The sequence below is a fragment of the Polaribacter sp. 2305UL8-11 genome, from assembly GCF_058147165.1.
In genome coordinates this window covers 57672-173014 of sequence record NZ_JBYVJW010000004.1, presented here as the reverse complement: position 1 = coordinate 173014, position 115343 = coordinate 57672, and the positions used below count along the sequence as shown (strand labels likewise).

At 29.5% G+C, this 115343-nt stretch carries 102 protein-coding genes and 1 pseudogene (1 of these 103 only partly in view); 44 read left to right on the top strand and 59 right to left on the bottom strand.

Annotation, left to right across the window (positions count from 1 at the left end; translation table 11 throughout):
• Positions 1 to 49 precede the first annotated feature (49 nt).
• The 14 genes from ACY2RW_RS05265 to hemA form a co-directional block, all read right to left on the bottom strand.
• Positions 50 to 619 carry a hypothetical protein gene (locus ACY2RW_RS05265; protein WP_490121654.1) on the bottom strand — a complete coding sequence of 190 codons (570 nt, stop codon included), beginning with the start codon at positions 617 to 619 and terminating at the stop codon, positions 50 to 52.
• Between the two features lie 107 nt (positions 620 to 726).
• Positions 727 to 1425, bottom strand: coding sequence for a response regulator transcription factor (locus tag ACY2RW_RS05260; RefSeq protein WP_490121653.1), 699 nt, complete (start codon positions 1423 to 1425; stop codon positions 727 to 729).
• Positions 1418 to 2821 carry a sensor histidine kinase gene (locus ACY2RW_RS05255; RefSeq protein ID WP_490121652.1) on the bottom strand — a complete coding sequence of 468 codons (1404 nt, stop codon included), beginning with the start codon at positions 2819 to 2821 and terminating at the stop codon, positions 1418 to 1420. Before ACY2RW_RS05255 ends, ACY2RW_RS05260 begins: the two co-directional genes overlap by 8 nt.
• Positions 2822 to 2950: 129 nt before the next feature.
• Positions 2951 to 4237: a S41 family peptidase gene (locus ACY2RW_RS05250; RefSeq protein WP_490121651.1), complete on the bottom strand. Its 1287-nt coding sequence runs from the start codon at positions 4235 to 4237 to the stop codon at positions 2951 to 2953.
• A gap of 186 nt (positions 4238 to 4423) precedes the next feature.
• A complete protein-coding gene (gene hemF, locus ACY2RW_RS05245) occupies positions 4424 to 5326 on the bottom strand; it encodes an oxygen-dependent coproporphyrinogen oxidase (protein ID WP_490121727.1) in 903 nt (300 codons plus the stop codon).
• A gap of 660 nt (positions 5327 to 5986) precedes the next feature.
• Entirely contained in the window at positions 5987 to 6532 is a 546-nt protein-coding gene (locus ACY2RW_RS05240; RefSeq protein WP_490121650.1) for a GNAT family N-acetyltransferase, read from the bottom strand.
• Positions 6532 to 7278 carry an EI24 domain-containing protein gene (locus ACY2RW_RS05235; protein ID WP_490121649.1) on the bottom strand — a complete coding sequence of 249 codons (747 nt, stop codon included), beginning with the start codon at positions 7276 to 7278 and terminating at the stop codon, positions 6532 to 6534. The genes ACY2RW_RS05240 and ACY2RW_RS05235 overlap by 1 nt, the downstream gene beginning before the upstream one ends.
• A 148-nt stretch (positions 7279 to 7426) precedes the next feature.
• Positions 7427 to 8458, bottom strand: coding sequence for a uroporphyrinogen decarboxylase (gene hemE / locus ACY2RW_RS05230; RefSeq protein ID WP_490121648.1), 1032 nt, complete (start codon positions 8456 to 8458; stop codon positions 7427 to 7429).
• Positions 8459 to 8588: 130 nt separating this feature from the next.
• The gene (locus ACY2RW_RS05225) at positions 8589 to 8984 is read right to left on the bottom strand and encodes a GxxExxY protein (protein WP_490121647.1); all 396 of its coding nucleotides are present in this window, start codon (positions 8982 to 8984) and stop codon (positions 8589 to 8591) included.
• A gap of 52 nt (positions 8985 to 9036) precedes the next feature.
• Positions 9037 to 10326, bottom strand: coding sequence for a glutamate-1-semialdehyde 2,1-aminomutase (gene hemL / locus ACY2RW_RS05220; RefSeq protein ID WP_490121646.1), 1290 nt, complete (start codon positions 10324 to 10326; stop codon positions 9037 to 9039).
• 11 nt (positions 10327 to 10337) lie between these two features.
• Complete coding sequence (locus ACY2RW_RS05215; RefSeq protein WP_490121645.1) at positions 10338 to 10727, bottom strand: hypothetical protein; 390 nt, start codon at positions 10725 to 10727, stop codon at positions 10338 to 10340.
• Positions 10728 to 10761: 34 nt separating this feature from the next.
• Positions 10762 to 11724 (bottom strand): porphobilinogen synthase, encoded by a 963-nt coding sequence (hemB, locus tag ACY2RW_RS05210; RefSeq protein ID WP_490121644.1) that lies wholly within the window; start codon positions 11722 to 11724, stop codon positions 10762 to 10764.
• Between the two features lie 82 nt (positions 11725 to 11806).
• Entirely contained in the window at positions 11807 to 13399 is a 1593-nt protein-coding gene (gene hemC / locus ACY2RW_RS05205) for a hydroxymethylbilane synthase (RefSeq protein ID WP_490121643.1), read from the bottom strand.
• Positions 13400 to 13406: 7 nt separating this feature from the next.
• The gene (gene hemA / locus ACY2RW_RS05200) at positions 13407 to 14642 is read right to left on the bottom strand and encodes a glutamyl-tRNA reductase (RefSeq protein ID WP_490121642.1); all 1236 of its coding nucleotides are present in this window, start codon (positions 14640 to 14642) and stop codon (positions 13407 to 13409) included.
• 204 nt (positions 14643 to 14846) lie between these two features.
• On the opposite strand from hemA, the gene ACY2RW_RS05195 reads away from it, so the two are divergent.
• From ACY2RW_RS05195 to ACY2RW_RS05175, 5 genes are all read left to right on the top strand, one after another.
• Positions 14847 to 15731 (top strand): helix-turn-helix transcriptional regulator, encoded by an 885-nt coding sequence (locus tag ACY2RW_RS05195; RefSeq protein WP_490121641.1) that lies wholly within the window; start codon positions 14847 to 14849, stop codon positions 15729 to 15731.
• Between the two features lie 357 nt (positions 15732 to 16088).
• Positions 16089 to 16598 carry a TrmH family RNA methyltransferase gene (locus ACY2RW_RS05190; RefSeq protein ID WP_490121640.1) on the top strand — a complete coding sequence of 170 codons (510 nt, stop codon included), beginning with the start codon at positions 16089 to 16091 and terminating at the stop codon, positions 16596 to 16598.
• Between the two features lie 111 nt (positions 16599 to 16709).
• Positions 16710 to 17738 carry a ferrochelatase gene (gene hemH, locus ACY2RW_RS05185; RefSeq protein ID WP_490121639.1) on the top strand — a complete coding sequence of 343 codons (1029 nt, stop codon included), beginning with the start codon at positions 16710 to 16712 and terminating at the stop codon, positions 17736 to 17738.
• A 103-nt stretch (positions 17739 to 17841) separates the two neighbouring features.
• Entirely contained in the window at positions 17842 to 18441 is a 600-nt protein-coding gene (locus tag ACY2RW_RS05180; protein ID WP_490121638.1) for a CopD family protein, read from the top strand.
• Between the two features lie 40 nt (positions 18442 to 18481).
• A complete protein-coding gene (locus ACY2RW_RS05175; protein WP_490121637.1) occupies positions 18482 to 19732 on the top strand; it encodes a TCR/Tet family MFS transporter in 1251 nt (416 codons plus the stop codon).
• A 1-nt stretch (position 19733) separates the two neighbouring features.
• Here the strand turns inward: ACY2RW_RS05175 and recR are convergent, their stop codons facing one another.
• On the bottom strand, positions 19734 to 20351 hold the full coding sequence (gene recR / locus ACY2RW_RS05170; RefSeq protein WP_490121636.1) for a recombination mediator RecR: 618 nt from the start codon (positions 20349 to 20351) through the stop codon (positions 19734 to 19736).
• A gap of 148 nt (positions 20352 to 20499) precedes the next feature.
• On the opposite strand from recR, the gene ACY2RW_RS05165 reads away from it, so the two are divergent.
• The 6 genes from ACY2RW_RS05165 to ACY2RW_RS05140 all read left to right on the top strand — a co-directional run bounded on the left by ACY2RW_RS05165 (position 20500) and on the right by ACY2RW_RS05140 (position 26695).
• Entirely contained in the window at positions 20500 to 21936 is a 1437-nt protein-coding gene (locus ACY2RW_RS05165) for a sodium:solute symporter (RefSeq protein WP_490121635.1), read from the top strand.
• A gap of 2 nt (positions 21937 to 21938) precedes the next feature.
• On the top strand, positions 21939 to 23393 hold the full coding sequence (locus ACY2RW_RS05160; RefSeq protein WP_490121634.1) for a glycosyltransferase family protein: 1455 nt from the start codon (positions 21939 to 21941) through the stop codon (positions 23391 to 23393).
• An 18-nt stretch (positions 23394 to 23411) separates the two neighbouring features.
• Positions 23412 to 24059, top strand: a complete 648-nt coding sequence (pdxH, locus tag ACY2RW_RS05155) for a pyridoxamine 5'-phosphate oxidase (protein WP_490121633.1) — start codon at positions 23412 to 23414, stop codon at positions 24057 to 24059.
• 35 nt (positions 24060 to 24094) lie between these two features.
• Positions 24095 to 24583, top strand: coding sequence for a SixA phosphatase family protein (locus tag ACY2RW_RS05150; protein ID WP_490121632.1), 489 nt, complete (start codon positions 24095 to 24097; stop codon positions 24581 to 24583).
• 6 nt (positions 24584 to 24589) lie between these two features.
• Entirely contained in the window at positions 24590 to 25486 is an 897-nt protein-coding gene (locus ACY2RW_RS05145) for a Ppx/GppA phosphatase family protein (RefSeq protein WP_490121631.1), read from the top strand.
• Between the two features lie 108 nt (positions 25487 to 25594).
• Entirely contained in the window at positions 25595 to 26695 is a 1101-nt protein-coding gene (locus ACY2RW_RS05140; RefSeq protein WP_490121630.1) for an OmpA family protein, read from the top strand.
• Positions 26696 to 26749: 54 nt separating this feature from the next.
• Here the strand turns inward: ACY2RW_RS05140 and ACY2RW_RS05135 are convergent, their stop codons facing one another.
• Positions 26750 to 27229 (bottom strand): thioredoxin family protein, encoded by a 480-nt coding sequence (locus ACY2RW_RS05135; protein WP_490121629.1) that lies wholly within the window; start codon positions 27227 to 27229, stop codon positions 26750 to 26752.
• A 156-nt stretch (positions 27230 to 27385) separates the two neighbouring features.
• Entirely contained in the window at positions 27386 to 28399 is a 1014-nt protein-coding gene (gene lpxK, locus ACY2RW_RS05130; protein WP_490121628.1) for a tetraacyldisaccharide 4'-kinase, read from the bottom strand.
• A 75-nt stretch (positions 28400 to 28474) separates the two neighbouring features.
• Between lpxK and ACY2RW_RS05125 the strand changes: the two genes are divergently transcribed.
• Together ACY2RW_RS05125 and ACY2RW_RS05120 are read left to right on the top strand one after the other, a co-directional pair.
• On the top strand, positions 28475 to 29569 hold the full coding sequence (locus ACY2RW_RS05125) for a Nif3-like dinuclear metal center hexameric protein (protein ID WP_490121627.1): 1095 nt from the start codon (positions 28475 to 28477) through the stop codon (positions 29567 to 29569).
• A gap of 2 nt (positions 29570 to 29571) precedes the next feature.
• A complete protein-coding gene (locus tag ACY2RW_RS05120) occupies positions 29572 to 30345 on the top strand; it encodes a zinc ribbon domain-containing protein (protein ID WP_490121626.1) in 774 nt (257 codons plus the stop codon).
• 69 nt (positions 30346 to 30414) lie between these two features.
• On the opposite strand, the gene leuB is transcribed toward ACY2RW_RS05120, so the two are convergent.
• The 4 genes from leuB to leuC form a co-directional block, all read right to left on the bottom strand.
• A complete protein-coding gene (leuB, locus tag ACY2RW_RS05115) occupies positions 30415 to 31470 on the bottom strand; it encodes a 3-isopropylmalate dehydrogenase (RefSeq protein WP_490121625.1) in 1056 nt (351 codons plus the stop codon).
• 128 nt (positions 31471 to 31598) lie between these two features.
• Complete coding sequence (locus ACY2RW_RS05110; RefSeq protein ID WP_490121624.1) at positions 31599 to 33119, bottom strand: alpha-isopropylmalate synthase regulatory domain-containing protein; 1521 nt, start codon at positions 33117 to 33119, stop codon at positions 31599 to 31601.
• A 105-nt stretch (positions 33120 to 33224) separates the two neighbouring features.
• Entirely contained in the window at positions 33225 to 33824 is a 600-nt protein-coding gene (gene leuD / locus ACY2RW_RS05105; protein ID WP_490121623.1) for a 3-isopropylmalate dehydratase small subunit, read from the bottom strand.
• Between the two features lie 187 nt (positions 33825 to 34011).
• Positions 34012 to 35412: a 3-isopropylmalate dehydratase large subunit gene (gene leuC / locus ACY2RW_RS05100; RefSeq protein ID WP_490121622.1), complete on the bottom strand. Its 1401-nt coding sequence runs from the start codon at positions 35410 to 35412 to the stop codon at positions 34012 to 34014.
• Positions 35413 to 35894: 482 nt separating this feature from the next.
• On the opposite strand from leuC, the gene ACY2RW_RS05095 reads away from it, so the two are divergent.
• Positions 35895 to 37727 (top strand): PLP-dependent aminotransferase family protein, encoded by a 1833-nt coding sequence (locus ACY2RW_RS05095; RefSeq protein WP_490121621.1) that lies wholly within the window; start codon positions 35895 to 35897, stop codon positions 37725 to 37727.
• A 90-nt stretch (positions 37728 to 37817) separates the two neighbouring features.
• On the opposite strand, the gene ACY2RW_RS05090 is transcribed toward ACY2RW_RS05095, so the two are convergent.
• Positions 37818 to 39176, bottom strand: a complete 1359-nt coding sequence (locus ACY2RW_RS05090; RefSeq protein ID WP_490121620.1) for a pyridoxal-phosphate dependent enzyme — start codon at positions 39174 to 39176, stop codon at positions 37818 to 37820.
• A gap of 373 nt (positions 39177 to 39549) precedes the next feature.
• Positions 39550 to 40782, bottom strand: coding sequence for an ABC transporter permease (locus ACY2RW_RS05085; protein ID WP_490121619.1), 1233 nt, complete (start codon positions 40780 to 40782; stop codon positions 39550 to 39552).
• Between the two features lie 4 nt (positions 40783 to 40786).
• On the opposite strand from ACY2RW_RS05085, the gene ACY2RW_RS05080 reads away from it, so the two are divergent.
• Positions 40787 to 42049, top strand: coding sequence for an exo-beta-N-acetylmuramidase NamZ family protein (locus ACY2RW_RS05080; RefSeq protein WP_490121618.1), 1263 nt, complete (start codon positions 40787 to 40789; stop codon positions 42047 to 42049).
• Between the two features lie 5 nt (positions 42050 to 42054).
• Entirely contained in the window at positions 42055 to 42453 is a 399-nt protein-coding gene (locus ACY2RW_RS05075; RefSeq protein WP_490121617.1) for a hypothetical protein, read from the top strand.
• Positions 42454 to 42525: 72 nt separating this feature from the next.
• Here the strand turns inward: ACY2RW_RS05075 and ACY2RW_RS05070 are convergent, their stop codons facing one another.
• Positions 42526 to 43365 carry a sterol desaturase family protein gene (locus tag ACY2RW_RS05070; protein WP_490121616.1) on the bottom strand — a complete coding sequence of 280 codons (840 nt, stop codon included), beginning with the start codon at positions 43363 to 43365 and terminating at the stop codon, positions 42526 to 42528.
• A 194-nt stretch (positions 43366 to 43559) separates the two neighbouring features.
• Positions 43560 to 44081, bottom strand: coding sequence for a YkgJ family cysteine cluster protein (locus tag ACY2RW_RS05065; protein ID WP_490121726.1), 522 nt, complete (start codon positions 44079 to 44081; stop codon positions 43560 to 43562).
• 166 nt (positions 44082 to 44247) lie between these two features.
• Between ACY2RW_RS05065 and argS the strand changes: the two genes are divergently transcribed.
• The 5 genes from argS (at position 44248) to ACY2RW_RS05040 (ending at position 49790) form a co-directional block, all read left to right on the top strand.
• Complete coding sequence (gene argS, locus ACY2RW_RS05060; protein ID WP_490121615.1) at positions 44248 to 46023, top strand: arginine--tRNA ligase; 1776 nt, start codon at positions 44248 to 44250, stop codon at positions 46021 to 46023.
• Between the two features lie 212 nt (positions 46024 to 46235).
• Positions 46236 to 47624 carry a dihydrolipoyl dehydrogenase gene (gene lpdA / locus ACY2RW_RS05055; RefSeq protein ID WP_490121614.1) on the top strand — a complete coding sequence of 463 codons (1389 nt, stop codon included), beginning with the start codon at positions 46236 to 46238 and terminating at the stop codon, positions 47622 to 47624.
• 100 nt (positions 47625 to 47724) lie between these two features.
• Positions 47725 to 48099: a LysM peptidoglycan-binding domain-containing protein gene (locus ACY2RW_RS05050; RefSeq protein ID WP_490121613.1), complete on the top strand. Its 375-nt coding sequence runs from the start codon at positions 47725 to 47727 to the stop codon at positions 48097 to 48099.
• Between the two features lie 174 nt (positions 48100 to 48273).
• A complete protein-coding gene (locus ACY2RW_RS05045; protein ID WP_490121612.1) occupies positions 48274 to 49038 on the top strand; it encodes a hypothetical protein in 765 nt (254 codons plus the stop codon).
• A 92-nt stretch (positions 49039 to 49130) separates the two neighbouring features.
• Positions 49131 to 49790, top strand: coding sequence for a hypothetical protein (locus tag ACY2RW_RS05040; protein WP_490121611.1), 660 nt, complete (start codon positions 49131 to 49133; stop codon positions 49788 to 49790).
• A gap of 3 nt (positions 49791 to 49793) precedes the next feature.
• On the opposite strand, the gene rlmF is transcribed toward ACY2RW_RS05040, so the two are convergent.
• Together rlmF and bshC are read right to left on the bottom strand one after the other, a co-directional pair.
• The gene (gene rlmF / locus ACY2RW_RS05035; protein ID WP_490121610.1) at positions 49794 to 50648 is read right to left on the bottom strand and encodes a 23S rRNA (adenine(1618)-N(6))-methyltransferase RlmF; all 855 of its coding nucleotides are present in this window, start codon (positions 50646 to 50648) and stop codon (positions 49794 to 49796) included.
• An 86-nt stretch (positions 50649 to 50734) separates the two neighbouring features.
• The gene (gene bshC / locus ACY2RW_RS05030; RefSeq protein ID WP_490121609.1) at positions 50735 to 52327 is read right to left on the bottom strand and encodes a bacillithiol biosynthesis cysteine-adding enzyme BshC; all 1593 of its coding nucleotides are present in this window, start codon (positions 52325 to 52327) and stop codon (positions 50735 to 50737) included.
• Between the two features lie 207 nt (positions 52328 to 52534).
• On the opposite strand from bshC, the gene ACY2RW_RS05025 reads away from it, so the two are divergent.
• Complete coding sequence (locus ACY2RW_RS05025; RefSeq protein ID WP_490121608.1) at positions 52535 to 55021, top strand: M14 family metallopeptidase; 2487 nt, start codon at positions 52535 to 52537, stop codon at positions 55019 to 55021.
• 226 nt (positions 55022 to 55247) lie between these two features.
• Here the strand turns inward: ACY2RW_RS05025 and ACY2RW_RS05020 are convergent, their stop codons facing one another.
• From ACY2RW_RS05020 to ACY2RW_RS05010, 3 genes and pseudogenes are all read right to left on the bottom strand, one after another.
• The gene (locus ACY2RW_RS05020) at positions 55248 to 55988 is read right to left on the bottom strand and encodes a Dph6-related ATP pyrophosphatase (protein WP_490121607.1); all 741 of its coding nucleotides are present in this window, start codon (positions 55986 to 55988) and stop codon (positions 55248 to 55250) included.
• A gap of 152 nt (positions 55989 to 56140) precedes the next feature.
• On the bottom strand, positions 56141 to 57493 hold the full coding sequence (gene rimO, locus ACY2RW_RS05015) for a 30S ribosomal protein S12 methylthiotransferase RimO (RefSeq protein WP_490121606.1): 1353 nt from the start codon (positions 57491 to 57493) through the stop codon (positions 56141 to 56143).
• 58 nt (positions 57494 to 57551) lie between these two features.
• Positions 57552 to 59194, bottom strand: a pseudogene (locus tag ACY2RW_RS05010) (amidase family protein).
• 170 nt (positions 59195 to 59364) lie between these two features.
• Between ACY2RW_RS05010 and ACY2RW_RS05005 the strand changes: the two are divergent.
• From ACY2RW_RS05005 to ACY2RW_RS04990, 4 genes are read left to right on the top strand one after another with little or no spacing between them, the layout of a single operon-like run.
• Entirely contained in the window at positions 59365 to 59931 is a 567-nt protein-coding gene (locus ACY2RW_RS05005; protein ID WP_490121605.1) for an RNA polymerase sigma factor, read from the top strand.
• Positions 59921 to 60445, top strand: coding sequence for a hypothetical protein (locus tag ACY2RW_RS05000; RefSeq protein ID WP_490121604.1), 525 nt, complete (start codon positions 59921 to 59923; stop codon positions 60443 to 60445). Before ACY2RW_RS05005 ends, ACY2RW_RS05000 begins: the two co-directional genes overlap by 11 nt.
• Complete coding sequence (locus ACY2RW_RS04995) at positions 60429 to 61508, top strand: DUF4097 family beta strand repeat-containing protein (RefSeq protein WP_490121603.1); 1080 nt, start codon at positions 60429 to 60431, stop codon at positions 61506 to 61508. Before ACY2RW_RS05000 ends, ACY2RW_RS04995 begins: the two co-directional genes overlap by 17 nt.
• Before the next feature lie 28 nt (positions 61509 to 61536).
• On the top strand, positions 61537 to 62271 hold the full coding sequence (locus ACY2RW_RS04990) for a head GIN domain-containing protein (RefSeq protein WP_490121602.1): 735 nt from the start codon (positions 61537 to 61539) through the stop codon (positions 62269 to 62271).
• 105 nt (positions 62272 to 62376) lie between these two features.
• Here the strand turns inward: ACY2RW_RS04990 and ACY2RW_RS04985 are convergent, their stop codons facing one another.
• Entirely contained in the window at positions 62377 to 63552 is a 1176-nt protein-coding gene (locus ACY2RW_RS04985) for a GlmU family protein (RefSeq protein ID WP_490121601.1), read from the bottom strand.
• A gap of 104 nt (positions 63553 to 63656) precedes the next feature.
• Positions 63657 to 64433 (bottom strand): choice-of-anchor V domain-containing protein, encoded by a 777-nt coding sequence (locus tag ACY2RW_RS04980; protein ID WP_490121600.1) that lies wholly within the window; start codon positions 64431 to 64433, stop codon positions 63657 to 63659.
• 289 nt (positions 64434 to 64722) lie between these two features.
• Between ACY2RW_RS04980 and ACY2RW_RS04975 the strand changes: the two genes are divergently transcribed.
• Entirely contained in the window at positions 64723 to 65106 is a 384-nt protein-coding gene (locus ACY2RW_RS04975) for a 6-phosphogluconate dehydrogenase (RefSeq protein ID WP_490121599.1), read from the top strand.
• The gene (locus ACY2RW_RS04970; protein ID WP_490121598.1) at positions 65099 to 65647 is read left to right on the top strand and encodes an acyl-CoA thioesterase; all 549 of its coding nucleotides are present in this window, start codon (positions 65099 to 65101) and stop codon (positions 65645 to 65647) included. The genes ACY2RW_RS04975 and ACY2RW_RS04970 overlap by 8 nt, the downstream gene beginning before the upstream one ends.
• Before the next feature lie 92 nt (positions 65648 to 65739).
• On the opposite strand, the gene ACY2RW_RS04965 is transcribed toward ACY2RW_RS04970, so the two are convergent.
• The 6 genes from ACY2RW_RS04965 to ACY2RW_RS04940 form a co-directional block, all read right to left on the bottom strand.
• A complete protein-coding gene (locus ACY2RW_RS04965; RefSeq protein WP_490121597.1) occupies positions 65740 to 66162 on the bottom strand; it encodes a thioesterase family protein in 423 nt (140 codons plus the stop codon).
• A 127-nt stretch (positions 66163 to 66289) separates the two neighbouring features.
• Entirely contained in the window at positions 66290 to 67147 is an 858-nt protein-coding gene (locus tag ACY2RW_RS04960) for a DUF5777 family beta-barrel protein (protein WP_490121596.1), read from the bottom strand.
• 3 nt (positions 67148 to 67150) lie between these two features.
• Entirely contained in the window at positions 67151 to 67696 is a 546-nt protein-coding gene (locus tag ACY2RW_RS04955; protein ID WP_490121595.1) for a YceI family protein, read from the bottom strand.
• An 11-nt stretch (positions 67697 to 67707) separates the two neighbouring features.
• Entirely contained in the window at positions 67708 to 68124 is a 417-nt protein-coding gene (locus ACY2RW_RS04950; protein ID WP_490121594.1) for an OB-fold protein, read from the bottom strand.
• A gap of 4 nt (positions 68125 to 68128) precedes the next feature.
• Positions 68129 to 68476 (bottom strand): c-type cytochrome, encoded by a 348-nt coding sequence (locus tag ACY2RW_RS04945; protein ID WP_490121593.1) that lies wholly within the window; start codon positions 68474 to 68476, stop codon positions 68129 to 68131.
• 128 nt (positions 68477 to 68604) lie between these two features.
• Positions 68605 to 69702: a LytR/AlgR family response regulator transcription factor gene (locus ACY2RW_RS04940; protein ID WP_490121592.1), complete on the bottom strand. Its 1098-nt coding sequence runs from the start codon at positions 69700 to 69702 to the stop codon at positions 68605 to 68607.
• Between the two features lie 135 nt (positions 69703 to 69837).
• Here ACY2RW_RS04940 and ACY2RW_RS04935 point away from each other — a divergent pair, with 135 nt between their 5' ends.
• The 3 genes from ACY2RW_RS04935 to ACY2RW_RS04925 are packed head-to-tail and all read left to right on the top strand — an operon-like array spanning position 69838 to position 71711.
• Positions 69838 to 70275, top strand: a complete 438-nt coding sequence (locus tag ACY2RW_RS04935; RefSeq protein ID WP_490121591.1) for an OB-fold protein — start codon at positions 69838 to 69840, stop codon at positions 70273 to 70275.
• Entirely contained in the window at positions 70268 to 70813 is a 546-nt protein-coding gene (locus ACY2RW_RS04930) for a YceI family protein (protein ID WP_490121590.1), read from the top strand. The genes ACY2RW_RS04935 and ACY2RW_RS04930 overlap by 8 nt, the downstream gene beginning before the upstream one ends.
• Complete coding sequence (locus ACY2RW_RS04925; RefSeq protein WP_490121589.1) at positions 70803 to 71711, top strand: DUF5777 family beta-barrel protein; 909 nt, start codon at positions 70803 to 70805, stop codon at positions 71709 to 71711. Before ACY2RW_RS04930 ends, ACY2RW_RS04925 begins: the two co-directional genes overlap by 11 nt.
• A gap of 156 nt (positions 71712 to 71867) precedes the next feature.
• On the opposite strand, the gene carB is transcribed toward ACY2RW_RS04925, so the two are convergent.
• Together carB and rpmH are read right to left on the bottom strand one after the other, a co-directional pair.
• Positions 71868 to 74723 (bottom strand): carbamoyl-phosphate synthase large subunit, encoded by a 2856-nt coding sequence (gene carB, locus ACY2RW_RS04920; RefSeq protein WP_490121588.1) that lies wholly within the window; start codon positions 74721 to 74723, stop codon positions 71868 to 71870.
• A gap of 108 nt (positions 74724 to 74831) precedes the next feature.
• Complete coding sequence (gene rpmH / locus ACY2RW_RS04915; RefSeq protein WP_088352940.1) at positions 74832 to 74993, bottom strand: 50S ribosomal protein L34; 162 nt, start codon at positions 74991 to 74993, stop codon at positions 74832 to 74834.
• A 228-nt stretch (positions 74994 to 75221) separates the two neighbouring features.
• On the opposite strand from rpmH, the gene pyrG reads away from it, so the two are divergent.
• Positions 75222 to 76835 carry a CTP synthase gene (gene pyrG / locus ACY2RW_RS04910; RefSeq protein ID WP_490121587.1) on the top strand — a complete coding sequence of 538 codons (1614 nt, stop codon included), beginning with the start codon at positions 75222 to 75224 and terminating at the stop codon, positions 76833 to 76835.
• Between the two features lie 220 nt (positions 76836 to 77055).
• Positions 77056 to 78936, top strand: coding sequence for a membrane protein insertase YidC (gene yidC, locus ACY2RW_RS04905; protein WP_490121586.1), 1881 nt, complete (start codon positions 77056 to 77058; stop codon positions 78934 to 78936).
• A gap of 56 nt (positions 78937 to 78992) precedes the next feature.
• Here yidC and ACY2RW_RS04900 read toward each other — a convergent pair whose 3' ends face one another.
• The 5 genes from ACY2RW_RS04900 to ACY2RW_RS04880 are packed head-to-tail and all read right to left on the bottom strand — an operon-like array spanning position 78993 to position 87067.
• Complete coding sequence (locus ACY2RW_RS04900; RefSeq protein ID WP_490121585.1) at positions 78993 to 79346, bottom strand: hypothetical protein; 354 nt, start codon at positions 79344 to 79346, stop codon at positions 78993 to 78995.
• Positions 79347 to 80666, bottom strand: coding sequence for a sugar MFS transporter (locus ACY2RW_RS04895; protein WP_490121584.1), 1320 nt, complete (start codon positions 80664 to 80666; stop codon positions 79347 to 79349). It abuts the gene before it with no gap.
• A 2-nt stretch (positions 80667 to 80668) separates the two neighbouring features.
• Complete coding sequence (locus ACY2RW_RS04890; RefSeq protein ID WP_490121583.1) at positions 80669 to 81673, bottom strand: isoaspartyl peptidase/L-asparaginase family protein; 1005 nt, start codon at positions 81671 to 81673, stop codon at positions 80669 to 80671.
• Between the two features lie 51 nt (positions 81674 to 81724).
• Positions 81725 to 84049 (bottom strand): GH92 family glycosyl hydrolase, encoded by a 2325-nt coding sequence (locus ACY2RW_RS04885; protein ID WP_490121582.1) that lies wholly within the window; start codon positions 84047 to 84049, stop codon positions 81725 to 81727.
• Positions 84050 to 84097: 48 nt separating this feature from the next.
• On the bottom strand, positions 84098 to 87067 hold the full coding sequence (locus tag ACY2RW_RS04880) for a GH92 family glycosyl hydrolase (protein ID WP_490121581.1): 2970 nt from the start codon (positions 87065 to 87067) through the stop codon (positions 84098 to 84100).
• Between the two features lie 62 nt (positions 87068 to 87129).
• Here ACY2RW_RS04880 and ACY2RW_RS04875 point away from each other — a divergent pair, with 62 nt between their 5' ends.
• From ACY2RW_RS04875 to ACY2RW_RS04860, 4 genes are all read left to right on the top strand, one after another.
• Positions 87130 to 89466, top strand: a complete 2337-nt coding sequence (locus ACY2RW_RS04875) for a beta-N-acetylhexosaminidase (protein ID WP_490121580.1) — start codon at positions 87130 to 87132, stop codon at positions 89464 to 89466.
• A gap of 56 nt (positions 89467 to 89522) precedes the next feature.
• Positions 89523 to 90227, top strand: coding sequence for a copper homeostasis protein CutC (locus tag ACY2RW_RS04870; RefSeq protein ID WP_490121579.1), 705 nt, complete (start codon positions 89523 to 89525; stop codon positions 90225 to 90227).
• A gap of 184 nt (positions 90228 to 90411) precedes the next feature.
• Complete coding sequence (locus tag ACY2RW_RS04865; protein ID WP_490121578.1) at positions 90412 to 92805, top strand: beta-mannosidase; 2394 nt, start codon at positions 90412 to 90414, stop codon at positions 92803 to 92805.
• Between the two features lie 187 nt (positions 92806 to 92992).
• The gene (locus tag ACY2RW_RS04860; protein WP_490121577.1) at positions 92993 to 93355 is read left to right on the top strand and encodes a DUF3592 domain-containing protein; all 363 of its coding nucleotides are present in this window, start codon (positions 92993 to 92995) and stop codon (positions 93353 to 93355) included.
• A 200-nt stretch (positions 93356 to 93555) separates the two neighbouring features.
• Here ACY2RW_RS04860 and ACY2RW_RS04855 read toward each other — a convergent pair whose 3' ends face one another.
• The 10 genes from ACY2RW_RS04855 to ACY2RW_RS04810 all read right to left on the bottom strand — a co-directional run bounded on the left by ACY2RW_RS04855 (position 93556) and on the right by ACY2RW_RS04810 (position 103704).
• Complete coding sequence (locus ACY2RW_RS04855; protein ID WP_490121576.1) at positions 93556 to 94506, bottom strand: glycosyltransferase family 2 protein; 951 nt, start codon at positions 94504 to 94506, stop codon at positions 93556 to 93558.
• Between the two features lie 356 nt (positions 94507 to 94862).
• Complete coding sequence (locus tag ACY2RW_RS04850) at positions 94863 to 95669, bottom strand: enoyl-ACP reductase FabI (protein ID WP_490121725.1); 807 nt, start codon at positions 95667 to 95669, stop codon at positions 94863 to 94865.
• A gap of 148 nt (positions 95670 to 95817) precedes the next feature.
• Complete coding sequence (gene recN, locus ACY2RW_RS04845; protein WP_490121575.1) at positions 95818 to 97470, bottom strand: DNA repair protein RecN; 1653 nt, start codon at positions 97468 to 97470, stop codon at positions 95818 to 95820.
• 72 nt (positions 97471 to 97542) lie between these two features.
• On the bottom strand, positions 97543 to 98433 hold the full coding sequence (gene porD / locus ACY2RW_RS04840; RefSeq protein ID WP_490121574.1) for a type IX secretion system protein PorD: 891 nt from the start codon (positions 98431 to 98433) through the stop codon (positions 97543 to 97545).
• 47 nt (positions 98434 to 98480) lie between these two features.
• Complete coding sequence (gene coaBC, locus ACY2RW_RS04835; protein ID WP_490121573.1) at positions 98481 to 99689, bottom strand: bifunctional phosphopantothenoylcysteine decarboxylase/phosphopantothenate--cysteine ligase CoaBC; 1209 nt, start codon at positions 99687 to 99689, stop codon at positions 98481 to 98483.
• The gene (locus tag ACY2RW_RS04830; RefSeq protein WP_490121572.1) at positions 99689 to 100009 is read right to left on the bottom strand and encodes a DNA-directed RNA polymerase subunit omega; all 321 of its coding nucleotides are present in this window, start codon (positions 100007 to 100009) and stop codon (positions 99689 to 99691) included. Before ACY2RW_RS04830 ends, coaBC begins: the two co-directional genes overlap by 1 nt.
• 5 nt (positions 100010 to 100014) lie before the next feature.
• The gene (locus ACY2RW_RS04825) at positions 100015 to 100878 is read right to left on the bottom strand and encodes an outer membrane protein assembly factor BamD (protein ID WP_490121571.1); all 864 of its coding nucleotides are present in this window, start codon (positions 100876 to 100878) and stop codon (positions 100015 to 100017) included.
• Positions 100879 to 101102: 224 nt separating this feature from the next.
• A complete protein-coding gene (dapA, locus tag ACY2RW_RS04820; RefSeq protein ID WP_490121570.1) occupies positions 101103 to 101981 on the bottom strand; it encodes a 4-hydroxy-tetrahydrodipicolinate synthase in 879 nt (292 codons plus the stop codon).
• Positions 101982 to 102077: 96 nt separating this feature from the next.
• Positions 102078 to 102599: a DUF6913 domain-containing protein gene (locus tag ACY2RW_RS04815; RefSeq protein ID WP_490121569.1), complete on the bottom strand. Its 522-nt coding sequence runs from the start codon at positions 102597 to 102599 to the stop codon at positions 102078 to 102080.
• 28 nt (positions 102600 to 102627) lie between these two features.
• Positions 102628 to 103704 carry an esterase-like activity of phytase family protein gene (locus ACY2RW_RS04810; RefSeq protein WP_490121568.1) on the bottom strand — a complete coding sequence of 359 codons (1077 nt, stop codon included), beginning with the start codon at positions 103702 to 103704 and terminating at the stop codon, positions 102628 to 102630.
• A 114-nt stretch (positions 103705 to 103818) separates the two neighbouring features.
• On the opposite strand from ACY2RW_RS04810, the gene ACY2RW_RS04805 reads away from it, so the two are divergent.
• Together ACY2RW_RS04805 and ACY2RW_RS04800 are read left to right on the top strand one after the other, a co-directional pair.
• Complete coding sequence (locus tag ACY2RW_RS04805; RefSeq protein ID WP_490121567.1) at positions 103819 to 104208, top strand: DoxX family membrane protein; 390 nt, start codon at positions 103819 to 103821, stop codon at positions 104206 to 104208.
• A gap of 389 nt (positions 104209 to 104597) precedes the next feature.
• Positions 104598 to 104912, top strand: coding sequence for a VanZ family protein (locus tag ACY2RW_RS04800; protein ID WP_490121566.1), 315 nt, complete (start codon positions 104598 to 104600; stop codon positions 104910 to 104912).
• On the opposite strand, the gene ACY2RW_RS04795 is transcribed toward ACY2RW_RS04800, so the two are convergent.
• The 3 genes from ACY2RW_RS04795 to ACY2RW_RS04785 all read right to left on the bottom strand — a co-directional run bounded on the left by ACY2RW_RS04795 (position 104904) and on the right by ACY2RW_RS04785 (position 110210).
• A complete protein-coding gene (locus tag ACY2RW_RS04795) occupies positions 104904 to 105575 on the bottom strand; it encodes a lysoplasmalogenase (RefSeq protein WP_490121565.1) in 672 nt (223 codons plus the stop codon). The two genes, ACY2RW_RS04800 and ACY2RW_RS04795, sit on opposite strands and share 9 nt — an antisense overlap.
• 2 nt (positions 105576 to 105577) lie before the next feature.
• Positions 105578 to 109234: an ABC transporter permease/M1 family aminopeptidase gene (locus tag ACY2RW_RS04790; protein WP_490121564.1), complete on the bottom strand. Its 3657-nt coding sequence runs from the start codon at positions 109232 to 109234 to the stop codon at positions 105578 to 105580.
• 85 nt (positions 109235 to 109319) lie between these two features.
• Positions 109320 to 110210 (bottom strand): ABC transporter ATP-binding protein, encoded by an 891-nt coding sequence (locus ACY2RW_RS04785; RefSeq protein ID WP_490121563.1) that lies wholly within the window; start codon positions 110208 to 110210, stop codon positions 109320 to 109322.
• Between the two features lie 148 nt (positions 110211 to 110358).
• Here ACY2RW_RS04785 and ACY2RW_RS04780 point away from each other — a divergent pair, with 148 nt between their 5' ends.
• From ACY2RW_RS04780 to ACY2RW_RS04770, 3 genes are all read left to right on the top strand, one after another.
• Positions 110359 to 111447: a M42 family metallopeptidase gene (locus tag ACY2RW_RS04780; RefSeq protein ID WP_490121562.1), complete on the top strand. Its 1089-nt coding sequence runs from the start codon at positions 110359 to 110361 to the stop codon at positions 111445 to 111447.
• A 203-nt stretch (positions 111448 to 111650) separates the two neighbouring features.
• Positions 111651 to 112808 carry an aminotransferase class V-fold PLP-dependent enzyme gene (locus ACY2RW_RS04775; RefSeq protein WP_490121561.1) on the top strand — a complete coding sequence of 386 codons (1158 nt, stop codon included), beginning with the start codon at positions 111651 to 111653 and terminating at the stop codon, positions 112806 to 112808.
• Between the two features lie 111 nt (positions 112809 to 112919).
• Entirely contained in the window at positions 112920 to 113462 is a 543-nt protein-coding gene (locus ACY2RW_RS04770; protein ID WP_490121560.1) for an NUDIX hydrolase, read from the top strand.
• Positions 113463 to 113521: 59 nt separating this feature from the next.
• Here ACY2RW_RS04770 and ACY2RW_RS04765 read toward each other — a convergent pair whose 3' ends face one another.
• Complete coding sequence (locus ACY2RW_RS04765; RefSeq protein WP_490121559.1) at positions 113522 to 114283, bottom strand: DUF6503 family protein; 762 nt, start codon at positions 114281 to 114283, stop codon at positions 113522 to 113524.
• Between the two features lie 88 nt (positions 114284 to 114371).
• On the opposite strand from ACY2RW_RS04765, the gene ACY2RW_RS04760 reads away from it, so the two are divergent.
• Positions 114372 to 115151, top strand: coding sequence for a sulfite exporter TauE/SafE family protein (locus tag ACY2RW_RS04760; protein WP_490121558.1), 780 nt, complete (start codon positions 114372 to 114374; stop codon positions 115149 to 115151).
• A gap of 83 nt (positions 115152 to 115234) precedes the next feature.
• Positions 115235 to 115343 carry the 5' portion of a TerC family protein gene (locus ACY2RW_RS04755; protein WP_490121557.1) on the top strand. The gene runs 683 nt beyond the window's last position, so 109 of the gene's 792 nt are visible here — the first part of the coding sequence; the start codon lies at positions 115235 to 115237; the stop codon falls past the right edge of the window.

Below are 115343 nucleotides of genomic sequence, written 5' to 3'. Positions count from 1 at the left end.
TTAAAAACTCTATTTTTAGCTTATAAAATAAATATAATTCAATATTTGATTAGTTAGAATTCTTCATTTTTCTTTTGGCTCTTTCCAATTCTCTTTTGGCTCTTGCTAATTCTCTTTCTGCTCTTTTTAGCTCTCTTTCTGCATTTTGTTTGGCTTCTTTCTTTGAATCTGTTCCAGAAATTGCATCTTTTAAGATAGTTCCAAATTCATCCATCATATCTACAATTTTAGAATTTGCGTATTCTTTATCAACATAAATTTTTAAAGAGTTATCTGTTAATTTGCAATCGTATAACTTCTCTCCTCTTTCAGTTTTTGTCCATCTATATGTATCACCATCAATTTTTAAATTCGATTTTCCTAATTTGTCTAATAAAAGTTTTTTAATGCTACCTGTTTTACTTTCGTGAAATTTAGCATTAAACTTATAAATATCATCATTTCTTTTAATAGATACTGATGAGTTATCTTCTGAATCATCAGTATCAAAAGTAATTGAATAAGAAGTAGTTTTTGATGATGATGTGGTTGTTGTTTTTGGAGGTGTAGGTGTTTTTTGTGCGTAAAAACTGTTTCCTAAAAATAGTGCAAATACTGCTGTTAAAAATACTGTTCTCATAATGTGTGTTTTTTAGATTAATTATGATACAAATGTAAAATGATTAATTTCTTAAAACGAAGATTTACAACTCATTAACCCAGCATTAACGTTAACTAAACTGGTTGTTAACATATTTTAAATTCCAGCCCAATTCCACGAATACTTTCTATAGAAATGGAAGTATCTTCTTTAAAATACTTTCTTAATCTACTAATAAAAACATCCATACTTCTTCCAGAAAAAAAATCGTCATTTTTCCAAACAGCATTTAAAATTTCTTCTCTTTTTAGCAGTTGATTTTTATGCTGATATAAAAATTTTATTAATTCTCCCTCTTTTTCTGTAACCCTTTGTAAATTGTTATTTATTTGAAGCTCTAATCTTTTTGTATTGAATTTATAGTTTCCAATTGTAATAATTTCTTCAGCAGAAATAGTAGATTTTATACCTTTTTGACTTCTTTTTAAAATATTATTGAGTCTTAAAACCAATTCATCTGCCTCAAAAGGTTTTACAATATAATCATCTGCACCTAATCTTAAACCTTTTAGCTTATCTTCTTTCATTTTTCTAGCTGTTAAAAAAATAAAAGGAACTTCTGGATTGATTTCTATGATTTTTTCTGCTGTAGAGAAACCATCTAATTTTGGCATCATTACATCTAAAACACAAATATTAAAACTCCCTTTTCTAAACAATTCTAAAGCCTCTTCTCCATCTTTTGCCCACTCAATAGAAAACCCAGACATTTCTAAATATTGTTTTAAAATACTTCCAAAATCAGCATCATCTTCTGCTAATAAAATATGTTTGTTTTCAATCATTTTTTAATGGAATTATAATTGTAAAAGTTGTTCCTTTTTCTTGTTCACTTTCAACTAAAATTTTACCATGATGTGCTTTTATAATTTGATTTGTGTAATATAGCCCCAAGCCTAAACCTTTTACGTTGTGAATTTCTTTATTACCAACTCTGTAAAATTTATCGAATAAAAATGGAATTTCTTTCTTAGGAATTCCTATTCCATTATCGGAAATCGAAACTTGAAAATCATCTTTAATATTTGCTAAAATATTAATTTTTAAATCTTCTTTTCCATACTTTACAGCGTTCTCTAAAATATTAAGAATTGCTGTTGCAAAATAAAATTTATCAATAAAAATATTGGTATTTGTATTGATGTTTTTATTGATTTGTATAGTTTTTGAATCTAAAGAAAGTTCAAAATCATCAATAGTCATGTTTAAATAATCAGTTGCATTTACTACTTCTTTATTCAATTTAATTTCTTGGTAACCTAAAGAGTTATTTAAAACTTGGTCTATTAATTTTTGCAATCTTATATTTTGTCTTTCTATTGTATTGATAATATTCTTAGAGGTTTTTGAAACTAAAACTTTTTGATCATTTTGCAACATTTTTGTTGCTAATGTTAATGTAGAAAGTGGTGTTTTTAGTTCGTGTGTAATATTGTTTACAAAGTCTGTTTTTATATCTGCTATTTTTTTTTGAGTTATAAAACTTTTAATAGAGTAATAAAGTAAACCAAAAACTAATAAAAAGATAAATATTGAAATGATAAGTAAGCTTGCCATTCTTCCAAAAACAATTCTTTCCCAACCATCAATATTCATTCTATCTTCTGTTTCAAACTGAAGATTATATGTAATTGATTTCATTTTTCCATCTACTTTTCTATCAAAAGTATGTTCTGTCATCCACATAGAATTGCTTACTTTATGACCATCTTCTATGCTAAATTTTTGCCCTAATAAATGAAAAGAAGGTGTTTTTGCTGAAGAAAAAACGGTATCATTTTTTACACCAGCACTATCTAAGACAATAATATTTTTTACAATTTTTTGAAATTTTAAATCGTATCCAATTTCTTTTTCTTTTAATTCTTTTTCATAAGATGCAATATAGTTGCTATTTATAGAGTCTGTATAGGATTTTAGGTTTTCTAAAACATCTTTTTTAGTTATACTTTTTACATAATAATCTGCCAAAAGGTTTAGAAAATTATCTTGCCAACTATCATTAAGCTTGTCTAATCTTGGAGATAAATCATCTAACCTAGAAATAGATTTTCTAGTATCAGAAATAAAAACAGATTTTTTTAATTTGTAAGTATTATTAATTAAATAACCCTGGATTAAGGACAAAGAGAGTAAACCTAATATTGATATAATAATTAGAAGTCTAATTTTTTTATGCATTCTCAAAAGTAAGAAAATGTTTTTTTAATGACTTAAAAACACCTTTTGTTAACCTTGAATTAACTTACTTTTTAAATCCAAAATTACATGAATAAATGAATTTTATTTTTAGGTAATTGAAAAAATTAATTATTTATCAATCTTAGAAACAATAGTATTAGTCGTTTCTGATTCTACAACAAAATTACTATTGGTTTTAACCTCAAACAAACTATAGGCTTTTTCTAAGACATTGTCATTCAATGAATTTATTTGATTTACATAAAACTCTGGCACAAAATCTTCTCTTGGCACACCATTAATATGATACAATTTATCTTTAGATAATTTGTAAGTATAGTTGCGATTTATAAAAGAAAAATCTGATGTAGTTCCTGTTAACTTCTTCATTTCTGTTCCTACTATTTTAGCTCTATTCATACCATCTAAACCTATTGCAATAGTTTCGCCTGCGCTACCTGTCCATCTTCCTACTAAAACAACCAATGGTTTGTTGTATTGGACGCCTCTTGGACTTACATGTGCTAACCAACTTTTAGAAACTTCTGGGCTACTGCCATATTTTTCTTTAGTTACATGTTTTTGGTAAGATTGTTCTCTACTTATAAATCTACTCATTATAGCTCTTGCAGTGTAAGAATTACCAATACTAACAGTATTTCTTAAATCTAAAATTAAACCTTTGGTATCTAAAAGTGAATTTAACTGATTATCAAAATGTCTAACCAAGTTATTATTGTCAAGAGAATTGTTAATTTTTATAATTGCAATTCCATTTTTTATAGAAACAGATAATAGTTTTTTATCTTTTTTTATTTTAATTTTATCGATATTTAAACTTATTTTCTTACCATCTACAAGTTTTAGTGTTAAAATTCTAGACTCATTATATCTGCCTGCTATAACTTTGTTAGCAATCCACTCTCTAACTTTAGATATACTTTTATTAGAGCATTGAGTAGGAAAATTATCGATAACATTATCAAAGTTTTTACTATTAAAACTTACAACTTCTGCTCCAACAATATTTTTATCAAGTTTTTTTATTTGTGAAGACCAAACATTTTTAATATAAAATTTACCGTCTTTTAATGCTACGTATATAGGAGAGTACAATCTAAAAGAAGATTTTGTTGTAGTATTTAATATGAGTTGATTATCATAAAACTCATTAAGTAAGTATTCAAAGAAAAGTACTTTTTCTTGGTTTGTTCTAACTCTAGAAATAACTTTCGAGTATTTTTGCATTACACAATTAAAATCTGTCTTTTTATCTTTTAAATAAATATAATGATCAGATAAATCTTGAATAATTTGCCCAAAATCTTGACTAAACTTGTAGGTTTCTATTTTATTAATTTGAGCAAAACTTGTACAACATAAAAAAATAGTTACTAGGGATAATAAATTTTTCATCTTATTAGTTTTAAATTTTTCACTCATATTTTATTATGAGTAATTCATTCTACACTAAATTATAATTTTTTATAAATGAAAAATTAGACAAAAACTATAGTTATTAACAAATTGTTAATAAAACAAAACTTAACTTGTTAATAACTAAAAATAGAAAAAACATATAATTTTCTAATTACTATTTTTTTAAACCCACTCTTTTGGGTTTGCTAAAACGTATAATAATTTTGCCTCTTCAGAATCTTTTTCTGGATAATGATTGTACTTCCACTGCACTGTTGGTGGTAAACTCATTAAAATACTTTCTATTCTTCCATTTGTTTTTAAGCCAAATAATGTTCCTCTGTCGTGTACCAAATTAAACTCTACATATCTACCTCTTCTAATTTCTTGCCAATTTTTATGAGGTGTTTTAAAAGGAATATTTTTACGGTTATTAACAATTGGAATATAACTTTTTAAAAAACTATCTCCGATTTCCGTCACAAAATTAAATCTGTCCTCTATTGTATACTTTTCTGTTTCTTTCAAATAATCAAAAAACAAACCTCCTATTCCACGTGCTTCATTTCTATGAGCATTCCAAAAATAGTTATCGCAAGTTTCTTTGAATTTTGGATAAAATTCTAAATTGTGTTTATCACAAGCAGTTTTACAAACTGTATGAAAATGTGTTGCATCTTCGTCAAACAGATAATATGGAGTTAAGTCTTGACCACCTCCAAACCATTGGGTTACAATATTACCATCTTCATCATACATTTCAAAATAACGCCAATTTGCGTGTACTGTTGGCACAAAAGGATTTATTGGGTGTAAAACTAAACTCAAACCACAAGCAAAGAAATTACCTTCTTTTACACCAAATTGTTTTCTTAACGCTTCTGGTAATTCGCCAAAAACTTTGGAAATATTGACTCCTCCTTTTTCAAAAATAGCTCCATTTTCTATCACTCGTGTTTTACCTCCACCACCTTCTTTTCTTTTCCAATTGTCTTCTTGAAATTTTGCAACACCATCTACTTCTTCTAATTTAGAAGTTATGATATTTTGTAAGTTTTCTATGTATTTATAAAATTTATCTTTCATAGGTATTTTGTTTTCCTGCAAGGTTACTTTTTCCTGCAAGGTTTCCAAAACCTTGTAGGTATCTTTATTTTTATCAAAAAAATTAAATTCTGTATTTTTATGACAGAAAGTAAAATTTTCAATAGTATCAAATAAGTTTACAACTTCATTAATCGATATTATATTCGATTTTTTTGCAACAATATCTTTATAAGATGAAAATTTATATTGAGAAAAATCAGAAATTAAATTATGATGTTCGGGGTTTTTATGAATATATAAAATAGTATTTATTAAATATTCATCAGAAGAGATATGCTTCCTTTTAAAGTGTTTTTCAAATAAACTTCCTGTTCTATTTTGTTGCTTATTAAAAGCTTTGGCATAGGCATTAAATAAATTAGATAATATTTGAGTTGCATTTTCTCCATCACAATCTATTTTTACTAAGAAATGATAATGATTTTGTAACAAACAATAAGATAAAATTGTAATTTTTTTAGAAAAGTATTTTCCGACTAAAGCTAAAAAATAACGCATATTTTCATCACTCTCAAAAATTACTCCTCCATTAATACCTTTATTATAGATATGATAATAGCTATCTTTCTCTAATATTTCTAACTTCATATTCTTATATTTTAATAAACCTACAAGGTTTTTAAAACCTTGCAGGAAGTTCTAAAGCTTTGCAGGACAATTCAATTCATACAACTCCATATCTAAAGGTTCAGAACCTGGAGGTGTGAATGATTTTTTTAGTCTTTTAACCCAATTAAAATTACATTTTTCAGCAACTTTAACACTACCCACATTTGTTTTATGTGTAATGATTTGAAGTGTTTTTAATCCTAAAGTTTTAAAGGCATATTTAGTTAACTCTTTTATAACTCTGGTTGTAAATCCTTTACCTTCTATTTGATAACCAATTGCATAAGCTAATTCTCCTTGCAGCTTTTTCCAGTCGATTTCTTTGATATAAAAAATCCCTTCAATAGTTCTTTCTTCACCATTTTTTAAAACAAAAACAAATTCTTCTTTCTCTTGAATCTTTTTGAGCTTTTCTTTGACAAATCTGGAAGATAAATCTGGAGTTAGATTTTGTGCTAAAGTTGATGAAAAATAGGTTTTAAATCGATCTTCGTTAGCAACCATAAAATTACAGATTCTCCAAAAATCTTTTTCTTGAAGTAAATGTAATTCGTATGTTCCTAAATTTACAATCATTAAATTTCTTTTTGATGATTTAGTAATTCGACTGTTTTTACTGATGCAGCTGTAACTGATAATGGTAAAACAATGATAATTCCTAAAACTGGAATTAACAAACACAACATAAAAACGATTCCGTTTCCAATAGAATATCCTTTATTTCTCCCAACAAAATTAATACTTTCTTTGTAATTTAAATGGCGTTCTAAGGTATAATCCATATTTCCAAAACCAGCATAATAGGCTTGTACTAAAAATAATAAAATGCTAGAAAATATATTTACAACTGGAATAAATTTTAATAACAAAATTGGGATGGTAATTATTAACTCTTTCCCTAAGTTTCTTATATTAATTCGAATTCCTCTTATTAATTGTTCTTGAAAAGATGTTTTTCTGTGGTTATGATTTAAATTTCCATTGATATGAACTTCTATTTTTTCTGAAACAGGACTCATAAATGGAGCTGATAAAGCTAAAATAATATGTTTATAGAGAATTAAACCAATTATTAAAACAAAGATTCCACCAATAATTGAGGTGATTGTTGTGACAGTGTCTTTACCCCAATCCCAAATCCAAATTTTTGCTAAAAAGACACCAATATTGTCTGAAAACCCGTAAGCTGTAAAACCAATAATTATTGCTGTTAACACACTAATTACCATTGGAATTGCAAAGTATTTCCAAAGTTTTAGTTTTGAAATTAAACCAAAAGCACCTACATAAGCGTTTATTCCAGAAAGTATGTTTTTAATCATTTACGTTGGCTTGCGTTAGCGATTGAAATGGCATCCTTTTTGCTTTTTCGGCAAAAAGATATAATGGAAAGCGCGACCTTTAAGGAACGCCCAAATTCTTTTAAAATACCTACAAGGTTTTAGAAACCTTGCAGGAAAAATTTATAACTTAAGATGGACTCTTATACTCTTTTACAGCATCTATAAAAGCTTTAGCATTGTCTAAAGGAATGTTTGGTAAAATTCCATGACCCAAGTTTACAATGTATTTATCCTTACCAAATTCGTTAATCATTTGCGTAACCATTTTCTTGATTTCTGAAGGTGGAGAAAACAATCTTGTAGGGTCGAAATTCCCTTGTAAAGTGATGTTTCCACCAGATAAATAACGTGCATTTCTTGCTGAACACGTCCAATCTACACCCAAAGCAGATGCTCCTGATTTTGCCATTTTATCTAAGGCAAACCAACAACCTTTACCAAAAGCAATTACTGGTGTTTCATCTTTTAAAGCATCGATAATTTGTTGAATGTATTGCCAAGAAAATTCTTGATAATCTACTGGAGACAACATGCCTCCCCAAGAATCAAAAACCTGAACAGCATTTACTCCTGCAGCTACTTTTGCTTTTAAATAGGCAATTGTTGTATCTGTAATTTTTTGTAAAAGTGAATGTGCAACTACAGGGTTTGTGAAACACAGTTCTTTGGCTTTATCAAAGTTTTTAGAGCCTTGACCTTGTACACAATAACACAAAATTGTCCAAGGTGAACCTGCAAAACCTATTAACGGAATTTCGTCATTTAGTTTTTCTTTGGTTGCTTTTATGGCATCCATTACGTATCCTAGAGTGTCTTGTATATCAGGAATAATTACTGAATCTAAATCTTTTTGTGTACGAATTGGGTTTGGTAAATAAGGCCCAAAATTAGGTTTCATTTCCACATGAATATTCATTGCTTGTGGAATGACCAAAATATCTGAAAACAAAATGGCAGCATCCATACCATATCTTCTGATAGGTTGTACAGTAATTTCTGATGCTAATTCTGGAGTTTGACAACGTGTAAAGAAATCGTATTTCTTTTTAATTTCTTGAAATTCTGGTAAATATCTTCCTGCTTGACGCATCATCCAAACTGGTGGCCTGTCTACAGTTTCTCCTTTTAATGCTCTTAAAAATAAATCGTTTTTTATCATAATATTTTATTAACCGCGAAGACACAAAAGTTCGCTAAGTTTTTTTATTCTTTGCGAACTTAGCGTCTTTGCGGTTAATTTTTATCATAATATTTTATTAACCGCGAAGACGCAAAGGTTCGCAAAGGTTTTACAAGTTATTCACTATTCTTTTAATTCCGTATTTGATTAAACTTACATTAAAATTTATTAATAATCCAAGTTTACAATCTGATAATCTTAAATAGGTAATCATTTGTGCTGTATGAACATCATCTAATTTTTTAACAGATTTTAGTTCTATTATAACTTTGTTTTCAACCAATAAATCTATTCTATAACCAGCTTCTAATTTTAGATTGTTATATACTATAGGTAGCACTTTTTGTCTTTCAACCACTAAATTTCTTTCATCCAACTCGTAAAATAAACAAGTCTCATAGGTACTTTCTAATAAACCAGGCCCAAGGGTTTTATGAACTCTATAAGCACAGTCAACAATGATCTTAGAAATTTCATTTTCAGAAAGTGAACTTACATATTCCATTTTTACTTCTTAGCTACCTTTGCTTCTTTGCGGTTTATTTGAAAATATAATTTTAAATAGTTGAAACTTTATACATCGCTTTATCAACAGCATTTGCTATTTTTTTAATATCCTTGTCACTTAATGCCGATGATAAAAACCAAGCTTCAAACTGACTTGGAGGTAAAAACACACCGTTTTTAATCATTTCCCAAAAGAAAACTGCAAACTTTTGAGTGTCTGATGTTTGTGCTTGTTCAAAGTTAGTTACTTCTACATTTGTGAAGAAAGGATTTAACATAGATCCAAATCTATTTACCACCAAATCTACATTATATTTTTTAGCAGTTTCTAATAAAATTACCTCTAAAATAGCACCAATTTCCTCAAATTTTTCATAAGGATTTTGCTTTTTTAACTCTGTTAAAGTTGCAATTCCTCCAACCATTGCAATAGGGTTTCCACTTAAGGTTCCTGCTTGATACATGCCTCCTAAAGGAGCAACTTCTTGCATAATTTCTTCTCTTGCTCCATAAGCTCCTACTGGAAAACCACCACCAATTACTTTTCCTAGACAGGTAATATCTGCAGTTACTCCTAATAATTCTTGCGCTCCTCCAAATTTAGAACGGAAACCTGTCATTACTTCATCTGCAATTAATAATGCTCCTTTGGTTTCTAAAAAGTCCTTGAGCTCTTTTAGAAAGTTATTTTGCGGAATAACAACCCCCATATTACCTCCAATAGGCTCTATAATTACAGCAGCAATATTATCGTCATTTTCAAAGTGTTTTTTTACACTTTCTAAATTATTGTATTCTGCAATTAAAGTGTTTTTTACAGCTCCTTCAGGAACTCCTTTAGAACCTGGTAAACTTAAAGTTGCTAAACCAGAACCTGCAGCAACCAACAATGCATCTTGATGGCCATGATAACAACCTGAAAACTTAATAATTTTATCTTTTCCTGTATACGCTCTTGCTAAACGAATACCACTTAAAACAGCTTCTGTACCAGAATTTACAAAACGAACTTTATCCATATTTGGAAAAGCATCGCAAACTATTTTTGCTAAATTGATTTCTGCTTCTGTAGATGCCCCAAAAGAATAGCCTTTTTTTAAGGCTTTTTTGGCAGCTTTTTCTACTTTTTTATGTCTGTGACCTAATATCATAGGACCATAAGAAAGTACTAAATCTACATAGTCATTACCATCTACATCTGTGATTTTAGTTCCTTTTGCTTTTTTAATAAACAATGGATTTCCACCAACTGAAGAAAAGGCTCTTACTGGAGAGTTTACGGCTCCAACCAAGTTTTTCAATCCTTTTTTATATAATTTTTCTGATTTTTTGAATTTCATATTTTATTCTTTTATCCTTTTATCTTTTCTACTTTTAAAATTAATGAAAAACTATCTTTATCACTTATGTCAAAAAACACTTCGTCGTTTTTTATTAAAACATCAATTAACATTTTTGAATATTTATCTCTCTTTTCTCCAATTAAAACCTGATTTAGCTTTCCTATTTTCCATTTAGATTCTTTAAATATTCTGGTCATCATAGATGAAAAATGAGAATTATTTTCAGTTATAACATTAAAGGTTTCATCATTTTTAAAGTCGAAAGTCGATGTTTTAAATCCTTCAATTACATCTTCAAAAACTGAATTTTTCGGAGCTTTTTCGATTTTAACAACAACCCAATTACCTGTAATAAATTCCTTATCAATATTTTGACAAAAAATATTAAAACCAGTCATAAAAAAAAAGATCAAAATTATTCGCTTCATTTTTTTATTTATTCAATATTCTTGCAGCTTCCTTAGCAAAATAGGTAATAATAATATCTGCGCCTGCTCTTTTCATAGATAGTAAACTTTCCATCATCACTCTTTCTCCATCAATCCAACCTTTTTCTGCAGCCGCTTTTACCATTGCATATTCTCCACTTACATTATAACAAGCAATGGGCCTGTCAAAATTATTTTTTAAATCTCTGATGATGTCCAAATAAGACAATGCTGGTTTTACCATTAAAATATCTGCTCCTTCTTGGTCGTCAAAAGTGGCTTCACGCATTCCTTCATCTCTGTTTGATGGATCCATTTGATAGGTTCTTCTGTCTCCAAATGTGGGCGCTGAATCTGCTGCATCTCTAAAAGGCCCGTAAAAAGCGGATGCATATTTTACAGAATACGCCATAATTGGCAAGTTTGAAAATCCTGTATTATCTAAAGATTGACGAATCATATCTATGGTTCCATCCATCATTCCTGATGGAGCCACCATATCTACTCCTGCTTTTGCGTGAGAGATGACTTGTTTTGCAATATTTACTAATGTTGCATCATTATCTACATCATTATTGTGTATAATTCCACAATGTCCATGTGAAGTATATTCACAAAAACAAACATCTGTAATTACATATAAACTTGGATACTTCTTTTTGATAAAACGAATGGCTTGTTGCATAATTCCTTTATCATTCCAAGTTTCTGTGCCTTCATCATCTTTGTTTGAAGGAATTCCGAATAATAAAACAGCTGGAATATTCAACGCTACAACTTCATCTAATTCTTTTGAAATTGTATCTAAAGACCAACGTTTTATTCCTGGCATAGAAACAATTTCTGTTTCTATATTTTCTCCTTCTTCAATAAAAAGCGGGTATATAAAATCATCTACAGAGATTTTGGTTTCTCTTACCAATCTTCTAATTCCTTCTGTCTTTCTTAATCTTCTTGTTCTAAACATAAATTTTAGCTTATGTCAGGTCGAGCGCAGTCGAGACCTAATTTATAAAACCTCTCGACTGCGCTCGAGGAGACATTCCTACCTATTCTGAGTAATGAGATTTTACCAAATCTAAAACGCTATCTACACTTGGTAAATTAGCAACTTGCACATTTTTAAAATGCTTTTTAGCTTCTTTTGCTGTGGTTTCTCCTATACAAAAAGCAACTTTATCTGTGCTATTTTTTTCTAAATAACTTTCAATTCCTGATGGGCTATAAAACAAAACACCAGAAATAGCATCATCAATTTTATCAGGACTTAACATTGTTTTGTAAGCCTCAACTTCGTTAACAACTATATCGTTTGTTTTTAAATAAGCAGGTAAAATATCTAATCTTACATCACTACAGAAATAAGTTACTTCTTTATTCTCCAGTTCTTTTGTTAAATATTCTGATAACTTCTTTGCATTTTTTGCAACGTGAGCAACTTTACCAATTTTATTTTCTATCAGCTTTTTGGTTCTTCTTCCTACACAGAAAATATTTTTGAAATTCATTTCATCTTTTGTGAAAGAATTTAACAGTGCTTCTACTCCATTTTGACTGGTAATGATTACGTTTTCTAACTCGTTTTTTATCACCTTTGATGGAATTCTATTAAATCTGATTTTAATAAAATCGCTGTCTTGAACACCTATTGTATTTGGTAATAATTTTTTTTGGGCTTCAGATAATTTTTTAGTGGAATATATTTTATGTTTTATTAAAGATTCGCCTTCCATGTCAGACAACATCAGTTCTTTCCCTCCTCTATTAATAACATAATCTGCACAATCTTTGGCTAAAAAACGATGACGTCCCATTTTTGCAGTTTTATTTACTGTAATTTTTTTAGAACCGTCTTTTTTTAATAAAATTCCTTTAAAATTAATTTCCTCTGTTTTTTCATCAACATAAGCTAAAGCACCTATTGGAGCTGTACAACCACCTTCTAAAAGGTTTAAAAATTCTCTTTCTATACCTACACAAACTTTGGTTTCGTAATGATTTAATTGATCGCAAGCGTCTTTTACAAAATCGTCTTTTTCTAAACAGGCAACCATAATTGCACCTTGTGCTGGAGCAGGAATCATCCAAGTTAAAGGGATTGCACCTTTATCTCTTATTCCTAATCTTTCTAAACCTGCAGCTGCAAAAATGGCTCCATTCCAAGTTTCACTATCTGCTAATTTTTGCAAACGTGTATTTACATTTCCTCTTAAATCCTCAATTTTATGGGTTGGATAACGATTTAACCACATTGCTTTTCTTCGTAAACTTCCTGTTGCAACAATACCATTTGGCTGTCCAAAAAATTCTTCTGTATCTTTTAATACCAATAAATCTGTATAATTTGCACGCTTTAAAACTGCCCCTTGAATAATTCCTTCTGGTAAAACAGTTGGTACGTCTTTTAAAGAATGTACAGCAACATCAATATCACCATTTAACATGGCAATGTCTAAATTCTTTGTAAAAATGCCTGTAATTCCCATTTCATACAAAGGTTTATCTAAAACAATGTCTCCAGTAGATTTTATAGGAATAATCTCAGAGTCATAACCTAATTCAGTTAATTCTTTGCGTACTTTATTGGCTTGCCAAAGCGCTAATTGGCTATCGCGAGTTCCTATTCTAATCGTTTTTTGCATCTTTTTTTTAAGATTGAAATACCTTATTAATTACTTGAAGGCTTTGTGAAACAGAAGTATCTTCATCTTTAAGATGCTTCACAAATTGTGTGGTTATTTTTTGAATAAAACGAGCTGTTAAAATCTCTGCTTGATGTTCATCAAAATCTGCTATTTTTTTCTTTTGGAAATTAATCTCGTCATTTTTAATATTTTCTAAAGATTGTTTTAATGCTGCAATTGCAGGAGTAAATCTTCTATGATTTAACCAATCGTTAAATTCTACCTTATGCGTTTCTATAATTTTTTCTGCCAAAGGAACTTCTTGTTGACGAACTGCTAAAGTTTCGTGCGTAATTTTTGATAATTCATCTACATTTACCAAAGAAACACCTTTATACTCTGTAACTTCTTTTGCAACATTTTCTGGCATTGATAAATCTAAAATTAACAACTCTTTATTATCTAAAATATGCTTTTTAGTAATTGTTGGTTTGTCTGACCCAGTAGAAACAATTAAAACATCAGCTTTTGCGACTTCGTCTGACAAATTTTCTATCACAGATTTTCTGATTGACGCATGTTCTTTTACAAATTCGGTTGTTTTTTCTTCTGTTCTATTTATCAAACAAACTTTTTTGTTTTGTGTGTATTCTGCAAGATTTTTGCAAGTATGTTTTCCCATTTTACCCAACCCAAAAACTAATATGTTTTTTGAATTGTAATCTGGTAAGTTTTTGATGATATACTGCACAGCTGCATAAGACACAGAAGTGGTTCCAGAACTCAGTTTTGTTTGGTTTTTAACCTTTTTACTGGCTTGCAAAACACTATTTACCAACCTTTCTGTATAGGCATTTGTAGTATTTAATGCTTTTGACATCTTAAAAGATTGCCTTAATTGCCCCACAATTTCGTAGTCGCCTAAAATCTGACTTTCTAATCCTGTACCAATTCTAAACAAATGTTGTATTGCTTCTTGATCTTTATAAACAAATGAAATTTTAGCAAATTCTTGAATTGTTCCTTCAGAAAACTCGCACAATAATTCGATTAGTTGACAAGGTCTTTCTGCAAAACCTGAAATTTCTGTTCTGTTGCAAGTTGATAAAATAAAAATTCCTTGAAAACCTTTTTCTTTGGCAAGTATCAATAATGATTTCTGATTTTCTTTAGATAAAGAAAATTTTCCTCGTGCGTTAGCATCCGCTTTTTTGTAACTAACCCCAATATTGTAAAAGTATTCTTGCTTTTCCTCTTGCATCTTATTGTAAAAGTAGGTCAAAAGTAAAAACTTCATTTTAAAAAAAACATCGCTTAAAGTACTTTTTATAACGTTATATGTTTTTTAGATACTTTTTTTAAAAAAACTTATAAAAAACCTTATTTTTGCAGTAGTGATAAGGTTTAGAACGATTCTTATATAGAATCATTCTAAATAAAAACAAATTGAAATACCTAAAAAGCAATGTTTAAAAATGTCGGAGAAAGTACTTTTGAAGAAATTACATTAGAAGATGGTTTTTATGTACTTCATTTTCAGAACGAAAGCAAAGAAGTACAAGTTTTTGAAAGAACTATTAGTAGCTCTTTTATTCAAATTCATTTTTGTTTAAGAGGTAATTCTAAGTTTTTATTTAATAACGGAACATATTCTTTTGATGTGTTAGATGGAAGGTCTATTTTATTGTACAATCCACAAAGAACATTACCTATTCATTTAGAAAACCAACCAAAAACAACACTAATTTCTTTATTAATTTCTATTGAAAAGTTCCATTCTCTGTTTTCTAAAGAGTCTGGCTATATTCCTTTTTTAAGTGATGAAAACAGCAATAGAAAGTATTATGATGATACTGAAATAAAACCCACAGTTTCTATTGTTTTACAACAGATTATCAACTCTAACATAAATAGTTCTATTAGAGATTTATATGTAAAAGGTAAGGTTTACGAGTTGCTGAGTTTGCATTTTCAAAAAGACGAAAATGTAGAAGGCGAATATTGTCCGTTTTTAGTAGATGAGCAAAATGTTTTAAAAATTAGAAAAGCCAAAGAAATTATTATAGATAGAATGGCAGAACCTCCAAGTTTACAAGAATTGGCAAATGAAATTGGTTTGAACATTAAAAAATTAAAAGAAGGTTTTAAGCAAATTTACGGAGATACTGTGTATAGTTTTTTGTTTGATTATAAAATGGAACATGCAAGAAGATTGTTGGAAAGCAACCAATTTAATGTTAACGAAGTAGGTACACAAGTAGGTTATAGTACTTCTAGCCATTTTATTGCAGCTTTTAAAAAGAAGTTTGGTACAACACCTAAGAAATATGTAATGAGCCTAAATCAGTAAACAGCTTACAGTCGCAGTTAGCAGTAATTAGAAGATAAATATAAAATTATGTTAGATGGTCATTTTTCTGAAGTTCAAAAAAGGAACAAAGCCAATGAAGCTCATAAAAGAAGCTTAAGAGATAAGGTGAAGAAAAATAGAAAGTCATTTATAGGATATTAAGAATAAAACAGAACTTGAATTCCCTAAATTTTCTGACAAAGAATTAAGCACATTTAAAGAAAAACTAAAGTCAAAAAGAAAATGGAGATCTATAATCACAATTCTGGTTTTTATCGTAATTATTATTTTTACAATAATCATAACTAATTATATATTGAATGCTACTTCTCCATTTGCTGGAATTTAAGTTAAACTATGAAACAACTAACACATTACGATATTGAAAACTCACAAAAAAAGTTTCCTATAACTATTGTTTGTGATGCCATTAGAACCCCTGAAAATATAGGAATGTGTTTTCGTATTTCTGAGAGCTTTGGAGTTGAAAAAATTTATTTTCATAAAAATTCTCCATCTATAGAAAATAGAAAAGTAATTAATACTGCAAGAAATACCATTAATCAAATTGATTATGAATTTTACAGTAATTTTAATGAAATAACAAACCAATTAAAACAAGAAGGAAACACAATAATAGGCATAGAAATTACTGATAAAAGCATCAATATTCAAGATTTTAATTTTAAAAATCATGAAAAAATCGTCTTACTTTTGGGCAGTGAAAGAAATGGAATTGAAAATGTTAATTTAGTCGATGAAACTATTGCAATACCCATGTATGGTAGAAATTCATCAATGAATGTGATACATAGTTTGGCAATAACGCTTTATGAAGTTACGAATCAGTTAATGGTTAATGGTTAGTAAAATATACTATTTTAAAACAAGTTCAGAATAATAAAAAATAATTAAATAATAAAGTTCCAAATTTTCAACATTAAAACTTTGAAACTTTGAAACTTTGAAACTTTACAAATGAAAGGAATTTTATTAAACAACCTAGGGTCACCAGATTCTACAGAAATTAAAGATGTAAAAACGTATTTGGACGAGTTTTTAATGGACGAACGTGTCATTGATATCCCCTATTGGAAACGTTATGCTTTAATTAAAGGAATCATTTTAAACTTTCGACCAAAAAAATCTGCTGCAGCTTATAAAAAAATCTGGTGGGATGAAGGATCTCCTTTAGTTGTAATTTCAGAAAGGTTTGCAGAAAAAGTATCTAAAAAAATTGATATCCCTGTAGAATTGGCAATGCGTTATGGCTCTATGTCTATGGAAAAAGGAATCAAAAATTTGGTTGATAAAGGTGTTACAGAAATCTTTTTAGCGCCTTTATATCCTCATTACGCAATGTCTTCTTATGAAACTGTGGTAACCAAAGCCGAAGAAATTTTAGCAGAACATTATCCAAATGTAATTTTAGATACTTTACCTCCTTTTTACAACGAGCCAGATTATATCAAAGCAATGAGCGCAAATATTGCGAATCATTTAGAAGGATTTGATTACGACCATATATTGTTTTCTTATCATGGAATTCCTGAACGTCATATTAAGAAATCAGATCCAACAAAAAGTCATTGTAAAATTGATGGTTCTTGTTGTGAACGTAACTCAGTAGCACATTATACTTGTTACAGACATCAGTGTTTTGAAACAACAAAAGAAATCGCCAAAACACTAAAGCTAAAAGAAGGTACATATAGTAATTCTTTTCAATCTAGATTATTAAAAGATCCTTGGTTAAAACCTTATACAGATTTTGAGTTAGAAAAATTTCCATCCGAAGGTAAAAAGAAATTAGCAGTAATTACACCCGCTTTTGTTGCTGATTGTTTAGAAACTTTAGAGGAAATTGCCATGGAAGGAAAAGAGGATTTCTTAGAAGCTGGAGGAACAGATTACAAGCACATACCTTGTATGAATGATAATGATGATTGGGTAGATGTAATGGTTTCTTGGATTAATGATTGGAAAGAAAATGGAGTTAGCAGTTAGCAGTTAGCAGTTAGCAGTTAGCAGTTAGCAAAAATAAAAATTTAGGACGAATGTCATTTCGACTTTATGGAGAAATCTCAACTTTGAAACTTAATACAAAACTATGGATTTTTTATACGTAAAAGCATTACACATTATTTTTGTAACCACTTGGTTTGCAGGTTTGTTTTATATTATTCGCTTGTTTATTTATCATATAGAAGCAGAAAAAAAACCACAGCCAGATAAGAAAATATTACAAACTCAATTTAAATTGATGAGTAAACGTTTGTGGTATATCATTACTTGGCCATCAGCAATTTTGGCAAGTTTTTTTGCTTTTTGGATGTTATACAAAAACCCTTATTACCTAACAGAACCTTGGATGCATGTTAAATTAGCTTTTGTTTTGGCACTCTATTTTTATCATTATTCATGTCAAAGAATTTATAAACAACTACAAAATAACATTATAAAATATTCTGCATTACAACTTCGAATCTGGAATGAAGTTGCCACAATTATTCTATTCGCAGTTGTTTTTTTAGTCACTCTAAAAAGTGCTATCAATTGGATTTGGGGTGTTGTTGGAATTGTTCTTTTTGGTATTTTATTAATGCTAGGTATTAGACTTTACAAAAGAATTAGAGAAAAAAAATCTTGGGAAAAAGCAGAACAAGAAGTTTTAGAAACTACAGACAAAACCATTTCTAAAGAAGAATAACTGAAGAATATTTCTTTTATTTGACAACTCAAACCATCTAATGAAAAAAAATAAAAAGCAAGCTGCTTTAGGGTTCATTTTTATTACAATGCTAATTGATGTTATTGGATGGGGAATTATCATTCCTGTAATTCCTGGTTTGATTGAAGAACTTATTCAAGGTGATATTAGTGAAGCTGCAAAAATTGGTGGCTGGTTAACTTTTGCTTATGCCATTACTCAATTTATTTTTGCGCCAATTATTGGGAATTTAAGTGACAAATATGGACGAAGGCCTATTATCTTAATTTCACTCTTTGGCTTTACATTAGACTATATTTTACTTGCTTTAGCTCCAACAATTACATGGTTGTTTATTGGACGAATTATTGCTGGTATTACTGGAGCCAGTATTACAACTGCATCTGCATACATAGCAGATATTAGCACACCAGAAAACAGAGCCAAAAACTTTGGGATGATTGGAGCTGCATTCGGTTTAGGTTTTATCATTGGACCAGTTATTGGTGGTTTATTGGGACAATATGGAGCAAGAGTCCCTTTTTACGCGACCGCAATTTTATGTTTTATAAACTTTTTATATGGTTATTTTATACTTCCAGAATCTTTATCTAAAGAAAAAAGAAGAGCATTTGATATTAAAAGAGCAAATCCTGTTGGAAGTTTTTTAAGTTTAAAAAAGTATCCTAAGTTAATTGGCTTAGTATTATCTATGTTTATTTTATATGTAGCTTCTCATGCCATACAAAGCAATTGGAGTTTTTTTTCTATGTATAAATTTAATTGGGATGTAGATATGGTTGGCTATTCATTAGGGATGATTGGTTTAATGGTAGCATTAGTGCAAGGTGTTTTAATTAGATGGATAAACCCAAGATTAGGAAATGAAAAAAGTATTTATGTAGGTTTCTTTTTATACAGTTTAGGCATGTTGCTATTTGCATTTGCTACTGATGGATGGATGTTGTTTGTCTTTTTAATTCCTTATTGTTTAGGAGGTATTGCTGGCCCTGCTTTACAAGCTGTAATCTCTATTCAAGTTCCAGATACAGAACAAGGCGAAATTCAAGGTACTTTAACAGGTTTAATGAGTGCTTCTGCTATTGTTGGTCCTCCTTTAATGACTGGTATTTTTTATTATTTCACGAAAGAAGATGCTCCTTTTGAGTTTGCTGGAGCTCCATTTTTATTGGCAGCAATTTTAATGGTAATTAGTGCATTTATGGCTTATTATTCTTTTAAAAAGCATAAAGTTAAAATGAGTAAAAGTGTTGTTTTAGAGGAGGAATAGTTTAACTTTTTATACTCTGCTCAAAAGGAATTCGATTTACAATACTTCTTCCTAAAGTAACCTCATCTGCATATTCCAATTCATCACCAACAGAAATTCCTCTTGCAATAGTTGAAGTTGTAATCTCGTATTTTTCGATTTGTTTAAAGATGTAAAAATTGGTGGTATCTCCTTCCATAGTAGAACTTAAAGCAAAAATAAGTTCTTTTATTTCTCCTTTTTCAACTTTGGTTACCAAAGAATCTATTTGTAAATTTTGCGGACCAATTCCTTCAATTGGAGAAATTTTACCACCTAAAACATGGTACAAACCATTAAATTGAGAAGTACTCTCAATTGCCATAACATCTCTAATGTCTTCCACAACACAAACAATTTCAGGGTTTCTTTTAGAGTTATTACAAATATCACACAAAATAGTATCTGAAATATTATGGCATTTTTCACAAGTTTTTACATCATTTCTTAAATGCAGTAATGCTTCAGATAAATATTTGGTATTATCTGAAGGTTGTTTTAATAAATGTAATACCAAACGTAATGCAGTTCGTTTTCCTATTCCTGGTAAACGCGATACTTCGTTTACTGCGTTTTCTAAAAGTTTTGATGAAAAATCCACAATCCAAAAATACGACATCAAAAGAAATAAGAATAAAGAAATTTTAAAAAAAACTTTTTAGTTTTCTATTCTCTTTTCTCTGTTTTCTGTTCTACAAAAAACTTATATTCGTAACTCGTAATTCATAATTAAACATTTGTAATTTACAATGCAACCACTTCACATTTTACTATTAATTGTCGCTTATTTTTCTGTGTTAATTTTCATTTCTTACATTACAGGGAAATCTGCTGATAATAAAACCTTTTTCAAAGCCAACAACTCATCTCCTTGGTATTTAGTGGCTTTTGGTATGATTGGTGCATCTCTTTCTGGAGTAACATTTATCTCAGTTCCAGGTTGGGTAGAAGCCCAAAGTATGAGTTATTTTCAGATGGTTTTGGGTTACGTTATTGGTTATGCAGTAATTGGTTTGGTATTACTTCCTCTATATTATAGACTAAATTTAACATCAATTTACACCTATTTAGAAGATAGATTTGGGCGATATTCTTACAAAACTGGAGCAAGTTTTTTCTTACTTTCTAGAACAATTGGAGCCGCTTTCCGTTTATTTTTAGTTGCTAATGTATTACAAGTCATTCTATTTGATGCATATGGAATTCCATTTTGGGTAACAGTTTCCATAACTATTTTATTAATTTGGTTGTACACTTTTAAAGGCGGAATTAAAACCATTGTTTGGACAGATACTTTGCAAACTTTATTTATGCTAATTGCTGTTGGTGTTTGTATTTATACGATTTCTGATAAAATGGAAATTAACAATATTTTTTCTTATGTTGCTGATAGCGAATTATCTAAAACATTCTTTTTTGATGATGTAAATGCTGGAAATTATTTTTGGAAACAGTTTCTTGCAGGAGCATTTATAGCAGTTGTTATGACAGGTTTAGACCAAGATATGATGCAGAAAAATTTAACCTGTAGAAATTTAAAAGACGCTCAAAAAAACATGTTTTGGTTTACCATTGTTTTAGTAATTGTTAACTTTTTCTTTTTAGCATTGGGTGTTTTACTAACAGATTTTGCACAACAAAATGGTATTGATGCACATAAAGATCAGCTTTTTCCAATCATAGCAACTCAAGGTAAGTTAGGTATAGCAACAGCATTGTTTTTCTTATTAGGGTTAATTGCAGCAGCCTACTCAAGTGCAGACTCTGCACTAACTTCTTTAACAACTTCTTTTAGTATAGATATTTTAGAAATTGATAAAAAAGAAGATAAAAAATTACAAGAAAAAATTAGAAAGAAAATTCACGTTGTCTTTTCTATTGTTTTAATTCTCATCATTCTAATTTTTAAATATTTTATTGCAGATGAAAGTGTTATTGCTAATATTTTTAAAGCAGCAGGATACACTTATGGCCCTTTATTAGGTTTGTATGCTTTTGGTTTATTTACAAAACTGAAAGTTAAAGACAAAATGGTACCTGCTATTTGCTTATTAGCTCCAATCTTAACGTTTATTATTAGCTATCACAGTTTAAAGTACTTTAATTTTGATTTTGGGTTTTTCGTTTTAGTTTTAAATGGGTTTTTAACTTTTACTGGATTATTTTTATTTAAAAGTGAACGTTAGTAATGATAAAAAAAATAAAATATACTGCTTTAATTATCTTTTTAACGACTGCGTATTTTAGTGTTGGTCATTTTCATTCAGACGAATATTTTCAAATTATAGAGTTTGCGCAATACAAACTAGGCAATATAGACAGTTCTGATTTGCCTTGGGAGTTTAATGAAAAAATGAGATCTTCTTTTCAACCTTGGGTTGCTTATGTGAGTATTAAATTTTTACATTTTATAGGATTAGAAAACCCTTTTTACATTGCTACACTATTTAGAATAATTAGTGCACTTTTAATTTGGTTTACAATAGTTAAACTAAATGAATTTTATGGCGAAAAATATTTCAAAGAAAAAAAATGGTTAAATCTATTCTACGCATGCACTTTACTACTTTGGTTTATCCCTTTTGTTAGTGCGCGTTTCTCTTCGGAAAATTATGCAGCTTTGTTTCTTTTAATATCAATATTACTATTAACAAAGCAAAAAAACTATTTAAATTTTAGTCTTATTGGTTTGTTATTAGGTATTTCTTTTCTATTTAGATACCAAATATCTATAGCCATTTTTGCAATTTACGCTTATGTACTTATTATAGAAAAAGTAAAACTTTTAAAAATATTACTATCAAAAAGTATTTTAGGATTGGTCATTGCTTTAGGCATCTATTTAGACAGCCTCTTTTACAATCAATTTACTTTTGCGCCTTATAATTATATAAAATTAAATTTAATAGATGGCAAAGCTGCTAATTTTGGCACTTCTCCCTTTTATGCTTATTCTTATTTATTTCTTTTAACTGCAATACCACCTATAAGCATTGTTTTATTCCTTTCTTTTTTTAAAGGTCTTTTTTCATTAAAAAAGCATCTTTTTATATGGGTAAGTGTATTATTTATTATTGTTCACTCTTTTATTGGCCATAAAGAAATTCGATTTTTGTTTCCAATAATTTACCTAGTGGTTTTTATTTCTATATATGGTTTAAAAACATACTTTTTAGATAAAGAAATAAAAAATTGGCATAAGAAAATATTTAGATTTTCTTTAATTTTAAATGGTTTATTACTTATTTTTATGATGTTTAAACCTGCAAACGAAACTGTAAAATTGTATCGTTTTTTATATGCAAATACTTCTAACAAAAACAACACAGTTATTTCAACATCAAAAGAAACCTATCATTTTTTAGTAGATTTAAAATCATCTTTTTATAGACCAAAAAATATTACTTCGCTTGTTATAAAACCGACTGATAATATTAGTGAGTATCTAAAAAAGAACAACATACACAAAGCCTTTTTAATTCATGATAAGTTTATTTTTAGTCAACATATAGAAAATTACAAACTCACAAAAGTTTATAGTGCATATCCAAAATGGATAACTGCTATAAGTTTTGTAGATTGGCAAGACGTATTAAGGACTAAGAGCATATATTTACTTACATCAAAAAAAGAAATTAATTAACCCCTTAAATAAAAAAGTATGGCTAAAGATTTGAGTAGTTATAGAAAATCCTACGAAAAACAAGAACTTTTAGAAAGTAATTGTCCAGAAAACCCAATGGAACTATTTCAAACTTGGTTTAGAAACGCAGATGAATCTGATACTGTAGAAGAAACCAATGCAATGAATGTAGCTACCATAGGTAAAGATGGTTACCCAAAAAATAGAATTGTTTTGCTTAAAAAATTTACTTGGGAGGGTTTTATTTTTTACACCAACTATACTTCAGAAAAAGGAAAAGCAATAGAAAACAACAACCATATTTGTTTATCTTTCTTCTGGCCAGCTTTAGAACAACAAATTATTATCAAAGGAAAAGCAGAACAGCAAGCTGAAAATTTATCTGATGGCTATTTTGAATCTAGACCAGATGGAAGTAAATTGGGTGCTTGGGCTTCTAACCAAAGCACTGTGGTTTCCTCTAGAGCAGAATTGGATAAAAACCTAAAAATGTTTGAAAGAAATTTTGCAGGAAAAGAAATTAATAGACCAAAACATTGGGGAGGGTATTTGGTAAAACCAGTTTCTATAGAATTTTGGCAAGGTAGACCCAATAGAATGCACGATAGAATAAGATATTCTTTACAAAAAGATTTTTCTTGGAAATTAGAAAGATTAGCACCATAAATTTTTATATTTACAACTCAACAATCATTCATCTAATGAAAACCTTATACATTGTTAGACATGCAAAATCTTCTTGGAAATACTCTGGTATAGAAGATATTGACAGACCTCTAAAAAAACGTGGCATTAAAGATGCCCATTTAATGTCTAAAATTTTGTCAAAAAAAATTGACAAACCAGACGTTTTCATAACTAGTAGTGCAAACAGAGCATTGCATACTGCTGTTATTTTTTGCGAAAACTTTGGGTTTCCGCACACAAATCTTCAAATAAAAAAACAACTTTACAGTTTTAGTGATGGCTACTTGGTAAAAACTGTAAATGCTTTAGATGATGGCTATAATTCTGCAATTATTTTTAGTCATGACCATGGTATTAATACATTTGTAAATGAATTTGGAGACAAACCCCTAGCTCACGTAACCACTTGTGGTGTTATTGGTATTCAGTTTCAAGAGAAACATTGGAAAAACATTAGAAGAGGAAAAACAATTTTGGTAGAATTTCCTAAAAACCATAAATAATAAATTGTGTTAGAAATAAAAAAATATGGTGCTATAGATATTGGTTCTAACGCAATAAGACTATTAGTATCTAACGTAATTGTTTCTGAAGACAAAGAACCACAATTTAAAAAATCTTCTTTAGTACGTGTGCCTATTCGTTTAGGAGCAGATGCTTTTGTTGGCGGAATTATTAGCCAAGAAAATACTGCTAGGATGGTTAATGCTTTAGAAGCTTTTAAATTATTAATGGATGTACATGGAGTAGAAAAATACAAAGCTTGTGCAACTTCTGCCATGAGAGAAGCTAAAAATGGGAAAGACGTTGTTACAGAAATACTTGCTAAAACAGGAGTACAAATTGATATTATTGGAGGTAAAGAAGAAGCTGCTATTATATCATCTACAGACTTAAACGAATTAATTGTAGGCAACAGCTCCTATTTGTATGTAGATGTTGGTGGTGGAAGTACTGAGTTTACTATATTTTCTGAAGGTAAAATAGTAACTTCAAAATCTTTTAAAATGGGAACAGTACGTTTACTAAACAATAAAAAATCTGTAAATAAAGAGATTTTTTCGAACGTAGAAAAATGGATTAAAAAGAATACAAAAAACTTAAAAAAGGTTTCTTTAATTGGTTCTGGAGGTAACATTAACAAACTGTTTAAAATGTCTGGTAGAACAGAGGGAAAACCTATTTCTTATATCTATTTAAGTGCCCAATATCAGTTTTTAAAGCAAATGTCTTACGAAGAAAGAATTTCTGAACTCAGCTTAAATCCAGATAGAGCAGACGTAATTATACCTGCAACAAAAATTTACTTATCTGCAATGAAATGGAGTGGTGCCAGAAAAATTTATGTACCTAAAATAGGACTTTCTGATGGTATCATTAAAAGCTTATTTTACAACAAAATCTAAACTTCTTTAACTTTTCATTAACAAATATTAACATTTTTTTTATATTTACTGTGACCTTCAAAAAAATTGAGTGTCATACTAACATATAAATCAAAAACTATTTTAATTATGAAAAAAATTTTATTTAGTGGTTTTTTCTTAATGATTGGAGCTGTAGCTTTCGGTCAAGACTTACCAGAAAACCCAGAACCAGGAAAATGTTATGTACGTTGTAAAACTCCAGAAGTATGGAAAAACGAAGATGTAACAATAGAAATTGCGCCTGCTTACAAAAAAATCATAACCTACCCAGCCACATACAAAACAATTACTGAAAGAGTTTTAGTAAAAGAAGCAGACAAAAAATTAGTAGTTATACCAAGTGTTTGGGAAACTAGAACAGAAACTTATGTTGGTAAAGAAGATGCAAACAAATTAAGGGTTATAAAAGCTACCTTTAGACCAGACTCTAAAGTTATAGAAACAAAAGCAGCCTCTGCTGTTTGGGAAATGAGTGAGAAAGCCCCAGATTGTGAATCTAGTGATCCAAATGATTGTAGATATTGGTGTTACAAGCCAATTCCTGCTCAATTTGTAACAGTACCGCAAACTAAATTAGATGCAGATGCTTCTACAACTTCTTCTCCAGTTCCTGGGTATGAAAAAACATATACTAAAAGAGTAATGGTTAAAGGACCAACTACAAAAACTATAGATGTTCCTGCTGTTTACAGTACTATTAAAAAAATTGTTTTAGTAAAAGATGCTTATAAAGAAGAAGTTACTGTACCAGCCAAATACAAAACTGTTACTAAAGAAGTTTTAGTAAATAAAGGTGGTTTAACTACTTGGAAAGAAGTAGAATGTGAATTGGTAAACAACACTCCATTACCAATTAATTGGAATTTAGGAAGTGCTACTTTAACTAACGGAGCAAAAAGAATTATCGATGCTCGTTTATTACCAATCTTAAAAGATGGTGTAGCTGTTGCAATTGAGTCTCATACAGATTCTAGAGGAACTAAAGAGAGTAACCAAGATTTATCAGAAAGAAGAGCACAAGCAGTAACAAACTACTTAATTTCTAAAGGAGTAAATCCTAGTCAATTAACTGCAAATGGATTTGGTGAAAGAAGATTAACAAACAGATGTGCAGATGGTGTTTCTTGTACAGAAGCAGAACACAGAGCTAACAGAAGAACTACGTTTAGAGTAATCAATCAAAAATAAAAGTTCGATTTGTATCGAATAAAAAAAACCGAAGCAAATTGCTTCGGTTTTTTGTTAATAATTTTCTATAACAGATTGTAAAAAAGGATAGTAATATTCTGTTAGCATTTTACCTTTCTTGTAACCAATCATTCTTCCTTTTTTATTTACAAGTACTAATGTTGGATATGATTTAACTTTATACTTGCGGATTAGCTTATAATTTTCTTGAAGTTTTTCTGGAGAAACTAAGTTTTTATTTCTTGGGTTATTTACTTCTAGTAAAACCAAATCTTTATCTGCTAAAGCTTTAAACTTTTTTGTGTGAAACAATTCTTTATCTAATTCTTTGCAAGGGCCACACCAATCTGAACCTGTAAAATAAATTAATACAGGCTTTTTTTCTTTTTTAGATTTTTTTAAAGCTTTTTGATAAGTATCCTCCCAATTTAAAAAAGGTTTTTCTATAACACTTTCACTTATCTTTTCTTGAGCTAAAAAATGAGTTGTTGCACCTATAAGAAACGAAGTAAGAATCAATACTATTTTTTTCATTTGGTATATGTTTCTTCAAAAATATCAAAAATAATACCAAATAAAAAATATATGTGACTTTCTAAAAAATATAGTGTCTTATTATTTGTGGATTGCCTTTAAAAGCAATCATTCTAACACAAATCAAAAGAAACCGGCATCCTATAAGTGCCGGTTTTAAAGTATATGATTTTTAATTATAGTATTAAATTCTTCTTCTCTATTTAAAAAAGCAGTTCTAATTCCTAAGTAAGAAAGCTCCTTTAAGCTACCTTCTAATCTTACAAAATCTTTTTCTGTAGTTAAAATAATTTTTTTATCTGATTTTAAAATTGAATATTCTCTTCGTATCAATTCTATATCTTTATTTGTAAAATGATGATGATCAGAAAACTTTAAGTGCTTAAAATGCACTTTATTTTCCTTCAAAAACGATAATAATGGAAAAGGATTTGCAATTCCTGTAACTAATACAACTTCATAGTTTTTTAAGTTATTAATTAAAATTTTATGAGTTCCAGAAGTACTATCATCATAAGAAATAGAGGTAAAGAAAACTTTTTTATTGTATTTCTTTAGTTTGCTTTTAATTTTATTTTGAGAGGTTTCATCGAGATTTTCTGGACATTTGGTTATAATGATTACATCTGCTCTTTTTGCTCCTTTTTTACTTTCTCTTAAATTTCCAGTGGGTAATAAAAAATCATCCACAAATAAATCATTGTATTTGGTTAATAAAATATAAAAGCTTCCTTTTACTTTTCTATGTTGATAAGCGTCATCTAACAAAATTACTTCTGGAGATTCATCAGAAATTAATTTAGAAATTCCTGCAACTCTATTTGCATCTACAGCAACATTTATATTTTTAAATTTCCTAAAATATTGCAAAGGTTCATCTCCAACATCTTTTGCAGAATGTCTTTTATTTAACAAGACAAAACCTTTTGTTTTTCTTTTATATCCCCTACTTAAAACAGAAGTTTTATAAGAATCTTTTAAAAGATTAATTAAATATTCTATTTGTGGTGTTTTTCCAGTACCACCCACACTTAAATTACCAACAACAATTACTGGGATTTTAAATGAAGTTTGTTTAAAAACACCAATATCAAAAAAGTAATTACGAATTCTTGTAACGATATCGTAAATAATGGCAATTGGGAATAATAAAAAACGTACAATTTTCATTATTACGAAAATAAGTCATTTTTATGGATTGATGGACGGAAAATGCTAACTTTGGTTTTCCATATAATTTATTTTATGACAATCAAAAACATCACCAATTATTTAGAAGAACTAGCTCCTCTTAATTATGCAGAAGATTTTGATAATGTAGGGCTGTTAGTAGGCAGTTACAATACAGAAGTTTCTGGAGTTTTGGTAACTTTAGATACATTAGAAGAAACCATAGATGAAGCTATTGATAAAAATTGTAACCTAATTATAAGTTTCCATCCTATAATTTTTGGAGGATTAAAAAAACTCAATGGAAATTCTTATGTAGAAAGAGTGGTAGTAAAAGCGATTAAAAATGACATTGCCATTTATGCTACACATACTGCATTAGACAATTCTAAAAATGGAGTTTCTGCAAAAATATGTGAAACTTTACATCTAAAAAATACAAAAATATTAATTCCCAAAAAAGGGATTATTAAAAAACTAATCACTTTTGTACCTATTGATAATGCAGAAACATTAAGAAAGTCTCTTTTTAAAGCTGGTGCAGGAAATATTGGCAATTATGACAATTGTTCTTTTAATATACAAGGAGAAGGAACCTATAGAGGAAATGAAAATTCAAACCCTACAGTTGGAGAAAAAGGAAAAAATCATTCTGAAAAGGAAACTCAGATTTCTGTTATTTTTGAAAGTAAAAATGAAGCAAAAATCTTAAAATCATTACAAGAAAACCATCCTTATGAAGAAGTTGCTTATGAAATTTTAACTACAGAAAACGTACATCAAGATATTGGAATGGGAATGATAGGTGAACTTTCTACTGCAATGGATGAAAAAGAATTTTTACTTTATTTAAAGAAAACAATGCAAACAGATTGTGTACGTCATTCAGCATTTATACATAAAAAAATAAAAAAAGTAGCAGTTTTAGGTGGATCTGGAAGTTTTGCCATATCTGACGCAAAAAAAGCTGGAGCTGATGCTTACGTAAGTGCAGATTTTAAATATCATGAGTTTTTTAAAGCAGAAAACAGTATTCTTTTGGCAGATATTGGACATTATGAAAGCGAACAGTTTACAAAAAACCTTTTGGTTGATTATCTTATGAAAAAATTTAGTAATTTTGCAGTCATTTTATCAGAAAAAAGTACAAATCCCATATATTATATATAAACATGGCAAAGAAGAAAGAAATTTCGGTTGAACAAAAGTTAAGAGCTTTATACGATTTACAATTGATAGACTCAAGAATTGACGAAATTAGAAATGTTAGAGGTGAATTACCCTTAGAAGTAGAAGATTTAGAAGATGAAGTTGCAGGTTTAAATACACGTATTGGAAATTTAAACCAAGATGTTGCTGACTTAGAAACAGATATCAATAATAAAAAATTAGCGATAGAAGAATCTAACTCATTAATGAAAAAATATGATGAGCAACAAAAAAAAGTAAGAAATAACAGAGAGTTTGACTCTTTGTCTAAAGAAATTGAATATCAAGAGTTAGAAATTCAGTTAGCTGAAAAAAGAATTAATGAATTCAAAGCAAAAATTGCTCAAAAAATGGAAGTAATTGGTGCTACTAAAGAAAAATTAGAAAAGCAAAATCAGCATTTAGGTCATAAAAAAGCAGAATTAGATGCCATCTTAAAAGAGACAGAAAAAGAAGAAGAGTTGCTTTTACAAAAATCTGATGAGTTTTCTAAAACTTTAGACACTCACTTATTTTCTGCATATTCTAGAATTAGATCTAAAGTTAAAAATGGTTTAGCAGTTGTAGCTATAGAAAGAGGTGCTTCTGGAGGATCTTACTTTACAATACCACCACAAGTGCAATTAGAAATTGCAAATAGAAAGAAAATTACAATTGATGAGCACAGTGGACGTATTTTAGTTGATGCTGCTTTAGCTGAAGAAGAAAAATTAAAAATGGATAAGTTCTTTTCTTAGACAGAAATTTAAATAAAATCATAAAAAAACTCGAAGCTTAGCTTCGAGTTTTTTATCTTACACTAATTTTTAAACGTTTTCTGCTAACCAATCTCCAACTTCTGATGTTCCATAAGATTTTCCACCATCAGCTAAATCTTCGGTAACGATACCTTTATTTAAAGCCTCATTTACAGCATCTCTAATTGCTTTTCCTTCTGCTTGTAAACCAAAGTTTTCAAACATCATTGCTGCAGATAAAACTGTAGCCATAGGATTTGCAATATTTAATCCTGTTGCTTGTGGATAAGAACCGTGAATTGGCTCAAACAAACCAATTTCAGCTCCTAAAGAAGCACTTGGCATTAATCCCATAGAACCAGAAATTACAGATGCTTCATCTGTTAAAATATCTCCAAATAAGTTTTCTGTAATTAATACATCATAACTATTTGGCCATTGAACCAAACGCATTGCAACTGCATCTACAAACTCATAAGAAACCTCCACTTCTGGATAGTCTTTTTCCATGGCTTGCACAGTTTCTCTCCATAAACGTGAAGTTTCTAATACATTCGCTTTATCTACACAACATAATTTCTTACCACGTGTCATTGCCAATTCAAAACCTTTTTTGGCTAATCTTTGTACCTCTGCTCTCGTGTAAACACAATTATCGAAAGCAGTTTCTCCTTCTTCTCTTCTACCCTTTTCACCAAAATAAATTCCACCTGTTAATTCACGTAAAAAAACCAAATCAGTTCCTTCAATACGTTCTCTTTTTAAAGGAGATTTATCTAATAAAGAAGGAAACGTAAATGTTGGTCTTACATTGGCAAACAATCCTAATTTCTTACGCATTTTTAACAATCCTTGTTCTGGACGAACTTTTGCAGAAGGATCATTATCAAAACGTGGATGCCCAATTGCACCAAATAAAACAGCATCAGAAGAAGCACAAATTTCATGTGTTTCATCAGGATAAGGCTCTCCAACTGCATCAATAGCAGCTGCACCTGTTAAAGCTGGTTTCCAGTTAATTTCGTGATTGAACTTTTTTGCAATTGCATCAGATACTTTTACGGCTTGGTCTATTACTTCAGGACCAATTCCATCTCCTGCTAATAAGGCTATGTTTAATTTCATATTTTTAATTATTTGTCATCTCGACTTTATGGAGAGATCTTTTATTTATGTATTTAATAGATTTTTCGACTTCACTTCGTTTCGCTCTAAATGACAGGAACACCAAACTTCATTCTTCCCACTTCAAGCTAAATAATATTCAACATTTTCTCTGTGGCTTTAATTGCAGATACTGTTTGATCTGAATCTAAACCACGTGTAATAAATTCTTTTTCTTCTCTTTTCCAAGTAATGATGGTTTCACACAAGGCATCAGAATGACTTCCAGGAGGAATACGCACACCATAATCGATTAAATCTGGTAAATCTTTTTTACTGTGAGTTTTGTACAATTTACGCAATGCATTCATAAAAGCATCAAATTGTCCATCTCCTTGTGCGTGTGCTTCATATTGTACACCTTCTACTTTTAATTGCAAAGTAGTAGATGGTTTCATTCCTTTTGCGTGTCCTAAAACATAATTTTCTACAACTACACGTTTTTCTATAGTATCACTATCTAAAACATCAGAAATGATATAAGGTAAATCTTCTTGAGAAACGACTTCTTTTTTATCTCCTAATTCAATAATTCTTTGGGTAACTTTCTTTAATTCGTCATCATTTAAACTGATGCCTAAATCTTGTAAATTCTTTTGGATATTTGCTTTTCCTGATGTTTTTCCTAATGCATATTTACGTTTTCTACCAAAACGTTCTGGCATTAAATCGTTAAAATACAGATTATTTTTATTATCTCCATCTGCGTGAATCCCTGCAGTTTGTGTAAAAACATTTGCACCAACAACTGGTTTGTTTACAGGAATTCTAAATCCTGAAAATGTTTCTACTAACTTACTAATTTTGTTTAAAGCAGTTTCGTTCACATCAACTTTTACATCCGTTAAAAAATCATTGATAACTGCAATAACACTTGCCATTGGTGCATTTCCTGCACGTTCACCCATTCCATTTATGGTTAAATGTAACCCATTTACACCCGCTTTTACAGCTTCCATAACATTGGCTACACCCAAATCGTAATCATTATGACCGTGAAAATCGATGTGTGTATTCGGATATCTTTCTCTAACTTCTGTGATGAAATTAGCAGTTTCTGTATGTGTTAAAACCCCTAAAGTATCTGGCAATAAAATACGTTCTACTTTTTGAGCTGTTAAAAAGTCTAAATATTCAAAAACATAGTCTTTTGAGTTTCGCATTCCATTAGACCAATCTTCTAAATATACATTGGTTTTAATGTTGTTTTTTGCAGCTAACTCAATATTGGCTTTGATATCAGCAAAATGTTGTGCTGGTGTTTTTTTAAGTTGATGTGTTAGGTGATTTAAAGAACCTTTGGTTAATAAATTCTGTACTTTTGCTCCTGCTTCTAGCATCCAATCAATAGATTTTCCACCATCAACAAAGGTTAACACCTCAATTTTACTTAACTGATTATTTTCTGAAGCCCAAGAAGTAATTTTTTGTACTGCTTGTAATTCTCCTTCAGAAACTCTTGCAGAGGCTATTTCTAAACGATCTACCTTTAGTTCTTCTAATAGTAATTTTGCAATGGTTAACTTCTCTGAAACTGAAAACGACACTCCTGATGTTTGTTCTCCATCACGAAGTGTGGTATCCATTATTTCAATTTTTCTCTGGGTCATCTACTTAACTTAAATCACTTCGACAAGCTCAGTGTGACATTATTAATCCAAATTACAATTAGTAATCAGTATGTCAGTCTGAGCTTGTCGAAGACTTTTTAGTAATTAAAATGGTCTTGTTTCAGCAAAAGCAGCAATTTCGTTTTCGATGTTTTTTAAATAATCAATATCATCAAAACCGTTTAACATATTGTCTTTTTTGTATGAATTGATTTCAAAAGATTCAGATTCTCCTGTTGCTACTAAAGTTACGGTTTGATTTGGTAAATCAACTTTTATCTCCGTTTTTGGATCCGCCATAATTGCTGTAAATAAAGTATCTGCAAATTCAGCAGAAACTTGCACAGGCAAAACCCCAACATTTAAACAGTTATTCTTAAAAATATCTGCAAATGCCGATGAAATTACACAGCGTAAACCAAAATCGTACACAGACCAAGCTGCGTGCTCTCTTGAGGAACCAGAACCAAAGTTTCTACCTCCTACTAAAATTTTAGAACCTGCATAAATTTCTTTATTTAAAGGAAAATCTGCTTTTGGTGTTCCATCTTGATTGAATCTCCAATCACGGAAAAAATTGATATCAAAATCTTTACGCTCTGTCGCTTTTAAGAAACGTGCTGGAATGATTTGATCTGTATCTACATTCTCTGTTGGTAATGGATATGCTGTACTTGTTAATACATTAAATTTATCGTAAGCCATTGTTTTAAGTATTCAGTCTACCAGTATTCAGTTGGCAGTTAATTTAAATTTATTCTTGTCACTTCGAGTGAATTTTACGATTGAAATGAGTAAAATTTGTATCGAGAAGTTTAGTGGTTCTCGATACTATTTTTCTTCCTTTGTCAGAAAAATCACTCGAACTGACATACTTAGTTTTAATTCCTTATTATGATACTAATATCGTTCTTGGATCTGTTACTTTCCCTTCTACTGCAGATGCTGCAGCTACTAAAGGACTTGCTAATAAGGTTCTAGATCCTGGTCCTTGACGTCCTTCAAAGTTTCTGTTTGATGTAGAAACTGATAATTTTCCTGCTGGAATTTTATCATCATTCATAGCCAAACAAGCTGAACAACCTGGTTCTCTTAATACAAAACCTGCATCGTCTATAATCTTATCTAAACCTTCTGCCTTAATTTGATCTACTACTTTGTGTGAACCTGGAACTAACCAAGCAGTTACATTGTCAGCTTTTTTACGTCCTTTTACAATAGAACAAAATGCTCTAAAATCTTCTATACGTCCATTTGTACAAGAACCTAAGAAAACAAAGTCGATTTCTTTACCAATCATAGCATCACCTTCTCTAAAAGACATATAACCTAATGATTTCTTATAAGTTTCTACACCACCTTCTACAGCTTCTGCATTCGGAATCGATTTTGTAACTCCAATTCCCATTCCTGGATTCGTACCATAAGTAATCATTGGTTCAATATCTGCTGCATCGTAATTAAATTCTGCATCAAAACTTGCTCCTTCATCTGTATATAACGTTTCCCAATAGCTCATTGCCTTATCCCAATCTGCTCCTTTAGGCGTTTGAGAACGACCTTTTAAATATTCGAATGTTTTTGCATCTGGTGCAATCATACCTCCTCTTGCTCCCATTTCTATAGACAAATTACAAACTGTCATTCGTCCTTCCATAGTCATATCTTCAAAAACATCACCTGCATATTCTACAAAATATCCAGTTGCACCAGAAGTTGTTTGTTGAGAAATAATGTATAAAGCCACATCTTTTGGCGTAACTCCTAAACCTAATTTACCATTTACGTTAATACGCATAGATTTTGGTTTTGGCTGCATAATACATTGTGTAGACAATACCATTTCTACTTCACTTGTACCAATACCAAAGGCAATAGCTCCAAAAGCTCCATGTGTTGATGTATGCGAATCTCCACAAACAATGGTTGCACCTGGTAATGTAATTCCGTTTTCTGGACCTACTACGTGTACAATTCCGTTGTTTTCATCACCTAAACCCCAGTGAGAAATACCATATTTAGCAGCATTGTTTTCTAATGCACCTAGCTGGTTTGCAGACAATGGGTCTGCCACTGGTAAATGTTGATTTATAGTTGGTGTGTTATGATCTGCAGTTGCGAATGTACGCTCTGGATATACCACACTATTTCCTCTACTTTCTAATCCTAAAAAGGCTACAGGACTTGTAACTTCGTGGATAAAATGACGGTCTATAAAAAACACATCTGGTCCGTCTTTTACACTTCGTACCACATGCGAATCCCATACTTTGTCAAATAATGTTTTTGCCATTTTTCTTGTTATTTATTGATATGATTAGGTATCAGCTATCAAAAGTAAGCTTTATTTAAGTTTTTAACAGAAATCATACGTTTTACTTAATGATTTCTAACTGTTGAAATAATAATTATATAGCTGATAAACAATAATTTAACTTGTTTTAAAATACGATGTCTATTTATTTTGCAGGATATTGATTTTTATTTTAAAAAAAACTGTCATTTAAAGTGAAATGAAATTAAAGTCGGAAAATCTCTAAACACTTTTCTCTGAGATTTCTCCACAGAGTAGAAACGATAAACAAACTCAATTTAAATTAAAAATGTCATTTCGAGCGGAATGAAATGTAGCCGAGAAATCTATAAATTTATTAATTTGATATTTCTCAAAAGACTAGAAATGATATTATTGATACATTTAATCTCTTCTTTTTTTAACGATACATAATTATCAAATAAATGTATATTTACAACTTCCTAAAAGTAGGTACATACATGCAGAATTTTATAACAAAAATATTGGCAAATTTGCCAAAAGATTGGCTAAACTTAACCACACACAGACTTGATATTTATAATGAAAAATTGGCTAAAATTCAGTTTTTAGAAGAGTTTATGCAATTATATAAGAATAACATTACTGAAGCAACTGCTTTAGACAACTTACCTACAGCCTACGATTATATTCGTTTAGGGCATCCTTTGTCTTGTGTTTTAGAATGGGTGATTGCAAATTCTCATCATTTACAATCACAAAATATTATTAGTTTTGATTCGAAGACAATGCCTGTTTTCGCCATTTTAAGAAAAAATGGTTTAGTCAATAAAAAAACACGAATTTTATATACAAATAAACTACCAACCTCTTTTGATGCCACTATTTTAAAAGAAGTGTATGGGTATCAATTCGAATTGCAAAAAGTAGTACAAGGTGCAAAAGTTCCTCCATTTGATGGGAGCACCATTTTTATACAACAAAAAGATACCATTACTAATTTTAACATTGTTGCTAATATTGATTTTTTTGTAAATATTCATCCAAATTTAGGCAGTATTGTTTTAGTAAATGGCAAAGAAAATGATGCTTATATTTTCGAGATTCAGCATGTAAGAAGAAGAGAAACAGTAGCCATGACTCCAGAAAATTGTTTGGTGGCTTTGCAAGATTATGTTGAAACATTTTCTTTTGAAAAACTAAAAACAAGTGAAAAAGTTGCCAATAAACTTCTTGTTTTAGATTCAATTATGGAAATTACTAATACAACTACTCTACCTTTAGTGGCTTCTAGTGGACTTTCTATGCAATTTGCCATTATGATGGGTTTGGTAGATGCTGCTTACGAAAATCACAAAGGAAAAGACATTAAATTTATTGTTCCACCAAATTGTTATGGAGGTACCAATGACCAAGCAAGACGTGTTGCTGCTGTTATTAAAAATGTAGAAGTAGTAGATTTACCTGTTGATGGTGATAATGACATGGTACAAAGTTTAGAAAGTGTTTTAACCAAAGTTGCTGAACAAGATGCAGTGCCTTATATCATCGCAGAAATACCAACAAACCCAAGAGTTGAAGTCCCAAATTTAGAAGATTTAAAAGCGGTTTTAAGTAAAAAACGTACCACTTTAACTGGTACAACTGCTATTGATTCTGTGTTTATTTTAGACCAAACATTTTGTCCTAATTATCACTTTTTAGGAGAAAATGCCATTTTATCTTCAGTTAGAGCAATTTCTTATGCAAGTGGCTCTAAATTTCCAAGTGGAGGAAAATGTACTGCTGGGTATTGTGTTGTGAATGAAAAAGCTGAAGCCTTATTAGAGAAAATAGAAAATCATTTAATGCTTTGTGATAATGAAGCAACTCCACTGCAATATGAAGTTTTAGCTGCACAATTGCCTTCTATGAATCAACGAATTAAAGATGCTTATAAAAACACGTTGGAGTTTGTGAATTTTATCAAAGCAACTTTACCTGAGGCGAAAATCAATTTTGTTTCTGAAAAATTAGCAGCACAAGGTTTTACACCTTCTGTATTTTCTTTGGATTTACCAACAAAAGGAAATACAGCTGTAGAAAAGGAAGCTTATAAAAGAGCCTTGAATTTGAAATTAATCGATTTAATGATTACTGAAATTCCAGATGAAAGCAAGTTTTGTGTCAGTTATGGTCAATTAAAAGGATGTTATTGGACCATTCCTGCAACTTCTACCCAAGGTACAACCAAAGAAGGTGATAAAGATTATATTGTACGTACATCTCTATCACCAAATTTAGATTTAGCATTGCATAAAAAAGTGTTTTTGGAGTTTGTAAAAAATATTTAAAAGAACCTTAATATGCTTTCAATTTCTTAATAAGATTAAAATAATATCAGAAAGATAAGGTCCAGATAAATACATGAATAAGTAATGGAACTACATCGCACTTATAATATCATATTTCGTAATAATATGATGATTTCCGTTTTCTAAATCTACCAAAACTGCTTGATTCTCTTTCGTTATCAGTTTAGAAATCGCATCTAATTTTGCCGATTTTTTTACAACTGGATATGGTTGTCCCATAATCTCTTTAATAGGCTTATTTGCAATGTTTTTATCAGCAATAAAATTATGTAGTAAGACAGATTCGTCTATAGAACCCACAAAACCATTAATATCTTTTACAGGAATTTGGCTAATTTTAAAATCACGCATTCTTTCAATAGCGTGCGAAACCAATTCTTCTGTTTGCACAGTTACCAAGGTTCTTTTTTCATCATTTTTTACCAAATCTGCAGCTGTTTTAATGTCTTCTTCCAAGAAACCTCTGTCACGCATCCAATCATCGTTAAACATTTTACCCACATATCTACTTCCATGATCGTGAAACAACACCACAACAACATCGTCTTTTGTAAAATGCTTTTTTAATTGCAATAATCCTTTAATGGCAGAACCAGCAGAATTACCCACAAAAACCCCTTCTTCTTTAGCTATTTTTCTGGTGTAAACAGCAGCATCTTTATCTGTAACTTTTGTAAAACCATCAATTAAAGAAAAATCGACATTTTTAGGCAAAATATCTTCTCCAATTCCTTCTGTGATGTAGGGATAAATTTCATTCTCGTCGAAAATACCAGTTTCATGATATTTTTTAAACACAGAACCATAAGTATCTACTCCCCAGATTTTAATATTAGGATTTTTCTCTTTCAGGTATTTTGCAACTCCAGAAACAGTTCCTCCAGTTCCAACACCCACCACAAAATGTGTAATTTTCCCTTCAGTTTGCTCCCAAATTTCTGGGCCAGTTTGCTCATAATGCGCAATTGCATTACTTGGATTGTCATACTGATTAACATACCAAGAGTTAGGCGTTTCTGCTCCTAATCTTTTTGAAACCGAATAATAAGAACGTGGATCATCTGGCTCTACGTTTGTTGGACATACAATTACTTCTGCACCAACTGCACGTAAAATATCCATTTTTTCTTTAGATTGTTTGTCAGAAATTACAAAAATACATTTATACCCTTTTACAATGGCTGCCAAAGCTAATCCCATTCCTGTGTTTCCAGAAGTTCCTTCTATAATTGTTCCTCCAGGTTTTAAACGACCATCTGCTTCTGCATCTTCAATCATTTTTAATGCCATTCTATCTTTTACAGAGTTTCCTGGATTAAAGGTTTCTACTTTTGCCAAAACCAAAGCATCTACTTGTTTTGTAACAGAATTTAATTGCACTAAGGGTGTATTACCTATGGTTTCTAATATATTTTTTGCGTAAATCATATCGTATTTTTGGAGTTGCAAAGATAATCTGTTTTTGGGCGTTCCACAAGTGTCGCGCTTTCCATTATATCTTTTTATTTATGCTGAATTTATTTCAGCATCTTTTCATGAAATGTTAACAGTTTCATTTGAAAGAGATACTGAATCTAGTTCAGTATAAAAAGGATGCCATTTCAATCGCTAACGCAGATTATCTAAAAGCTAATGGTTTTACCAAAAATTACTAGACTGTCTGCGTTAGCGATTGTAGCAATTGTTTGAGCTCTTTTTTGTTTTTCTCAAAAAAAAGCGAGTGCCTTTCGACTTAGCTCAAGATAAACTCCAAGCGCGACCTTTAGGGAACGCCCAAATTTTGAAAAACTTAATATAAATTCTAAGCAAACTTAATGGACTTTGAAGGAAGAATTTTAGTAATAATTACAGATGGAATTATTAGCATTAAAAAACACAAAATTAATGTACCAACATTTAAAGCTATAATTGCTCCTACACTAATATTTACAGGCATTGTAGCTACATAATAGGTTTCTGGGTCTAATGTAATTATTTTAAAATAATGTTGTATAAAAATGATAGAAAGCCCAATAATATTCCCCCAAAACAAACCTTTTAAAATTAAATAAGATGCATTGTATAAAAATATTTTTCGAATGCTTGTGTTTGTGCTTCCTAATGCTTTTAAAATACCAATCATTTGTACACGTTCTAAAATTAAAACCAATAGTGCAGTAATCATATTTATACCTGCAATTAAAATCATAATACTGATTAAGACCCAAACATTGTTGTCAAATAATTTAATCCAATCGAAAACAGCTGCATATAGCTCTAAAATAGTTTTGCTATTTAATGTAGCTCCAATATTACTGTAAATTTCTTCTCCTTTTGCTTCTATATCATCAAAACTATTTAGAACAACTTCAAAACCGCCAATTTCATTTTCGGACCACTTGTTTAAGTTTTGAACTTCTCTAATATCTCCAATCATCATAGATTTATCAAACTCTGCAAAACCAGAGTTATAAATACCAACAATAGCATATTTTTTGTTGGATGGTATTTTACTTGTTTTTTTTAAAAATGTGGCTAAAATGGTGTCATTTAATTTTAACTGTAAACGATTTGCAATTGTTTTAGATACTAAAACTTCTTTGGTTCTTTCTAAATTAAAATTAGGCACTCGCCCTTCTAAAAGGTATTCTTTAAAAAATGTCCAATCGTAATCTGTAGAAACACCTTTAAAAATAATACCTTCAAAATCGGTTTTTGTTCTTAAAATTCCTGCTGTACTTGCAAATACCTGAATATTTTTAATACCCTCTATGTTGTCAAACTTTGGATAAAAAGATTTTTCTTTTTTTATAGGAACTATAGATACATCAGAGTTGTTGTTATCGTAATTTACAATTTGAATATGGCCTTTAAAACCTGCCATTTTATCTCTAATTTTAGTTTGCATTCCACTAGCAGTAGCCACAGCAATTAACATTATCATTATCCCTAATGCAATTGCAGTGATTGCAATTTTTATTATTGGTGATGAAATGCTATTTTTATACTTTTTGCCAGCGATAATACGTTTTGCAATAAATAACTCGTAATTCAAATTGATGATAAATTTTAAACCTTTCAAAAGTACATATTTATTCTTATTTCTATTGCTGAATTTTCAGCTGATTTCTTGCGCGCAAAATAGAAAAGAGAAAAAAGAAAAGAGAGAAGAGGATACAGAAACTGTTATAAAAACTGGTGCTGAACAAACTAATTTATATCTCGATTTATTAAAAGGGAAAAATGTTGGTATTGTTGCGAACCAAACTTCTGTTTTATCTGTTTTACAAAGAGCAGAAGTTGCCCCAAATGTGATGGGTTCAAAAAAAGTAACGTACCATTTAGTAGATTATTTACATAATTATAATGGAATTACAGTAACAAAAGTATTTTCTCCAGAACATGGTTTTAGAGGAAAAGCAGATGCTGCAGAATTGATTAACGATGGTTTTGATACAAAAACAGGTTTACCAATTATTTCTATATATGGGAAAAGTAAAAAACCTTCTGCTAAGCAATTAGAAGGAATTGATGTCATGGTTTTTGATATTCAAGATGTGGGAGCTCGTTTTTACACTTACATTTCTTCGCTTCATTATGTAATGGAAGCTTGTGCAGAACTCGGAATTCCAGTTATTATTTTAGATAGACCAAACCCGAATGCACATTATATAGATGGTCCAGTTTTGGAAATGGAGCATACCAGTTTTGTGGGTAAGCATCCTGTTCCTGTGGTTTATGGAATGACAATTGGCGAATATGGACAAATGATTAATGGAGAAAAATGGTTAGAAAATGGAATTCAATGTGATTTAAAAGTAATTCCGAATAAAAATTATACACATAATTCGAGATATTCTTTGCCAATAAAACCTTCGCCAAACTTACCTAATGATAAAAGCATTAACTTATATCCTAGTTTAGGTTTTTTCGAAGGAACTACTATCAATGCTGGACGTGGAACAGCATTTCAGTTTCAAAGATATGGAGCGCCATTTTTTAAGAAAACAGATTTTTGGTATACTCCACAAGCAAACGAAGGTGCAAAATATCCAAAGCATAAAGGAAAATTGTGTTATGGAGTAGATTTAAGTGAAACTCCATATTTATCAAAAATTGACTTGTCTTTTTTAATAAATGCCTATAAAAAAACTCCAAAAACAGAAAAGTTCTTTGGAAGCACATTTACCATTCATGCAGGAACTGAAAAATTACAACAACAATTAGAGCAAGGTTTGTCTGAAGAAAAAATTAGAGCAACTTGGGTTGATGGTTTGGAGGAGTTTAAAAAAGTAAGGGAAAAATATTTGATTTACAAATAACTAAAATGACAAAAGAAGAAAAAGTTCTTTTTAATAAAGTCTTAAATAAAGGACAATTGTTAATTAATTTTCCAGTAATGATAGTAATGTTTGGTTTAATGTGGTTAACATATTTTTTAAATCATATTGGTTATTTCTCTAGCGCTTTTACAGCAATTGGTTTTGTTATTTCATTTGTTTTAGGGTGGTTAGTTTGGTCTTTTTTTATTGCTAAATGGAGAATTTGGGCTTTTGAAAAAATTGATGAAAAATATCACTGGGATTCAAAACAAGAAGCCATTAAAACAAAGTTAATATGGCCAGATGGACATATTTTTGAAAAAACAGAAATACGTACAAAAGAACAAAAAATAAAAATCAAAGCTATAAATGATAGGATTGATGAATTTAATAATACCGTCTAAAAGTTAACCTTGTTTTGTGGCAAAAAATTAATAAAGTTAGAAAAAGAAATAAACTAAAAATTAGAACCGAAATTATTGACTTTCCTCAACTCCACTAGGTTTTCGATAACCTTGAAAAGGCTGTTTCAATAACTCTTTTAAAGAAGAATTTGTGGCTTCATCTGGGAAAGTATCAACTCCATAGACAATTTTTTCACGGTCAAGTTCCATATAAGTTCCAAAAATTCTATCCCAGATAGAAAAGATATTTCCATAATTAGAATCTGTATATGGCAACATATTATGATGATGTACTTTGTGCATATCTGGAGACACAATAAAGTAACTCAAGAATTTATCTATTTTTGGTGACATTTTAATATTGGCATGTGTAAATTGTGTGAAAATTAACGACATAGATTGATAAATAAACACAATTGCAATAGGGGTTCCTACTACAAAAACACCTAATAAAGTAAACGCAAAACGAATGACACTTTCTATAGGATGATGTCTGTTTGCAGTAGTTGTATCAACTTTATGGTCAGAATGATGCACTAAATGAACCATCCACAAAGGTTTTATTTTGTGCTCTATGTAATGTGCTAAATACGCACCAAAAAAATCTAAAAATAAAACACCTAAAACCACATACAACCACAAAGGCATTTCTGGTAACCAATTAATAATTCCAAAATTATTGGCTTGTACCCAATCTGCTGTTTTTAATAGTAAAAAAGCTAAAGCAAAATTTATTATGATCGTCGTTAACGTAAAAAACAAGTTAGGAATAGCATGTTTCCATTTTTTGTAATCAAATTTAAATAATGGAATTGCACCTTCTAATAACCAGAAAAAAGTAATTCCACCAACCAAAATAATACTTCTATGGGAAGAAGGTATGGTTTCGAAATAATTAAAAATAGTTTCCAAAATAGTTTTATTTGCTACTAAAATAGTGAAAACTTTTTAAAAGTTCTCGATACAATTTTTATTCATACTTCAGAAAAATCACTCAAACAGACAACACTACATTTAAGTGCTGTCACTTCGAGTTATTTTAGATTTTTTTTAGAAAATTATATCGAGAAGTTTTTTGAATTTAATATTGAAAATAAAAGAAACTATTATCTCATAACCTTCTTATTTCCTTCTAAAGGTAAAACTTGTTTTAACTTCTCTACAATATTATATGTTGCAGGACAAATAAAAGTATTTGCAATGGTTAAATCTGTGATTCCAATAAACTTTTTACGATTTGTATGCGGATATTCTGCACAGGCTTTGGGTCTAACTTTATAAATAAAACAAGTATTGTCAGATTCGTCAAAAAAAGTACAAGGAGCAGTTTTTAAGACCATAAAATCATCTTCATCTCTTACTAAATATTGCTCATGAAAAGCAGCCACCTTCATCTTTAAATGTTTAGAAATTCTTTCTATATCTGTGTCTGTAAAAATCGGACTCGTAGTTTTACAGCAGTTTCCACACGTTAAACAGTCTGTTTTTTCAAACTCTTCTTCATGCAATTCTTGCATTAAATAATCCAATCTTTTTGGAGTACGCTTTTTTAATCTCGCAAAATATTTTTCGCTTTCTTTCTTTGCTTCTTGTGCTAATTTTGGGAGCTGCTCTAAACGTTTTTCCATAGAATAATAGGTTTCGACTGCGCTCAACCAGACAACAATAATGTCACCTTGAGCGCAGTCGAAAGGTTTTTGAAGGTTAATAATCAAAAATACATTTTTTCTACTTTAATAATCAACTAAAAAAAATAAAAATTACGTAATTTTGCATTTCAATTTTTGATACTATATGAACATTCAAAATAGCATAGAAACCAAAGTAAAAGAGGCTTTTTTAACTCTATATAATGTAGAAATTCCATCTGTAGAATTTCAGGCAACTAGAAAAGAATTTGAAGGAGATATTACTGTTGTGGTTTTCCCTATGTTACGTTACAAAAAAGGAAATCCTGCTGTTATTGGAGAAGATTTAGGAAAATATATTGTTAAAAATGTTGCAGAAATTACTAATTATAATGTTGTAAAAGGCTTTTTAAATTTAGTGATTGATGATGCTTTTTTTACAAATTTCTTCAATACAATTTACACAAATACAACTTATGGTTTTGTTTCGCCAAAGGCGGATGAAAAAGCGATGATGGTTGAATATTCATCACCAAATACCAATAAACCACTGCATTTAGGTCATGTTCGTAATAATTTGTTAGGCTATTCTGTTGCAGAAATTATAAAAGCTGCAGGTAAAAAAGTATATAAAACACAGATTATTAACGATAGAGGTATTCATATCTGTAAATCTATGTTGGCTTGGAAAAAGTTTGGCAATGGAGAAACTCCAGAATCAACTGGTTTAAAAGGAGATAAACTGGTTGGGAACTACTATGTAAAATTCGATAAAGAATACAAAAAACAAATCGCTCAATTAATTGCTGAAGGAAAAACAGAAGAAGAAGCAAAAAAACAAGCACCACTTTTAATAGAAGCACAAGAAATGTTGCTAAAATGGGAAGCTGGAGATACTGTAGTTGTTAATCTTTGGAAAGAAATGAATTCTTGGGTTTACAAAGGTTTTGACGCCACTTACAAAAATATGGGAGTTGATTTTAATACTTTGTATTATGAAAGTGATACGTATTTATTAGGAAAAGATGTAGTTGCACAAGGTTTAGAAAAAGGCGTTTTCTATAAAAAAGAAGATGGTTCTGTTTGGTGTGACTTAACAGATGAAGGTTTGGATGAAAAAATTGTATTGCGTTCTGATGGAACAGCAGTATATATGACCCAAGATATTGGTACAGCCATTCAGCGTGTAAAAGATTTTCCAGATGTTGGAGGAATGGTGTATACAGTAGGAAATGAGCAAGATTATCATTTTCAAGTCTTGTTTTTAATTTTGAAAAAACTAGGATTTGACTGGGCAAAACAATTGCATCATTTAAGTTACGGAATGGTAGATTTACCTTCTGGAAAAATGAAATCTAGAGAAGGAACTGTAGTAGATGCTGATGATTTAATGGTAGAAATGACAACTACAGCCAAAGAAATATCTGAGGAATTAGGAAAATTAGACGGATATTCTGATGAGGAAAAAAACGAATTATACAAAACCATTGGCTTAGGAGCTTTAAAATATTTTATTTTAAAAGTAGATCCTAAAAAAAGAATTTTGTTCGACCCAAAATCTTCTGTAGATTTTCAAGGAAACACAGGACCTTTTATCCAATATACTTATGCTAGAATTCAATCTATAATTAGAAAAGCTGATTTTGATTACTCTAAACCAGTTTCGATTGAACTACATGAAAAAGAAAAAGAATTATTGAAACAATTGGAGTTGTTTCCAGAAATAATTCAGCAAGCTGCAGCCAATTATTCGCCTGCAGTTATTGCTAATTACACATATGATTTGGTAAAAGAATTCAATTCTTTTTATCAAAATGTATCAATTTTAGGAGAAGAAAATCAAGATAAAAAAATATTTAGAGTACAATTGGCTAAGAAAGTAGCAGATACAATTAAGTCTGCATTTTCTTTATTGGGAATTCAAGTTCCAGAGAGAATGTAAAACTCCATCCTAACCTTCCCTAAAGGAAGGAACTGTTCTGGAAATTGAATGGTTATTGGTTGTAAATATTGAATAAAGTTTTAGTAAATAATAAAAGTTAGTAAATTAGCGCGCGTTAGGGATTGGAATGGCATCCTCTGAACTTGTTTCAGAGATATAATGGAAAGCCTGTTAAAACGCCCAAATAAAAAGTATAGAAAACAAACACAATTATGAAATACGACATCATTATTATAGGAAGTGGCCCTGGAGGATATGTAACTGGAATTAGAGCCTCTCAATTAGGTTTTAAAGTTGCCATTGTTGAGAAAGAAAACTTAGGAGGAATTTGTTTAAACTGGGGATGTATTCCAACAAAAGCGTTACTAAAATCTGCGCAAGTTTACGATTATTTAAAACATGTAGATGAATATGGATTAAAGGCGGAAGCAATTGACAAAGATTTTGAAGCTGTAATTAAGAGAAGTCGAGGTGTGGCTGATGGAATGAGCAAAGGTGTTGCTTTTTTAATGAAGAAAAATAAAATTGATATTATTAACGGTTTTGGAAAAATAAAAACGGGTAAAAAAGTAGATGTTACTGCAGAAGATGGAAAAGTAACGGAATATGCTGCAGACAATATTATTATTGCAACTGGTGCACGTTCTAGAGAATTACCAAACTTACCTCAAGATGGTAAAAAAGTAATTGGCTACAGACAAGCTATGAGTTTACCAAAACAACCAAAATCTATGATTGTTGTAGGTTCTGGTGCTATTGGTGTAGAGTTTGCACATTTCTATAATTCTATGGGAACAGAAGTTACGATTGTAGAATATATGCCAAATGTGGTTCCTGTAGAAGATATTGATGTTTCTAAACAATTTGAGCGTTCTATTAAAAAAGCAGGTATTAAAGTAATGACAAATTCTTCTGTAGAATCTGTAGATATTTCTGGTGATGGAGTTGTTGCCACTGTAAAAACAAAAAAAGGAGAACAAACTTTAGAGGCAGACATCTTATTATCAGCAGTTGGAATTAAATCGAATATTGAAAATATTGGTTTGGAAGATGTAGGTATTATTGTTGATAGAGATAAAATCTTAGTAAACGATTTTTATCAAACTAATATTCCTGGTTATTATGCAATTGGTGATGTTGTTCCTGGGCAAGCTTTAGCGCACGTTGCTTCTGCTGAAGGAATTACTTGTGTAGAGAAATTGGCTGGTTTGCATACAGAACCAATTGATTATGGAAACGTTCCTGGTTGTACGTATGCAACTCCAGAAATTGCTTCTGTGGGTATGACAGAAGCAAAAGCAAAAGAAGCAGGTTATGAACTTAAAGTTGGTAAATTCCCTTTTTCTGCCTCAGGAAAAGCGAAAGCAGCTGGTACTCCAGATGGTTTTGTAAAAGTTATTTTTGATGCAAAGTATGGTGAATGGTTAGGATGCCACATGATTGGTGCTGGAGTTACAGATATGATTGCAGAAGCTGTTTTAGGGCGTAAATTAGAAACTACTGGACATGAAGTTTTAAAAGCAATTCACCCTCATCCAACTATGAGTGAAGCAGTAATGGAAGCTGTTGCAGATGCTTATGATGAAGTGATTCATTTGTAGAAATAGAAAATAGAATAAAGAAAATAGAGAAAAGACCTTGCCAATTTGGCAAGGTTTTTTGTATCTTTAAATTATTAAATTAACAATAAAAAGAATTAAAATGAGAGCAAAATATCAAAGTGTTTTAGATTTAGGAGAACAATTAAACATTAAAGATGGTGATGTAAAAGAAGAAAACGGACAATTAAAAGTTTGGGGAACTGCAAAAACGCCTTATGATAAAGATTTAATCTGGGACGAAATTAAAAAAGTTGGTGGAGAAAACCCAATTGATATTATGGCAGATATAAAAGTAGAAGACGATTCTGTATATGCAAGACATACTGTAGAAAAAGGAGAAACTTTAGGTAAAATTGCAAAACAATATTATGGAAAAGCTTCTAAATACACTGAAATTTTTAAAGCGAATGGAAACATCTTAAAAAACCCAGATGTGATTCATCCTGGTCAAGAATTAGTGATTCCTAATTTGTAGAACCTTACTTTTTAGCACAAGAAAGAGGCTGTCTGAAAAGTAGTTAAGTACGTCAAACTGAGCTTGTCGAAGTTTTATAATTCACTGATTATCAATTATATTTCGACAAGCTCAATATGACAAGTAGTTAATTTTTTGACTTTTCAGACAGCCTCTTTTTTGTATCTTTAAATTATGAAAAAGTTTCTTTTTTTATTATTGATTCCTTTTGTCTTTGGATGTAAAAAAGATTTGACAGGACATTGGCATGCAAAATCTATTAATTATGAAGATGCAGGTTCAAGTATCGATATTTTAGAAAGTAATGATTGCTACTTTACTTTCTCACTATTATCTAAACCAATAAAAGGTGAACATTTTCCAGATAAAAAACATATTTTTTTTCCAGATCAATGTGGAGATTTATCTTTTGATTACAAGTTAAAAAACAATAAACTTTATCTCGAAAGTGCATTAGGAGTTAAACTTGTTGCAACCAGAATTGATACAGTTTGTAATCGTTTTAAAGATTATAAATCCGTATTACCAATTAATTTCTTAAAAGTTGAAAATAAAAGAGAATTATACCAACCAAAAGATTCTATAGAAAATGAAGGATTAAATCGATATATTTTATTTGATATGAAAAATGACTCCATAAGAATAGAGTATTTTGATAGAATAAATACGATTGATAAAGTTGATGAAATTATTACATCCATTGAAAGTAAGGTTTCTGATGCAGAAATTCCTTTTATAAATTATGTTTTAGTTCCTGATAAAGAAATAGCAATTAGCAACTTGAAGACAATTGTTGATTCTCTAAATAAAAATTCTAAAAAAAGAATATTTATTCAAACATTAAAACCAAATCCAATAGATTTTAATGTGTTTGAATACATAAAAATTGATAAAATAAATATAACATCAAAGCAAAACATCAAAGAATTAGTCTACTAAATAGCCTATTTGATTTCACCTACAAGGTTTGTTGTAAATTGAAAAAAATAATTGTTTATATTTGATTATCAAACAACTAACCTACCTAAGCTATGGAAGCAAAACGCCAATCTGATGAAAATATTCAAACTTCATATTTATTATTAAGAAAACTTATTGGTGTAATTGGTGTTTTTTTACCCATTATTCTTGCAATTGGAATGCTCTTTTTTGACAAAGAAAATTTTATTCAAGATTCTATTAGTGATTATTATGGCACTCCACTTAGAGATGTTTTTGTAGGTTTCCTTTTTGCTTTAGGTTTCTTTTTATTTACTTACAGAGGGTATAAATCTGAAAAAAAAGGATTACTGAGTAATGATGGGATTTTAGCAACAATAGGAGGTTTTTTTGCAATTTGCGTAGCACTATTTCCTACTATTAGTAATAGCAAAGCTGTACGCGTTTTTCATCTATCTTCTGCTGTAATTTTATTTGCCATATTTACTATTTTTTGTTTGGTTATATTTAGAAGAACAAACCCTAAAAAACCTCCAACTAAAATGAAATTGAAAAGAAATAAATTTTATTTTTGGTGTGGTATTTTAATTATCTTATTTGTTGTAGCAGCAGGTTTGAGTTTCTTTTTAATGGAAGAAAGTACAAGAAGAGCAACAGACATTATTTTTTGGTGCGAAACTTTTGCTTTGTGGGTATTTGGATTTTCTTGGCTAATAAAAGGGGAAGCTTTTTTAGAAGATAAAGTAAAATAATATCTAAAATCGCCAACAAACAATTCTAGTAACTTTATTACCTTGACTTAAAGGAATAATTTTAAATTCAGTCGCTCCTAATTTTTGAGAAGATTTTTTTAAACTCTCTACATTTTCTTTTTTAGACACCAAACTTGTAAACCACTTACTAGAAAATTTAAATAAAGAACTCTCATATAAATAATTATGCAAAAAAGCTTTTTCTCCTCCTACATACCATAATTCATTGTTATTTCCAGAGAAATTCCTAACAGCATTATTACCTAAATTTCTGTTTTTACGCTTGTTTGCACCTTGTGCTTCTTCTGCAGATTTATAAAAAGGCGGATTACACATAGTCGCAGAAAATAAATCATTTTCCTCTATAATTTTCTTTAAAATTTGTTGTTCATTAAACTGCTGTCGCAACTCAATTTTTGCATCTAAATTATTATCATCTATAATATCTTGTGCAGTATCCAAAGAATCTAAATCGATATCTGTGGCAACAAAATTCCAATTGTATTCTGCAACTCCTAAAAGCGGATAAATACAAGTTGCACCTGTACCAATATCCAATATTTTTATATTTTTTTCAGTTGAAAGTAAATCTGCCAAATGATGAATATAATCTAAACGTCCAGGAATTGGTGGACATAAATTTTCGTCTGGAAAATCCCAAATTGAGATTTTATCATAAGAAAAAAGTAATGCTTTATTGAGTTCTTTTACTGCTTTTGGGTTAGAAAAATCGATGGTTATTGTTCCGTATTTATTTTCTGCAACAAAATCTTTTAGCAAAGAATTATTTTTGATAAGTTCTTTAAAATCATATCCTTTATTGAATTTGTTTTTTGGGTGCAATCCTTTGTCTTTCATAAACTAAGTGTCAGTTCGAGCGCAGTCGAGAACTAATAATAACCTCTCGACTGCGCTCGAGGAGACATCATTTTAAATTGATTAACCTACATTTCTAAAATAGTAAACTCTAATTCTAAAGGTTTTAACGATTTCTTTAAGGCATCTATAAATCCTTCACCATATTCTAAATAATATTCAGAAAAATTACGTTGACGTTCTTCTAAACTCTGGTTGGGTAAAATCTGGTTTTGCAATGCTGTGATTCTTTCTACCAAATCGTTTTGTCTCCTTTTTTCTGCCTTTAACAAACGTTTTTGTAAATTCTTTAATCCTTTTATTTGTTTTACTTCTTGTGCTTTTACTGCGCCTATAAAAGAAACATCTGTTTTTTTGGCAACTTGTTTTAATTCGGCAAATTGCTTTTCTAAATAGGAGATTTTATCCTCGAAACTAATTTTAATATCAGAGTTTTCGATTACTTTTTTTGAAAGTAATTCATGTTGATTTAAAAATAATTCTTGATGAGAAATATTTAAATTATCTAGTTTTTTCTGTTGTTTTTCAGAAATAACTTGCACAGAATTTCGTAACAATAAAATAGGAAAAGGTATTTTAACATCCTTAAAATAGTCTTTCAGCTCAAGCCAATAGGCTATTTCTCCTCCTCCACCAACATAACAAAGGTTAGGTAAAATCACCTCTTGGTATAAAGGTCTCATAATTACATTAGGAGAAAATGCCTTGGGGTTTTGTAAAACTTCTTTTAAAATTTCTGCTTTAGAAAAAGTAATGTTAGTGTTGTTTACCTTGTAAATATTGTCTTCAAAAATAATACGTTCTCTAAAATCATCACCTAAATAAAATAAATTAATTTCTCTAGGATTTACTTGAATTTTATAGTTCTTTTCTAATGCTAAAATCGTTTTTGATACAGCTTTGTAAGAAAGCTCGTTTTCTAATTCGTCTTTTACAATTGGAGCAAATAATTGTTTTAGATTTTTATCATCACCATCTAAAACTATTAAACCATAGTTACTGAACAACTCATTGGCAATAAAACGAGTGGCATCTGCCAAATTTTGGTGTTTTAAATAGCCATCAGAAAACAATTGTTTTAAATATTCTGCATTTTTTGAGTTTCCTAAATGATTCGAAAAAACTTTAAAAACATCTTCTAAACCATCAGTAGAAAATCGGCCAACAGCTCCACCATCTTCTCTATTCCAAAGTACTTTTTTTCCATCAAAATTAAAATAGTTTATTTCCTCAAAATCATGATCTTCTGTAGCCATCCAATATACAGGAACAAAATTTTGTTCTGGAAATTTTTCTGACAATTCTTCGCATAAATTAATGACAGAGATAATTTTATATAAAAAATACAAAGGTCCAGTAAATAAGTTTAACTGATGTCCTGTAGTAATTGTAAATGTATTTTGATGTTTTAAAAGTGCTATATTTTCTGAAGTTGAATCTGAAATTGAAAAATTTTTATATTGATTTTTTATTGCATCTGTTAATACTAATCTTGATTGCAACCTGAAAGATTGTTGTTTCTCTTCTATTTGATTATGAAAACCTGTAATGTTAGGAAAATTATTGTAAAATGGTTTTATAGAGTCTTCTTGCGCTAAATAATCGAGCATCGTTTTAGAGAAAAAACCCGTTTTTTGAAATGGAATGTGTGTTACTTTCATAGCTATTTTAAGATAACACAGTTTTGCAACAATCAGCTTCTAATATAGAACTCATGGTATTTGGTTAATTTTTGATAAAAATACGAATATTTTAAAGCTTTGTCGAAAAGAAAAAATCAATCTAACAAAGTTTTAACAAGATAAAAGGATATAATCCTAAAAAACAAAAAGATATATTTATTACATTTGGTTTTCAAACTTAATTTTATGAAAATTAAATCACTTTTTATTATTGCTTTTTTAATTTGTGGAAGCATTTTTTCTCAAACTGTACAAGCTCCATCCGAATTTTTAGGATACGAAATTGGCTCACGTTTTACAAGATATCACAAAGTTGTTGAGTATTTTAAATATGTTAGTAAAACTTTATCTAACGTAAAACTAGAAAAATACGGAGAAACAAATGAGCATAGACCTTTGTATTTAAGCTATATTTCTTCTCAAGAAAATATCAATAATTTAGAAAATATTAGAAAAAACAACTTATCTCAAACAGGCATTATTTCTGGCAATGCTACTAATAAAATAGCCATAGTTTGGTTGAGTTATAATGTTCATGGCAATGAAGCATCTAGTACAGAAGCTTCTATGTTAACACTTTACAAATTAGTTACAAAGAAAAAAAAGTGGTTAGAAAATACGATAGTTATTATAGACCCATGTATAAATCCTGATGGAAGAGATAGGTATGTAAATTGGTTTAATCAAGTAAAAAGTACTCCTTATAACGCAAATCAAGATGCTAAAGAACATTCAGAACCTTGGCCTGGAGGAAGACCAAATCATTATTTATTTGATTTAAATAGAGATTGGGCTTGGGCTACTCAAGTAGAGTCGCAACAAAGAATAAAGATGTACAACAAGTGGATGCCACATATACATGTAGATTTTCATGAACAAGGCATTAACAACCCTTATTATTTTGCACCAGCTGCAGAACCTTTTCATGAAATTATTTCTGATTGGCAACGTGATTTTCAAGTACAAATAGGTAAAAATCATGCTAAATATTTTGACAAAGAAGGTTGGTTATATTTTACAAAAGAGAGTTTCGATTTGTTGTATCCAAGTTATGGAGACACCTATCCAACTTACATGGGAGCCATTGGAATGACTTACGAACAAGCTGGTCATGGACGTGCAGGATTAGGAATTAAAACTGATGAGGGAGAAGTTTTAACGTTAAAAGACAGAGCAATTCATCATACAACAACAGGTTTGTCTACTGTAGAAATAGCTGCTAATAATGCCGAAAAATTAAATACTGAATTCAAAAAATTCTTTGATAATAGTAATTTAAAATATAAAAGTTATGTGTTAAAAAATGATAATCAAGATAAAACAAATCGTTTAAAAAGATTATTAGACGCTCATGAAATACAATATGAAAATACCAAAAATGGTTCTTCTGTAAAAGGTTATAATTATCAAAATCAAAAAGAAGAAAAAATGAATTTTACTTCTTCAGATTTAGTCATACATACCAACCAACCAAAAGGAAAAATGGTCAAAGTTTTATTTGAGCCTAAAGCAAAATTAGCAGATTCTTTAACCTATGATATTACAGCTTGGTCTCTACCTTATGCTCACGGTTTTAAAACAATTGCATCAACTGCTAAAGTCGCTTCACAAATAACCTTAACAGATAAATTATTACCCTCAGAAAATAAAAATGCAATAGGATATGCATCTAAATGGAATAGTTTAGATGATGCAACTTTTTTAGCAGATTTGTTAAAAAATAATATAAGAGTACGTTTTACAGAAAAAGAATTTGTTTCTAGAAACCCAGAGAGAAAATTTGACAGAGGCTCTTTGATTATACTTAGATCTGACAATAGATCAAATCCAAATTTTGATAAAGAACTAGTTCAGTTAGCTATTAAAAATAGCAGAAATATTATTCCTATTTTAAGTAGTTTTTCTAAGTCTGGAGTTGATTTTGGTTCGTATTCTGTAAAACCCATCAACAAACAAAAAATTGCAGTTTTATCTGGTAATGGCACTTCTTCTTTAAGTTTTGGAGAAATCTGGCATTTCTTTGAAACACAACTGCAATACCCAATTACAAATATCAATTCAGACTATTTTGGTCGCGTAGATTTCGCTCAATTTGATGTAATTATCTTGCCAAATGGTTATTATAGTCGTGTTTTAAATAAATCAACTTTAGATAAATTAAAAACTTGGGTACGTTCTGGAGGTACATTAATTACTATTGGAAATGCTTTAAATAGCTTTGCAGATAAAAAAGGATTTGCTTTAAAAAGAAAAAAAGCAGAAGAAAAAACGGAAACCCCAAATTTAACTCCTTATGCAGATAAAGAGCGTAAAAGTGTTGCCAATTTTATAACAGGTAGTATTTTTAAAAGTAAGGTAGATACTACTCATCCTCTGGCTTTTGGCTATGAAAATGAATATTTCTCATTAAAATTAGGTGCTACTGCTTACCAATATTTACAAAACGGAAATAACGTTGTTTATTTTGATAAAACTGCTAAAAATATATCTGGTTATGCAGGTAGTAAAGCTGTAAAAAAGATTCCTGAATCTTTACTTTTTGGAGAAGAAAAAATGGGTAGAGGAAGTATTATTTATATGACAGAAAACCCTTTGTTTCGTTCTTTTTGGGAAAATGGAAAACTATTTGTAGCCAATGCTGTTTTCTTGTTGAATTCTGATAAGTTGAAATAATATTTATACCTGCAAGGTTTCTAAAACCTTGTAGGTATAGAATAAGAACATTAATAGTCTTTTTTATTTGGGTATTTTAATTGGCTTTAACTACTCACTTTTTTTCTGAAAAAGAAAAAAGAGCTCAAGCATGTATTCTGTCTTGAGCGTAGTCGAAAGATTCTATACCTAACACAAATTGCAGATTTAAAAACTTTCTATTAGGATTTAAAAACTTTTAGCTTACTTATTTCGGAATCAAATCGCAATACCAAAAACTAGTATCGTGGTTTTTTTCTTCTTCCTTTTCTTTAGATTGATGGCAATTATCATCATCATTATCATGCAAAGTATAAGAACGCAACTTTTTTTCGCCGATATTAAAATTTACAGGTTTGCTAAAGTTTGGACCATCAAAAACAAACGTATGGAATTCTCCATTTTCTCCACAGACATCTACGTTTTTTGGTAAATCTTTTATAAATTGTTCATCTATTATTCTGCCAACAAATTCTTTTCCTAAAAGTTTTGCATTTACGCAAACTGTAATAGCTTTAAAACCTAGTTCTATAAATTCGGCTATGATTTCTTTTGTATCTTTTTTCCAAAGTGGATACACCCCTTTAATGCCTACTTCTTTTAATTTAGAATCACGATATTCTTTTAAATCTTCTAAAAAAATATCACCAAAAACAGCATATTTATATTTTTTTTCAACCAAAGAATCCATCGCAATTTTCATAGTTTCTGAATAAGAATGCATAGTTACATTGGCTGGGAAAGAAATTTTTTGAAGTGGAAGTCCTAAAGATTCCGTTTGTTTTTCGAGCAATTCCTCTCTTAAACCATGCATAGAAACACGTTTATAATCTTTATTTACAGTGGTAACCAATAAACTAATTTCATACTCAGCAGTTTGTTGTATTTTATACAATGCTAAAGCAGCATCTTTTCCTGAACTCCAATTAAAATATGTTTTTTTTGTCATATTATTTTTTACAAAGAGGCTATCTGGAAAGTCAAAAAATCAACTACTTGTCATTTTGAGATTGTCGAAACACAACTGATAATCAATGAATTACAAAACTTCGACAAGCTCAGTTTGACATACTTAACTACTTTTCAGACAGACTCAAATATTTATTTTTTTCTTTGATTTAAAGGCACTGGTTTTTCTAACTTTTTAACAGGTACTCCATACAAATCATAATCTCCAGCATCGTAAATTTTTACATCTATAAATTCTCCAATTTTAATGTAGTGTTTTTTTGCGTCTACAATAACGTCATTATCTACATCTGGTGAATCCGATTCTGTTCTTCCATAAAAATATTCTCCATCTTTTCTATCGAACAAACATCTAAAAGTTTTTCCAATTTTTTCTTGATTCAATTCCCAAGAAATTTGAGATTGAATTTCCATAATTTCATTCACACGTTTAAATTTGACTTCTGCAGGCACATCATCTTCTAAAACATAAGCTCCTGTGTTTTCTTCATGCGAATATTCAAAAGCACCCAAACGTTCAAAACGCATTTCTTCTACCCAATCTTTCAATTCTTGAAACATTTCTTCTGTTTCTCCAGGATAACCAACAATTAACGTAGTTCTAATTGCCATTTCTGGCACAGCTTCTCTAAATTTACGAATTAAAGCCGTCGTTTTTTCATGTGTTGTACCACGTTTCATCGACTTTAACAACTCTGTATTAATGTGTTGCAAAGGAATATCTAAATAATTGCAGACTTTAGGTTCACGTTTCATAACTTCTAAAACATCCATAGGAAAACCTGTTGGAAATGCATAATGCATTCTTATCCATTCAATGCCTTCTATTTTTGCCAATGCTTCTAATAACTGTGCTAAAGCTCTTTTTTTATAGATATCTAAACCATAATAGGTTAAGTCTTGTGCAATTAGCATAATTTCTTTAATCCCTTTTTCGGCTAATTTTGTGGCTTCTGTAACTATATCTTCTATAGGCGTAGATCTGTGTTTACCTCTCATTAAAGGAATAGCACAGAAAGAGCAAGGTCTGTCACAACCTTCTGCAATTTTTAAATATGCATAGTGTTTTGGAGTGGTTGTTAAACGTTCTCCAATTAATTCGTGTTTGTAATCTGCTTCTAAAACCTTTAATAAATTTGGTAAATCGTGGGTACCAAAATACTGATCTACATTCGGAATTTGCTCTTCTAAATCTGGCTTATAACGTTCACTCAAACATCCAGAAACAAAAACTTTATCAATTTCTCCAGCTTCTTTTCTATTAGCATAATGTAAAATTGTGTCTATAGATTCTTCTTTTGCTTTACCTATAAAACCACAGGTATTAATCACCACAATATTTCCATCATCATTTTCATCTTCATGTACCACGTTTTTACCATTAGCTTTTAATTGCCCCATTAACACTTCCGAATCATAAATGTTTTTAGAACAACCTAAAGTAACAACGTTAATCTTATTTTTTTTGATGGATTTTGTACGCATTGTATTTTGTTTTAAGCGAGTGCAAAAATACGAGTTTTAAAATGATTACTAATTGCTTCTATTGATAGTTTTCAGGCATTTTTCTAACTTTAGTTAATTGCTCAAAAGCATAACCGATTTCTAATAATTTTCTTTCAGAAAATGGCAAACCAATAAAAGTTAAACTTACAGGTTCTCCAGATTCTTTATATCCCATAGGAACTGTAAGTGTTGGGTATTTTGCAACTGCAGCAATACCTGAATGGTAATTATTTATAGATAAAATGGCATCTAAATTTTCGTTTTCTAAGGTTTGCAAGTATTTTTTTCCTTCAGAATTTAAGTTTTTCTTTATTTTTCTAAATTCTGATGATGTTGTTTGATCATTTACAATTCCTTCAAATAATTGTTGTCCATAAGGAGCTCTTAAAATGGAATCTTTTTTATTAAAAAGCACAACATCATTTACATTTTTTATTTTGATATTTTTATTTGCATTGTTTTTTAAATATTTTGGTAAGTCGTGTTTCATATCGATGTTTAACAACGTCACAAAACCATCAAAAGAGATTTCTGGTGGTGTAATTTCTACAATATCAACGCCAACTTTTTTTAATTTTTCTACAGTAGCTTTGTAGATGGAATCTGATAATAATGGTTTTAAAACACCTATTTTTCTATTATCAAATTTATTTCTAAATCCGTTTTGCACATAGTCTTCTTCTATTTTTTTTGAAGCAGGATCATTTTTATCAAAACCTCTTAGTGCGTTCATAAAAATAGCATTATCTATTACGCTTTTTGTCATTGGACCAGGTGTATCTAAAGTTGATGATATTGGAACAATTCCACTTCTACTTAAAACACCAATTGTCGGTTTTAAGCCTACCACAGAATTCTGACTTGATGGCGAAGTTATAGAACCAGCAGTTTCTGTACCAACAGTAGCAACAGCAAAATTTGCTGCGACTGTAACTCCACTTCCTGCAGAGCTACCTCCTGTTTCAAACTTTCCTCTTCCATAAGGGTTTAGGGTTTGTCCGCCAATTGCAGAGTATCCTAAAGGACAACCAGAACAGAAAAAATATGCCATTCACTTAAATTTACTTTCCCTAATATAATTGCGCCATTTTCTCTTAACTTCTTAACAACAAAAGCATCTTCAGTCGTTTTATTATCTGCCAAAGCAATTGCTCCTGCAGTCGTTTTCATATCTTTTGTATTGATATTATCTTTTAATAAAATTGGCATTCCATAGATAGAAAGTTCAGAAACATCAGTTTTATTTTTGTCTTTTTCTCTTGCCTCTTTTAAAACATTAGGATTCAGAGCAATAATACTATTTAACGATAAAGTAGAGTCACTCTCAAATTTTCTAATTCTATACAAATAGAAAAGTGTTAATTCTTCATAAGATAACTTACCTTCTTTTACACTTTTTTGAAGTTGAGGAATGTTTTGTTCTAAAATAATTGGTTTTAATGCTGAATATTTTTCTTCAGAAAAATTAGCCAAATCTTTTTGAAAGGGTTTAAAAACATCATTCATATCTAAATATTTAGATTGAATGAGTTTGAACTGCATTCTCTTTTTAGGGTGTTTTTGTTGTACAACTATTTCTGAAGATTCATCATACTTTTTAAAATAAATTTTGGATGATTCTTTTTGTTGACAACTAAATATGAATACTGTACCTACAAAAAATAAAAAAAGGTTTTTCATTTTTATAAAATTTAAAATCAAAGATATAAGAAAAAGAATTAAACAATATAGAAGTTAAATATGAATCAAATCATTTCTTAAAAACGGCTTCCAATAAAAAAAATGTATTTTTATTTTACCAAACTGTCACAAGTCAAAAACTATTTTGTCTTTAATACAGAAACGTTTTATTGGAAACTAATCAACCACATATAACCAACCTTATAGAACGCTGCAAAAAATCGGACAAAAACGCGCAGTTAGATTTATACAAAGCTTATTATAAAGCCATGTATAACACTGCTGTTAGAATTTTAAAAAATGATTTTGAGGCAGAAGATATTATGCAAGAAGCGTTTTTAACGGTTTTTACAAAAATGAATACTTATAAAGGTGAAGTTACTTTTGGTGCATGGTTAAAAAGAATTGTTATCAATAAAAGTTTAACACAATTGAAAAAAAATAATAGATACAATGAAGTAAAAATGGAGGTTATTACAAATGATGAAGTAGATGAAGATGTTATTGATTATTCTGGACTAAAAGCCAACAAAGTGTTAGACTGTTTACAAAGTTTAAAAGACAATTATAGAGTGATATTAAACTTACATTTGATAGAAGGTTATGATTATGAAGAAATTGCACAAATTTTAGAATTTACAAATGAAAATGTAAGAACCACAGTATCTAGAGCAAAAAAGAAATTAAAGCAAGTATTACTTGCAGAACAAATACATATACAAGCTTATGGAAGATAAATTACATCAACTATTCTCTGAAAATGAATTCGATTTTAAAGAGCCACATTCTGGTCATTTAGAGCGTTTTGAGCACAAATTAAATAAACCTAATAAAACCAATAAAACTCCTTGGAAGTGGTTATCAGTTGCTGCATCAGTAGTATTAATCTTTGGTTTTTGGTTGGGTAGTACTCATCAAAAAAAACAATTTGAACTGGCAGATGTTTCTCCAAAAATGAAAGAAGTGCAAAACTATTTTGTTTCTACAATTCATCAAGAATTAAAAACTTTAGAGAAAAACAGAAGTTTAGAAACAGAAACAATTATAGAAAATGCTTTGAACCAATTAGAAGATTTAGAAGAAGAATATAACTCTTTTGTATCAGAATTAACTAAAAACGGCAAACAAAGAAGAATTATAAATGCAATGATAAAAAATTATCAGCAACGCTTAGATATTTTAGAAAATACGTTAAAACAAATAGATCAAATAAAAAATCCTAATCCTTTTAAAAATGAAATTTATATATAAAATTACACTCTTATTCTTATTATTTCCTTTAGTAACTAACGCTAACAGCGATAAGAAAAAACATGAAAAAAGTAAATCTATTAAAAAGGAGTATTCTGTAAATGCAGATGCTAAAGTAAAATTAAATAATAGATATGGAAATTTAAATATTTCTACTTGGAATAAAAACAAAGTAGAAATAGAAGTTACAATAACTGTTAAAGGTGATGACTTAGATGATGTACAAGAAAAGTTAGAAAGTATTGATGTAGAATTTAATGCAACCTCATCTTTAGTAGAAGCAGAAACTATTTTCCGAAAGAAAAAAAGCAACTGGTCTTGGTGGGGTAAGAATAAAAATTTAAACTATAAAATAAACTATATCGTTAAAATGCCAAAATCTAACTCTGTAGATTTAAATAACGATTATGGAAATATTTATTTAGAAGATTTAGATGGTAAAGCTGCTATTAATTGCGATTATGGTAAAATTTCTGTAGGAGATTTATCTGCACCTAATAATAACATTAATTTAGATTACTGTTCATCTTCTTCTATAAACTATATGAAAAGTGGTGATATAAATATAGACTATTCTAAAATTTCTGTTGATAAATCTCAAAACTTAAAAGTAAATTCAGATTATTCTACTATAAAAATTGGCGAAACCAAAAACATAGATTTTAATATAGATTATGGTTCTATAACTATAAATGATGCAGATGTAATTGATGGTAATTCAGATTATGCAAGCATGCGTATAGGAAGCGTTAGAAGAAATTTAACAATAGATACAGATTACGGTTCTATTACTGTTAAGAATTTAGAAAAAGGTTTTGAAAATGTAGATATAAATGGACAATATGCAGGTATTAGAATTGGTGTTGCACCTGGAGCAGTTTTTAATTTTGAAATAGATCTACAATATGCTGGTTTTAGTAGAGATGACAGTAATATAGACATGTTTAAAAGTATTTCTAAAACAACTAAAAAATATTACGAAGGCAAATATGGAAAAGGTAATACCAACTCTAGAGTTAAAATAAAATCACAATATGGTGGTGTGAGTATTAAAGAAAATTAAAAACACAATTCAACTAAAATATACTATTATGAATAAAAAAATACTTTTAACTAGTTTAATTCTATCCTTAACTTTTACTATAAACGCACAAAATTGGTGGGGAAATAATAAAAAAATAAAAGGAAATGGTAATGTAGTAACTGTAAATAGAACTACATCCGATTTTGATAAAATTTCTGTAGGAGGTTCATTTGACGTAATCCTTATGAAAGGTAAAGAAGGTAAAATCAAAATAGAAGGAGAAGAGAATATTATACCTTATGTAGAGACAGAAATTTCTGGAAATACTTTAAAAGTTAAATACAAAAAAAACACCAACATTAGAACTACAAGAAGATTAACTGTTACAGTTTCTTTTGAAGACATAGATGGTGTTTCTTTAGGAGGTTCTGGTAAAATTACTAGTAAAGAAATTATTAAAAGCAACCAGTTTAGTGCAAGCTTGGGTGGTTCTGGAGACATAGATCTTAAATTACGCTCAGAAAATGTAAAAGCTGCAATTGGAGGTTCTGGAAATATTAATTTAGAAGGCAGTACAAATAAATTTACTTGTTCTATAGCTGGATCTGGTAGTATAAGAGCTTATGAATTAAAAACAGATGAATTAAATGCAAAAGTTGCTGGATCTGGAAGCATAAAAACCACTGTAAAATCTAAAATAAAAGCAAAATTAGTAGGTTCTGGAAGTATTTATTACAAAGGTAATCCTACACATATAGATACTAAATCTGTTGGTTCTGGTGATGTAAAAGATAGAAATTAAATTCCGTTTAAATCTTTTTGAAAATTAAGTCAATAAAAAAGCTCTAATATGATTTTTCATATTAGAGCTTTTTTATTGTTTATTTAGTGTGTTTATAGAAAAATTTTAATAATTCCTATACTTTTTAGTTTCTTCAAAAACGTGTTCTAAAATTTTTTGATCTTGTTCCTCAAAAACAATATTTCTACGTTTCATAACTACAGTTGCTACTTCAAAGACTTTATTTGTTTTGTATTCTGTAAAACCAGAGGCTCCTCCCCAGCTAAATGATGGTATAAAATTTCTTGGAAATCCACTACCAAAAATATTGGCAGACACTCCAACAACTGTTCCTGTATTAAACATTGTGTTAATTCCGCATTTAGAGTGATCTCCCATCATTAAACCACAAAATTGTAGTCCTGTTTTTGCAAAACGTCCAGAATTATAATCCCACAATTTAACTTCTGCATAATTATTTTTTAGGTTAGAATTATTAGTATCTGCACCTAGGTTACACCATTCTCCTATGACAGAGTTCCCTAAATAACCATCATGACCTTTACTTGAATACCCAAATAAAACAGAGTTATTTACTTCTCCAGAAATTTTGCAATAAGGTCCCATTGTTGTACCTCCAAAAATCTTTGACCCTAATTTTAAAACTGCATTATTACACATTGCAAACGGCCCTCTAATTCCTGTGTTTTCCATAACCACAGCATCTTTACCAATATAAATAGGCCCTGAAGAAGCGTTTAAGGTTGCAAAAGTTATTTCTGCACCTTCTTCTATAAAAATATTTTCTTTATTAATATATCTTGTTCCTTCTGGAATTGGTTGCGACTTTCTACCTTCTGTAATCAAATTAAAATCTTGCTGAATAGCTTCATAATTTAAAGAAAAAATATCCCAAGTATTTTTTATCTGGATAATATCTTCATCAAACTCTATCTGTGTATACTCATCAAAATTTACTTCTTCTTGTTCTTTGGTAGAAAAGAAAGCAATTACATCCTCTCCTTTAAAAATAGCTTCGTTTTTAGATAAATTTCTTACTTTTTCAACCAAACTTTCAGTAGGACAAAAAGAGGCATTTATCATTACGTTCTCTTCCATTTCTACCATCGGATATTTTTCTTCTAAATATTCTTCTGTAATAGTTGTTGTAGTTAGACCTAGATATTTTTCCCATTTTTCTCTTATAGTTAAAATCCCTATTCTTATTTCTGCAACTGGTCTTGTATATGTAAATGGCAATAAAGCATTTCTAACATCGCCATCAAATAAAATGTAATTCATTTTTTATTTTTTTAGAAGTGATGCAAATTTACTTTAAAAAAATTCCACAAAAAAACCGATTGCAATAAATACAATCGGTTTTAGTTTAAAAATTTAATCCCAATTTAATTTTTTATAAATTTTTGGCTTCCAATTTTACCATCGGAAACAATTTTTAATAAATAAATACCAGAAGTTAGGTTGCTTACATCTATAGCTTCATTAGATTTTGTAATCTTTTTACTTAACGCTACTCTACCAACTAAATCATAAAATTGTACAGTTGCTTCATTAACTTCTGATGATAACTGAATCTGCAATCTATCTGAAGCTGGATTTGGATACATATCAAAATCTAAACGTCTTGCTTCTGAAATACTTAAAGATGGTGATGAAGTAGAGGCAGTAACCACTTGATCTTGATTGTTAAAACTACCTTGTCCACTACTTGCGTTTACAGCTGTGTAAAATGTAACTTTACCCAAATCTGAAGAAGGAGATCTCCATGTAAAAGACCAATTACCACTTGAAGAAGGTGATGAATGTGTAATTGCTTTATTACTATTTACTGTTCTAGAGCCAGAACCAGCAGTAAAACTACCAATTTTAGTGTTAGATGCATTTTCTGCAGTTAACTGAAAACCTAAAGAGCTTGAACTTGATGATGTATTAATGTTAATAGTATAATCTGTATTTAATAAATAACCTGTAACAGGTATATTTGTTGTAATTTGTGCACTAGCATTAGAAACTGGTCCTGGATGACATGCTGCACAAGTATTACCACCATCTCCTGGAGAGCCAGATCTTCCTTCACTTCTTCCTCCAGAACTAGACATTAATAAAAATGCAGAAACTGGAATGAGTAATAAAATAAATTTAAAAATGTAGTTTTTTTTCATCTGTAATTAGTTTAGGTTTATAATAAAAATTTAAAAGTTGTTAGTGATTTTATAAAATTACAGAAAATTTCACAAGAAATTCCACTTTTCAGTGTTAAATATCATTACAAAACACTAACTTTTATAAACTTACAATAACAGTGTAAATAAATAATATTTACAAATAAAAACCCAAAAAAGAATGATAAGAGGGAAAAATGGGACTTAAAAAGGAAAAAAACAATTTAAAAAAACATGCATTTTAGTTAAAAAAGGTTGCTTTAGAACATCATAATTGTATTTTTGATGTATGAAAAAAATAATTGGCGTTTTAATAACAGCATGCTTCCTATTGGTAGTTTTATATTATCTTTTTATCTACTTTGTTACTTATAGTACTGGAGTAAGGTCTGGAGAATTAATAAAAATAAGCAGAAAAGGAGTTTTAGTAAAAACTTGGGAGGGAGAAATAAGTCAGGGTATTTCTGGAGCTCAAATTTTTACTTTTTCTGTAGAAGACAAAAATGAAGCTGTTGTAAATGCTCTTCAAAAATATCAAGGAAATTATGTAAAATTGACTTACAAAGAACGTTATGCTACTTTTTTCTGGTTAGGAGATACCAAATATTTTATAACAAAAGTAGTTCCTGAACAGTCGCCTCATTTTAGACAAAAAAACTTAAATAATGACTAAATTTAAACATATTAAAGAATCTCAGCTTACTATTACAGAATTAATGTTGCCTTCTAATTCTAATTTTAGTGGTAAAATTCATGGAGGCTATATTTTAAATTTAATGGATCAAATTGCGTTTGCTTGCGCCTCTAAACATTCTGGTAATTATTGTGTTACTGCTTCTGTAAACAAAGTAGATTTTTTAAATCCCATAGAAGTTGGTGAATTGGTTACTATGAAAGCCTCTATAAATTATACAGGTAGGACATCTATGGTAGTAGGTTTGCGTGTTGAGTCTGAAAACATAAGAACTGGTCAAAAAAAACATTGCAACTCTTCTTATTTTACAATGGTTGCTAAAGATGAAAACGGAAAAAGTGCACCTGTACCAGGTATTATTTTAACCTCAACAAATGAGATTAGACGTTTTGCTAGGAGTATTACTAGACAAAAAGAAGGTAGACATAGAACTTCACGTTTTAGCAGTAAAGTTTTTAAAACTGAAGAATACAAACACTTATTAGAAAATAGTAATTCTAAAATAGTAATTCTAAAATAGAATTGGCTAAAAAATAAGTTCTAAAAAAAAGGAATCGTTAGCTACAAAAAAATAAATTTTAAACTTATTTATTGTTTATGCTAACGATTTTCCTATCCAACTTTTCTATAGGTCGTATTTTTTATAAACTGATTACAAATAATTTTTGGAGGTTTTATATTTTTCCAAGAATTATAATCAAACCAATAAATTTCTCTTTTTACAATTGTACATAATTCTTTTTTCTGATTGTAAAAATGTATATCAATATTCATTTTCTCATCTTCTAAATCAAGAGATTTAAAATGAAGTTCTACCGTAAATTTTTCTGTAAACATTAAATATTGATATTGTGTTATTTGATCCTTTTTCTTTTGTATCCCTACTTTTAGAGTATTCATTTTTAGCTTAGTAAAACCATTTACAAATAAAAAAGTTTCTACTTGTCTAGAAGTATATCTTAAAAAAGCGGCATTTTCCATCACCATAAAATCATTAACATCTTCTCCTTTTACAGAATAAGTTCTTTGAAACATATACATATTATTTTAAGCTCTCTGTAATACACAGAAAGTTATTAAAGAGCTTGTTACATCGTTTTTTTATAATAAATTGAAATGTAGCAAGTTGTTCTCTATATCTATTTTTTTGAATACTAAACTCTTAGAATGTTCTTGAAAGATTAAAACCTAAGTGTATATCTCCACCAAAGAAATTCCCTGTTGTTTCTGTTATAAAAGCTTTTTCTACCATACGTCTAGAGTTTGCTAAAATAATTTGAAAAACATGGCCTCCAGTTTCTATATCTACACCAAATGCTAATGAGTTTCTAGCTGCAATAGATTTTAACCTATTAAACTGAGGAAAATATTCCGCATTTAAAGAAACTCGTTTACTTAATTTAACTCTTGTACCTAAACCTAAAGCAAAAATATCATGTGGGTCTGCAAAAGTATCTGTTAAATTTCTGTGTATGTAAGTTGGTGTTAACTGGAATGATAATGAAGAATTTACCTTTCTTGCAATTAAAACTTGTGCTGTATAAAATAAACTTTCTGCAAAAGACCTTTCAGAACCAGATATTGCTTTTTCGCTTTTTGCAGCTATACTTCCAAAAAGGGAAATGGCAAAAGGAAAAGACTTTGCTCCTGTTTTTTGTTTTACAAGACTGTATTTTAAAAAGCCTTCATATGTTTTTTCTACACTTGCTCTACTTAAACCTACTGTTAAATTATTTGTGAAACCATACTCGAAAGAAAAACGAATGTTGGAAATATCTAAACCAAACAAATCTTCTATTCCATTATTTATGGCTCCAAATCTATGGGCAATAATAAATTCTAATTCGCTTTTTTTTCTATTTTCTATAGAATGTCCGTTTACAATTCTGGTTCCTTTAAAAGTAGCAGACACAATATTTTTTGTTTCTGGTGTTTCAGCATCTAAAACATCTAATAAATCTTGGGCAGACAATTGTAAACTTAGTAAAATTACAAAAGTGGTGGTCAGTATTTTCTTCATTTTTTACTTTTTGTATGGTTGGTGGTTAAAGTTGAAACTTACTTTTATTTTTTCTGCAATATTATTTTTTACAACAGATGGTATTTCTATTCCAAAATCAGATAAATTTATAAAGAAATCTCCAGTCATAGTTATAGCGTCTGCATTCTTTGTAGTTTGCGCTTCTATAACCATTTCTTTTGTTTTACCATGTATTGATAGCTTCCCCTTTATTTTCACTGTAGTAGCTGTCTCTGAAACAGTATCAAGATTTAGAATTTCTCCTCTAAAAGTAGCTTTCGGATATTTGTCAGATTCTACATAATTCTCATTAAAATGTTCTTGCATTAATGCTTTTTCAAACATAAAAGATTTCATTAAAATAGAAATTGCCATCTGTTTTTTTGTAACATCTACAATACTTAAAACTTGACTATTTTTAGCCTCTATATTTTCCATTGGCGATTCTGAAAAGAAAGAAATTATTCCGTTTTTGGTTAAATATCTTTCTTGTGCATTTGCAAAAGACACTAAAAAAAGTGCTATAAATACGATATATATATTTTTCATTTTATTCATTTTTAATTAATAATTACACATTTTACAAGAATTACATCCATTAAAAAACCTGTACAGATTCCTTTTAAGGATATGTCTTGCCCAACAGAAACATCAGAAATTTTCTTTGTTTCTTCTATTGTAAGATGACATAAAATCGTTGCGAAATCATCATTTGTTTTTAAAGTTATAATTCCTTTCCCATCTTCAGTTTTCACATTAGAAACAACACCTTTTACTTGTACTATTTTTTCTAAGTATTTTGAGTTGACTAATGTTTCATCCGAAGAAAAATCTGTTAAAATTTCATCGGCAGTTAAAGTAATATCTGCTTTTTCATCTGCCACATTTACATGAGGCTTGTTGTACATTTTATAGGCTACAAAAGCACCTAAAAGTCCTAAAATTAATATCGAAATTATGATTTTTTTTGCTTTCATAATTCTAATTATTTAAAGCACCTTCATTTACCCAATCTACAATTATTTTAATTTGAGAATCTGGCAAAGCACCACTTTGTGGCATGGTACCATTACCAACTCTTACTTTTACTCTCTCTGCTCTTGCTTTTACCTCATCAAAAGTTGTTAAGTTTGGAGAAAACCCTCCACTAGGAGAATGGCAAACAGTACATTTAGCGTCTATAATTGGTTTTACATCACTTTTAAAAGATATTTTTACGTTTGGATCTGGTGTTTCTAATTCTTCTGCTACATTTGAGATACACGAAAATGAAAGAAAACTTGCTGCCAGTGCAAAGAATACATTCTTAAATTTTAATAAGTTTTTCATTGGTTATTGTTTTTAAGGTTTGACACTGTAAAGAAACCAATTTAATACTTTTAAAGCATAATTTAGTTATATGAAGAGGAAAAAGAAACATTAAAAAGGAAAAAAAAGACTTGAATAGTTCTCAAAAACTACATATTTAGCCATTGTTTAAATTCCGCTGCTTTATTTTTACTTATGATAATTTCTTCGGATGTTTTAGATTGTAACAAAATTTTAAGTTGACTATTTCCGTATTTAATAATCTTATCTATAGCTGCAATACTTATAATAAATTGTCTATTTGCTCTAAAAAAAAGAATAGGGTTTAGTTGTGCATACATATCATCTAAGCTTGCATTTGTAGTAGATCTTTTACCATCAAAACAAAGTACATAAGTAATTGTGTTTTCTGTATAAATACAAGCAATTTCTTTAATAGGTATTGGCACTAACTCATTTCTTACATAAGTTAATATTCTTTGTTTTTCTATTTCAGAAGTTTCTTCTTTAACATCATTTTCATTAGAAACATCTACTATTTTTTCTTTATAAGAAACCAGATCTGTATTTAATTTAGATAAATTAATTACTTCTGATGCCAATGTAGAGTTTTTTAATTCTAATTGTTTTTCATAAGCACTACCTATAACTCTAACTGCTAAAAAAGACAGTAGAATAACCAAAATACCCATGATTAAAAAAATAAGATAAAAATTTGTTTTTAAAGCGTTTAATTGCGCATTAATATTATTAATATTTACATGTGCAGCAACTATTAAATCTGCATTTTTTAATGGAGCAATATGAATTATTTCTGATTTATTTTTTGATGAACTTGCATTTCTATTTACTAAGACATCATAGAAATCATCAGAACTATTATTGTCTTTTAAAGAAGCTAACAAAGTTTGGTTAGAATTTACCTCTTGCCCAACATTGGTAATATCTGGGTGACTAACCTCTTTACCACTCCAATCAAACACACTTATAAACCAGCTATCTTCATTATAGTTTGATATTACTTGCTGTATGTTATTAATAATTTGGGCTTTCTTAATTCCTGAAGACAATTGAAAATCCATTAATTTGGCAACTTCATTTGCCTCTCTTTTACTAGATGCAACCTGAGCTTCTATCAATTGGTTTGCACTTACTTTTATAAAATATTGTGAAGCTATAGCAGCAACAAACAAAAAAATTATTGCAATAGATAAAAAAGTTAAAAAATATAATTTGTCTTTTTTCATAATTAATAATAGTGTCGAAATATACTATATATTATTCTTTTTCTTTAAAAGTTTTCCTCTTTAAGCGTATTTTTTCCTTTTTAATAATATTTTTTTCTTTAATGCTACTAAAATTGTTTTCTTTGATTTAGAATTATGAAAACAAAAAATAAATTCTTTATTATTATTGTTATTGCTTTAATAGCTATTAATGCGTATAGCTTTTTATTCCCTTATTTTTCAAATTCAGAAAAAAATCTTGAAAATGTAAACTCAGAAATCACATTAAATTCTGATGATTTAGTAAACTCTTACCTTAAAAATGAAAAAAAATCTAATACACTTTATGCAGGTAAGATTATAGAAGTAGTTGGTTTTGTAAAAGAAATTACTTTTTTAAACAACAGAAATACAGTAATATTGTATACCAAAAATCATAAGTATGGTGTTATTTGTGATCTACACTCGAGCCAGACTAAAAAAATAAATACACTACAAAAAAATCAAAAAATTCGTGTAAAAGGAATCTGTAAAGGTTTTTTAAAAGACATAATCCTATTAAACTGTTATATAGACTTAGAACCAAATGAATAAACTACTTCCTATTCTCTTATTGTTTACTTTTTTTGTTGATTTAGATTCTAAAGAAAATCAATTTATTGCACGTCAAGGTCAAGTTTCTTTTTTTTCTTATACCTCAGTAGAAAATATCGAAGCTAAAAACAACCAAGTATTAAGCATCCTAGACATTGATAAAAATGAGATTGCAGTAAGTATGTTAATGCGTGCATTTGTATTTAAAAAAGATTTAATGTACGAACATTTTAATGAAAGTTATATTGAATCTGACATTTATCCAAAAGCAAATTTTGAAGGGAAAATTATAGGTTTTGATGCTACCTTAAAAAAGCAGACCAAAATAATTAGAGGTACACTTACCATTCACGGAATTGCTAAAAAAGTTGATATAAAAACAGAAATAAACAATACAAATAGTGTGTACAATTTAACTGGAGAAGTAAGTGTTTTAGTTAAAGATTTTGATATTAAAATACCACCTATTTTAGCTAGTAATATTGCAAAAACCATTTCTATAAAATTCAATTTTCAATACCAACCTTATGAAGATTAAAAACAGCTTAAAATTTGTTGTAATTGTTTTTACAATTTTTACTTCTTCTACATATTCACAAAGTCTATTAGATAAATTAGACAAGGAGTTTAAAAATAAACCTATTTATGAAATAGCCACTTTTAAAACCACAAGAATTGGACTTAATCACTCTATAGAAACCAGAAAAAAAGGGGCTTTACAAATCTCTTTATACAATAGATATTGGGATACACCCAATGCAAAAAGCCAACGTTTTTTAGCAGATAAAGTTACAACACGTTATGGACTGGACTATGCTTTTTCTGATAGGTTTACCTTTGGTATTGGATACACAAATTTTGATAAAATTACTGATGGCTTTTTTAAGTACAGATTATATCAACAAAAAATAGACTCAAAAAAAATGCCTTTTAGCATTACTTTACTTCAAACTTTTTCTCACATAAAAATTGAAAATGCAAATGCTAATTTATATTCAAATAATGGTTCTGCTAACAAATTTGCATATACATCGCAAGTTTTAATTGCTCGAAAAATGAATTCTTCATTATCCCTACAAATTGCTCCTACGTTTATTATAAAAAGCACCAGTTCTAAAAACAACGATCCAAAAAATCAATTTGCCATTGCTTTTGGAGGAAGACATAAAATAAACAAGCACACGAGTATTGTATCTGAATATTTTTATGTAACAAACCCAATAAAATCTATAACTACTTATAACACATTTATGGCTGGTATAAACTGGGAAGTAAGCGATTTAATGCTACAATTTTATGTAACCAATGCTGTTAACTATGCAGAAGATACTTTTATAACACAAACCTTTAACAACTTTAACTTTAAAGATCCAAATCTACATTTTGGCGTAAATGCTACCTTTATTTTACATACTAGAAAGAAAAAATTGAAGTAATTTTAAATATTTTTTTTATTAAAAAAGTAGCTTCTAATTAAATGACGTATTTAATAATGCTAATTTAGTAGAGTAAAAAAGTATACTTAAAAACATGCAAAAGACAAAAAAAAAGCATCCATTCATGAATGCTTTTTAAATATTAAATACATGTTCTTATTTACTCAAATACATCTTTCTACGAGAGTATAAATCATAAAAATTATCATCTTTTAAACTGTCTATAAATAAAATGCTTTCTCCAGTAGATTTCATTTCTGGTCCTAATCGCTTATCAACATTTGGAAATTTATTAAATGAAAATACAGGTTGTTTAATTGCATAGCCATCTAATTGTGGTTTGAAATTAAAGTCTGTTACTTTCTTTTCTCCTAACATCACTTTAGTAGCATAATTTACATAAGGTTCTTTATAGGCTTTTGCTATAAAAGGAACAGTTCTTGATGCTCTTGGATTTGCTTCAATAATGTATACAGTATCATCTTTTATTGCGAATTGAATGTTAATTAAACCAACCGTTTTTAATTCTCTTGCAATGGTATGTGTATGATCTACAATCTGTTGCATTACTAAATCGCCTAAATTAAAAGCTGGTAAAGTAGCGTTAGAATCTCCTGAGTGAATTCCACAAGGTTCTATATGCTCCATAATACCTATAATATACACATTTCCATCTGCATCACAAATAGCATCTGCTTCTGCTTCTATAGCCCCATCTAAATAATGGTCTAACAACAATTTATTTCCTGGCATTCCACGTAATAAATCAACAACGTGTTCTATCAATTCTTCTTTGTTAATCACAATTTTCATTCCTTGCCCACCTAAAACATAAGAAGGTCTTACTAAGATTGGAAAGTTTAACTCATCTGCCAAAGCCAAAGCTTCATCAGCAGTTTCTGCGATACCAAATTCTGGATAAGGAATATTATTTTCTTTTAACATCGATGAAAATCTTCCTCTATCTTCAGCAATATCTAGAGCTTCAAAAGAAGTTCCAATGATTTTAATTCCGTATTTTGTTAGCTTTTCTGCTAATTTTAAAGCAGTTTGTCCTCCTAATTGTACAATAACACCTTCTGGTTTTTCATGTCTGATGATGTCATAAATATGTTCCCAAAAAACAGGTTCGAAGTATAATTTATCAGCAGTATCAAAATCTGTAGAAACCGTTTCTGGATTACAGTTAATCATTATGGTTTCGTAACCACATTCTGCAGCTGCTAAAACCCCATGTACACAACAATAATCAAACTCAATTCCTTGCCCTATTCTGTTAGGTCCAGAACCTAAAACAATAATTTTCTTTTTATCTGATACTACACTTTCGTTTGCAATGGTAATTTCTCCATCAGCAGTTTCAATCTCATTTTCGAAAGTTGAATAATAATAAGGTGTTTTTGCTTCAAACTCAGCAGCACATGTATCTACTAACTTGTAAACACGCTGTATTTTTAGTTCCTCTCTTTTATTATATACTTCGCTTTCAAAACAATCTAGCATGTGGGCTATTTGTCTATCTCCATAACCTTTTTGCTTTGCTTCTAACAATAAATCTCTTTCTATAGTATCAATAGTAAATGAAGAAATTTCTTTTTGTAATTGAAACAACTCTTCATATTGCTTTAAATACCACATATCAATTTTAGTGATATCGTAAATCTGAGTTAAAGGAATTCCTAAAGCAATTGCGTCATAAATAGCAAAAACTCTATCCCAACTTGCATTGGTTAATTTTTCTATAATTTGATTGTAATTTGTATATCCTTTACCATCTGCACCTAAACCATTTCTCTTAATTTCTAGAGATTGAGTGGCTTTGTGCAATGCTTCTTGAAAAGAACGTCCAATTCCCATTACTTCTCCAACCGCTTTCATTTGCAGACCTAAAGTTCTGTCAGAACCTTCGAATTTATCAAAATTCCAACGTGGTATTTTTACAATCACATAATCTAAAGTTGGCTCAAATAAAGCAGATGTAGATTTTGTAATTCCGTTTTCTAATTCGTCTAAAGAATACCCAATGGCCAATTTTGTTGCTACTTTTGCAATAGGATATCCTGTTGCTTTAGAAGCTAAAGCAGATGAACGTGAAACACGAGGATTAATTTCAATGGCAATAATATCTTCTTTTTCATCTGGAGAAACTGCAAATTGTACATTACACCCACCTTCAAAATCTCCAATAGAACGCATCATGTGAATTGCCATATCACGCATTTTTTGATACGTTTTATCAGACAACGTCATTGCTGGAGCAACTGTAATAGAATCTCCTGTATGAATACCCATTGGATCCATATTTTCGATAGAACAAATAATTACAACATTATCGTTTTTATCTCTTAACAATTCTAATTCGTACTCTTTCCAACCCATCATTGCTTTATCAATCATCACTTCATGAATTGGTGATGCTTCTAAACCTCTTCTTAATAAATCGTCAAAATCTTCTGCTTTGTAAACGATAGATGCTCCTGCTCCACCTAGAGTATAAGAGGAACGAATTACCAAAGGAAAACCAAATTCTTGTGCAATTTCTTTTCCTTTTAAGAATGAAGTTGCAGTGGCTTGTGGTGCCATAGGCACACCAATTTGTCCCATCAATTCTCTAAATTGCTCTCTATCTTCTGTAACATTAATTGCGTTGATATCAACACCAATCATTTTTACGTCAAAATCTTTCCAAATTCCTTTATCATCTGCTTCAATACATAAATTTAATGCAGTCTGACCACCCATTGTTGGTAAAACAGCATCAATCTGAGGATGCTCTTTTAAAATTTGAATGATAGATTTTGTCGTTAATGGCAACAAATACACATGATCTGCCATAGATGGATCTGTCATAATAGTTGCTGGGTTGGAATTGATTAAAATTGTTTCGATTCCATCTTCTCTTAAAGAACGTAAAGACTGAGATCCAGAATAGTCAAATTCACAAGCTTGACCGATAACAATTGGTCCAGATCCGATAATTAAAATTGATTTGAGGTCTTTTCTTTTTGGCATTGTAAGTTGTTGTGTTGTTTAGTTTTACAAAAATAGTTAGTGCTTAGATATAAAAAAAGGTGTTACTTAAAAAAGTAACACCTTATATATTAACAATTGTTAATCATTTTATCTTTTATGTCTAGTTTCAGATGAAACAGAAATTTTCTTTCTTCCTTTTGCTCTTCTACGAGCTAATACTTTTCTACCATTAGCAGAAGCCATTCTCTCTCTGAAACCATGTTTGTTTCTTCTCTTTCTCTTTGATGGTTGGTACGTTCTTTTCGGCATTATTATGTATTTTTAAAAGTCTTCTTTATTAAATTTTGTTTGCTTTCCGATTTTACTCCTCAAAAGCGTGGGCAAATATACAACTGTTTTTATTTATGGCAAATAGTATTTTAAAAAAAATAAAAATATTTTTTAGATGTTAAAAACAACATTTTCTTAAAATGTTTTTCTTCTTTTTATTTGACAGAATTTTTAGAGTTAGTACTTTTGCGCAAACCTAAAGTAACCATGCACAATACTAAATACGTTTTTGTAACAGGAGGCGTAACATCATCACTTGGAAAAGGAATTATTGCAGCATCATTAGCCAAATTACTGCAACAAAGAGGCTTTTCTGTAACCATTCAAAAATTAGATCCTTATATTAATATAGATCCAGGAACTTTAAATCCTTACGAACATGGAGAGTGTTATGTAACAGATGATGGTGCAGAAACCGACTTAGATTTAGGTCATTATGAGCGCTTTTTAAATATTCCAACTTCGCAAGCTAACAATGTAACTACAGGTAGAATTTATCAATCTGTAATAGATAAAGAGCGAAAAGGAGATTTTTTAGGAAAAACAGTTCAAGTTATTCCTCATATTACTGATGAAATTAAGCATCGAATTCAACTTTTAGGAGAAACTGGCGATTATGATATTGTTATCACAGAAATTGGTGGGACAGTTGGTGATATTGAGTCTTTACCTTATGTAGAGTCTGTAAGACAAATGTTGTGGGAAAAAGGAGAAGAAAATGCCATTGTAATTCACTTAACATTAGTCCCATATTTAGCTGCTGCTGGAGAGTTAAAAACAAAACCTACCCAACACTCTGTAAAGATGTTGATGCAAAGTGGTGTAAGTCCAGATATTTTAGTCTGTAGAACAGAACACGAAATTTCTGATGACATTAAACGTAAATTAGCATTGTTCTGCAATGTTAAAAAAGAAGATGTCATACAATCTATAGATGCAGAAACTATTTATGATGTTCCTAACTTAATGTTAGATGAAGGTTTAGATGAAGTTGTTTTAAAGAAACTACACTTATCATCAGAAAAACAACCTGAACTAAAAGTTTGGAACGAGTTTTTAAGAAAACATAAAAACCCTACTTCTGAAGTTGAAATTGCATTAATTGGTAAATATATTGAGTTACAAGATTCTTACAAATCAATTACAGAAGCTTTTATTCACGCAGGCTCATCTAATGAAACTAAAGTAAATGTACGTTGGGTACATTCAGAGAGTTTAACACCAAAAAATTACGAGAAAAAATTAAAAGGTGTAGATGGTATTTTGGTTGCTCCTGGTTTTGGTGATAGAGGTATTGATGGAAAAATAAAAGCAGTTCAATACGCAAGAGAAAATAATATTCCTTTTTTCGGGATTTGCTTAGGAATGCAAATGGCGGTTATTGAGTTTTCTAAAAATGTTTTAGGCTTAGTAGATGCATTTTCTACAGAAATGAAAAAAGACTGTAAAAATCCTGTCATTAATATTATGGAAAGCCAAAAAGACGTGACAGAAAAAGGAGGCACAATGCGTTTAGGAGCTTGGAATTGTAAATTATCTCCAAATTCTAAAATTTATGATGCTTATCAAAAAGAATTAATTAGCGAACGTCATAGACATCGTTATGAATTTAATAATGAATACAAAGACCAAATTGAGTTAAAAGGCATGAAAGCAACTGGAATTAATCCAAAAACAGGATTGGTAGAAGTCGTGGAAATCCCTGCTCATCCTTGGTTTGTTGGTGTACAATATCATCCAGAATATAAAAGTACGGTTTTAAACCCTCATCCTTTATTTGTAGATTTTATTAAAGCTGCTTTAAAGTATTCTAAACAATAAGACACTAATTTATGTCAGTTAGAGCGCAGTCGAGAACTATAAAGGAAACTTTTTGACTACGCTCAAGGTGACATTTTAAAAAAAGGAACACATATTGAACTATATAAGTTCATAAAATATAAAGTAGTAAAATCAACATAAAAACTGCTTTTTCACTACATTTGTCGGATTTTTATCAGAAATTAAATCTGATTTAATGACAAATTGACAACATAAAAAAATGGAACAAAAAAAATTTGATATCAATTCTTTTATAGGAATGATTTTATTAGGTGGTATTTTATTATACTGGATGAATACTAGCAAACCTGATGAACCTCTAGACACTTCAACAAAAACCGAACAAGTTGTAGACACTACAAAAGAAAACACAAATACAATTACAGAAAATAAACCTGTTTTTGAAAACGATTCTTTAAAAGAAATTGCACTTACCAATAAATTAGGTGCATTTGCTCATAGTGCCATTAATGGTGCAGAAGGTTCGTATGTTTTAGAAAATGAAGTTGTAAAATTAACGATTGATAATAAAGGTGGACAAATTAAAGAAGCATTAATAAAGAATTATAAAACTTACGATTCTTTGCCTTTATATATGATAAAGGACAACAATGCGTCTTTTAATATCAATTTTGGGACAACTGACAACCGTATTTTAAATACAAAAGACTTGTTTTTTGAGCCTACTATTACTAAAAATGGAGAAAATCAAGTGCTTTCTATGAAGCTAAAAGTTTCTGACTCTCAGTTTTTAGAATACAGATACGAAATGAAACCAAAAGAATACATGGTAAATTTTGCCATACGTTCTCAGGGTTTGTCTAATGTAATTAATTCTTCGAATCCAATTAATTTAGATTGGTCTTTAAATGGTTACAGGCATGAAAAAAGTTTACGTACAGAAAATACGATGTATTCTTATTACTACTATAAAACTGAGGATGAAGTAGACTACTTAAATGCTGGTAATACAGAAGTGATAAATGATGTAGATTGGGTTGTTTACAAACAACACTTTTTTACATCTAATTTATTAACAGATACTCCTTTTAATAATGCAAGTGTAACCTCTACAGATTTGGTAAAAGATGAAGAAATTGATACCGTTTTTACAAAACGTTACGAGTTAAAAACACCTTTAGCATTAACCAATGGAGAGTTAAATTATAATATGAAATGGTATTATGGACCAAGTGATTATAATTTATTGAAAACTTTTAAAGGCACAGATTTAGATGAAACAGCAGATTTAGGTTGGGGTATTTTTGGGTTTTTAAATAGAAATTTATTTTATCCTGTATTTAATTTTCTTAAAGGGTTTATGAGTAATTATGGTTTGATTATTATTTTGATGACTATTGTTGTTCGTATTTTTATGTCTCCTTTGGTTTACAAATCTTATTTATCGAGTGCAAAAATGAAGGTAATTAGACCAGAATTAACAGCCTTAAATAAAAAGTACCCAGGAAAAGAAAACGCGATGAAACGTCAGCAAGAAACCATGGCAATTCAACGAAAAGCTGGAGTAAGTATGATGTCTGGTTGTATTCCTGCATTATTGCAAATGCCAGTATTCTTTGCTTTGTTTAAGTTTTTCCCTACAAATATCTCTTTAAGACAAGAAAGTTTTTTATGGGCTCCAGATTTATCTTCTTATGATACCATTTTTACCTTACCTTTTAAAATTCCTTTTTATGGAGATCACGTAAGTTTATTTCCAATTTTGGCATCTGTAGCTATTTTCTTCTATATGAAAATGAACCAAAGCCAACAAGCAAATATGCAAGCTCCACCTCAAGAAGGAATGCCAGATATGAGCAAAATGATGAAGTATATGATTTACTTTTCTCCTATTATGATGTTATTCTTCTTTAACAACTATGCAAGTTCTTTAAGTTTATACTACTTTATTTCTAACCTATTAACAATAGCAATTATGTTAGTAATTAAAAACTATGTAATAGATGAAAAGAAAATTATTGCGCAAATAGAAGAAAACAAAAAACGTCCAGAAAAGAAGAAAAGTAAATTTAGACAACGTATTGACACTGCTATGAAACAAGCGCAAGAACAACAAGCACAGCAGAAAAGAAGAAAATAGCAAGTAACGCTTACAAAAACAAATACTCAAACCGAAACTTAATTGTTTCGGTTTTTTTATAGACAAATTAGTTTACCTTCAATTTCTTGCGCTAACTTAATATCAGTATTTAAAGATATAATGTTAATTATAATTTTTGTTATAGAATTTATACTTTCTTGATTGATTATTGAATTGGATAAAACATTATTATCTATTGAAATCATAAAGTTATAATCACCTTCATAATCATAAGAATTATATTCTAATTTAATTTTCATTCCAAGTAAGTTACTAGAATAATAAATCCCTTTGTAAACATTTAAACTATTACCTTTTAAAAAATTTGAAATACCTAAAGAGTTAAAAATCTCTTTAGACAAAGTTTCTAAATCTTTTGAACTATTAAAAAATAATAATTGTGAGTTCATCTACACTTTATTCGCTTTAAACCTCCCAAAAAACAAAATATATCCATAACAAAGAATTGTTAAAATAAATGCTGTTTTAAATCCAAAACCGTCTATTAAACTCCCAAATATAAAAGGGATAATTGCACCACCCACAATTGCCATACATAGTAAACCAGAAGCTTGTGCTTTTAAATCTCCTAAACCTTCTAAACTTAATGTAAAAATGGTTGGAAACATAATAGAGTTGAATAATCCTACAGCTAAAATAGACCACATAGACAATAAACCTGTAGTATTTATAGAAATTACAATCATAGCAATAGCTAATGAAGCAAAAATTGCTAACACTTTTCCTGGAGCCATAATTTTGGTTAAATATGCTCCTACAAAACGTCCAATCATTGCTCCTCCCCAATAAAAAATAACAAAAATGGCTAATAAAGATTTTGGGTCAGAATCTGTAAATGTTTTATTAAATGTACTTGCAATAGTATTGGCAATACTCATCATAGTTTCATTGGCAGCAACCAATGGTGCTAAATTCATATCTACAAAATAGTTGACTAAAAAACTTCCTATAGCAACCTCTGCTCCTACATATACAAAAATTCCTAAAGCGCCCATGAGCATCAATTTGTTTTTTAGCAAAGTAATATAACCGCCTTTTGGACTTTCTTGCATAACAGTTGGTAGTTTTAAAAACCCAAAAACGAGTGCTAAAAACCCAATTGCTAAAGCAATTAATAAAAATGGTGTTTGAACTGTTGCAGCCTCTGCAGCATAATAATTGGTTTTGTCTACAGCATTTAGTAATTCTATTTCTGATGATGTTTTTACAGAATCACTCAATAAAAATAAAGCACCTACTACTGGCGCAATTGTAGTTCCTAAAGAATTAAATGCTTGCGATAAATTTAAACGGCTACTTGCGCCTTCTTCACTTCCTAATAAAGCTACATAAGGATTTGCAGCTACTTGCAACACTGTAATACCTCCTGCTAATGTAAAATACCCAAATAAAAATACAGGAAAAGAACGAAATGAGGCTGCAGGATAAAATAACAAACAACCTGCTGCCATTATTAATAGCCCTAAAACAATTCCTTTTTTGTAACCAATTTTAGACAAAATTGCTCCTGCTGGAAGAGAAAAAACAAAAAATGCCACAAAAAAAGCAAATTGCACCAAAACAGTTTTTGCATAAGACATTTCGAAAACGTCTTTTAATCTTGGTACCAAGCTATCTACTAAAACTGTTATAAATCCCCAAAGGAAAAATAATGTAGTTAAAAATATAAAGGCACTTTTGTAAGATTTGTTAGTTGAAGTTGTTGACATATTTATGCTTTATTAAAATAATCTGATTTTATGTTTTTGTTCTCTTTGTTCTTATAAACATTGTAGCTAAACCATTCATGAATAGAATATGCACCAGTTTCTCCTTGTTTATTTACTGCAATGTAACCTACCTGAAAATCTTTATAATTTTTTCCTGGTTTATTTACTATTCTGCCAATAGCTTCTTCACAAGCTTCTTGTGGCGTTTTTCCTTGTCTCATTAACTCTACAATTAAAAAACTACCCACAGTTTTTAAAACTTCTTCTCCTAAACCAGTTGCAGAGGCTCCACCAACTTCATTATCTACAAACAATCCTCCTCCAATAATTGGAGAATCTCCTACTCTACCAGCCATTTTGTAAGCCAAACCACTTGTAGTACAAGCTCCAGAAATATTTCCTTTTTTATCAATTGCTAACATACCAATAGTATCATGGTTTTCTATATTGATAATCGGTTTGTATTCTGATTTTATTTTCCATTGTTCCCATGCTTTTTTGGAAGCTTCTGTTAATAAATTCTCTCTTTTAAAACCTTTTTCTACTGCAAATTTTTCTGCTCCATCTCCAACCAACATTACATGTGGAGTATCTTCCATTACTTTTCTTGCCACAGAAATTACGTGTTTTATGTTTTTAACGCCTAAAACTGCTCCGTAATTTCCTTTTTCATCCATTATACAAGCATCTAAAGTTACGTTTCCATCTCTGTCAGGCAAGCCTCCTTTTCCTACAGATTGTCCTTTTTCGTTGGCTTCTTCAATTCTACAACCTTGTTCTACAGCTTCTAATGCAGAACCTCCTTTTTCTAAAACTTTAGCTGCAGTTTCTACTGCTAAATCTGTTTTCCAAGTTGCAATTACCAAAGGTCTTATAGCTTTTCCTTTAAATGAAATTGCAGTTTTACTTTCTTTTTTATCAGTATCACAACTTATAATTGTTGATGAAACAGCAACGAATCCTAATCCTGTTACTGATGCTTTTTTTATAAAATTTCTACGTTTCATTATTTATTGTTTTAAGACCTTTCGACTGCGCTCATGGTGACAAAAAAATGTTTATTTTTTTGGTTGATTAGACATTGTAAATACAAACTCTCCTCCATTCATTAATTCATCATGCAATATATAATTTCTATCAATTACTTTTCCATTAATTGTTAATTTAGAAACATATACATTTTTTTTAGACTGATTTTTAGTAGAAATTACTAACGTTTTTCCGTTTTCTAAATTCAATGTTGCTTTCTTAACTAACGGACTTCCCAAAGCATATTTATTAGAGCCTGGAGTTACAGGATAAAAACCTAAATTACTAAAAATATACCAAGCACTCATTTGTCCTGCATCATCATTTCCACACAAACCATCTACTCCAATTCCATACATGGTATCCATAATCATTCTCACTCTTGCTTGTGTTTTGTATTCATCACCTGTCCAGTTATACAAATACGGAATATGATGTCCAGGTTCGTTTCCATGCACATAATTTCCAATAATTCCATCTCTAGTAATATCTTCGTGTTTTGCAATGTATTTGTCTTCAATTTCCATTGTAAATAAAGAGTCTAAACGTTTAGAAAACGATTGTTTTCCTCCCATCATTGCTATCATTTTATCTAGTTGATGAGGCACATACAAACCATAATTCCAAGCATTTCCTTCTATAAAACCTTGTCCATGCGTATCCAAAGGATTAAAATTTCTACGAAAAGTTCCATCTGCCAATCTTGGACTCATATACCCATTTTCTTTGTTGAAAACATTGTTATAATATTCAGACCTTTCTAAAAATGTTTTTTCTGTTGATGCATCTCCAACACTTTTTGCAATTTGTGCAATTGTCCAATCATCATAAGCCAGTTCTAAAGTTTTTGATACTGATGAATGGCTTTTATCATCTGGAACATACTTGTATTTGATATAATCGCCCAAACCATCAAAATAAGAAACGTTTGCAGTTGCTACAGATGCTTTTAAAGCCTGATTTTTATCAAAATCGCCAACATTTTTAACAACAGCATCTGCAATTACAGAAGTTGCATGATATCCAATCATACACCAATTTTCATTGGCATAATGGCTCCAAATTGGCAACATATTATGTACACTTTCTTTTTGATGTGCCAACATCGATTTTATCATGTCGTTATTTTTTTCTTGCTGAATAACATTAAACAAAGGATGTAATGCTCTGTAAGTATCCCAAAGTGAAAAAATAGTGTAATTTGTAAATCCATCAGAAGTATGAATGTTTTGGTCTAAACCTCTATATTTTCCATCTACATCTTCGTACAAAATCGGACTTAACATAGTGTGATACAAAGCTGTATAAAAAGTTTCTTTTTGTGATTCTTCTATCGTTTCTACTTCAATTTTAGAGAGTTCATTGTTCCATTTTTGTTGTGTTTCTTCTTTTGTTTTGTTAAAATTCCAATGTGGAATTTCTGCTTCCAAGTTTTTCATGGCACCTGCAGAACTTACTGGAGATAGCGCAAATTTTATTTTTATTTGTTCACCTTTATCAGTATCAAAATTAAAATAAGCACGAATATCTTTTCCTGCCATTTCTGGGAAGTTTTCATCTTGATTAAAACGTCTGTAAAAACCATCATAGGTTAGTTTATCATATTTTTTATGACCATAACTTTTAAATGGTTTCGAAAATTTGACTGCAAAAAACACCTTTTTATCTCTTGCCCAACCTTTGGTTTGTCTGTAACCTGTTAATGTTGAATCATTTTCAACACGTAAAAACGTCCATACATTTTTATTATCATGATGATATACATTGTACACCAAGTCTAACAAAATATGAGATTCCGTAGATTTTGGAAATGTATATTGATGAAACCCAACACGTTCTGAAGCAGTTAATTCTGCTTTAATATTGTAACTTTCTAAGTCTACTTTATAATAACCAGCTTTAGCAATTTCGTTTTCATGAGAAAATTTAGAGTAAAATCCTTTTTTGCCATCTTTGGTTTCAATTGGGTCTAAAATTAAATCTCCAACAGTTGGCATTACTAATAAATCTCCTAAATCTGAATGTCCTGTTCCACTAAAATTCGTGTGTGCAAAACCTACAATTGTAGTATCTCTATATTGATAACCTGCACAATACTCATAAGTAGCAGAATTGTATTTCCCACCTTTAAACATAACCTCGAAGTTGGTTTGGGGACTTAATTGAACCATACCAAAAGGTGCTGTTGCCCCAGGAAAAACATGCCCCATTTTACTGGTTCCAATCATTGGGTTTACAAACTGCACAAAATCTTTTAAAGAGTTACTTTCTTTTATTTCAGAATTTGAGGTTGATTTTGTGTTACAACTTGCTAATGAAATTGCAAAAAATGCTAAAAATATTTTTTTAACCATACTTATATTATATTATAGATTCATGCCTACGCAGGAATGACAGACTTTTTATTTTATCTGAATTTCATCTACAAACAACCAACTTCTTCCATCGTGTTTGTATCCTAAATGCCATTTGGGGAGTTCGCCTAATTTAAAAGCACGTACTTTTATATATCTATATTTAGGTTTCGAATTATTGCCATATTTATTAGAATTAAATATTGCATTTTCAATTTTCACATCATCAGAAGGTTGAGAGTTATCAAATTCTTTATTTTCTAATTTATTAAAGTATTTACCATCTTTAGAACCAAGAATTATTACTTCTTTTGGCAGAAAAATCCAACTACGTTGGTCTTGTAAGAAACCAACTGAAATTTCATTAATTTCTTTTTCACTTCCTAAATCAACAATAGCAACTAAATCTGTATCAAAATACCCTTGCCAAGTTCCAGTTCTAAAATCTTCTGCTCCAAGAATTCCATCAATTAAAGCATTATCTCCACCTGCATTGTATTGATTTGCATATTTTGTCTGTAATTCAATTTTAATATTTGGGTCAATTTTATAAAAATCTGTGGTTATTGTTGCACTTTTTACATCATTTTTTTCTGAATACACTTTTAAAGTTGCTTTCTCAGAAATGGTAAATGGTTTTGAATATTTTTCAAATTCTCCACCCAAACTATAAAAAATAGTCGCTTCTTTATCTACATTTTCTAAAGTAACTTCTGTACTTCCTTTAAAAGCAGTTTTTCCTTTAGCTATAAAAGGTGCAGCAACAATTAAATGATTTTTAATTTCTGTTGATGGGATATATTCGTCTTTTGTTCCCCAATTTGTTGGTTGGTTTGTCATTTCAAAAACCAAACTACCACCATTCATAATATCTTGATGATTGATATACGAATACTCATAATCATCACCATTTAGTTTTACGGATTTTATGTACTTATTTTCTGCTGATTGATTTTTAGCTTCAACCGTAAACGTTTTTCCTGATTCTAAATTAATAGTCGCTTTTTGGAATAAAGGCGAACCAATAATGTATTGATTAGCACCTGGAGTTACAGGATAAAAACCTAGAGAACTAAAAATATACCAAGCACTCATTTGTCCACAATCTTCGTTTCCAGAAATTCCATCTGGAGTATTTGTGTACAATTCTGTTAAAATCTGACGAATTTTCTCTTGAGTTTTTGCTGGTTTATTAACAAAATTATACAAATACGCCATATGATGACTTGGTTCATTTCCATGTGCATATTGCCCAATTAAACCTGTAATATCTGCTTGATTTCTGCCAGAAGTTTTATTTTTTGCAGTAAACAGTTTATCCAATTGATTCTCTAGTTTATCTTTTCCTCCAAGTAATTTTATAAAACCAGAAATATCTTGTGGTACGTAAAAACTATATTGCCAAGAATTTGCTTCTGTGTAGTTAAAATTCACTTCATAAGGATCAAAAGGTGCAAACCAAGTATTTCTAAAACGTCCTCTCATAAATTGAGTACTTGGATCAAAAATATTCTTATAATATTGTGCTCTTTCTGAATAGGTTTTATAATCATCTTTCTTTCCTAAAGACTTTGCCATTTGCGCAATTGTCCAATCATCATAGGCATATTCTAATGTTTTAGAAACTGATTCAGATTCCTTTTCAACAGGAATAAATCCGAAATTTTTATAAGAATCCAACCCTAATTTATCACGAGTTGCAGAATGTTTCATGGCTGTAAAAGCTTTTTCTACATCATAATTTTTGATTCCTTTTAAATAGGCATCAGCAATAATAGCAACTGCATGATAACCAATCATACAGCCAGTATAATTTGCAGCCAAATCCCAAATTGGCATAATACCACCTTCATCATATTTTGCTAAAAACGTATTTACAAAATCGTTGGTTTTTTCTTGTTCTATAATGGTATACAAAGGATGTGCAGCTCTATAAGTATCCCACATAGAAAAAACAGTGTAATAGTCAAAATCTTTGGTTTGATGGATTTTTAAATCCATTCCTCTATAACGTCCATCTACATCTTGATATAAATTTGGTGCAATAGAAACGTGATACATTGATGTATAAAAATTCGTTTTATTGTCTTCACTTGTATCTTCAATTACAATTTTTTCTAATTGTTTTTCCCAAAAGTCTTGTGCTGTTTTTTTAACTTGTTCAAAAGTTTGATTTCCTATTTCTCCTTCTAAATTCTTTTTTGCGCCTTCTATATCTACTGCTGAAATTCCTACTTTGACAAAAACGGGTTCGTTGTTTGGGTTGATAAATTTTAACGCAGATTTTCTTCCTCCAGGTAATCCCTTTTTTAAAGGTGATTGTAAAACATCCTTAAAAGGATGTGAAGTTTTTATCACAAAAAACAAACGTTGGTCTGTTGCCCAAGCCTTAGAATGCCTATAACCTACAATTTCTGTATCAGATTTTTTATCAATTTTGGCGTCTAAAACTTCATCTCTATGCTCCAAATCTAAAATTACAAATTGATTTTCAGCAGAAGGAAAACTATACTTATGCATTCCACTTCTTTTAGAAACAGTTAACTCTACATCTATATTTGTATCGTCTAAATGAACTTTGTAAAATCCAGGTTCTGCAACTTCTTTGTCGTGCGAAAATTTCGATTTATAACCTTGAACCTGCACTGAGCTTGACGAAGTGTCAGCACCATTATTAAACACCTGTTTGTTTGTTGGCATCAGTAAAATATCTCCATAATCAGAAACTCCAGTTCCACTTAAATGCGTGTGGGTAAAACCGTAAATTTCATCATCTGAATAATGATATCCAGAACAGCCATCCCAACCATCTAAACGTGTATCTGGACTTAGTTGCATCATACCAAAAGGCATTGTTGCTCCTGGGTATGTATGTCCATGACCACCAGTTCCAATAAATGGATTTACGTAAGAAATTAGTTTTTTGTCTTTTTTTGCTTCAACAATAATTATTTTCTCTTTACAAGAAATAAAAACGAAAAAGATTAAAATAAGTGAGGTTATAGATTGATTTTTCATCTGTAAATAAATATATTTTTTTGTCTAAATTAGCAAGATAACCATTATCAATCAATTCGCAAATGAACATTTTTAGACAAACAACACAAATTGTAATGTATACAACATTAGTTATACTATTAACAGCGTGTTTTAACAACAAAAAAGTAGCTTTAACTCCATCAATTATTCCTGTTCCTAATAAACAAATTATTAATGAAGGGGTTTTTATTTTAAATAATAATACTAAATTGGTTTATGATGAAGACTTGAAAGAAGTAGCTATTTTTTTAAAAAATTATCTTGAAAGTACTAAAAAAATCAAGTTAAATAGTGGTGCTAAAAACAGTATCAATTTTAAAATTGATGCTTCTATTTCTAATGATGAAGGCTATCTTTTAAAAATTACTCCAGAAGAAATTTTAATTTCTGCAAAAAGTTCAAAAGGTGCTTTTTATGCGTTTCAGTCTTTAAGACAACTATTACCTGTAAATTTTGAAAAATCAAATGAAAAAGAATTTGCAATACAATGTTTAGAAATTAAGGATGAACCTCGATTTGTGTATAGAGGCATGCATTTAGATGTTGGTCGTCATTTCTTTTCTGTAGATTTTATCAAAAAATATTTAGACTTGATGTCTATGTTAAAAATGAATACCTTCCATTGGCATTTAACAGAAGACCAAGGTTGGCGAATTGAAATTAAAAAATACCCTAAACTACAAGAAATTGCAGCATTTAGAGATGAAACTCTAATTGGCCACTATTCAGACCAACCACACAAATTTGATGGAAAAAAATATGGTGGATTTTACACTCAAAAAGAAATCAAAGACATTGTAAAATATGCTTCAGCAAGACAAATAACTGTTATCCCAGAAATAGAAATGCCTGGACATTCTCAAGCAGCTATTGCTGCATACCCAGAATTAGGTTGTACTTCGTCAAGCTCAGCACCAAAACAAGTTAAGGTAGCCACAAAATGGGGTGTTTTTGATGAAGTATACTGCCCAAAAGAATCCACTTTTAAATTTCTTGAGGATGTTATAGATGAAGTTGTAGATTTATTTCCAGGAAAGTACATTCATATTGGTGGAGATGAAGCTCCTAAAAAAAGGTGGAAAAACTGTAAGCATTGTCAAAAACTTATCAAAAAAGAAGGTTTGAAAGATGAACATGAATTGCAGAGCTATTTTATTACTAGAATGGAAAAATACATCAACTCTAAAGGAAAACAAATTATTGGTTGGGATGAAATTTTAGAAGGTGGTTTAGCACCCAATGCAACTGTTATGTCTTGGAGGGGAATTCATGGAGCTATTGAAGCTGCGAAACAAAAACACGATGTGATTTTAACTCCAAATTCTCATTGTTACTTTGATCATTATCAATCTAATAACGAGAATGAACCTTTGGCAATTGGAGGGTTTTTACCTTTAGAAAAGGTATATAATTTTAACCCAATTCCAAAAGAGCTAACAAAAGAAGAAGCAAAATATGTTTTAGGAGCGCAAGGAAATGTGTGGACAGAATATATACCAACTCCAGAAAAAGTAGAATATATGGCTTTTCCAAGAGCAATTGCTCTGAGTGAAGTTGTTTGGTCTAAATCTGACAACAAAAACTACACTAATTTTATAAGTCGTTTGGAGCATTTTAATAAGCGTTTAGATGCTATGAATGTAAATTATGCCAATCACTTATACGAAGTAAAAGGTACTTTGGTTAATAAAAATGGGGATTTGAAGTATAAATTAAAGACTACCACAGACAAAAAAATTGTTTATACTTTAGATGGAAAAGAGCCAGTATATTTGTTACATTCTGAATACAAAAATCCGATACAAATCGATTCATCTACAACTATAAAAGCGGCTGTTTTTGATGATGATGGAAATCAATTAGGAACTATTTTTGAACAAAAAATTAATTTACATAAAGCTGTTGGCCAGAAAATAACTTTAAATGTTGAACCACATAAAGCATACAATGTTGGAGGAAAACAGGCATTAATCAATGGTATTTCTGGAGATAATAAACGTTTTGGAGATAAAGAATGGTTGGGTTTTAAAGGTGATGATGTAGAAATTACCATTGAGTTTAATAAACCAACAGAAGTAAATTCAATTTCTACGCGATTTCATAATGGAAATGGACAGTGGATTTATGCGCCTGATAAAATTTATTCATATTTATATTTAAATGATGGAAGAATAATTACGTCATTAACAAAATTAGTAAACAAAGATTCTTTGCTTGTTGATTATGATTTATCAATAGAAGATGTAATTGAAAATAAAGAAAAAATAATAGTAAATTCTATCAAACTTAAAATTCCAAATTACGGGATTATTCCAGAAGGAAAACAAGGTGCAGGAAATAAAGCTTGGACGTTTATAGATGAAATTGTTGTGGAATAAAAATACATCAAACCTCAAAGGTTTTAAAAACTTTTGAGGTTTAAATTACATAAAATATGGTTTTAGAAATCTGTACAAATTCATATCAATCTGCAAAAAATGCAGAAAAAGCCAAAGCTGACAGAATTGAACTTTGTGCTGAACTTTCTGTTAGCGGAATTACACCTTCTTATGGTTTATTAAAAAAAGTTGCTGAAGAAATTACGATTCCAGTAAATGTTTTAATAAGACCAAGAAGTGGTAACTTTTGTTATGCTGATGCTGAATTCGAACAAATGAAATCTGATATCAAAATTTGTAAAGAATTCGATTTTAACGGAATTGTTTCTGGAGTTTTAAATACTGATAACTCTATTGATATTGAAAGAACAAAAGAATTAATAAAACTATCAAAACCACTTTCATTTACGTTTCACAGAGCTTTTGATTGTGTTACAAATCCCAAAAAATCTTTACAACAACTAATCAATTTAGGTGTCGATAGAATTTTAACTTCTGGTTTGCAAGAAAAAGCAATTGATGGAATTGAATTGCTAACAGAATTACAAGAAATTGCAAAAGATAAATTAACTATTTTGGCAGGAAGTGGAATCAATGCCAAAAATGCGAAACAATTTAAAGAAGCTGGTCTAAAAGAAATTCACAGTTCTGCTTCTAAAATTGTAAATACTGAACAAAGTATTTTTTTTGGAAACACTTCCCAAACTATTTCAGATATTAAAACCATCAAAGATATTTTAAAAGTAATCAAAAATGCTTAAACCATATATATTGTCAGTTCGAGTAATTTTTGATAAAAAATTGTATCGAGAACTTTTTAAAAGTTTAAAAACTTTATTCTCGATACAAAACCGAAAATTTTCAATTTTCAATTTCACTCGAATTGACAATTTTTTTTATTTATTTTTATGTATTTTAATACAAAGTTGTCACCCTAAAGTTGACTTGCCCACTACAATTTTGCTAAACCAAAATTGGCAATTTAAAGGAGTTGATACTCTCGATTGGAAATCTGCAACTGTTCCTGGAAATGTATTTACAGACTTATTACATCACAAAATTATAGATGACCCTTTTATTAAAAATAACGAAGAAAAAGTACAATGGGTTGCTACAAAAAATTGGGAATACAAAACCACTTTCACTCTTTCTGATGAAATTTTAAAAAAGAAAAACATCGAACTTAATTTTAATGGATTGGATACGTATGCAACTATTTTCTTAAACGATTCTTTAATAGGAACAACAGAAAATGCTTTTAGAAAATGGAATTACAACATCAAAGAATTAGCTAAAAAAGAAAATGAGTTAAAAATTATCTTTAACAATACTGATGAAATTGAAACTCAAAAAGAAGCAAAAAACCCTTATAAATTACCAGAAGGAAAACGCTTTTACACCAGAAAAGCACAATTTCAGTATGGTTGGGATTGGGGACCAAAATTAAACACTTCTGGGATTTGGAAAGATGTTTCTATTACTGCTTGGAATGATTATAAAATTGAAAATATTAATATTAAAAAAGTTGGCATATCAAAAGAAAAAGCTAATTTACTAATTGAATTAGAAGAATTTGAAAGCAATTTTGATGATATATATTATGAAGTTTATGTAAATGATAGCATATCTTACAAAAGATATTCAAATCCTCTTATACCATTAATTTTTCCTGTTAAAATTAAAAATCCTAAATTATGGTGGCCTCATAATTTAGGCGAACCTTATTTATACAACATTAAAGTTGTTGTTAAAAAAGACAATCAAGTTTTAGATAGCATTTCTACTAAATATGGTGTTCGAACAATAAAACTCATCAACAAAAAAGATAGTATTGGCGAGTCTTTTTATTTTGAAGTCAATGGAAAACCTGTGTATGCAAAAGGGGCGAATTACATTCCACAAAATAGTTTTCAGAATAAAGTTACCAATGCTCATTATAAAAAACTACTTTCTGATGTGGTAAGTTCTAACATGAATATGTTGCGAGTTTGGGGAGGAGGAATTTATGAGAACGATATTTTCTACGATTTATGTGATGAAAAAGGAATACTGGTTTGGCAAGATTTTATGTTTGCTTGTGCAATGTATCCAGGTGATAAATCTTTTTTAAAAAATGTAAAAAAAGAAGCAGAACAGCAAGTAAAACGTTTACGAAACCATGCTTCTATGGCTTTGTGGTGTGGAAATAACGAAAACTCAGAAGGTTGGAAACGTTGGGGTTGGCAAGCCAACAGAACCGAAAAAGAAAAACAAGAAATTTGGAGAGATTATTTAGCTGTTTTTGACTCCATTTTACCAAATACAGTCGCAGAAAATTCTGAAACAGATTATTGGGAAACTTCACCAAAATACGGTCGTGGAAATCCTAAATATGAAAAAGAAGGAGATGCACATGATTGGTGGGTTTGGCATGATGCTACTCCTTTTGAACATTTTCAGAAACAAGTTCCGAGATTTATGAGCGAGTTTGGTTTTCAATCTTTTCCTAGTTTCGAAACTGTTAATTACATCAACCAAAAAGATACCATAAATTTAAAAACAGCTGCTATAAAATCGCATCAAAAACATGCTAGAGGTTTTCAATTAATTAAAGAGTACATGGCTCGTGATTATAAAGTCCCAACAAATGATGAAGATTATGCTTATGTAAGTCAGTTATTACAAGCCAAAGGAATTGTAATGGGCATTGAAGCACACAGAAGAGCAAAACCCTACAATATGGGCACTTTGTATTGGCAATTAAATGATTGTTGGCCAGCAATTTCTTGGTCTAGTATTGATTATTTTGGAAATTGGAAAGCGTTGCAATACAAAGCTAAAAAAGCTTTTGAGAATGTATTCATTTCTTCTGTCATTAACAATAGTTCTGTAAAAACGTTTATTATTAATGACACTTTTAAAAACTTAAAAGGTAAATTAGAATTAAAAATAATTGATTTTTATGGCAATGTAAAATGGTCAAATACTAAAGAAATTGAAGTAATAAAAAATAGTAGTCAGCAATTTTATGAGTTTTCTTTGAATAAAATTGATGCTAAAAATTCTCTTTTAATAGCCGAATTTAAAAACCAGACATCCTACTTCTATTTTACAAAACCTAAAGAGTTAAATCTACCAAAAGGAAATATAGAAAAAGAAATTATTAAAACAAAAAATGGTTTTAAAATCACCTTAAAAAGTGAAGTTTTACAAAAAGATGTATTTCTTTATTCAAAATATAAAGGTCATTTTTCTGATAACTTTTTTGATTTATTACCAAATAAATCGGTTACTATCGAATTTAAAAGCGAGGCAAATTCTTTAGATGATTTACAAATTAAAACATTAAATAAAATTTAATTAGTAAAATAGGTATTTTTACTTATTGATTTTTTCACTCAAAAAGTTTAACTTCGCTAACTTCGTATATAACGAATTAAAACTCTGTCATATACGAGATTACGTTTTGTGTAATTATTCAACTGACTCAAAATAAATTGAATTTTTAAAAATTAGAAAAAAAGAATAAAAAAATATTCTATAATTAATGAAAAGACAAAATATTTATATAATTACAATTTGTTCAATTATAATTGGACTTTTTGTTTTAAAACATTATTTAGTTGAATCTGATATAAAAGAGAATACAAAAAAAACTAAAGGAACTATTACGAAACTAATGAAACTATATCAAGCTCGATATTCTTTGAGTTACGAGTATAAAGTAAATGGGAAAAAATATTCAGGACAAACTGGAATAAATCCTTTTAAATGCGAAGACGGAACTAAAAATTGTATTGGAAAAAAGTTCAATGTTTATTATTCTTCCAAAAACCCTGAAAATAGTAGAATAAATTTGGGAAAATATGAGAAATTTAAAACAACAATTGAATTTCATAATTTCGAATAAAAAAATTAAAATTGAAAGCAATATAAATTAACGTTGAAAATGGAATTTATGTATGAAAAAAACTACACACAACAAAGTATAAACTTTATTACTGGCTTTTTGCTCACTTGCGAAAGTCCTCGCGGATTTTCTATTCGGTTTGTATTTGCTAAATTAGTTGCTTAACCACGCAACAAAGCATACACAAACACGTTAGCGAATTATGCCAAAAAAATAGATTTTAAAAACCCCAAACCATACCCTAAAAACTGAGTAAAAGAAGTTATAATACTCAAAAAAGCAACTTTTATATTTTTATTTTGAAGCAGAGAATCTATGAAAATTAATAAAAAATAAAATGCATAAAAATAAAATAGTTGATAATACCCAAAAAAAGCCAATAAAATACTTACATCAAGTCCCAAAATAAATATACTTGGAAACCAAAAAGTAATCTTAGCACTCTTTGGATATTTTTTATTTAGAATGGGTCTTGCTGTTCCAAAACCGAATGTTTGCTTAAAAAATTGTTGTATAGTGCTTCTACGTTTATGATATACGAATGCTTTTTCTATCAATTGGGTTTCAAATCCATTTTCCCAAAGCCTAAAAGTAAAATCGATATCTTCTCCTGTTTTCATATCAGAAAAACCTTGGGTAGCTTTAAAGGCATTTTTAGACATTCCCAAATTAAAACTTCGTAACTGAAATTTGCCTACTCCATTTTTTTTTCCACGAATACCACCTGTGGTTAAAAAGCTAGTCATAGAGTAATTTATGGCTTTTTGTAAAGCTGTAAAGCTATGATGAGCTGCATCAGGACCTCCAAAAGCATCTGTATAATTCTCTTCTAACGCTTTTTGTACTATTGATAAGTATTGAGGTGGAACAATAACATCTGAATCTAAAATGATAAAATAATTTCCTGTGGCTTTTTGCATTCCGTAATTACGACTGGCTCCTGGCCCACTATTTTCTTTGAAATAATATTTTAAATCAAGCTTATTTTTATATTTTTCTACAATTGTTTCTGATGAATTTGTAGAACCATCTTCTATAATTAAAACCTCGAAATCCTCAGAAAAATCTTGTTTTATAAGACTTTCTAATAACTCGTCTATTTCTTGTGGACGATTGTAAACTGGGATTATGATACTGAAAAGTAGTTTCAAGGTTTTAAAGTTTAAAAGTTTAAAAGTTTAAAAGTTGAGTTACTTCTAAAACTTTCTTTAATGTAAATGTAAAAAAATAAAAAAAGTTGAAGGTTTTTAATTCTTAAAACTTCAACTTTTTAATATGATTTACTTAAAAGTTTTCTAATCGTTTGCAAACAAGTTTAGCCGTGATTGAAGCAATTGTTTGAGCTCTTTTTTTATGCTGAACTCGATTTAGTATCTGTTGCAATGATAAAATATGTTATTTAATAAGTGAGATGCTGAAATAAATTCAGCATAAAAAAAAGCGAGTGCGAAAAGCGCGAAATAGCTACTTAAAAAAAGACCTTTCGACTGCGCTCAAGGTGACAGTTTTACTCGAATTTTTCCATAACTGCATCACTAACACCCATATTAGAGAAACCTCCATCGTGAAATAAATTCTGTAAAGTTACCTTTTTTGTTAAATCGGAAAATAAAGAAATCGTGTAATCTGCACAATCTGCAGCTGTTGCGTTTCCTAAAGGACTCATTTTTTCTGCATAAGCAATAAAACCATCAAAACCTTTTACACCACTTCCTGCAGTGGTTGGTGTTGGCGATTGAGAAATGGTGTTGACACGCACTTTATGATCGCGTCCAAAGAAGTACCCAAAACTACGTGCAATACTTTCTAAATACGCTTTGTTATCTGCCATATCATTATAATCTGGAAAAACTCTTTGTGCAGCCATATACGTTAAAGCGACAATGCTTCCCCACTCATTCATGGCGTTTTTGTTGTACAAAACATTCATAGTTTTATGAAAAGAAACCGCAGAAACGTCCCAACCTTTTGTTGTGAAATCGTATTTTGGGTCTGTGTAGTGCTTACCTTTTCTTACGTTTACAGACATACCAATGGAATGTAACACGAAATCTATTTTTCCGCCTAAAATTTCTATAGATTTTGCTACCAAATTCTCTAGATCTTCTACAGAAGTTGCATCTGCTGGAATAATTTGCGAACCTGTTTTTGCTGCTAAAGCATTTAACTCTCCCATTCTCATTGCAATTGGTGCGTTTGTTAACACAAATTCTGCTCCTTCTTCATGTGCTCTTTCTGCTACTTTCCAAGCAATGGAATGTTCGTTTAATGCACCGAAAATGATTCCTTTTTTTCCTTTTAGTAAGTTGTACATGGTGTTTTTTGGTTTTTGGGTGATGGTTTTTAGTTGATATTTTTTTGTGCTATAAGGTTTCTCAATCGCTAAAAAGCTCATTTCGAAACGACACTCGCTACTTCTCTATTCTCTATTCTCTATTTTCTATTTTCTAATTAACTATAAACTAATTCAATAATTCTCTTGCATGTGTTAAAGCAGATGCTGAGATATCTTTTCCACTTAACATTTCTGCAATTTCTACAATTCTTTCTTCGTTTGAAAGTTGTTTTAAATTCGTAGTTGTAACACCATTTATTTCTTGTTTATACACTTTATAATGGTTGTTACCTTTTGCTGCTATTTGTGGTAAATGTGTAATGGCAACAACTTGCATGTGGTTGCTCATTTGTTGCATAATAGCTGCAATTTTATTGGAAACTTCTCCTGAAACTCCTGTATCTATTTCATCGAAAATAATAGTTGGCAAATGTATATTTTCTGATAACACTTTCTTTACAGACAGCATTATTCTCGATAATTCTCCTCCTGAAGCTACTTTTTTCAATTCTCCAAAACTTCCCCCTTTATTTGCTGAAAATAAAAATTCTAAATTGTCTTTTCCGTTTGGAAAATAGATAATTGTTGGTTTTATTTTTATAGAAAAACGGGCATTTTGCATGCCTAAATCAGCTAACAAACTTTCTAATTCTTTGGTTAATTTTGGGATTGCAGTTGTTCTTGATTTTGTAATTAAATCGGCTACTTTGTCTAACTTTTCTGAGACAGAATGTATTTCCTGTTTTTTCTTGTTGATTGTATCTTCTGCAGATTCGACTTGCTGTACTTTTTCGGATAATTCATCAAAAACGACTAATAATTCTTGAACTGAATTTACATAGTGCTTTTTTTGCAAATTATAGATTAATTGTAATCTGTCATTAATTTCTTCTGCTTCGTTTGGATTAAAATCTACATTTTCATTGGCATCTTCTAACTCTGTTACAACATCATCTATTTCTATTTTTACAGAAGTTATTCTTTCTGCCAATTGTTGATATTCTTTAGAAAAAGAAGCAATTTTAGACAAACGGTTTTCTAAGGTATTTAATAAATTCTGAATCCCTATTTCTTCATGTATGGAAATTTCTAACGCTTCAGATAAATTAATTTTTATATCTTCTATGTTATTTAATTTCTCCAATCGTTCTTCTAAATCTTCTTGCTCATCAACTTTTAAATTTGCTTCTTCTAACTCTTTAAACAAATGCAAATTATAATCATATTGCTGGTTTGCTTCTTTTTGAATACGTTCTAATTCTTTCAGTTCTTTTTCTAACTGTTGTAATTGTAAAAAACCTCTTTTGTAAGAATCGATTTGCTTTTTATTATTCGCTAAGGCATCAATAATAGAAAACTGAAAAGCATTATCTGACAATTCCATGGTTTGATGCTGCGAATGCACATCAATTAATTTATTTCTTAATTCGTTTAAAACCGATAGTGTAACAGGCGTATCATTTACAAAAGCACGAGATTTTCCTGAAGGCAAAATTTCTCTTCTGATAATGGTTTCTGCTTCGTAATCTAAATCAGCTTTATTTAAAAAATCTTCTAAGTTATAATTGGCTATCGCCATTTTAGCTTCTACAATACATTTTTGGGTGGTATCTTTTAAAGAAGATAAATCTGCTCTGTTACCCAAAACCAAACCTAAAGCACCTAAAAGTATCGATTTTCCAGCGCCAGTTTCTCCAGTAATAATAGACAAACCCGAAGAGAAATCAATTGATAATGAATCGATTAATGCGTAGTTATTAATAGAAAGTTGTGTGAGCAAATTGACTAATTTTTATGGGATGAAATTAGTGAAAAAATGAAAGAAAATTAAGAACTAATTATAAATAAAGTTTTACCTAATAGATTTCCACTTAGAATTATTATTTGGAGATATCTTTCTTACTGCTGTAACTAACCTAGATTGATTTCTAGTTTCTGGCCCATCTTCATAAAGATTTACAATTTCATCTGCTTTGGCATCAAAAAACAAACGAATTAAATAATTACCTACAGTTTTATTAAAAATATTCTCTAAAGAAAGTACTGCATCTTCTACAGTTTGTTTTGCTGTATTTTTATTGGTTACAAAAGTATCCAACCCTTTTCTGTGATAATTGTACATTGCACTTCTGTAAGTTAATAATTTGGGAGACATGAGGTTGTCTATCAATAAAAAACGATTTTGTTTTCCTACAACATTTTGCCAAGAAGACAAACCACTTTGTTGCGCTTGCAACATTACATTCTGGGCTTCCTTTAAATAAGCATCTCCTCCTTTTAATTTAAAAGTATCTGCATCTACCCCCAAAATAACGTTTACATAAAAAACAATGGTAGAAATTAAATTGCTATCAAATGAATTTCTGTTATAAATTAAAGGGTCGAACTCATTGTACTTAAAGTTAAAATCGTTGTCTTTAATATTTAAAATAGGCGTCTCATAAGAAGAACCGTAAACAGGTCTTGTAGATTGTACTTGCAAGGTAGCTGTAAATGTATTATCTGTCCTAGAAGTTACAATAATATTCATAGCGCAATTAATACGTTCTTCTGGTTTTACCTCTCTATTAGTCCATTTTGTTTGATTTACAAATTCTGTAAGAGACTTTTGTAACGTTTTAAAAACCTGCGTATTAGAACCTTGAATTTGATTATAATTCACATTAATCAAACAATTAAGTTCTTGTGAGTTTACAGTAGAAACTGAAAATAAGAATAAAAAAAGAATTAAAATTTTATGCACTTTTTTACTTTTTACTGTCAGGTCGAGTATGCTCGAGGAGACAAATGTTAAGAAATTTTCCTTAAAATTTCATTTATAATATCTTTTGCAACTTCAACTTTAGATTTTAATCCGAACGATTTTTCATTCAAATCTTTATCAATAATAGTAATTTTATTTGTGTCTGTTGCAAAACCTGCACCTTTATCTTGCAAAGAATTTAAAACAATAGCATCTAAATTCTTTTTCTTTAGTTTTTTCTTTGCATTTTCCAGTTCATTATTGGTTTCTAATGCAAAACCTACTAAAAATTGTTTTTCTTTGATAGCCCCCAAAGAAGCCAAAATGTCTTTTGTAGGTGATAACTCAATCTCTAACGCACTTTCCTTCTTTTTTATTTTCTGATTAGCAACATTTTTTGGTTTATAATCTGCTACAGCTGCAGAAAGGATAGCAATATCTACTTTACTAAAATATTGATGTGCTGCATTGTACATATCATCTGCAGAGATTACATCTATTCTATGAACTAAAGAGTGTTTTATTTGTTGATGACTAGGACCAGAAATTAAATAAACTTCTGCACCTAAATTAGCTGCTGCTTTTGCGATTGCAAATCCCATTTTTCCTGAAGAATGATTTCCTATAAAACGAACAGGATCTATAGCTTCATAAGTTGGCCCAGCTGTTAATAATAGTTTTTTTCCTTTTAATGGCAATTTAGATAGAATGTCTTTTTCTATAAAAGAGACAATATCTTCTGGCTCTTCCATTCTTCCTTCTCCAACCAAACCACTGGCTAATTCTCCAGAAGTTGCAGGAATCATTACATTGCCAAAAGATTGTAGTTTTTCTAAACTTTGTTTGGTAGATGGATGAATATACATATCTAAATCCATTGCTGGAGCAAAATAAACAGGGCATTTTGCAGATAAATAGGTTGCTAGCAACAAATTGTTGCAAGTGCCATTTGCCATTTTAGATAAAGTGTTTGCAGTTGCTGGTGCAATAACCATATAATCTGCCCAAAGACCTAAATCTACATGATTGTTCCACAATTCGTTTTCATCTTCTTTATCATAAAAAGTAGAATGAACCGGATTTTTAGAAAGTGTTGAAAGTGTGAGAGGTGTTATAAAATCTTTAGACGCAGGTGTCATAATTACTTTAACATCTGCGCCTAATTTTATAAATAAACGAACTAAATGAGCCGTTTTATATGCTGCAATACCAGCAGTAATTCCTAAAAGGATTTTTTTACCACTTAAAACAGACATTATTCTGTTTCTGGAGTTCTAAAATATACTTTACCATTTAACCATTCTTCTACAGCAATTGCAGTTGGTTTTGGTAAACGCTCATAAAATTTAGATACTTCTATTTGTTCTTTATTTTCGAATACCTCTTCTAAAGAATCGTTGTAAGTTGCAAATTCATCTAACTTATCTACTAACTCTTTCTTTAAATCTCCGTTAATTTGAGAGGCTCTCTTAGCAATGATTGAAATTGCTTCGTAAATATTTTCTGTAGGTGCTTCTATTTTATCTCTATTATAAGTGATTGTTGAAGCTGCTGCATTTGTATCTTTATAATCCATATAAATTATTTCTTTTGTAAATCTTTTATTAATTTCTTTTGTTCTGCAATTAAGTTTTTTACTCTAGTATCTTCACTTTTAAGTGTAGCTAGCATCTTATTAGCATCTTCCATATATTGAGATTCTGGAAAATTTCTTTTTAGTTTATCGTAAGCATTAATTGCATCTTTTATACGTTCTGGTTTTCTTCTATCTGTACTTTTTAAAACAAAATCATGAGCAGATTTTAATCTATAATACAAAGCTTCTTCTTTAAATTCAGAACCTAAAAAATCTGACAATAAATTATCAAATGCCTGAATTGCAGCTTTATAGTTTCTTAAATCGTAATCTGCAGTCCTGTAATACGTTTTTGCAATTTCAAAATATTTTTTCTCTAACTTGTAACGTATTTCTTTGTAATGCCTATTAGCTTCTTCTACCTTATCTGAATCTGGGTAAGTATTGATAAAAGATTGAAAAGACTCTAGAGCCTTATTGGTATCTGTAGGATCTAAACTAAAACGTGGAGAAGCTAATTTATAACTGTAAGCAGATAAAAATGCTGCTTCCTCTACTTTAGAACTTTTTGGATAATTTTTTGCAAAACGATCAAAATAATAACCAGAAATACTATAATTTTTCTCGTTAAAATTAGATTGTGCAATCATAAAAGAAATACGCTCCATTTGAGGTTTACCTCTGTAAGTAGGGGTAATTTTCTCAAACAAACGTAAAGCTTTACTGTACTTTTTAGATTCATACAGTTTAACAGCCATTTTATACTGTTCTTCTGCTGTACCTTTATTTAAAACTTTTTGATACTCACCACAAGAAAAAAGCAGTAGTGTAAACAAGCATAAAAAAGCGAAATTTTTAATTTTTTGCATCGGGCAAAATTAGTGATTATTTATGAAATAGAAAAGAATTCTTTTTTAGCAAAAAAATCTTTATTTTTTGTTTTCGAATCTAGTTCGAGCCTTAAATTTTAAAGAAGATTTTTCGTTTTATTTAATTCAAGAAAAACAAGAATTAAAAACCTTTTATCTTCTTATAATATTCTTTGCAATAATCAATAAAAAAATACTTTTTAGGTACTAAATTTTTGTTAATCTTATTTGAAATTTTCTACAAAATTAGAAATCTTTTCTTCTAATTCTTTAGTGGCTTTTACCAAGGGTAAACGCACATTATTATAACAAATAGCTAGTTTTTGTAAAACCGTTTTAATTCCTGCAGGGTTATTTTCTTCAAAAATATAATCTACAATATCCATCATTTTATAATGAATTTCATAAGCTTCTTTGTTATTTCCTTGCAAACCGTGATTAATCATTGTCGAAAATTGCTTTGGAAATGCTTGACCAATTACGGAAATAACTCCAGAACCTCCAGCTAAAGCAACTCCTAGAGCTAAATCATCATCGCCAGAAATGATTAAAAAATGAGCAGGTTTATTTTTTAGTAAGGTATAATATTGTTGTTGGTTGTTTCCAGCTTCTTTAACCCCAACAATATTTTTAAAATCTTTTGCCAAACGTAAAGTAGTTGCTGGCTCCATGTTTTTTGCTGTTCTACCAGGAACATTGTATAATATAACTGGTAAATCTGTTGCTTGTGCAATTGTTTTAAAATGCTGATAAAACCCTTCTTGAGTAGGCTTACTGTAGTATGGAGCTACAGAAAGAATACCATCTATACCATCAAAATTTCTTGTTTTAAGTTCTTCTACAACCAATGCAGTATTATTGCCTCCAACTCCCAAAACCAAAGGTAAACGCTTATTATTGGTTTTAATAATAACGTCTATAATTTCTTGTTTTTCTTGACTTGTAATGGTTGCGCTTTCTGCAGTTGTACCATTAATTACTAGGTAATCTGTTCCGTTTTCTATATTGTAGTTTACCAATTTAATAAGTGCTTCAAAATCTACACTTAAATCGTCTTTAAAAGGGGTAACTAAAGCAACTCCTGTTCCAATAAATTTTTGCATCGTAAAATATTTATGGGGTAAAATTACAATAATCAGATGAAATTTATGCGCTAAAAATGATTTCCTACCAAGAATACACAACTTTATGGTTAAAGTTTAATTTTTTAGTTTCTTGAGGATTTTTAAGTACTTATTTAATTCCGTAGAAAATTCTTCTATTTTTTCTATTTCTGAATGGATTTCCATTTCATATAAACTGGAATTTACATTAGAAAAACCGACTTTAAATGTTGCTTTTGATGCATGAACTGCTTTTTCTAAATATAACTGTTTTTGATTAAAATAACCAATTAATAAATCGAATGGAGTTTCTAAAAAACTTTGAAAATTGGGTTGTACAAAATTACCTTTCCAATTAAGATCTTTTTCAGAAAAATGTTTGTAAGAAACAGCATCTAATTTATCATGTTTTTTAAAACTGTAAATTTTAGTATTTCTAACTCCCAAAATAGTTTCTATGCTTGATTGAATGTCAATTTTTGTAGATACAGCATCTAAAGTTAAAATACCTACAGATTGTATTTCTTTTTGAGAAACGTTTCTGTTTTTTAAAGCTTTTAAAATTTGCCTATCAATTTTTTTTCGCAATCGGTTTTCTTTGATACTTGATAAGTTCATTCTTTAGTTTGATGTTGTAAAAATAGAATTATTTATCATTAATTTCTAACAAAATAAATTGATTTAACTGTTTTCCATATTTCTGAAAATTATCATCAGATACTAAAAGTAAAGATTGATTTCCGTTTGCTAATTGAGGTCCAAAAGTTATGCCTTCTATGTTGTCTACAATTCCGCTTGTTAATTTATTTTGAATTGTATCAAAATTAAAAATTAATCTTTTTGTGAGTGGTATGAATGTTGCTTTTTTTAAAGACTCTAAATACAGTGTGTTTGTGGTTTTATCATCAATAAAAACTTCAAAAATCTTAACAGTGTTACCATAAGAACCATAGCCATTTTGATAGCTTCTTTCTACAACAAAAAAATGATTTTCTTTGTATTCTAAAATGGCAGTAACCCCATTTAAATTAATATTTCCTTTTGCTGGTTTTGTAATATGCTCTAGTTGATATGCGAACTGTTTGGTTGCATTTTTCGTTTTTTTATCAAAAAAAGTGATTCTGATTGGTGAAGAACTTTTTTTAAAGGTTGGTGCTTTTCCATCAGATTTTAAAACCCCTTCCATAGCAACCCAAAATCCTTTTTTGTCAAAGCTTTTTGAAGATGCTTCAAAAACAGCATTGTGTTGTATATTTTTAAGATTTATAAAATAAGAAGGCAAATTATAATTCTGCTTAAAGACTCCTTTTTGATTTGTGGTAAATATTGTTGGAAGTTTGCCTTTTTTAATAGCACCTTCACTCACAAAATTAATTTCTTGGGTTTCTTCATCAACAAAAATAGATTCTAAATCTAATGCATTTTCTTTGTAAAAAATAGTTGTAGTATCTTTTAAAAAAACAACATCTTTAAATTCTACTGATGCAATTTTATCATCTTTAATTTTAATATCCGATTTTAAAAATCGTGGGTTTTTTGCATCATCTACAACAAAATAGTAATAATTATTTGCATAATCTACACCAGAAAGACCTCCAATAAGTGTGTTTTTAAAAACAAGCGAATCTTTTACCACATACTCATCTAAAAAACTAAGTTTTGTTTGTTTGGACTTGCTACAACCAATAAAAAGTATAATACTTAAAAAGAATGCTTTTTTCATTGCAAATGTTTTTACAAAAATATGGTTTTGTAAGCATATTTATGGTTTATCGTCTATAATTAAGAAACCTATTATTTAAATCATTACTATTTTATAAACCTAAAACTTTTTAAAATGAATACAAAATTTCTATTTGCCTTAAAATTAATTGCTGCAATTATTATGGTACAAACTTTATTTTACAAATTTTCTGGAGCACAAGAAAGTGTAGATTTATTTACAAAATTAGCTGGAGAAAATGAAGCTTTTATGAGAATAGGTACAGGAATTCTAGAACTTATTGCCTCTATTTTGCTTTTTACTCCCAAAAAAGTAATTTTTGGTGCTATTTTAACAATTGGCTTAATGGGAGGTGCAATTATAGCTCACTTAACAAAAATAGGAATAGCACATAACAATGATGGTGGTTTGTTGTTTGGTGCTGCAATCTTAACTTTTATAATTGGGGTTATCGTTTTAATTGTTGAAAGAAAAAAAATACCTTTTATTGGTAAAAAATTATAAGGTTAAACCACTGTTTTTTAAAGTATTATTTTTTTACGAATCACAAATTAAATTTTTAACAATAAAAATTGCAAAAAAATATTAAAAACATTTGTTTATTTTATTTTATTTACTAATTTAGCAACGTAATTAATAATTAATTACATATTTATATCCCCTAAATAATAATATATGAAATAAATTTGTTTTTTAAATCATCCCCTAATTATTGGAGTCCCCTAAACTAACTGATAATTGATAAAAAAAATAAAAAAGTAATATCTATTTATTTAGACCAAACAAAAACAGTTGCAAATGCAACTGTTTTTTTTTATTATAGCTGTAAAGTGTTTAAGATTATAAAAATAATAGGAATTCTATTTTTCCTATTCATTCTTTGGATAATTTATTTGGCAAATACTGGAAAAAATATTGTTTTTTTTAAACTTGCAAAATCAATTCCTTTTGGTGACAAGCTAGGGCATTTTATGTTATTTGGAGTACTCACTTTATTAGGTATTATTGCACTAAGATTTCGGTCTTTTAAAATCGGAAAAAAATCTGTTTATTACAGTACTTTTTTTGTTGTTATATTTGTAATTCTGGAAGAGTTTAGTCAGTTTTTTATTGCTTCAAGAACATTTGATTTAATAGATTTATCTGCAGATTTATTAGGAATTGCAACCGCAAATTTTCTTGCTAAATATTTAAAAAAATCATTTTAAAAATACTTGTTTAGATTTTGCAATCATTGCTTTACAAATTAAATACTGTGCAACAATGTAAGTAATCATAATACAAATGCCATATATTTCTTTTGTTTGATAAAATTTATTTACTGCCAACAAACTATCTGACATAATAAAAATGACACCTCCTAAAAAAAACCATAAATTCTCAGTACTTTTTTCTTGTAGGTAATTTAAAAAAGTAAACACACCAAATGTAGAAATTACAACTCCATAAATAATAACAGGAATTAGCATTTCTCCTAAATTATCTTTAATTAAAAAAACAATACTACCATAAGCAATGATAAATGGTATGGATGAAAAAACAATCTTAGCAAATGCTATTTTTTTTAAATATCCTGCAGAAATTTTTATATATAATATGTGTGTAATTAAAAAGCTAACCAAGCCAAGTAAAAAAAAATCGTCTTTAAATAGCAGAAAAGTATCACCCCAAAAAGAAAAAAACAATGCAGAAACATACCAAAAATTAGCTTTGTTTACTGAAACTAAATAGACTAAGACCAAAGAGATTGTAATAAATGGTTTTGTAAAAAATGTTAGAGATTGGTTATTAAATAACAATCCTAAAAGATAAACTCCAACAATTATTAAAAAAAATATTGATGCTAAGATTACACTAATTTTCTTATTCATAATTATAGTTTTCTTCTATTATCATTAGATTGCGTATCTATTAATTTGTTGTAAGGATCTACACCTACTTCTGTGGGTTTTTCATCAACAATTAATGTAATTTTATTATAGATTTGAGTAATTTTATGTTTTTGCAAGTAGAGTTCTTTTTCCTTTTTTAAACCATCTACTTCCTCTACTGTAAAAACACCAATATCTATATAATCTGCTAAAGGTACAGACAAAACTGGCTTGCTCATTTTTTCTGATTGATATGACAAAGTGTCTCCTACTTTTTCTCCATAATATTTTTTTCCTTTTTCATCATTTCTGTATTTAGAAACTTCAAACTCAATATCTACTTGGTATTTTCCATTTTCTAATTTGGTAGATTTTACATCTACAACTCTATTTTTATATAATGTTATGGTTTCAAACATATCTTTAATTACATATTTTAAAGAATCTGGTGTTACTTGCTGGATGTAATTTACCATTTCTATAGAAGTTGTATAAGGAGGCTCTTGAAATTTTACTTTCTCTACATACTTTTTTAGTGCCCCATTTAATTTTTCTTCGCCAATATAATCACTCAAAGCATAAAAAACTAAAGAGCCTTTTTGATAACGTATATAACCCTGACCATCATTATACATTAATGGATTTTCTCTCTTCGTTTCTATGGTTCTTTGCACCAAGTAACCATCTAAAGCATCTTTTAAAAAGGTTCTCATTTTTTCTTTTCCATGTTGATGTTCTAACACTTTTAAAGCCACATATTCAGATAAACTTTCTGATAGCATTGTAGCTCCTAAAACATCAGCTCCAATTACTTGATGTGCCCACCATTGATGTGCAACTTCATGCACAGTAACAGCAAAAGGATAATCTACACCACTATCATCTTGATCATCTACATCTGCAATAAAACCAATACCTTCAGAAAAAGGAATTGTATTTGGAAAAGATTGGGCAAATGTACCTGCAGTTCTCGGAAACTCTATAATTCTTAATTGTTTATGTTGGTAAGGACTAAAGTTTTTCGAGTTATAATCTAAAGAAGCTTTCATCCCTTTTATCATTCTCTCCAAATTATAGGTATGTGGTTTATGATAATAAATTTCTAAACTAACACCTTTATACTTTTCTTTTTTCACTTCATATCTTGCTGAATTAAATGCATAAAAATTTAAAATTTTACTATCCATTTTGTAGTGAAAAAATTTCCTATCACCTTCTACCCATTCTTTTTGTAAATAACCTGGAGCTATTGCTATTTGGTCTTTTGATGTAGAAACTGTGGCTTCAAAATCTATCCAGTCAGAATCTTTAGAAATATAGGTATTGCCTAAAGCTGTTGAATCTGATGGATGAGGACGTAAATCATTAGGTGGTAAATTGTATTTTTTACGGGTTTTATTATCTACTAATTCACCTCCAGAAGAATATCCTAAAGACGGAAACATTTGAAAATTATTAAGAAATGTTCCATTTTCTCTTACAGGCGATTTTTTCTGAAACCTAGTATTTGTATTGCTTTTTACAGTTATTTTTAATTGTAATGAATCTCCTGGTTGTATTTTTTTATCAAATTGATAAATATCAAAATTAAAAATAGTGTCTTCTAACACCAACTTATTGGCCTTATCAAACTCAAAAGTACTTTTTAATGCATTATGATTTAGAAACACACTATCAATAGCTTTATCAGTTTTATTAACCATTGTATACACAGCAGATGCATTATAAGTCCTTTCTTTTGGGTAAATTTTTACATCTGCATTAACAGCAACAATTCTTGGTTGTTTATAATTCTCATATTTTTTATAGGTTTTTTCCCATTTTACTGCATCTAATTCAGCTTGTTTAGAAGATGAATTTTTAGAGTCTGATTTTGTGGCTTTCCAGATTGTAAATCCTAAAAACAAGAAAGATAATAAAACAACAAAAAAACTAATTTTTAAAGGTCTTTTAAAACGTTTTTTTGCAACATATATTCTTTCTGCAAATGAGCTTGGCAAACCTCTAAACCAAAATAATGCACTTATAATTAATAATAAAATCCCTCCTAAAATCCAATACAATTTGTACCATAAATAAGGTTGTAAAAAGGTTCCATAACCATTCATATCAGAATAACTATATCCTGGTCCCTCATTATATTTAAACACATCTAATTCTATACCAATTACAGATAAAAAGGGAGTTCCCATTGCAATTACTAATAAAATAAACAATCCTAAATATTGGTTCTTTGCTAAAGTTTGGATAAAAATTGCTAAGCATGCCCAAACTAAGTAATTTAATATTTTTAGTGCATACAATTCTTTTAAATAATGTCCAATTTCGAAATTGTAAAATCCTTGATATGTTTGATAAATGATACCAGAAATCATAATTACTGCCAACAAAACCAATTGCATCTTAACCAATGCTATTACTTTAGAGAATAGTAAGGTCCAATTTGGTACTGGTGTACTATCTACCAAATGATTTATTCTAGCAGTTCTTGTTCTTTGCACTAAAACACCTGCATATAAAAAAGTACAAAGGTTAATAATTAGCAAGCTAAAAACGTTTCCTGCTCCTAACATTTGCCACGTTAAAGGCAGTGTATTAGTTCCAAAAATTTTTCCCACTGTAAACAATGTACCTATAAGTAAAAAAATTCCTACAATTAGAATACAGATAAAAGGTAAACTTTTAAAAATAAATTTAAAATCTATGTAAGAAAGCTTCCACATTGTTTTTAAATTCTGAAGAAAAGAATAATTATGTGTTACTTTTGGTAAAGTAATTTTTGTAATACCACTAAAATTTGTTTTTGTTACTCTTTCTCCTTTTGATCTTTTAAAAGAGATTGATATTGCATTTTGACTAAATTTAAAATATTTATAAACCAAGCCAAAAATTAAAGAAGAAATTGCCAACCAAAATAACCTATTGTAAATAACAAACTCTTTAAAAGGAATTTGGAGTTCGTTCTGCTCTGACATTGTCCAGTACTTAGTATAATAATCTGATGCAGAGAAACCATAAGGATCTAAAATTGCCAAAATTTTTGCTTGTTCTGGGTCTGAGAATATGCTACTTATTGCTCCTTGTATAAACATTAAAATTATAACTGTAATAAATCCAGCAGCAATGCTTCTAGAAAACGTAACAACTGCAAAAACAACAGCTCCAAAAAACAACACATTAGGTAAAACAAAAACTAAATAAGCTTGCAAATAAGTTATTACGTTAAAATTTCCAACAATTTGAGGGTTGGTCCCAGGAAAACGAAAACCAATAACCATTCCTAAAATAATTACTAAAACAATAGCAGAGACAACTACAATTCCGCTAAAAAATTTAGCGAATAAATAATTGGCTTTTGTAAACGGATAGGAATATAGAATAGTATGCATTTCGCTCTTAAAATCTCTATAAATAGAAACTCCAATAATAGAGGGAAATAAAAAAAATATAAAAATGGTAAAAAAGTTTAGCAAACCATTAATGCCCATTGGCGAGTTTACAATTCTAGATGAACCAGTTGTGCCAGTAATTCCGTCCCAAATACCAGCAGCTGTTGCTGCTAAAAGAAAAGCAATTAATAAAAATATTACAGAATATATATAAAAAATAGGTCTTTTAAACCAGTATTTTAGTTCTTGTTTAAATATTGTTGAAAACATTTTATTCGAGTTATGAGTTTTGATTGATGAGTTATGAGTACTTGTTGATTTATAGAATTATAGTTAGTTTTTACTAACTTTTCTCTTAACTTGTTAAAATTGGTTCATCTTGTTTTAAAGCAATAAAATACACATCATCTAATTGTGGTACTGCAGCTGTAAAATTTTCTGCTGGTTGCTTATCTTCAAAAACTCTAATATTTAAAGTATTGTCTGGATTAAAATTTCTAGACAACACATTGTATTCTTTTATATGTTTTTCTAATGCTTCTTTTTCTATAATTTTTGTCCAGATTTTACCTTCTATTTCCTTAGTTGCTTCTTGTGGAGTGGTATGCTTTAAAATTTTTCCACCATTTAAAATTGCCATTTCATTACACAATTCTTTAACATCCTCTACAATATGAGTAGAAAAAATTACAGTACAATTTGTACCAACTTCTCTTAAAACATTTAAAAAACGATGCCTTTCTGCTGGGTCTAAACCTGCAGTTGGCTCATCTACAATAATTAATTTTGGATTATTTAAAAGTAATTGTGCAATTCCAAAACGCTGCTTCATTCCTCCAGAATAACCAGCAACATTTTTATGGCGTACATCATATAAATTGGTAATTTCTAAAACTTCTTTTACAATGGCTTTTCTTTCTGATTTATTTGCAATTCCTTTTAAAGTTGCAAAATAGTCTAGTAAATCTTCTGCAGACATTTTAGGATATACTCCAAAAGATTGTGGTAAATACCCCAAAACCTTTCTTAAAGACATATTATCTTCTAAAACATTAATATCACCAAAAGTAATCGTTCCTTCATCCGCGCTTTGTAAAGTTGCAATTGTTCTCATTAAAGAAGATTTTCCTGCTCCATTTGGCCCTAACAAGCCAAACATACCTGTGCCAATTTCTATACTTAAATCATCTATCGCTTTTACACCATTTTTATAAGTCTTTGTCAAATTCTCAATTACTAATTTCATCAGGATTGGTTTTAAATTTACTTTTGTGATAAGTGTAAAAGTAAGCACTTTTGTTACATTTTTTTGTGATTTTTTTAATGAGAATCCTAAAAATTCGTATTATTTTTACAATTATTGAGCAAAAATGAACTTTTATAAATTATAAATAATGGCAAAAAAATCAATCTTAAATAAAAAATCGCTAACTTTTTTAGAAAAATACTTAAATAATGCTGCTCCTACTGGTTATGAATGGGAAGGTCAAAAAATTTGGATGGACTACCTAAAACCTTATGTAGATACTTTTATTACAGACACTTACGGTTCTGCTGTTGGTGTAATTAATCCTGATGCAAAATACAAAGTGGTTATTGAAGGACATGCTGATGAAATTTCTTGGTATGTAAATTATATTTCAGACAATGGGTTGATTTACGTAATTAGAAACGGAGGTTCAGACCATCAAATTGCACCAAGTAAAGTGGTAAATATTCACACTAAAAACGGTATCGTAAAAGGGGTTTTTGGATGGCCAGCAATCCATACTAGAGACAAATCGAATGAACAAGCTCCAAAACCTGATAATATTTTTATAGATACAGGTTGTGCTACCAAAGAAGAAGTTTTAAAATTAGGCGTTCATGTAGGTTGTGTAATTACCTATCCAGATGAATTTCATATTTTAAATGAAAACAAGTTTGTTTGTAGAGCTTTAGACAACAGAATGGGTGGTTTTATGATTGCTGAAGTTGCACGTTTGTTAAAAGAAAACAAGAAAAAACTACCTTTTGGATTGTACATTACAAATGCAGTTCAAGAAGAAATAGGTTTACGTGGAGCAGAAATGATTACGCAAACCATAAAACCCAATGTTGCTATTGTTACAGATGTTACTCATGATACAACTACACCAATGATTGAACAAAAAAAAGCGGGGTATTTAGAAATTGGTAAAGGGCCAGTTGTTGCTTATGCTCCTGCTGTTCAGCAAAAATTAAGAGATTTAATTACAGAAACTGCAGAAGCTAAAAAGATTCCTTTTCAACGCTCAGCACTTTCTAGAGCAACTGGTACAGATACTGATGCTTTTGCATATAGCAATGGTGGTGTTGCTTCTGCACTCATTTCTTTGCCTTTAAGATATATGCACACAACAGTAGAAATGGTGCACAGAGAGGATGTAGAAAACGTAATTAAAATGATTTATGAAACGTTGTTGAATATTAAAGACGGAGAAACTTTTTCGTATTTTGAATAGCATAAAAATCAAGTTTTCATTTTGAGTGAATTTATGAAGAATGAATAAATTTGTATCGAGAAAACTTTTTAATAGTTGTTATTTCGAAATGAATAAAGAATGAACAATTGAGAAATCTCTGATGTAATTTAGAGATTTCTCATTTACATTCAAAATAACACTTTTCAGCATCTTTTAAGGCAAACTCTTCATTTTATAAACTTATGAAACTAACAAATCAAAAACATCTTTTTAGTATTCCTGATGAGATTACCTACTTAAATATTGCTAGTCAATCGCCTTCTTTTAAAACTGTTGAAAAGGCAGGGATTGAAGGTATTCTAGAAAAGAGTCATCCTTACAAAATTACAGGAGATCATTATTTTGAACCTGTAAAAGAAGTAAAAAAACTTTTTGCAAAACTGATTGATGTTGATAATTATAATAGAATTGCAAACATACCTTCTGCATCTTATGGCTTAGCAACTGCTGCAAATAACATTCGTTTGCAAAAAGATGATGAAATTCTTTTAGTTGAAAGTCAGTTTCCAAGTAATTATTACGTTTGGGAGAAATTGGCAAGCAAATTTGATGCGAAATTGAAAATCGTTTCCATGCCAGAATCTTCTAAAAACAGAGGTAAAAACTGGAATGAAGCCATTTTAAAATCGATTACAGAGAAAACTGCTGTGGTTACTTTGGGTAATATTCATTGGGCAAATGGGACGTTGTTCGATTTAAAAACTATCAGAAAAAAAACGACAGCACATAATGCTTTATTAATTATTGATGGTAGCCAATCTATTGGAGCATTGCCTTTTTCTATGAAAGAAATACAACCAGACGCATTAATTTCTGCTGGTTACAAATGGCTTTTTGGACCTTATGGTTGTGGTTATGCTTATTTTGGTGAGTATTTTGACAATGGAAATCCGTTAGAAGAAAACTGGTCAAATCGTTTAGATAGTGAAAATATGAGCGGTTTAACTTCTTACCAACCAAAATACAAACCATTAGCAAATCGTTATTCTGTTGGAGAACATGCAAGTTTTATTCATATAAAAATGCAAATTGAAGCATTAAAACAAGTTTTAGATTGGACACCAAAAGCAATCCAAAAATATTGTAAAGAAATTACTGTAGATGCTGCTTTAAAATTAAAAGAAATTGGTTGTTTTATAGAAGACGATAATTACAGAACGCATCATTTATTTGGTGTTGAATTGCCTCAAAAATTAGATGTAGAAAAATTGAAAGAAAAACTGAAAAAAGAAAATATCTTTATTTCTTTTAGAGGAAATTACATTAGGCTTTCTTGTCATCTATACAACACAAAAGAAGATTTTGAGAAGCTAACAGGTTGTATTTTAGCGTGTTTGTAAAATATTTGTCATTTCTCGACTTTAATGGAGAAATCTATAAGTATAATACAGAGGTTTCTCAACTTCATTTCATTAAGTTCGAAATGACATGCTAGCTTTATATAATTAAAAATGGACGAACTTATAGACATTCTAACTCCAGAAGGAAAACCTACAGGAAAAACTGCATTAAAATCTGAAGCACATAAAAATGGTTGGTTTCATGCAACTGTACATGTTTGGTTATTTACTGTTGATAAAAAAATACTACTGCAAAAAAGAGCTTTGACTAAAAAAGTATTTCCAGGTTTGTGGGATATTTCTGTGGCTGGGCATATTGGAGCTGGAGAATCTATATTATCTTCAGCAAAAAGAGAGGTTTTTGAAGAAATCGGATTGGTATTAGAGGAAAAAGAGTTCATTAAAATTGGGACAAGAATTCATCAAGTTTCTCATAAAAACGGAATTCAAGACAACGAACATCATCATGTTTTTATTGCCGAATTAAAAAATCCAATTAAAGATTTAACCATTCAAAAAGAAGAAGTTGCAGACATCAGATTGTTTGATTTAGACATTCTTAAAAACACAAAAAACCTTGACAACGTATTATTATCAAGGTTTCACGAATATTATATTGCTGTTTATGATGAAATTATTTCAGTTTTAGAATAAAAAATTTTTATTTTTTCACAAACTTTCTAACTGTTATACTGCAACTGTAAACTGCCAACTTATTCTCTTGGTTTCTCAAAAAAAGAAGCTGCTAATTTACCTTGGCTTACTAATGGTAACGTAAATTCTGTTGGATTTCCTGCTGGTTCAGTTGGTGTCCCTTTTTCATCTTTTTTATACCACGTAATTTCTTTTGGCAGAACTAATCCGTTTACGTCTTCCCATTTATTGTATCTAATGATATTATATTTACTACTAGGTGCTTTAGATTTAAACGTAACTGTATATGCTAACCATTCCATTTGATAAGTTTTTGGGTTGTAATACACTATATAATTATCATCAGGAGAAGTACCTTTGTTTGAAGCATAAGAAATTTTATAACCAGGATAATTTGTTCCTTCAAAAGTTAAATCATCTACTTTATTGTATGTTATCCCATCATCTGCCAACACAAATGGCATCGCATAAAAGTAAAAATATAGGTTATAATAAAAATTAGGGTTTCCTTTAAAATAAGTTGAGTCTTGATCTATCCAAACTTCTTTTCCGTCAAAACCTAAAGAATATTTTGGAGAATTGATGACCGTCTTTCTAGAGTGTAAATCTACAGTATGCACTTCTTCACCTTTATTAAAAGACAAAATTTGCGCTTTTCTCCAAGCATTTATTCCACCATGTTTGGTAAATACTTTACCTAATTCTGAAGGAAAATTTTCTTTCTTTGCTTCAATAGTTTTTTCTGTATTAACGTCTTTTTTACTTTCCTTTTTACAAGAAACTGCAATTACGATAATTAATAATAAGAGTATTTTTTTCATTTTTTATTCTAAATTTTTAATAAAGTCGGTTTTACAAATAATACTTACATTTTAAAAGTTTCTAAAAATAGAAAATTATATTTGCTTTATGTTAACTATTCTTTTTTTTGAAGTTTTTTTAGCAAATTGGCATATTATATTACTATTTTTTATAGTTGCAATTTTGTACTCATCTGTTGGTTTTGGAGGTGGTTCTAGTTACTTGGCAATACTAGCTTTAACAGGAATAATTTTTACACAAATTAGAGCTACAGCTTTGTTATGTAATATTGTAGTCGTTTCTGGAAATGTTTTTTTATTTTATCGTCATAAAAAATTAGATTGGAAAAAAATTCTTCCTCTCGTTTTTTTTAGTGTTCCTTTAGCTTACATAGGTGGGTACTTAAAAATAAGTCAGCAATTCTTTTTTATTTTATTAGGTTTTACACTGTTCTTTGCTGCAATTACAATGTGGATATCAAAAAAAATTGTTTCTTCAGATAAAAAAAACAACAATATAAAACCCTTAAAAAATGCCAGTTATGGAGGAATTATTGGCTTTATTTCTGGTATGGTTGGTATTGGTGGAGGCATTTTTTTAGCACCCATTTTGCATTTGACAAATTGGGACACTCCAAAAAAAATAGCTGCAACTGCAAGTTTTTTTATTTTAGTAAATTCTATTGGAGGTCTATTAGGCCAGTATTCAAATCCCGATTTTAGAATTGATTGGAACCTAACTTCTACCTTATTGATTACTGTTTTTATTGGCGGACAAATAGGCAGTAGAATAAGTAACAAATACTTCTCTCCTATTCAACTTAAAAAGGCAACAGCTCTCTTAATTGCTGTTGTAAGTATTCGTATTCTATGGAAATATTTATTTTAGTAGAATATGAGGTTATTTTTTTTGAATAAAGATTGGTTGAATTAAAATGAAAAAATATCTTTGACATCATAAAAATTTAAAAAATGTTAGAAAATATCTTTACGCTATTAATGCTGATTATGTTACAAGCTGTTCTAGGTTTTGACAATTTATTGTACATCTCTTTAGAATCTAAAAAAGCCCCAGTTGCAG

Excerpts from the sequence above, each read along its gene's own strand:
- hemA (WP_490121642.1), bottom strand. The coding sequence starts at position 14,642 with ATGCAAGAGGAAAAGCAAGAATACTTTTACAATATTGGGGTTAGTTAC.
- ACY2RW_RS05235 (WP_490121649.1), bottom strand. The coding sequence starts at position 7,278 with ATGATTAAAAACATACTTTCTGGAATAAACGCTTATGTAGGTGCTTTT.
- ACY2RW_RS04880 (WP_490121581.1), bottom strand. The coding sequence starts at position 87,067 with ATGAAAAATCAATCTATAACCTCACTTATTTTAATCTTTTTCGTTTTT.
- ACY2RW_RS04765 (WP_490121559.1), bottom strand. The coding sequence starts at position 114,283 with ATGAAAAAAATACTCTTATTATTAATTATCGTAATTGCAGTTTCTTGT.
- ACY2RW_RS05250 (WP_490121651.1), bottom strand. The coding sequence starts at position 4,237 with ATGAAAAATTTATTATCCCTAGTAACTATTTTTTTATGTTGTACAAGT.
- ACY2RW_RS04955 (WP_490121595.1), bottom strand. The coding sequence starts at position 67,696 with ATGAAAAATATATATATCGTATTTATAGCACTTTTTTTAGTGTCTTTT.
- pdxH (WP_490121633.1), top strand. The coding sequence starts at position 23,412 with ATGGCTAAAGATTTGAGTAGTTATAGAAAATCCTACGAAAAACAAGAA.
- ACY2RW_RS04785 (WP_490121563.1), bottom strand. The coding sequence starts at position 110,210 with ATGAAATTAGTAATTGAGAATTTGACAAAGACTTATAAAAATGGTGTA.
- yidC (WP_490121586.1), top strand. The coding sequence starts at position 77,056 with ATGGAACAAAAAAAATTTGATATCAATTCTTTTATAGGAATGATTTTA.
- lpdA (WP_490121614.1), top strand. The coding sequence starts at position 46,236 with ATGAAATACGACATCATTATTATAGGAAGTGGCCCTGGAGGATATGTA.
- coaBC (WP_490121573.1), bottom strand. The coding sequence starts at position 99,689 with ATGTCTGTTTTAAGTGGTAAAAAAATCCTTTTAGGAATTACTGCTGGT.
- ACY2RW_RS04950 (WP_490121594.1), bottom strand. The coding sequence starts at position 68,124 with ATGAAAGCAAAAAAAATCATAATTTCGATATTAATTTTAGGACTTTTA.
- ACY2RW_RS04990 (WP_490121602.1), top strand. The coding sequence starts at position 61,537 with ATGAATAAAAAAATACTTTTAACTAGTTTAATTCTATCCTTAACTTTT.
- ACY2RW_RS05160 (WP_490121634.1), top strand. The coding sequence starts at position 21,939 with ATGATAAAAAAAATAAAATATACTGCTTTAATTATCTTTTTAACGACT.
- ACY2RW_RS04895 (WP_490121584.1), bottom strand. The coding sequence starts at position 80,666 with ATGTCAACAACTTCAACTAACAAATCTTACAAAAGTGCCTTTATATTT.
- ACY2RW_RS04830 (WP_490121572.1), bottom strand. The coding sequence starts at position 100,009 with ATGGATTATAAAGATACAAATGCAGCAGCTTCAACAATCACTTATAAT.
- hemB (WP_490121644.1), bottom strand. The coding sequence starts at position 11,724 with ATGTTTAGAACAAGAAGATTAAGAAAGACAGAAGGAATTAGAAGATTG.
- ACY2RW_RS04850 (WP_490121725.1), bottom strand. The coding sequence starts at position 95,669 with ATGTACAACTTACTAAAAGGAAAAAAAGGAATCATTTTCGGTGCATTA.
- ACY2RW_RS05225 (WP_490121647.1), bottom strand. The coding sequence starts at position 8,984 with ATGGAATATGTAAGTTCACTTTCTGAAAATGAAATTTCTAAGATCATT.
- carB (WP_490121588.1), bottom strand. The coding sequence starts at position 74,723 with ATGCCAAAAAGAAAAGACCTCAAATCAATTTTAATTATCGGATCTGGA.
- ACY2RW_RS05045 (WP_490121612.1), top strand. The coding sequence starts at position 48,274 with ATGAAAAAGTTTCTTTTTTTATTATTGATTCCTTTTGTCTTTGGATGT.
- leuB (WP_490121625.1), bottom strand. The coding sequence starts at position 31,470 with ATGAAATTAAACATAGCCTTATTAGCAGGAGATGGAATTGGTCCTGAA.
- ACY2RW_RS05125 (WP_490121627.1), top strand. The coding sequence starts at position 28,475 with ATGACAATCAAAAACATCACCAATTATTTAGAAGAACTAGCTCCTCTT.
- ACY2RW_RS05000 (WP_490121604.1), top strand. The coding sequence starts at position 59,921 with ATGGAAGATAAATTACATCAACTATTCTCTGAAAATGAATTCGATTTT.
- ACY2RW_RS05075 (WP_490121617.1), top strand. The coding sequence starts at position 42,055 with ATGACAAAAGAAGAAAAAGTTCTTTTTAATAAAGTCTTAAATAAAGGA.
- ACY2RW_RS05095 (WP_490121621.1), top strand. The coding sequence starts at position 35,895 with ATGCAGAATTTTATAACAAAAATATTGGCAAATTTGCCAAAAGATTGG.
- ACY2RW_RS05040 (WP_490121611.1), top strand. The coding sequence starts at position 49,131 with ATGGAAGCAAAACGCCAATCTGATGAAAATATTCAAACTTCATATTTA.
- ACY2RW_RS04900 (WP_490121585.1), bottom strand. The coding sequence starts at position 79,346 with ATGAACTCACAATTATTATTTTTTAATAGTTCAAAAGATTTAGAAACT.
- ACY2RW_RS05110 (WP_490121624.1), bottom strand. The coding sequence starts at position 33,119 with ATGACCCAGAGAAAAATTGAAATAATGGATACCACACTTCGTGATGGA.
- ACY2RW_RS04795 (WP_490121565.1), bottom strand. The coding sequence starts at position 105,575 with ATGAATAAGAAAATTAGTGTAATCTTAGCATCAATATTTTTTTTAATA.
- ACY2RW_RS05190 (WP_490121640.1), top strand. The coding sequence starts at position 16,089 with ATGAAACAACTAACACATTACGATATTGAAAACTCACAAAAAAAGTTT.
- ACY2RW_RS05255 (WP_490121652.1), bottom strand. The coding sequence starts at position 2,821 with ATGCATAAAAAAATTAGACTTCTAATTATTATATCAATATTAGGTTTA.
- ACY2RW_RS05020 (WP_490121607.1), bottom strand. The coding sequence starts at position 55,988 with ATGACAAAAAAAACATATTTTAATTGGAGTTCAGGAAAAGATGCTGCT.
- ACY2RW_RS04960 (WP_490121596.1), bottom strand. The coding sequence starts at position 67,147 with ATGAAGAAAATACTGACCACCACTTTTGTAATTTTACTAAGTTTACAA.
- hemC (WP_490121643.1), bottom strand. The coding sequence starts at position 13,399 with ATGCAAAAAACGATTAGAATAGGAACTCGCGATAGCCAATTAGCGCTT.
- rpmH (WP_088352940.1), bottom strand. The coding sequence starts at position 74,993 with ATGCCGAAAAGAACGTACCAACCATCAAAGAGAAAGAGAAGAAACAAA.
- pyrG (WP_490121587.1), top strand. The coding sequence starts at position 75,222 with ATGCACAATACTAAATACGTTTTTGTAACAGGAGGCGTAACATCATCA.
- leuD (WP_490121623.1), bottom strand. The coding sequence starts at position 33,824 with ATGGCTTACGATAAATTTAATGTATTAACAAGTACAGCATATCCATTA.
- ACY2RW_RS05175 (WP_490121637.1), top strand. The coding sequence starts at position 18,482 with ATGAAAAAAAATAAAAAGCAAGCTGCTTTAGGGTTCATTTTTATTACA.
- ACY2RW_RS04870 (WP_490121579.1), top strand. The coding sequence starts at position 89,523 with ATGGTTTTAGAAATCTGTACAAATTCATATCAATCTGCAAAAAATGCA.
- argS (WP_490121615.1), top strand. The coding sequence starts at position 44,248 with ATGAACATTCAAAATAGCATAGAAACCAAAGTAAAAGAGGCTTTTTTA.
- ACY2RW_RS05240 (WP_490121650.1), bottom strand. The coding sequence starts at position 6,532 with ATGATTGTAAATTTAGGAACATACGAATTACATTTACTTCAAGAAAAA.
- ACY2RW_RS04775 (WP_490121561.1), top strand. The coding sequence starts at position 111,651 with ATGAAACTAACAAATCAAAAACATCTTTTTAGTATTCCTGATGAGATT.
- ACY2RW_RS04810 (WP_490121568.1), bottom strand. The coding sequence starts at position 103,704 with ATGAAAAAAGCATTCTTTTTAAGTATTATACTTTTTATTGGTTGTAGC.
- ACY2RW_RS05065 (WP_490121726.1), bottom strand. The coding sequence starts at position 44,081 with ATGGAAAAACGTTTAGAGCAGCTCCCAAAATTAGCACAAGAAGCAAAG.
- ACY2RW_RS04975 (WP_490121599.1), top strand. The coding sequence starts at position 64,723 with ATGAAAAAAATAATTGGCGTTTTAATAACAGCATGCTTCCTATTGGTA.
- ACY2RW_RS04940 (WP_490121592.1), bottom strand. The coding sequence starts at position 69,702 with ATGAAAAAAGACAAATTATATTTTTTAACTTTTTTATCTATTGCAATA.
- ACY2RW_RS04790 (WP_490121564.1), bottom strand. The coding sequence starts at position 109,234 with ATGTTTTCAACAATATTTAAACAAGAACTAAAATACTGGTTTAAAAGA.
- hemF (WP_490121727.1), bottom strand. The coding sequence starts at position 5,326 with ATGAAAGATAAATTTTATAAATACATAGAAAACTTACAAAATATCATA.
- ACY2RW_RS05215 (WP_490121645.1), bottom strand. The coding sequence starts at position 10,727 with ATGACTGGTTTTAATATTTTTTGTCAAAATATTGATAAGGAATTTATT.
- ACY2RW_RS04885 (WP_490121582.1), bottom strand. The coding sequence starts at position 84,049 with ATGGTTAAAAAAATATTTTTAGCATTTTTTGCAATTTCATTAGCAAGT.
- ACY2RW_RS04980 (WP_490121600.1), bottom strand. The coding sequence starts at position 64,433 with ATGAAAAAAAACTACATTTTTAAATTTATTTTATTACTCATTCCAGTT.
- ACY2RW_RS04925 (WP_490121589.1), top strand. The coding sequence starts at position 70,803 with ATGAAGATTAAAAACAGCTTAAAATTTGTTGTAATTGTTTTTACAATT.
- ACY2RW_RS05135 (WP_490121629.1), bottom strand. The coding sequence starts at position 27,229 with ATGAAAAAAATAGTATTGATTCTTACTTCGTTTCTTATAGGTGCAACA.
- ACY2RW_RS04930 (WP_490121590.1), top strand. The coding sequence starts at position 70,268 with ATGAATAAACTACTTCCTATTCTCTTATTGTTTACTTTTTTTGTTGAT.
- rlmF (WP_490121610.1), bottom strand. The coding sequence starts at position 50,648 with ATGAAAGACAAAGGATTGCACCCAAAAAACAAATTCAATAAAGGATAT.
- ACY2RW_RS04760 (WP_490121558.1), top strand. The coding sequence starts at position 114,372 with ATGTTAACTATTCTTTTTTTTGAAGTTTTTTTAGCAAATTGGCATATT.
- ACY2RW_RS04945 (WP_490121593.1), bottom strand. The coding sequence starts at position 68,476 with ATGAAAAACTTATTAAAATTTAAGAATGTATTCTTTGCACTGGCAGCA.
- rimO (WP_490121606.1), bottom strand. The coding sequence starts at position 57,493 with ATGCGTACAAAATCCATCAAAAAAAATAAGATTAACGTTGTTACTTTA.
- ACY2RW_RS04815 (WP_490121569.1), bottom strand. The coding sequence starts at position 102,599 with ATGAACTTATCAAGTATCAAAGAAAACCGATTGCGAAAAAAAATTGAT.
- leuC (WP_490121622.1), bottom strand. The coding sequence starts at position 35,412 with ATGGCAAAAACATTATTTGACAAAGTATGGGATTCGCATGTGGTACGA.
- ACY2RW_RS05260 (WP_490121653.1), bottom strand. The coding sequence starts at position 1,425 with ATGATTGAAAACAAACATATTTTATTAGCAGAAGATGATGCTGATTTT.
- ACY2RW_RS05195 (WP_490121641.1), top strand. The coding sequence starts at position 14,847 with ATGTTTAAAAATGTCGGAGAAAGTACTTTTGAAGAAATTACATTAGAA.
- ACY2RW_RS05090 (WP_490121620.1), bottom strand. The coding sequence starts at position 39,176 with ATGATTTACGCAAAAAATATATTAGAAACCATAGGTAATACACCCTTA.
- ACY2RW_RS04770 (WP_490121560.1), top strand. The coding sequence starts at position 112,920 with ATGGACGAACTTATAGACATTCTAACTCCAGAAGGAAAACCTACAGGA.
- ACY2RW_RS05265 (WP_490121654.1), bottom strand. The coding sequence starts at position 619 with ATGAGAACAGTATTTTTAACAGCAGTATTTGCACTATTTTTAGGAAAC.
- ACY2RW_RS04970 (WP_490121598.1), top strand. The coding sequence starts at position 65,099 with ATGACTAAATTTAAACATATTAAAGAATCTCAGCTTACTATTACAGAA.
- ACY2RW_RS05165 (WP_490121635.1), top strand. The coding sequence starts at position 20,500 with ATGCAACCACTTCACATTTTACTATTAATTGTCGCTTATTTTTCTGTG.
- hemH (WP_490121639.1), top strand. The coding sequence starts at position 16,710 with ATGAAAGGAATTTTATTAAACAACCTAGGGTCACCAGATTCTACAGAA.
- ACY2RW_RS04860 (WP_490121577.1), top strand. The coding sequence starts at position 92,993 with ATGAAAAGACAAAATATTTATATAATTACAATTTGTTCAATTATAATT.
- lpxK (WP_490121628.1), bottom strand. The coding sequence starts at position 28,399 with ATGAAAATTGTACGTTTTTTATTATTCCCAATTGCCATTATTTACGAT.
- ACY2RW_RS05140 (WP_490121630.1), top strand. The coding sequence starts at position 25,595 with ATGAAAAAAATTTTATTTAGTGGTTTTTTCTTAATGATTGGAGCTGTA.
- ACY2RW_RS04935 (WP_490121591.1), top strand. The coding sequence starts at position 69,838 with ATGAAAACAAAAAATAAATTCTTTATTATTATTGTTATTGCTTTAATA.
- ACY2RW_RS04965 (WP_490121597.1), bottom strand. The coding sequence starts at position 66,162 with ATGTTTCAAAGAACTTATTCTGTAAAAGGAGAAGATGTTAATGATTTT.
- ACY2RW_RS04805 (WP_490121567.1), top strand. The coding sequence starts at position 103,819 with ATGAATACAAAATTTCTATTTGCCTTAAAATTAATTGCTGCAATTATT.
- ACY2RW_RS04780 (WP_490121562.1), top strand. The coding sequence starts at position 110,359 with ATGGCAAAAAAATCAATCTTAAATAAAAAATCGCTAACTTTTTTAGAA.
- ACY2RW_RS05025 (WP_490121608.1), top strand. The coding sequence starts at position 52,535 with ATGAAAATTAAATCACTTTTTATTATTGCTTTTTTAATTTGTGGAAGC.
- ACY2RW_RS05150 (WP_490121632.1), top strand. The coding sequence starts at position 24,095 with ATGAAAACCTTATACATTGTTAGACATGCAAAATCTTCTTGGAAATAC.
- ACY2RW_RS05080 (WP_490121618.1), top strand. The coding sequence starts at position 40,787 with ATGATAAATTTTAAACCTTTCAAAAGTACATATTTATTCTTATTTCTA.
- hemL (WP_490121646.1), bottom strand. The coding sequence starts at position 10,326 with ATGAAATTCAAAAAATCAGAAAAATTATATAAAAAAGGATTGAAAAAC.
- ACY2RW_RS04995 (WP_490121603.1), top strand. The coding sequence starts at position 60,429 with ATGAAATTTATATATAAAATTACACTCTTATTCTTATTATTTCCTTTA.
- ACY2RW_RS04985 (WP_490121601.1), bottom strand. The coding sequence starts at position 63,552 with ATGAATTACATTTTATTTGATGGCGATGTTAGAAATGCTTTATTGCCA.
- ACY2RW_RS05180 (WP_490121638.1), top strand. The coding sequence starts at position 17,842 with ATGGATTTTTTATACGTAAAAGCATTACACATTATTTTTGTAACCACT.
- hemE (WP_490121648.1), bottom strand. The coding sequence starts at position 8,458 with ATGATAAAAAACGATTTATTTTTAAGAGCATTAAAAGGAGAAACTGTA.
- ACY2RW_RS05050 (WP_490121613.1), top strand. The coding sequence starts at position 47,725 with ATGAGAGCAAAATATCAAAGTGTTTTAGATTTAGGAGAACAATTAAAC.
- bshC (WP_490121609.1), bottom strand. The coding sequence starts at position 52,327 with ATGAAAGTAACACACATTCCATTTCAAAAAACGGGTTTTTTCTCTAAA.
- ACY2RW_RS04825 (WP_490121571.1), bottom strand. The coding sequence starts at position 100,878 with ATGCAAAAAATTAAAAATTTCGCTTTTTTATGCTTGTTTACACTACTG.
- ACY2RW_RS05120 (WP_490121626.1), top strand. The coding sequence starts at position 29,572 with ATGGCAAAGAAGAAAGAAATTTCGGTTGAACAAAAGTTAAGAGCTTTA.
- ACY2RW_RS04890 (WP_490121583.1), bottom strand. The coding sequence starts at position 81,673 with ATGAAACGTAGAAATTTTATAAAAAAAGCATCAGTAACAGGATTAGGA.
- dapA (WP_490121570.1), bottom strand. The coding sequence starts at position 101,981 with ATGCAAAAATTTATTGGAACAGGAGTTGCTTTAGTTACCCCTTTTAAA.
- ACY2RW_RS04875 (WP_490121580.1), top strand. The coding sequence starts at position 87,130 with ATGAACATTTTTAGACAAACAACACAAATTGTAATGTATACAACATTA.